Source organism: Citrobacter sp. TBCS-14 (genome assembly GCF_005280805.1).
GTDB classification, from domain to species: Bacteria; Pseudomonadota; Gammaproteobacteria; order Enterobacterales; family Enterobacteriaceae; genus Citrobacter; species Citrobacter gillenii.
Map to the genome: position 1 here is coordinate 1 of NZ_SZWM01000457.1, position 115,343 is coordinate 115,343.

At 53.0% G+C, this 115,343-nt stretch carries 81 protein-coding genes and 3 pseudogenes (1 of these 84 running past the window's edge); 44 read left to right on the plus strand and 40 right to left on the minus strand.

Annotated elements, in window-relative coordinates; translation table 11 throughout:
- Window positions 1–1,637: pseudogene (locus FDX22_RS16045) on the minus strand (autotransporter outer membrane beta-barrel domain-containing protein); the annotation flags it as partial.
- A gap of 492 nt (window positions 1,638–2,129) precedes the next feature.
- On the opposite strand from FDX22_RS16045, the gene hemB reads away from it, so the two are divergent.
- Window positions 2,130–3,104: a porphobilinogen synthase gene (hemB, locus tag FDX22_RS16050; protein ID WP_117342100.1), complete on the plus strand. Its 975-nt coding sequence runs from the start codon at window positions 2,130–2,132 to the stop codon at window positions 3,102–3,104.
- Between the two features lie 81 nt (window positions 3,105–3,185).
- Here the strand turns inward: hemB and tauD are convergent, their stop codons facing one another.
- From tauD to tauA, 4 genes are read right to left on the minus strand one after another with little or no spacing between them, the layout of a single operon-like run.
- Window positions 3,186–4,037, minus strand: coding sequence for a taurine dioxygenase (gene tauD / locus FDX22_RS16055; protein ID WP_146717450.1), 852 nt, complete (start codon window positions 4,035–4,037; stop codon window positions 3,186–3,188).
- Complete coding sequence (gene tauC / locus FDX22_RS16060; RefSeq protein WP_146717451.1) at window positions 4,034–4,861, minus strand: taurine ABC transporter permease TauC; 828 nt, start codon at window positions 4,859–4,861, stop codon at window positions 4,034–4,036. The genes tauD and tauC overlap by 4 nt, the downstream gene beginning before the upstream one ends.
- Complete coding sequence (gene tauB / locus FDX22_RS16065; protein WP_146717452.1) at window positions 4,858–5,625, minus strand: taurine ABC transporter ATP-binding subunit; 768 nt, start codon at window positions 5,623–5,625, stop codon at window positions 4,858–4,860. Before tauB ends, tauC begins: the two co-directional genes overlap by 4 nt.
- Before the next feature lie 10 nt (window positions 5,626–5,635).
- Entirely contained in the window at window positions 5,636–6,598 is a 963-nt protein-coding gene (tauA, locus tag FDX22_RS16070; RefSeq protein ID WP_115259271.1) for a taurine ABC transporter substrate-binding protein, read from the minus strand.
- A 335-nt stretch (window positions 6,599–6,933) separates the two neighbouring features.
- Between tauA and FDX22_RS16075 the strand changes: the two genes are divergently transcribed.
- The 9 genes from FDX22_RS16075 to FDX22_RS16115 all read left to right on the plus strand — a co-directional run bounded on the left by FDX22_RS16075 (window position 6,934) and on the right by FDX22_RS16115 (window position 17,579).
- Window positions 6,934–7,563, plus strand: a complete 630-nt coding sequence (locus FDX22_RS16075; RefSeq protein ID WP_115259273.1) for a response regulator transcription factor — start codon at window positions 6,934–6,936, stop codon at window positions 7,561–7,563.
- The gene (locus tag FDX22_RS16080) at window positions 7,563–9,104 is read left to right on the plus strand and encodes an MASE1 domain-containing protein (RefSeq protein ID WP_146717453.1); all 1,542 of its coding nucleotides are present in this window, start codon (window positions 7,563–7,565) and stop codon (window positions 9,102–9,104) included. Before FDX22_RS16075 ends, FDX22_RS16080 begins: the two co-directional genes overlap by 1 nt.
- An 85-nt stretch (window positions 9,105–9,189) precedes the next feature.
- Complete coding sequence (gene uhpC, locus FDX22_RS16085) at window positions 9,190–10,494, plus strand: MFS transporter family glucose-6-phosphate receptor UhpC (protein WP_115259276.1); 1,305 nt, start codon at window positions 9,190–9,192, stop codon at window positions 10,492–10,494.
- Window positions 10,491–11,522: an ABC transporter substrate-binding protein gene (locus tag FDX22_RS16090; protein ID WP_115259278.1), complete on the plus strand. Its 1,032-nt coding sequence runs from the start codon at window positions 10,491–10,493 to the stop codon at window positions 11,520–11,522. The genes uhpC and FDX22_RS16090 overlap by 4 nt, the downstream gene beginning before the upstream one ends.
- 136 nt (window positions 11,523–11,658) lie before the next feature.
- On the plus strand, window positions 11,659–13,737 hold the full coding sequence (locus tag FDX22_RS16095) for an iron ABC transporter permease (RefSeq protein ID WP_117342095.1): 2,079 nt from the start codon (window positions 11,659–11,661) through the stop codon (window positions 13,735–13,737).
- An 11-nt stretch (window positions 13,738–13,748) separates the two neighbouring features.
- Window positions 13,749–14,795, plus strand: a complete 1,047-nt coding sequence (gene fbpC, locus FDX22_RS16100) for a ferric ABC transporter ATP-binding protein (protein ID WP_146717454.1) — start codon at window positions 13,749–13,751, stop codon at window positions 14,793–14,795.
- A gap of 202 nt (window positions 14,796–14,997) precedes the next feature.
- Complete coding sequence (locus FDX22_RS16105; protein ID WP_255432954.1) at window positions 14,998–15,720, plus strand: hypothetical protein; 723 nt, start codon at window positions 14,998–15,000, stop codon at window positions 15,718–15,720.
- A 7-nt stretch (window positions 15,721–15,727) separates the two neighbouring features.
- A complete protein-coding gene (locus tag FDX22_RS16110; protein ID WP_146717455.1) occupies window positions 15,728–17,200 on the plus strand; it encodes a PAAR domain-containing protein in 1,473 nt (490 codons plus the stop codon).
- Window positions 17,175–17,579, plus strand: coding sequence for a hypothetical protein (locus FDX22_RS16115; protein WP_146717456.1), 405 nt, complete (start codon window positions 17,175–17,177; stop codon window positions 17,577–17,579). Before FDX22_RS16110 ends, FDX22_RS16115 begins: the two co-directional genes overlap by 26 nt.
- A gap of 151 nt (window positions 17,580–17,730) precedes the next feature.
- Here the strand turns inward: FDX22_RS16115 and mmuM are convergent, their stop codons facing one another.
- The 9 genes from mmuM to FDX22_RS16160 all read right to left on the minus strand — a co-directional run bounded on the left by mmuM (window position 17,731) and on the right by FDX22_RS16160 (window position 27,906).
- Window positions 17,731–18,663, minus strand: a complete 933-nt coding sequence (mmuM, locus tag FDX22_RS16120) for a homocysteine S-methyltransferase (RefSeq protein ID WP_115259286.1) — start codon at window positions 18,661–18,663, stop codon at window positions 17,731–17,733.
- Window positions 18,650–20,053, minus strand: a complete 1,404-nt coding sequence (gene mmuP / locus FDX22_RS16125; protein WP_117342092.1) for an S-methylmethionine permease — start codon at window positions 20,051–20,053, stop codon at window positions 18,650–18,652. The genes mmuM and mmuP overlap by 14 nt, the downstream gene beginning before the upstream one ends.
- A gap of 277 nt (window positions 20,054–20,330) precedes the next feature.
- Window positions 20,331–21,545 carry a 3-(3-hydroxy-phenyl)propionate transporter MhpT gene (gene mhpT, locus FDX22_RS16130; RefSeq protein WP_146717457.1) on the minus strand — a complete coding sequence of 405 codons (1,215 nt, stop codon included), beginning with the start codon at window positions 21,543–21,545 and terminating at the stop codon, window positions 20,331–20,333.
- Between the two features lie 68 nt (window positions 21,546–21,613).
- A complete protein-coding gene (gene mhpE, locus FDX22_RS16135) occupies window positions 21,614–22,627 on the minus strand; it encodes a 4-hydroxy-2-oxovalerate aldolase (RefSeq protein WP_146717458.1) in 1,014 nt (337 codons plus the stop codon).
- Window positions 22,624–23,574, minus strand: coding sequence for an acetaldehyde dehydrogenase (gene mhpF, locus FDX22_RS16140; RefSeq protein WP_146717459.1), 951 nt, complete (start codon window positions 23,572–23,574; stop codon window positions 22,624–22,626). Before mhpF ends, mhpE begins: the two co-directional genes overlap by 4 nt.
- Window positions 23,571–24,380 (minus strand): 2-keto-4-pentenoate hydratase, encoded by an 810-nt coding sequence (gene mhpD / locus FDX22_RS16145; protein ID WP_146717460.1) that lies wholly within the window; start codon window positions 24,378–24,380, stop codon window positions 23,571–23,573. The genes mhpF and mhpD overlap by 4 nt, the downstream gene beginning before the upstream one ends.
- A 9-nt stretch (window positions 24,381–24,389) precedes the next feature.
- Window positions 24,390–25,256: a 2-hydroxy-6-oxonona-2,4-dienedioate hydrolase gene (gene mhpC / locus FDX22_RS16150; RefSeq protein ID WP_096758137.1), complete on the minus strand. Its 867-nt coding sequence runs from the start codon at window positions 25,254–25,256 to the stop codon at window positions 24,390–24,392.
- Window positions 25,257–25,295: 39 nt separating this feature from the next.
- Window positions 25,296–26,240, minus strand: coding sequence for a 2,3-dihydroxyphenylpropionate/2,3-dihydroxicinnamic acid 1,2-dioxygenase (gene mhpB / locus FDX22_RS16155; protein ID WP_135912486.1), 945 nt, complete (start codon window positions 26,238–26,240; stop codon window positions 25,296–25,298).
- A gap of 1 nt (window position 26,241) precedes the next feature.
- Complete coding sequence (locus tag FDX22_RS16160) at window positions 26,242–27,906, minus strand: bifunctional 3-(3-hydroxy-phenyl)propionate/3-hydroxycinnamic acid hydroxylase (protein ID WP_096758139.1); 1,665 nt, start codon at window positions 27,904–27,906, stop codon at window positions 26,242–26,244.
- Between the two features lie 191 nt (window positions 27,907–28,097).
- Between FDX22_RS16160 and FDX22_RS16165 the strand changes: the two genes are divergently transcribed.
- Window positions 28,098–28,910 carry a DNA-binding transcriptional regulator gene (locus FDX22_RS16165; RefSeq protein ID WP_135912487.1) on the plus strand — a complete coding sequence of 271 codons (813 nt, stop codon included), beginning with the start codon at window positions 28,098–28,100 and terminating at the stop codon, window positions 28,908–28,910.
- A 29-nt stretch (window positions 28,911–28,939) separates the two neighbouring features.
- Here the strand turns inward: FDX22_RS16165 and FDX22_RS16170 are convergent, their stop codons facing one another.
- The 10 genes and pseudogenes from FDX22_RS16170 to FDX22_RS16220 all read right to left on the minus strand — a co-directional run bounded on the left by FDX22_RS16170 (window position 28,940) and on the right by FDX22_RS16220 (window position 46,557).
- Complete coding sequence (locus tag FDX22_RS16170) at window positions 28,940–30,928, minus strand: bifunctional diguanylate cyclase/phosphodiesterase (protein ID WP_146717461.1); 1,989 nt, start codon at window positions 30,926–30,928, stop codon at window positions 28,940–28,942.
- A 17-nt stretch (window positions 30,929–30,945) separates the two neighbouring features.
- Entirely contained in the window at window positions 30,946–31,440 is a 495-nt protein-coding gene (locus tag FDX22_RS16175; RefSeq protein ID WP_146717462.1) for a molybdopterin-dependent oxidoreductase, read from the minus strand.
- A gap of 258 nt (window positions 31,441–31,698) precedes the next feature.
- Window positions 31,699–32,175 carry a cold-shock protein gene (locus tag FDX22_RS16180; protein ID WP_096758143.1) on the minus strand — a complete coding sequence of 159 codons (477 nt, stop codon included), beginning with the start codon at window positions 32,173–32,175 and terminating at the stop codon, window positions 31,699–31,701.
- Window positions 32,176–32,248: 73 nt separating this feature from the next.
- Entirely contained in the window at window positions 32,249–32,494 is a 246-nt protein-coding gene (locus tag FDX22_RS16185; protein WP_115259298.1) for a YmjA family protein, read from the minus strand.
- A gap of 462 nt (window positions 32,495–32,956) precedes the next feature.
- Window positions 32,957–33,187, minus strand: coding sequence for a hypothetical protein (locus tag FDX22_RS16190; RefSeq protein WP_146717463.1), 231 nt, complete (start codon window positions 33,185–33,187; stop codon window positions 32,957–32,959).
- Window positions 33,184–33,864: pseudogene (locus tag FDX22_RS16195) on the minus strand (hypothetical protein); the annotation flags it as partial. The gene FDX22_RS16190 and the pseudogene FDX22_RS16195, both read right to left, overlap by 4 nt.
- A gap of 245 nt (window positions 33,865–34,109) precedes the next feature.
- Window positions 34,110–34,777, minus strand: a pseudogene (locus tag FDX22_RS16205) (filamentous hemagglutinin); the annotation flags it as partial.
- A 195-nt stretch (window positions 34,778–34,972) separates the two neighbouring features.
- Window positions 34,973–35,209: a hypothetical protein gene (locus FDX22_RS16210; RefSeq protein ID WP_146717465.1), complete on the minus strand. Its 237-nt coding sequence runs from the start codon at window positions 35,207–35,209 to the stop codon at window positions 34,973–34,975.
- Between the two features lie 5 nt (window positions 35,210–35,214).
- Window positions 35,215–44,925: a hemagglutinin repeat-containing protein gene (locus FDX22_RS16215; RefSeq protein ID WP_146717466.1), complete on the minus strand. Its 9,711-nt coding sequence runs from the start codon at window positions 44,923–44,925 to the stop codon at window positions 35,215–35,217.
- Between the two features lie 12 nt (window positions 44,926–44,937).
- Window positions 44,938–46,557 (minus strand): ShlB/FhaC/HecB family hemolysin secretion/activation protein, encoded by a 1,620-nt coding sequence (locus FDX22_RS16220; RefSeq protein ID WP_146717514.1) that lies wholly within the window; start codon window positions 46,555–46,557, stop codon window positions 44,938–44,940.
- A 343-nt stretch (window positions 46,558–46,900) separates the two neighbouring features.
- Here FDX22_RS16220 and FDX22_RS16225 point away from each other — a divergent pair, with 343 nt between their 5' ends.
- Window positions 46,901–47,677, plus strand: a complete 777-nt coding sequence (locus tag FDX22_RS16225) for an MBL fold metallo-hydrolase (RefSeq protein WP_115259307.1) — start codon at window positions 46,901–46,903, stop codon at window positions 47,675–47,677.
- Between the two features lie 18 nt (window positions 47,678–47,695).
- Window positions 47,696–48,649 (plus strand): GlxA family transcriptional regulator, encoded by a 954-nt coding sequence (locus FDX22_RS16230; RefSeq protein ID WP_115259309.1) that lies wholly within the window; start codon window positions 47,696–47,698, stop codon window positions 48,647–48,649.
- Window positions 48,650–48,655: 6 nt separating this feature from the next.
- Here FDX22_RS16230 and FDX22_RS16235 read toward each other — a convergent pair whose 3' ends face one another.
- Window positions 48,656–49,264, minus strand: a complete 609-nt coding sequence (locus FDX22_RS16235; RefSeq protein WP_146717467.1) for a class I SAM-dependent methyltransferase — start codon at window positions 49,262–49,264, stop codon at window positions 48,656–48,658.
- 174 nt (window positions 49,265–49,438) lie between these two features.
- Here FDX22_RS16235 and FDX22_RS16240 point away from each other — a divergent pair, with 174 nt between their 5' ends.
- The 3 genes from FDX22_RS16240 (at window position 49,439) to FDX22_RS16250 (ending at window position 54,159) form a co-directional block, all read left to right on the plus strand.
- Window positions 49,439–50,509, plus strand: a complete 1,071-nt coding sequence (locus tag FDX22_RS16240; protein ID WP_135912492.1) for a LacI family DNA-binding transcriptional regulator — start codon at window positions 49,439–49,441, stop codon at window positions 50,507–50,509.
- A gap of 154 nt (window positions 50,510–50,663) precedes the next feature.
- Window positions 50,664–53,741: a beta-galactosidase gene (locus FDX22_RS16245; RefSeq protein ID WP_146717468.1), complete on the plus strand. Its 3,078-nt coding sequence runs from the start codon at window positions 50,664–50,666 to the stop codon at window positions 53,739–53,741.
- Window positions 53,742–53,904: 163 nt separating this feature from the next.
- Window positions 53,905–54,159 carry a YceK/YidQ family lipoprotein gene (locus FDX22_RS16250; RefSeq protein WP_249354884.1) on the plus strand — a complete coding sequence of 85 codons (255 nt, stop codon included), beginning with the start codon at window positions 53,905–53,907 and terminating at the stop codon, window positions 54,157–54,159.
- 46 nt (window positions 54,160–54,205) lie between these two features.
- On the opposite strand, the gene prpE is transcribed toward FDX22_RS16250, so the two are convergent.
- From prpE to prpB, 4 genes are all read right to left on the minus strand, one after another.
- Window positions 54,206–56,092 (minus strand): propionate--CoA ligase, encoded by a 1,887-nt coding sequence (gene prpE, locus FDX22_RS16255; RefSeq protein WP_146717469.1) that lies wholly within the window; start codon window positions 56,090–56,092, stop codon window positions 54,206–54,208.
- Window positions 56,093–56,131: 39 nt separating this feature from the next.
- The gene (locus tag FDX22_RS16260) at window positions 56,132–57,583 is read right to left on the minus strand and encodes a bifunctional 2-methylcitrate dehydratase/aconitate hydratase (RefSeq protein ID WP_115259319.1); all 1,452 of its coding nucleotides are present in this window, start codon (window positions 57,581–57,583) and stop codon (window positions 56,132–56,134) included.
- 39 nt (window positions 57,584–57,622) lie between these two features.
- Entirely contained in the window at window positions 57,623–58,792 is a 1,170-nt protein-coding gene (prpC, locus tag FDX22_RS16265; protein ID WP_115259321.1) for a 2-methylcitrate synthase, read from the minus strand.
- Window positions 58,793–58,910: 118 nt separating this feature from the next.
- Entirely contained in the window at window positions 58,911–59,795 is an 885-nt protein-coding gene (gene prpB, locus FDX22_RS16270; protein ID WP_115259323.1) for a methylisocitrate lyase, read from the minus strand.
- A gap of 252 nt (window positions 59,796–60,047) precedes the next feature.
- Here prpB and prpR point away from each other — a divergent pair, with 252 nt between their 5' ends.
- Entirely contained in the window at window positions 60,048–61,643 is a 1,596-nt protein-coding gene (gene prpR, locus FDX22_RS16275) for a propionate catabolism operon regulatory protein PrpR (RefSeq protein ID WP_137362696.1), read from the plus strand.
- A 48-nt stretch (window positions 61,644–61,691) separates the two neighbouring features.
- Here the strand turns inward: prpR and yahO are convergent, their stop codons facing one another.
- On the minus strand, window positions 61,692–61,967 hold the full coding sequence (yahO, locus tag FDX22_RS16280; RefSeq protein WP_115259327.1) for a DUF1471 family periplasmic protein YahO: 276 nt from the start codon (window positions 61,965–61,967) through the stop codon (window positions 61,692–61,694).
- Window positions 61,968–62,330: 363 nt separating this feature from the next.
- Here yahO and FDX22_RS16285 point away from each other — a divergent pair, with 363 nt between their 5' ends.
- The 4 genes from FDX22_RS16285 to FDX22_RS16300 all read left to right on the plus strand — a co-directional run bounded on the left by FDX22_RS16285 (window position 62,331) and on the right by FDX22_RS16300 (window position 66,455).
- On the plus strand, window positions 62,331–62,963 hold the full coding sequence (locus tag FDX22_RS16285; RefSeq protein ID WP_115259329.1) for a LysE family transporter: 633 nt from the start codon (window positions 62,331–62,333) through the stop codon (window positions 62,961–62,963).
- Window positions 62,964–63,054: 91 nt separating this feature from the next.
- Entirely contained in the window at window positions 63,055–64,443 is a 1,389-nt protein-coding gene (locus FDX22_RS16290; protein ID WP_146717470.1) for a diguanylate cyclase, read from the plus strand.
- Between the two features lie 218 nt (window positions 64,444–64,661).
- Window positions 64,662–65,753 (plus strand): 4Fe-4S binding protein, encoded by a 1,092-nt coding sequence (locus tag FDX22_RS16295; protein WP_137362778.1) that lies wholly within the window; start codon window positions 64,662–64,664, stop codon window positions 65,751–65,753.
- Window positions 65,754–65,945: 192 nt separating this feature from the next.
- Window positions 65,946–66,455 (plus strand): hypothetical protein, encoded by a 510-nt coding sequence (locus FDX22_RS16300; protein ID WP_115259990.1) that lies wholly within the window; start codon window positions 65,946–65,948, stop codon window positions 66,453–66,455.
- A gap of 127 nt (window positions 66,456–66,582) precedes the next feature.
- Here FDX22_RS16300 and foxA read toward each other — a convergent pair whose 3' ends face one another.
- The 3 genes from foxA to FDX22_RS16315 all read right to left on the minus strand — a co-directional run bounded on the left by foxA (window position 66,583) and on the right by FDX22_RS16315 (window position 70,560).
- Window positions 66,583–68,691 carry a ferrioxamine B receptor FoxA gene (gene foxA / locus FDX22_RS16305; protein ID WP_117342072.1) on the minus strand — a complete coding sequence of 703 codons (2,109 nt, stop codon included), beginning with the start codon at window positions 68,689–68,691 and terminating at the stop codon, window positions 66,583–66,585.
- A gap of 121 nt (window positions 68,692–68,812) precedes the next feature.
- Entirely contained in the window at window positions 68,813–69,796 is a 984-nt protein-coding gene (locus tag FDX22_RS16310) for a helix-turn-helix transcriptional regulator (RefSeq protein ID WP_146717471.1), read from the minus strand.
- 200 nt (window positions 69,797–69,996) lie between these two features.
- Window positions 69,997–70,560, minus strand: a complete 564-nt coding sequence (locus tag FDX22_RS16315) for a DJ-1/PfpI family protein (RefSeq protein ID WP_181219028.1) — start codon at window positions 70,558–70,560, stop codon at window positions 69,997–69,999.
- A 921-nt stretch (window positions 70,561–71,481) separates the two neighbouring features.
- On the opposite strand from FDX22_RS16315, the gene FDX22_RS16320 reads away from it, so the two are divergent.
- From FDX22_RS16320 to FDX22_RS16375, 12 genes are all read left to right on the plus strand, one after another.
- Window positions 71,482–72,219 carry a glycine zipper domain-containing protein gene (locus FDX22_RS16320; RefSeq protein WP_146717473.1) on the plus strand — a complete coding sequence of 246 codons (738 nt, stop codon included), beginning with the start codon at window positions 71,482–71,484 and terminating at the stop codon, window positions 72,217–72,219.
- An 89-nt stretch (window positions 72,220–72,308) separates the two neighbouring features.
- Complete coding sequence (locus FDX22_RS16325) at window positions 72,309–72,791, plus strand: hypothetical protein (RefSeq protein WP_117342070.1); 483 nt, start codon at window positions 72,309–72,311, stop codon at window positions 72,789–72,791.
- Between the two features lie 128 nt (window positions 72,792–72,919).
- Window positions 72,920–74,050 carry a tellurite resistance domain protein gene (locus FDX22_RS16330; RefSeq protein ID WP_137399583.1) on the plus strand — a complete coding sequence of 377 codons (1,131 nt, stop codon included), beginning with the start codon at window positions 72,920–72,922 and terminating at the stop codon, window positions 74,048–74,050.
- 50 nt (window positions 74,051–74,100) lie between these two features.
- The gene (locus FDX22_RS16335; protein WP_117342068.1) at window positions 74,101–75,573 is read left to right on the plus strand and encodes an SrfA family protein; all 1,473 of its coding nucleotides are present in this window, start codon (window positions 74,101–74,103) and stop codon (window positions 75,571–75,573) included.
- A gap of 17 nt (window positions 75,574–75,590) precedes the next feature.
- Window positions 75,591–78,659 (plus strand): virulence factor SrfB, encoded by a 3,069-nt coding sequence (locus tag FDX22_RS16340; RefSeq protein WP_146717474.1) that lies wholly within the window; start codon window positions 75,591–75,593, stop codon window positions 78,657–78,659.
- Window positions 78,659–81,373, plus strand: a complete 2,715-nt coding sequence (locus FDX22_RS16345; protein ID WP_146717475.1) for a virulence factor SrfC family protein — start codon at window positions 78,659–78,661, stop codon at window positions 81,371–81,373. Before FDX22_RS16340 ends, FDX22_RS16345 begins: the two co-directional genes overlap by 1 nt.
- On the plus strand, window positions 81,367–82,374 hold the full coding sequence (locus tag FDX22_RS16350; protein WP_249414504.1) for a hypothetical protein: 1,008 nt from the start codon (window positions 81,367–81,369) through the stop codon (window positions 82,372–82,374). The genes FDX22_RS16345 and FDX22_RS16350 overlap by 7 nt, the downstream gene beginning before the upstream one ends.
- Complete coding sequence (locus tag FDX22_RS16355) at window positions 82,371–84,332, plus strand: vWA domain-containing protein (RefSeq protein ID WP_146717476.1); 1,962 nt, start codon at window positions 82,371–82,373, stop codon at window positions 84,330–84,332. The genes FDX22_RS16350 and FDX22_RS16355 overlap by 4 nt, the downstream gene beginning before the upstream one ends.
- Complete coding sequence (locus FDX22_RS16360; RefSeq protein WP_135912502.1) at window positions 84,332–85,057, plus strand: ABC transporter ATP-binding protein; 726 nt, start codon at window positions 84,332–84,334, stop codon at window positions 85,055–85,057. Before FDX22_RS16355 ends, FDX22_RS16360 begins: the two co-directional genes overlap by 1 nt.
- A gap of 28 nt (window positions 85,058–85,085) precedes the next feature.
- On the plus strand, window positions 85,086–86,261 hold the full coding sequence (locus FDX22_RS16365) for an ABC transporter permease (RefSeq protein ID WP_181490542.1): 1,176 nt from the start codon (window positions 85,086–85,088) through the stop codon (window positions 86,259–86,261).
- Between the two features lie 28 nt (window positions 86,262–86,289).
- Window positions 86,290–87,858 (plus strand): SUMF1/EgtB/PvdO family nonheme iron enzyme, encoded by a 1,569-nt coding sequence (locus tag FDX22_RS16370; RefSeq protein WP_117342062.1) that lies wholly within the window; start codon window positions 86,290–86,292, stop codon window positions 87,856–87,858.
- A 37-nt stretch (window positions 87,859–87,895) separates the two neighbouring features.
- Window positions 87,896–88,405, plus strand: a complete 510-nt coding sequence (locus tag FDX22_RS16375; RefSeq protein ID WP_223240360.1) for a hypothetical protein — start codon at window positions 87,896–87,898, stop codon at window positions 88,403–88,405.
- Window positions 88,406–88,539: 134 nt separating this feature from the next.
- On the opposite strand, the gene FDX22_RS16380 is transcribed toward FDX22_RS16375, so the two are convergent.
- Window positions 88,540–89,928, minus strand: coding sequence for an APC family permease (locus tag FDX22_RS16380; RefSeq protein WP_135912503.1), 1,389 nt, complete (start codon window positions 89,926–89,928; stop codon window positions 88,540–88,542).
- 390 nt (window positions 89,929–90,318) lie between these two features.
- A complete protein-coding gene (locus tag FDX22_RS16385; protein ID WP_146717477.1) occupies window positions 90,319–91,737 on the minus strand; it encodes a glutamine synthetase family protein in 1,419 nt (472 codons plus the stop codon).
- A gap of 211 nt (window positions 91,738–91,948) precedes the next feature.
- On the opposite strand from FDX22_RS16385, the gene puuD reads away from it, so the two are divergent.
- The 7 genes from puuD to FDX22_RS16420 all read left to right on the plus strand — a co-directional run bounded on the left by puuD (window position 91,949) and on the right by FDX22_RS16420 (window position 97,903).
- A complete protein-coding gene (puuD, locus tag FDX22_RS16390) occupies window positions 91,949–92,713 on the plus strand; it encodes a gamma-glutamyl-gamma-aminobutyrate hydrolase (protein WP_117342058.1) in 765 nt (254 codons plus the stop codon).
- 25 nt (window positions 92,714–92,738) lie between these two features.
- The gene (gene puuR, locus FDX22_RS16395) at window positions 92,739–93,296 is read left to right on the plus strand and encodes an HTH-type transcriptional regulator PuuR (protein WP_117342057.1); all 558 of its coding nucleotides are present in this window, start codon (window positions 92,739–92,741) and stop codon (window positions 93,294–93,296) included.
- Between the two features lie 139 nt (window positions 93,297–93,435).
- Entirely contained in the window at window positions 93,436–94,923 is a 1,488-nt protein-coding gene (gene puuC, locus FDX22_RS16400; RefSeq protein WP_146717478.1) for an aldehyde dehydrogenase PuuC, read from the plus strand.
- Window positions 94,924–94,925: 2 nt separating this feature from the next.
- Window positions 94,926–96,206: an FAD-binding oxidoreductase gene (locus FDX22_RS16405; protein ID WP_117342055.1), complete on the plus strand. Its 1,281-nt coding sequence runs from the start codon at window positions 94,926–94,928 to the stop codon at window positions 96,204–96,206.
- 200 nt (window positions 96,207–96,406) lie between these two features.
- Window positions 96,407–96,943 (plus strand): M48 family metallopeptidase, encoded by a 537-nt coding sequence (locus FDX22_RS16410; RefSeq protein ID WP_137399593.1) that lies wholly within the window; start codon window positions 96,407–96,409, stop codon window positions 96,941–96,943.
- Window positions 96,944–97,336: 393 nt separating this feature from the next.
- Window positions 97,337–97,594, plus strand: coding sequence for an Arm DNA-binding domain-containing protein (locus FDX22_RS16415; RefSeq protein WP_146717479.1), 258 nt, complete (start codon window positions 97,337–97,339; stop codon window positions 97,592–97,594).
- Entirely contained in the window at window positions 97,595–97,903 is a 309-nt protein-coding gene (locus FDX22_RS16420) for a hypothetical protein (RefSeq protein ID WP_146717480.1), read from the plus strand.
- A gap of 69 nt (window positions 97,904–97,972) precedes the next feature.
- Here the strand turns inward: FDX22_RS16420 and FDX22_RS16425 are convergent, their stop codons facing one another.
- The 5 genes from FDX22_RS16425 to FDX22_RS16445 form a co-directional block, all read right to left on the minus strand.
- The gene (locus FDX22_RS16425; RefSeq protein ID WP_255432955.1) at window positions 97,973–100,867 is read right to left on the minus strand and encodes a UvrD-helicase domain-containing protein; all 2,895 of its coding nucleotides are present in this window, start codon (window positions 100,865–100,867) and stop codon (window positions 97,973–97,975) included.
- A gap of 315 nt (window positions 100,868–101,182) precedes the next feature.
- A complete protein-coding gene (locus tag FDX22_RS16430) occupies window positions 101,183–104,314 on the minus strand; it encodes a type I restriction endonuclease subunit R (protein ID WP_146717482.1) in 3,132 nt (1,043 codons plus the stop codon).
- Window positions 104,314–105,495 carry a DUF4268 domain-containing protein gene (locus FDX22_RS16435; protein WP_146717483.1) on the minus strand — a complete coding sequence of 394 codons (1,182 nt, stop codon included), beginning with the start codon at window positions 105,493–105,495 and terminating at the stop codon, window positions 104,314–104,316. Before FDX22_RS16435 ends, FDX22_RS16430 begins: the two co-directional genes overlap by 1 nt.
- The gene (locus tag FDX22_RS16440; RefSeq protein ID WP_146717484.1) at window positions 105,488–106,831 is read right to left on the minus strand and encodes a restriction endonuclease subunit S; all 1,344 of its coding nucleotides are present in this window, start codon (window positions 106,829–106,831) and stop codon (window positions 105,488–105,490) included. The genes FDX22_RS16435 and FDX22_RS16440 overlap by 8 nt, the downstream gene beginning before the upstream one ends.
- Window positions 106,821–108,530, minus strand: coding sequence for a class I SAM-dependent DNA methyltransferase (locus FDX22_RS16445; RefSeq protein ID WP_146717485.1), 1,710 nt, complete (start codon window positions 108,528–108,530; stop codon window positions 106,821–106,823). Before FDX22_RS16445 ends, FDX22_RS16440 begins: the two co-directional genes overlap by 11 nt.
- A 333-nt stretch (window positions 108,531–108,863) precedes the next feature.
- Between FDX22_RS16445 and zorA1 the strand changes: the two genes are divergently transcribed.
- The 4 genes in view from zorA1 to zorD are tightly spaced (at most 13 nt apart) and all read left to right on the plus strand, a layout consistent with a single transcriptional unit that may run on beyond the window.
- Window positions 108,864–111,053: a type I Zorya anti-phage system protein ZorA1 gene (gene zorA1, locus FDX22_RS16455; protein ID WP_146717486.1), complete on the plus strand. Its 2,190-nt coding sequence runs from the start codon at window positions 108,864–108,866 to the stop codon at window positions 111,051–111,053.
- A gap of 13 nt (window positions 111,054–111,066) precedes the next feature.
- Window positions 111,067–111,807, plus strand: coding sequence for a type I Zorya anti-phage system protein ZorB1 (gene zorB1, locus FDX22_RS16460; RefSeq protein ID WP_146717487.1), 741 nt, complete (start codon window positions 111,067–111,069; stop codon window positions 111,805–111,807).
- On the plus strand, window positions 111,804–113,486 hold the full coding sequence (gene zorC / locus FDX22_RS16465) for a type I Zorya anti-phage system protein ZorC (protein WP_146717516.1): 1,683 nt from the start codon (window positions 111,804–111,806) through the stop codon (window positions 113,484–113,486). The genes zorB1 and zorC overlap by 4 nt, the downstream gene beginning before the upstream one ends.
- Window positions 113,486–115,343: the 5' portion of a type I Zorya anti-phage system protein ZorD gene (zorD, locus tag FDX22_RS16470; RefSeq protein ID WP_146717488.1), read on the plus strand. 1,385 nt of this gene lie beyond the right edge of the window; 1,858 of the gene's 3,243 nt are visible here — the first part of the coding sequence; it begins with the start codon at window positions 113,486–113,488; its stop codon lies off the right edge, out of view. The genes zorC and zorD overlap by 1 nt, the downstream gene beginning before the upstream one ends.

Sequence of the window (115,343 nt, forward strand, 5' to 3'; positions counted from 1 at the left end):
CTGTTGATATCGAAAACACCGGCATTGACATTGTTGTAAGCGTCGGTGTAACTGGTCAGGTTCAGTGTATCAACTTGCAGTGCATCGCCCGTGCTGTTGCCGACATCCAGAACACCGTTGTTGGTAACGTTAATGGTATTGGCATACAGCGCGGCACTACCTACACTCCAGCCAGCAGCAACATCATCAGCAATCGTTACGGTACTGTTGTCAATAGACAGCGTATCCGTCGCAACATGCCCATCTTCGTTGATGTTCAGTGCTGAAGCACCGGTCAGAGAGATGGTGTCAGAAATCAGCGTAGAATCACCCACGTTCACAACGGAACCGCTGTTGATGCTCAGAGTATCAATCAGAGACGTTTTAGTGGTATCCCACTGTGAAGCGCCGTTCAGCGTGACGTTAAACAGACCGCTCTGGTAGACAGAGTTGCCAACCACATGACCATTTTCGTCATAAGAGGTCGTGTCACTATCGACACCGTAGGTTGAATCAGGCCACAGGCTGTTGGCGGTGATGTCGATCAGCGTAGCGGTAGCTTCAGTGCCCGCAGAGTAGCTGTCATAAACACCATCACCATCGGAATCCACCTGGTGTACGGACATTGCCGCACCAACCCACTTGCTGCCGTTGTTCAGGGTCAGATCCAGACGGTCAGTACCATCCCAACCGTTGGTATCCAGGTCGGCATCAGTATCACGGTAAGTATCTGCGCCGTTCGGGAAGAAGTTCTCATCAAAGTTGCTAGAGAACAGCACGTCACCCATCAGCGTAGAATTATTAAACGTGGCAGTGGTCTGCATCGCGTTATCTGCATTTGGATTTGCAATAACCGCTAATGCTACATCATTAGCGTTCCAACCGTTACCATTGTAGTCGCTCGCATTGCTGGTGTTGCCAAACCAGCCGGATGTTCCTTCATCAGACCATGAACCCGAGGTCAGGGTGGAATCGGTAACCGCGATGGTGTTGTTAAACACTTCGCTGCTGTTTACGCCGGTGCTGACGGTGTTATCGTCAATGTCCTGCCACTCATAACCCTGAGTCAGGGTAATACCCGCTACGTGAGAGTTGGCGGAGATAGACAGATCAACTTCTTGATCCAGAGTGATAGCCGTACCCAGGTTGTAAACATCTACAACGTGTGAATCAACTGCGTCATTATAGCTACCGTTGTAGGTATAATGTTCGTAATTGTCATCGATAGTTGAGTTGATAACGCTCATCGCCAGACGATCGTAGTAATAATCGGTACCACTACGGTTAGTACAATCCGTCGTCATACATTCGGACGTTACCATACCGTGAATAGTGCTGTTTTTAATCGTCAGACTATTGGTATTACTGTTAGTCGAAAGACCATCATCCAGATAGTAAGTCGAAATGACACCATTAACGGTGGAGTTATTAATTACTGGGTAAATATCACCGTTATAAATACTATCCGTGTCGTAGTTATTCCAGCCAACATATCCATCATAGTAAACACCATCGCTGTAGGAAGCATCATTGTAATGATTGAACGTGGTATAGGTAGTTCCAGAGATATCAGTTGAAGCATTCGCCTGAGAAGTGATTGCCAATGTGCAGGCTAATGCTAATTGTGAGACTACGAGTTTCTTTTTCCAAGTGTGCATTTGTCATCCCTCCTCAGGGACGTAATATAGTTGATCCATCAATTATTAATGCATAGTAAACATATTATGTTTCGCCGAAAGATTATGCGGCGTCATAGATAAAAGGTTCAATTATTCTTTACTTTAAGTCCGAATGCGGACAATAAACGAAATACAAACAAAAAAAGCATAAACCCTTTACTTTCAGTAAATTATGGGAGAATTAATAAAATAAACCATACAATACAATGATAATTAAAAACAAAACCACAAGGACAGCAAATAAACACAAGCACAATGAAAGGTATTTAATCAACGATTAAACAATATCAAACCCACAGCAAAACCTATTGATATTAAAAATGATAAATTCAATAAAGTATAAATAACACATATTAAATTTTTAAAAATACGGTACGCGGGTTTCACTCGCATAAGGCCAACTTTCGTAAAACACCCACACACAGGTTGAGGTATACTACGGCCTTCGATTCCACAAACATCAGGCATACCATGACAGACCTAATCCAACGCCCTCGCCGCCTGCGCAAATCCCCTGCGCTGCGCGCCATGTTTGAAGAGACAACACTCAGCTTAAATGACCTGGTGTTGCCGATCTTTGTTGAAGAAGAACTCGACGATTACAAAGCCATCGAGGCCATGCCCGGCGTGATGCGCATTCCAGAGAAACATCTGGCACGCGAAATCGAACGCATTGCCAACGCCGGTATCCGCTCGGTGATGACCTTTGGTATTTCCCACCATACCGATGACACCGGCAGCGATGCCTGGAAAGAAGACGGACTGGTGGCGCGCATGTCACGCATTTGCAAGCAAACCGTGCCGGAGATGATCGTCATGTCCGACACTTGCTTCTGCGAATATACTTCGCACGGTCACTGCGGCGTATTGTGTGACCACGGCGTAGATAACGATTTAACCCTCGCGAACCTCGGTAAACAGGCAGTGGTTGCCGCCGCGGCGGGCGCCGACTTTATCGCACCGTCCGCCGCCATGGACGGTCAGGTGCAGGCTATTCGCCAGGCGCTGGACGCCGCGGGCTTCACTGATACCGCGATCATGTCCTACTCCACCAAGTTCGCCTCCTCCTTCTACGGTCCATTCCGCGAAGCCGCGGGCACCGCGCTGAAAGGCGATCGTAAAACCTACCAGATGAACCCGATGAACCGTCGTGAAGCCATTCGCGAATCACTGCTGGACGAAGCCCAGGGTGCAGACTGCCTGATGGTGAAACCGGCCGGTGCATACCTAGATATTCTGCGTGATATTCGCGAACGTACCGAATTGCCGATTGGCGCCTACCAGGTCAGCGGCGAATACGCGATGATCAAATTCGCGGCCCTGGCAGGGGCAATAGATGAAGAGAAAGTCGTGCTGGAAAGTTTAGGCTCGATCAAACGCGCAGGCGCGGATCTGATCTTCAGTTACTTTGCCCTGGATCTGGCTGAGAAAAAAATTCTGCGTTAATGACGCGATGTTGCCGGATGGCGGCTTCGCCCTGTCCGGCCTGCACGCCGGGGCCCGGTGGGCAAAGCGCCATCGGGCACGTTAGCTCGCACGATAGTAAGGTTTGTCTCCGAGAATCGTCGCCCGGTGCATAATGCGCCGCTGCGGCAGGTAGTCTGCATTGGCATAATGCTGCGTCACGCGGTTATCCCAAATCGCCACATCGTCAGGCTGCCAGCGCCAGCGTACCTGAAACTCCGGTTTGGTGATGTGGGCAAACAGAAATCCGAGCAGCGCCTCACTCTCTTTTTCCGTCACATCGACAATTCGTGTCGTGAACCCTTCATTCACAAACAGCGCCTGTTTGCCGCTCACCGGATGCGTTCGCACTACCGGATGCAGCAACGGTGGGTGCTTTGTCACCGCCTCCAGCCAACGCTGATGCTCTTCTTCGGTATTACGGTATTTGAACTCCTGAAACGATTTACGGAAATCATGTTCGGCCCGCAGGCCGCTCAGCAGTTGGCGGAAAGGTTCTGAAAGCGCTTCAAAAGCGGCAATGCCGCTGGTCCACAGCGTATCGCCACCTGTTGATGGCAGCTCTTTTGCCGCCAGAATCGCCCCGGCAGGTGGCGTCTCAATAAAGGTTACATCGGTGTGCCAGTTGTCGTTATCCGGCGGATTGTCGTTGTGAGTATCGAGGACGATGATCTCCTCAACGCCCTGCGCATGCGGGTAAACCGGATGGATATGCAAGTCGCCAAAACGCAACGCCAGCGCCCGCTGCTGCTGTGGTGTGATCGCCTGCTCGCGCAGGAACACCACCTGATGACGAAGTACCGCGTGGTACAACTGTTCAAACTGGTTATCGCTCAGCGGTCGCGTCAAATCCGCCCCGGTGACCTGCGCACCTATATAGGGCCCCAGCGGGATAATGCTCAGACGTTCACTCATTGTACTTCTCCATGCCAGGGCGTCAGACGGCGCTGAAGCGCACGCAAACCCAATTCTAAAATAAAGGCGATCACGGCAATCACCATAATTCCCGCCAGCACCACATCCGTTGCCAAAAACTCACCGGCTGACTGCACCATAAACCCCAGACCTCGCGTCGCGGCAATCAGCTCCGCCGCCACTAATGTCGACCACCCCACACCCAGTCCAATCCGCAGCCCGGTAAGAATTTCCGGCAAAGCACCCGGTAAAATCACAAACCACAATACCTGTGCGCGGCTGGCCCCCAGCGACTGAGCGGCCCGCACCCGCACCTGCTGCACACTTTTGACGCCCGCCAGCGCAGACATCGCCACAGGGGCAAAAATCGCCAGATAGATCAGCAGGATCTTCGAGGTTTCGCCGATGCCAAACCAAATAACCATCAGTGGCAAATAGGCCAGCGGCGGTACCGGACGATACAGTTCGATGATCGGATCGACGATCCCGCGCACCGTCGGACTCAGCCCCATCGCGATCCCCACCGGCACGCCGAGCAGCACCGCGGCCAGCAGAGCAATGACAATACGCGTCAGGCTGGCGGCCAGATGCTGCCACAGCGTGGCATCCATAAAGCCCTGCGGTCCGGCAATGACGATAAGTTTTTGCAGCACCTGCCCCGGCGGCGGTAAAAACAGCGGGCTGATGAATTGCAGTGCCGCCACTGCCCACCACACCACCAGAAGCACGCCCAATGTGCCAACACTTAACGTCATCTGACGTGAAAGCGGCCAGCGCCAGCGCAACGCACGCGGACGGGGTTTGTCGTTAATCACCACGGTCATGAGAACGCCTCCCGTTGCGCGAAAACGCGGCCTAGCACGTATTCACGCATGGCAATAAACTGCGGATCGGATTTAATGCTGCGACTCGGCTCCCCGGCCACAAAGCGGCGGGCGAAATTTAGCGGTAAGCGTTCCAGCACCCGGCCCGGTCCCGGAGACAACAGCACCAGTTCGGTCGCCATAAACACCGCCTCTTCGATATCGTGGGTAATCAGCAGCACCTGTTTGCCGGTCTCCTGCCACAGCGTCAACAGCAGGGTTTGCATCTGCTCGCGGGTAAAAGCATCCAGCGCGCCAAAAGGTTCATCCAACAGCAACAGTTGCGGATTTGCCGCCAGCGCCCGGGCAATGCCGACGCGCTGACGCTGACCACCGGAAAGCTGCCAGATAAAGCGCTTTTCCGCGCCTTCCAGCCCAACCTTCTTCAGCATTTCCTGCGCAATGCGTTGACGCTGTAACTTCTCTACACCGGCCAGTTGCAGGCCAAATCCGACGTTATCCTGCACGTTACGCCACGGCAGCAAGCCTTCGTTCTGGAACACCACGCCGCGCTCGGCCCCCGGGCCTGTCACTTTTTTACCCGCCAGCACGATGCTGCCGTGCTGATACGGCACAAACCCGGCAATCAGATTCAGCAGCGTGGTTTTGCCGCAGCCGGAAGGCCCGAGCACCACCAGCAGTTCACCGCCGTCGAGCGTCAGGTTGATGTCGTCCAGCACCGGCTTTCCGTCATAGCGGGCGGCAAGATGAGAGATTTGCAGCATCAGCGCCCCCTTATTGCACGAAGCGATCGGTAACGTACTGGCTGTAATCCGTCGCCACAGCGGGCACTTTGCCCTGATCTTTGAGGAACTGCGCGGTGTCGATAATCGCTTTGTTCACCGGTCCGGTCAGCTCGGCGGTTTGCTGCTGCGGTGTCAGGTAGGTGTTACCTTTTACCAGTCCCGGAATATCTGCTTCCGGCACGCCGCTTAAGCGCGACAGCTTGCTGATGTTGTCCGGCTGCTTTAGCCATTCATCGGGATCAGTAATATAGGGCTGTTGGGCATCAATCGCGCTTTTGGCAAAGGCCTTCACCACCTCAGGATGCTGCTCGGCAAAATCTTTGCGCACGACCCACACGTCCAGCGTCGGCGCGCCCCACTCACCTACTTTTTCCGAGTCGGTTAACACCTTGCCGTCTTTTTCCAGCGCGTTCACCGCCGGTGCCCAGACGTAGGCGCCGTCAATATCCCCGCGCTGCCAGGCGGCAATAATCGCTGGCGGCTGCAGGTTCACAATCTCCACCTGACCGGGCTTGATGCCCCAGTGTTTTAACGCGGCCAGCAGGCTGTAATGGGTGGTGGAGATAAACGGCACGGCAATACGTTTACCGATCAAATCCTCAGGTTTGTTGATGCTTTTCTTCACCACCAGCGCCTCGGAGTTACCGAGTTTGGACGCCAGCAGGAACACCTCAATCGGTACCTGTTGGCTGGCCGCAACCGCCAACGGGCTGGAGCCAAGATTGCCAATCTGTACGTCGCCAGACGCCAGCGCCCGGACGATGCTCGCCCCGCTGTCGAACTTACGCCAGTCAACGGTGGCCCCGCTCTCTTTAGCAAACGTGTTGTCCGCCTGCGCCACTTTGGCCGGTTCAGCGGAGGTCTGATACGCGACGGTGACGTTCACCGCCTGCGCCTGAAATGCAACCACTGCCAGTACGGCAAGGAGTGTATTACGCGATGATATAGCCATGATTGTCTGCTCCCCTGTCTTGTTATGTGGGGCAGTATTTCGTTACGGCACACTTTGATAAAGGAATTAAAAATTCTGGCTAAGAACAAAGCGTTTTTAGAAAAAAAGCGGCAATAGTTAGCTATTTCGCTCATGACAGATGGAATTCGTAGGCCTGATAAGCGCAGCGCCATCAGGCACTGTTGCCGGATGGCGGCGCAAGCGCCTTATCCGGCCTACAACACCTGCAAATTATTGCGATTTTGTTACATTCGTTACATAACAGCATCCCGGTGATTGCCAGCGTAATGCGGGCAGGCATCATAGACGCCATTGTCAGACAAGAGAGCAAGAAAATGATCCATGTTGTGCTGGTGGATGACCATGTGGTGGTGCGTTCCGGCTTTGCGCAATTACTCAGTCTTGAAGATGACCTTAACGTCATCGGTCAATACAGCAGCGCGGCAGATGCCTGGCCTGCGTTACTGCGCGATGACGTCAGCGTGGCGGTGATGGACATCGCTATGCCGGATGAAAATGGTCTGAGCCTGTTAAAACGGTTGCGGGCGCAGAAACCCAACTTTCGCGCCATAATTCTCAGCATTTATGACGCGCCGACGTTTGTGCAAAGCGCGCTGGATGCCGGTGCCAGCGGCTATCTGACCAAACGCTGCGGGCCTGAGGAACTGGTACAGGCGGTACGTTCAGTGGGCATGGGTGGGCATTACCTGTGCGCTGACGCATTGCGGGCGCTACGCGGCGGCGAACAACCCGCCCAGGTGCTGGAAGTGCTCACCCCACGCGAGCGCGAAGTGTTTGATCTGCTGGTCAAAGGCGACAGCGTGAAAGAGATCGCCTTCAAGCTCGACCTCAGCCACAAAACGGTCCACGTCCACCGCGCCAACGTGCTGGGTAAACTGCAATGCCACAGCACTATTGACCTGGTGCATTTTGCGCTCGACCATCAGCTACTGACGGGGCACTGATGTCGCGCTCGGCTCGCCATTGGGTGATCTCCCTGTTTATCCTGCTGGCCTGGGGTTCGGGCTGGCTGATGCTGTGGACGCTGGGATTTTACCTGACCCAAAACGGTCAGCAGGCAGCGCTATTTCTGCCACACGGCGTCTATCTCGCACTCTTGATCCTGCTGTCACGCCGCTACTGGCCCGCGCTGGTACTACCACCGGTGCTAATGCTGTTCTGGCTACACAGCGAACAATTATTAAATGGTTATATTCTGCTGGCCGCACCGTTAATTAGCCTGATCCCGGCCAGTATCGGCCAGTCTTACTGGCACCGCTTCCCACTCTACTGGCAGCGCTTAACGCTGCTACTGGCCGCCGTCACCGTCACCGCATTGCTCAATACCGCCCTCCTGTCGCCCTTTATCGAAAGCCCGGCGATGTTAATTGGCCTGGCGTCGTTTACCGGCGGCGTGCTGTTGACGCCATTTGTTTATTTGATTTACGAATTTCTGCGCCAGCAGCACCGCTATCATTTGCTTGGACTGGACACCCGTAATCCGCCGCTGCGCACCTCGCTTATCATTTGGTGCAGTCTGTTTTTTATTATCGGCATCGGCACTCAGATGGTGCTGTCACCAGACATTGAGCGCCTGCTGCTGATCGTAGTGTTTCTGCCCAACGTGGTGATGGCATGGAAGTTTGGCTGGCAGGGCGGCGTATTATCCGGGTTGCTTGGCAGCATGATGATCACCATCGCCCGGCAAATCGGTGTGGGGTTCAGCAATTTACTGGAACTGGAAATTTTTCTCGCTACCCAGGCGTTGTTGGGTATTGGCCTGGGTATCGCTATCAGCCGCCAGCAGCATCTGGCGCAGAACCTGCACCACTATCGCCAGCGTCTGGAAGCCGAGCTGACGGCACGACGGGCGTTAACTGAGCAACTGATCCGCAGCGAAGAAAATACGCGCAAGAGTCTGGCGCGGGAGCTGCACGACGAAATTGGGCAAAACATTACCGCCATTCAAATCCACTCTCAGCTGGTCAAGCGAGCACAGGATCCACAGCAAACGCTGGACGCAGCGAATCAGATCAATGACCTTGCCCGGCGCATTCATCACTCCACCCGCCAGTTGCTGCGCCAGCTGCGTCCTCCCGCGCTCGATGAACTGTCCTTTCAAGACGCGCTCCATCATCTGGTGAATGAGTTTGCCTTTGCCGAACGGGGCATCCGCTGCCGGTTTGACTATCGGCTGAAAAATACGCCAGACAATGAAACGGTCCGCTTTACGCTGTACCGCCTGTTGCAGGAGTTACTCAATAACGTTTGTAAACATGCCAACGCCAGCGAGGTGTCGATTACGCTCCGCCAGCAGGAGCACAGCCTGGTTCTGCACGTTGAGGACAACGGCGTGGGCATTCTGCCAGAAAAAATCCCCGGTTTCGGTATTCAGGGAATGCGTGAACGGGTAAGCGCACTGGGTGGCGAGCTAACGCTTGAGTCGCACAACGGTACGCGGGTAATTGTTAACCTGCCCACAAATTTGCAACAAACCCATCATTAACCAGGAAAAAGTCTTAGTCACTCTGGACTTTCTCTCATCCCCTTTTGCTTTCACTTTCCTATAGTCAGCACAAATGGAGACCGCCATGCACGCACGCGCATCACGCGAAACAGATCAACGCTACCGGGCGCTACGTCCCCGGCTACTGATGTGCATGGTCATTGGCTACGCCGCATTCTACCTGACGCGCAAAAGCGTCAACTACGTGCTCCCGGCGCTGCAAACGGATCTGGGGCTGGATAAAAGTGATATTGGCCTGCTGGGTTCGCTGTTTTATCTGACCTACGGCCTGTCAAAGTTCACCGCCGGATTATGGCATGACAGCCACGGGCAGCGGGCATTTATGGGCATCGGCCTGTTTGCCACCGGCGTCTTAAACGTGGTGTTCGCCTTTGGCGAATCACTGACGCTGCTGCTGGTGGTGTGGACGCTCAACGGGTTTTTCCAGGGCTGGGGCTGGCCCCCCTGCGCCCGCCTGCTGACTCACTGGTATTCGCGTAACGAACGCGGTTTCTGGTGGGGCTGCTGGAATATGTCTATCAACATCGGCGGAGCCATCATTCCGCTGATTAGCGCCTTCGCCGCCCACTGGTGGGGCTGGCAGGCAGCGATGCTGACACCGGGGATAATCAGCATGGCATTAGGGATCTGGCTCACCCTGCAACTGAAAGGCACGCCCCAGGAAGAGGGATTACCGACGGTTGGAGAATGGCGGCAGGACCCGCTGGAACTGCGCCAGCAGCAGCAAAGCCCGCCGATGGGGCTGTGGCAAATGTTACGCACCACCATGCTGAAGAATCCGATGATCTGGCTGCTGGGCGTGTCATATGTGCTGGTCTATGTGATCCGCATCGCGCTTAACGACTGGGGCAACATCTGGCTGACCGAAAGCCACGGCGTGAATCTGCTCAGCGCCAACGCCACGGTGATGCTGTTTGAAGTCGGTGGCTTGCTCGGCGCGCTATTTGCCGGATGGGGATCAGATGTGCTGTTCAGCGGTCAGCGCGCGCCGATGATCTTGCTGTTCACGCTCGGGCTGATGGTCTCTGTCGCCGCCCTATGGCTGGCACCGGTTCACCACTATGCGCTGCTGGCGGCCTGTTTCTTTAGCGTGGGGTTCTTTGTTTTTGGCCCACAGATGTTGATTGGCCTGGCCGCTGTCGAATGCGGACACAAAGCAGCCGCAGGTTCGATCACCGGTTTTCTCGGGCTGTTTGCCTATCTCGGGGCCGCGCTGGCGGGTTGGCCGCTGTCGCTGGTCATTGAACGTTATGGCTGGTCGGGAATGTTCAGTTTGCTCTCGGTTGCCGCTGTCGTTATGGGTTTATTGCTGATGCCGCTGCTTATTGCAGGCATTACCCCTTCTCTCAGTCAAAGGATAAAACAATGAAATTGACGCTTACCTCTACCCTGATTGCTTCCACCCTCGCGCTGGCGGCGTTAAGCAGCGTTGCCCAGGCTGAAGGTCGTCTGGTGGTCTACTGCAGCGCCACCAACGAAATGTGCGAAACCGAAACCAAAGCCTTCGGTGAAAAATATGATGTGAAGACCTCATTTATTCGCAACGGCTCCGGCAGTACGCTGGCGAAAGTGGATGCCGAGAAGAAAAACCCGCAGGCGGATGTCTGGTACGGCGGAACGTTGGATCCGCAGTCTCAGGCCGGAGAGATGGGTCTGCTGCAGCCATATAAATCACCGAAACTTGACGAGATCATGGAGAAATTCCGCGATCCGGCGAAAGTGAAAGGTAACCTCTCCTCCGCCGTTTACGTCGGTATTCTGGGCTTTGGCGTCAATACCCAGCGCCTGAAAGAGAAAAACCTACCAGTGCCAAAATGCTGGAAAGATCTGACTAAACCGGAATACAAAGGCGAAATCCAGATTGCCGACCCACAAAGCTCCGGCACCGCCTACACCGCGCTGGCAACCTTCGCCCAACTGTGGGGGGAAGATCAGGCCTTTGATTACCTGAAGCAACTCAATGCCAACGTTTCTCAGTACACCAAGTCTGGTATTGCCCCGGCACGTAACGCTGCCCGTGGCGAAACGGCGATCGGCATTGGCTTCCTGCACGACTACTCGCTGGAAAAAGAACAAGGCGCCCCGCTGGAGCTGATTTCGCCGTGCGAAGGCACCGGCTATGAAATTGGCGGCGTCAGCATCCTGAAAGGCGCGCGTAACCTCGACAACGCCAAACTGTTCGTTGACTGGGTACTGTCAAAAGATGCCCAGGAACTGGCATGGAAGAAAGGCAAATCCTATCAGATCCTGACCAACACCACCGCCGAGACGTCACCGAACTCCCTGAAGCTCGACGACCTGAAGCTTATCAATTACGACATGGATAAATATGGTTCTACCGATGTTCGTAAAGCGTTGATCAATAAGTGGGTTAGCGAAGTGAAGATGGGCAAATAAAACATGATGACCTTCTTCGGATAAGGTTACGTAGGCCGGATAAGGCAACGCCGCATCCGGCAATGATCGTCACCCTGAATGCCGGATGGCGCACAAGCTTATCCGGCCTACATCAGGATTGAACACCGGAACCGCTATGTCACAGACACTTGCACTCCATCCCGTGAAAAAACGGGATGCGATATTCCTTTGGGTTTTACTCGGCTGGCTGGCGTTTGCCCTGCTGCCAAGCTGGAGCCTGGACTATGGACTGCTGGAGTCCACGCGCGAGGAAATACTCGCCGCCTACAGCTGGTCACATTTCAATATTAGCTGGTTGTGGTATCTGCTACCGAGCCTGCTGCTGGTACGTCCGTTCCAGGAAGCCAAACGCGAGCAGCGCAGCCGCCACACTCTCGACGCGAGCTGGTCGCTATTCTGTATGGCCTTTATTGTCGCCAGCGCCACCCTTGAAGGACGCGGCCTAGGCTATGCCACCATCGTACTGTTTGTCGCGCTGGGCGCGATTATGACGCTGGCGCTCACCCGCCTAGAATGGCTGGGTGGCGACCGTTTCGTTATCGGATCGCTCACCGCCATTGTCGCGCTGATCGGGATTTTTATCGTCTGGCCGAGCATCGCGATTTTCATTCCCATGTTCACCAACGACGCCGGAGAGTTTGCCCCGCTGGCGTTTATGAATGTGCTGTCGCAGGCGCATATCATTCAGGTGATCCTCAACTCCATTATGCTGTCGATCGCCGTCGGCGTCGGCTGTACCTTCTTCGGTCTGGTGCTGGCGATTTACACCACTCGTATTGCCAGACGTAGCGCCATTATTGGCCGCATTTTCTCGATCCTGCCGATCGTGACGCCGCCGTTTGTCGTCGGCCTTGGCGTCACCTTAATGATGGGCCGTTCCGGCTACATTACCGAATTAATGGTGGACTGGTTTGGCTTAACCAACACCAACTGGCTGTACGGGTTTACCGGCATCTGGCTGGCGCAGGTGCTGGCCTTCACCCCGATGGCGTTTATGATCCTCGATGGGGCGATCAAAACCATTCATCCGTCGCTGGAAGAAGCGTCGTACACCCTGCGCGCCAGCCGCTGGCAGACCTTTAACGGCGTGTTTGTCCCGCTGCTAAAACCGGCGCTGGCAAACGCCTTTTTGATTGTCATTGTGCAGTCGCTGGCTGACTTCAGTAACCCGCTGGTACTCGGCGGTAACTTTGACGTGCTGGCGACACAAATCTACTTCTACATCACCGGTTCACAGCTCGATTACCAGGCCGCCAGCACGCTCGGTGCGTTCCTGCTGCTGTTCTCCCTGCTGGTGTTCTGCGTGCAGTACATGTGGATCGGCAAACGCTCGTACGTCACCGTTTCCGGTAAATCATACCGTGGCGACGTGCAACCGCTGCCGGTAACGCTGGTGTGGAGCGTAGTCGCGCTGCTGGCGGTATGGATCGCCTTTAACGCCCTGCTGTATGGCAGCATTTTCTACGGCAGCTTCACCGTTAACTGGGGCGTGGACTACACCCTGACGTTGGCGAACTTTACCAAGTTGTTTGGTCAGGGGATGAGCGACGGCGCGTGGCCTTCGCTACTCGACACCCTGCTGTACGCCGGGATCGCCGCGCCGATCACCGCCATCTTCGGGCTGCTGATCGCCTGGATTGTGGTGCGCCAGCAGTTTAAAGGCAAAAAAACTATCGAGTTCACCACCATGCTGTGCTTTGCCGTTCCCGGCACCGTGGCGGGTGTCTCGTATATTCTGGCCTTTAACAGCGCCCCGGTGTACCTCACCGGGACGGCGGCCATCGTCATTATCTCAATGGTGATGCGTAACGTGCCGGTCGGCATTCGTGCAGGCATTGCGGGCTTAGGGCAAATCGATAAATCGCTGGATGAAGCCTCGCTCAGCCTGCGTGCCGGTTCGCTACGGACCATCACGCACATCCTGCTGCCGCTGCTACGCCCGGCTATCCTCTCCGCGCTGATCTACAGCTTTGTGCGCGCCATTACTACCGTCAGCGCCATTGTGTTCCTCGTCACGCCAGATACCCGCGTCGCAACGGCCTACATTCTGAACCGCGTGGAAGACGGTGAATACGGCGTGGCCATTGCCTACGGTTCGATCCTGATCGTGGTGATGCTGGCAATTATTTTCATCTTTGACTGGCTGATCGGTGAATCACGTACCTCCCGTTCAAAAGCCAAAAACCCGGCGTAATGGAGCGCACTATGACTCAGAAAAATTTCGTTGAACTGCGCAACGTCACCAAACGTTTTGGCAGCAACACGGTTATCGACAACATCAATCTCACCATCCCACAAGGGCAAATGGTGACGCTGCTTGGCCCTTCCGGCTGCGGCAAAACCACCATTTTGCGCCTGGTTGCCGGACTGGAAAAACCGAGCGAAGGGCAGATTTATATTGATGGCGAAGACGTTACTCATCGTTCCATCCAGCAGCGCGATATCTGCATGGTGTTTCAGTCTTACGCCCTGTTCCCACATATGTCGCTGGGTGAAAACGTCGGCTACGGCCTGAAGATGCTCGGTGTATCGCGCAGCGAACTGAAAGCGCGGGTGAAAGAGGCGCTGGCGATGGTGGATCTGGAAGGATTCGAAGACCGCTATGTCGATCAGATCTCCGGCGGGCAGCAGCAGCGCGTGGCGCTGGCCCGGGCGCTGATCCTCAAACCGAAGGTGCTGTTATTTGATGAACCGCTGAGTAACCTCGACGCCAACCTGCGACGCAGCATGCGTGACAAGATCCGCGAACTGCAAAAGCAGTTTGATATTACCTCGCTGTACGTGACCCACGATCAGAGCGAAGCCTTCGCGGTGTCCGACACCGTACTGGTGATGAACAAGGGACATATCATGCAGATCGGCTCACCGCAGGATCTGTACCGCCAGCCCGCCTCGCGCTTTATGGCGAGCTTTATGGGCGATGCCAACCTGTTCCCGGCCGCGTTCAGCGAGGCGTTTGTCGATATTTACGGTTATCGCCTGCCAAGGCCGCTGCATTTCACCACCCAGGGAGAAGGTACGGTTGGCGTGCGTCCGGAGGCAATTACGCTCAGCGATCGCGGCGAGGAGAGCCAGCGCTGTGTGATCCAGCACGTCGCCTATATGGGGCCGCAGTATGAGGTCACGGTAGAGTGGCACGGGCAGGAAATTCTATTGCAGGTCAACGCCACGCGCTTACAGCCAAACGCTGGCGAGCAGTATTACCTCGAAATCCACCCGTACGGCATGTTTGTCCTGGCGGATGCGGCATAATTTGTGCCGGGCTACGATCAAACAACGGACCAGATAAAATTAATTTGATTATAGAGAAGGAAAAATATTTATAAAATATTTATTAAGTGAATGCATATGAACTTAATTATTTCAAGCCTGAATCATCCTGAATTGGATTCAGGCTTTTTTATTGCTTATGCGATCAGCCGCACAACTTTCACAGAGGAAATAGTATGTCATCATGCTTTCAACGGATGAGAGAGATTCAAAAATGTATTTTCACCAGGAAGAAAATCAGCACACCCAATATATAAGCGAGCACGAATTATGGGTATTGGGCCGTGTCAGTGGAATATACAACAAAACAACGCATAAAAAAGAAGAAATGTTAGAGCCATTGTGGAGGAGGTACGATCGAAGTATCGAGGGCATTTTAATTTTTTATTCAAAGATGGAAGCATCAATTTACTCTGTTTACTTAGAGAAAAAATTTAATGAAAAGTGGAGCGCATATGCACTGAATGATTTTAACATTGGGGAAATGGTAAAAAAGAATAAAGCCATCAAAAATAGCGATGATTATTATCTGCTGTTGAGTGCGGGGTTTTGGGCTGATAAACAATGCAATGTTATATATCATGGTTATCATTTATCTCAAGTTACAACCCCCGTCAAATATACTTTTAGCAGTTTCAGTAAAAATGAAAGACTCCTTACCCTAAAAATACCTGAAAAAGTTACAGATAGATTTCATCAAATGTGGAAGAAAAGATTCCATGATTTTCTAAGTCATACTCAATCGCAATGTAATTATCATAATGACTATTTAAAAGAACAAAGTCTAATCGCTTATAATAATATGCAACTCAAAGAATCAAATAAAATCGAAGATTGTGTTTATATGGCAACATGGAAAAATGACTGGTTTTTTTGCAATCCGGAAAGTTTAACTTTATTAAAATGAGAATTGTATGGGAGTTGCCTATTTTTTAAGGGTCGGTGATAAAACAACCTGCGGTGGCACTATTTTAACAGGTTGTACTAATCATATACTCGACGGACAGCCAACGGCACGACATGGCGATAGCTATATATGTGGTAAAGATAAAAAACTCTACCACATAGCAGGAGGGCAACCAGGTTATTTTATACATGGTGTTCAGGCTGCCGGAACAGCACATAGCGTTGGCATATGCCCTTGCAAATGCCGATTTATTAACTCAATTTCAAATGTCAGTTATTTCTATGAGAGTGAAGTTCTCTCCACACCTAAACCAGTCACAAACAGAGTGGTCTCTGTAACGCCGCAGAACGTACCAAAACCGCTCACGATGGCACATGGGCCATATTGTCCGACTGAAGCTGAAGAGGATAAACCGCCTCGTGAGCCTGTAGATGCGGGATTTTGTGTATTGCCCTATGAGGCTAAACCATCAACATATGAACCGTATATTTTTGTTAATCCCCCCGATGGTACGAGAGAGCTATATCACAAACTGAATCCTGATATGAAAAAACAACCTGGTTCAATTCTGATTGTTGTTGATCCTGAAAAACAAGATCAGCAACAGATTGAAGCATTACAAAAAGCACGAGATCGAATTGATAAAGCTCTGGCCCCACTTACCTTGCAGGATGCAAAGTTATTGCATGATAACAGAGGAGCCGTAGATGCATTTTCATATCAACTTTTCGGTAATTATTTAGGAAATGCTGGAGATAGTTTTGGATATATTAGTGAGATAGGTAAAAGTTATTACGAAGAAATAAAACAAATATTAATTGAAATTCAGGAGTTATATAAAGATACGTATACCCATAACAAAGGAATCATATCGGGGGAGGAATTTTTTGGTCAACGAGCAAGACTGTTTGAAAAATTAAATGTTATCTTAAATAAATTCTCCAAAACCCATCTTAATCTGGAAGAATATAATAGTATTAAAAAAGTTTTAGGTTTATCAACAAGCTCAATTATGCATAAATGGGATAAAACTGGAGTGGATAATATAGAGGGCTATGCTACATATATTGAAAATTCGGCAAAATTAGTTAAACTGATGAAAACTGTTGGTTTTATTGGCATAGGTTTAGATTTTGCCGGATATACATCAAACGTTTATGACGCTTGTTCAAAAGGTCGTAAAAGTGCTTGTAAAAAAGCGGCGATAACAGAGTATAGTAAGTTTGGATTAAAACAGGGGAGTAGTATACTGGCAGGCGCTGCTGCCGGGCGTGTTGCGACTGCACTTTGTACGTGGGTATTAGGGATTTCTACTATAGAAGCTGGTGGTGTCGGTGCTACTCTGTGTTTTGTTACAGGGGTTGGTGTTACTATTGCGTCAGGTAAGATTGCAGAAAAATATGGCGAGGACGCTGGTGAAAAATTAGGCAATTTTATTGGAGATCATATTATCTATGAAAACATTTTTCATTCAAAATGAAGATAACATAAAACTTATCATTAGCTTTGCTTTAATGTTTAATGGATTATTAATAATGATCTTTTATTTTTACAACAAGATAGCATATGAAAAAATTGTTGACATCTATGAAAAGGAAATAGGACCATTGCCTGTTACAGCAATAATATGTAAAAATGCAAGTCTATTTACCACACCAGGATTATATCTCACTAAAGTCGCATTTATTATGGAAACTTTGATTTTCAAATATAATAAAATTTCTAATTATGGTATGAGCATAGAGGGTTATAATTTAATCAGAGGCTTGCCTTGCAGATTAACACTAGGGTTTAAAATTGAAGCAATGCTGTGGATTTTATGTATTCCTGTATTGCTAAGTATGTTTATTGCATTTTGAATAAAGGGACTCCACTGGAGTCCCTTCTTTAATTTTATTTCAATGCACCATATATCTGATCAACAATCCAGCCGTATCGCCACATCATTCACTGTAGACCCGATTAGGCGCTTATCAGGCCTATAGTGAACGATGTAGGCCCGATAAACTCTCAGCTTTGCGCTTTTAGCGCAGCAATATCCGCAGGCGTGGTGCGACAGCACCCGCCAATCAACCGGGCGCCCGCCGCACGCCACTGGGGTAAATAATCCGCCAGCGTTTTACACGCTTCACCGTGAGTGTGCCAGGTTTTGCTCTGCGCATCGTAATGCTCGCCGGAGTTGGGATAGACCACCAGCGGCAGCGCCGTTAAGCCGTGTAAATGCTGCAACGCTTCAGTAGTGTTTTCCAGCGCAATGCAGTTGATACCAATAGCCAGCACCTGCGGGTAGTTTGCCAGTAACGCCACCACTTCGCGCAGCGGCGTGCCGTCGCTCAGGTGTTCGCTGTCACGTAGGGTAAACGAGAACCACGCACGCGCACGCGGGTATTCCGCCAGCAGTTCAGCCAGCGCCTTAATCTCAGTAAAATTCGGCAGCGTTTCGCAGGCTAACAGGTCAGCTCCGGCGTCCAGCAGCGCTTCAACGCGCGGTCGGTGAAACCCCTGAAACTCGTCTTTGCTGCGCACGTAATCGCCACGGTATTCCGAGCCATCCGCCAGATACGCGCCATACGGTCCCACAGACCCGGCCACCAGCAATGTACCCGCCTGCGGGTTTTCCGCCAAATACGCCTCGCGCGCTTTACGCGCCAGCTCTACGCTTTTGCCAATCAGTGCCTTCGACTGCGCCTCATCCAGACCTCGGGCGGCAAAACCTGCCGGCGTGGCCTGATAGCTGGCGGTGATCGCACATTGAGCACCCGCCCGGTAGTAATCTAGATGGACTTCGCGGATAAGCTGCGGGTTTTCTACCAGCACTTTCGCTGACCACAGGCTATCGGCCAGGTTACAGCCGCGCGCCTCCAGTTCCGTCGCCATCGCACCATCCAGCAACAGGAAATCCTGTTTCTCAAGAAGGGTACGTAACGGATTATTCTGCGACATGGTGTGGCTCCTGTTTTACTTTACGGGGTTGAGTAAGGAAATAAGCACCATAGCACAACGCCACAAACGGTAACCCGCACCACAACGCAATTCTCTGCGCGGGATCGAAGGCCAGGCCGACACAGGCCACCAGGCACAGCACAAACCCCAATACGGGAACCAGCGGATACCACGGCGCACGATAATGCAATTCACTCACAGCCTTTCCTTGCTGTAAGTGACGGCGGCGAAAAACAAAATGCGAAGCGCAGATGCTCAGCCACACCGCCACCACCGCAAACCCGGAGATCGCCGACAGCGCCACAAATACCGTATCCGGGGCGATCACGCTGGAAAACAGCGCCAACACGCCGCCGAGCATGCTGACCGATATGGCTGTCAGCGGCACGCCGTTTTTGGTTACCCGCGCAAAACAGGCGGGCAGCGTACGTTCATTCGACAGCGACCACAGCATGCGCCCGGAAGCATACAGTCCTGAATTCGCAGCCGAAAGAATGGCCGTCAGGATCACGACGTTAAAAATATCCGCCGCATATGGAATCCCCACCTTCTCAAACACCAGCACAAACGGGCTTTTCTCCACTCCCGCCTGCTGCATCGGGATCAATGCCGCCAGCACAAACACGGTGCCAATAAAGAAAATAATCAGTCGTGCGATAGTGGTACGAATCGCCACCGGAATCACCTTGCGTGGGTTTTCCGTTTCGCCCGCCGCGATGCCGATAAGCTCGGTTCCCGAGAAAGCAAAGTTCACCGCCACCATGGTCATCAGGATCGGTAGGCCGCCATGTGGAAACCAGCCTTCTGCGGTGAGATTGCTCAACCCCGGCGCGGGTGAACCATCCTGCATCGGGATAAAGCCAAAAATGGCCGCCCCGCCGAGGATAATAAAGGCGATGATGGTGATGACTTTTACCAGCGAGAACCAGAATTCCCCTTCGGCAAAAAAGCGCGTAGAAATGACGTTCAGGCCAAAGATAACAACGCAGAAAACCACGCACCAGATCCACACCGGCACCTGTGGGAACCAATACTGCATGCAGAAACCGGCGGCGGTAAAGCTGGAGCCAAGCGCCACGGTCCAGGTCAGCCAGTAGAGCCAGGCTACGGTGTAACCCGTCGCCGGGCCGAGATAGCGCGCGGCATAAACGTGAAACGCGCCGGTTTCCGGCATCGCCACCGACAGTTCACCCAGACATTGCATCACCAGCCAGACCACCAGCGCGCCAATCAAATAGGCCAGCAGCGTCCCCGCCGCCCCGGTGGTGGAGATGATGTACCCGGTATTAAAGAATAACCCTGTGCCAATCACGCCACCTAAAGAGAGCATAATCAGGTGACGCGTTTTCATTGTGCGCTTCAGTGGCGCATTTTGTTGTGTTGTTTGCATATGACCTTCTAAACGTATGGACATCTAAACATCCAAAGAAGGTTTGTTATACCGCGTTTGTAAACACAATGCAAAGTTAGCCCTGCACCAGACGCAGATGCCCGCGCCGGGCGCTCAACACAGGACGAGGATTAACAATAAGATACAAAAAAGGTCGCCAGGCCATAACGCCTCCGCTATCAGGGTTTATTCAACTCTGGCAACGGAGACGTCCAATGACGTTCCCCCGAAAGTAGGAACCGCGCGTCACACCTCATACGTCCGGATGAGCGCACGGTCAGGAGTCGCTGGCTTGAACCTGTATCTGTGATTTACGGCTCATCAGCACAAACACCGCCAGCCCGGCTAGTAAAATACCCGGTGCGGAGGCCGCCATCACGCCTACCGTTCCAGTGCCCAGCGCCAGCATTTTCCCCGCCAACAGTGGACCACTCATCGCCCCTAGGCGCCCAACGGCCACCGCGGTGCCTACGCCGGTGGCGCGGATGGGGGTGCTGTAAAACAGAGGAGCCAGCGCATACAGCACGCTTTGGCCGCCGGTGGCAAACATCCCTGCGACAAATCCGGCCAGCAGCATACCGCTCAATGACGACACCGTACCGAGCGCCAGCAGTGAAGCCAGCATCCCGGTGTAAATCAGTAGCGACATCACCACCGGGCGCAGTTTATCCATCAATGCACCGAGGATTAACGTCCCGCTGGCCGCGCCGATTTGCAGGGCAAACATCACGCCCGCCGCCTGTGAGGGACGAAAGCCCTGTTCAACCAGTAGCATCGGCAGCCAGTTGATCAGCATATACACCACCAACAGGGTGAAGAAATAACACAGCCACAGCAGCAACGTGGCGGTCGCGGTGGCAGGGGCAAACAGCGCACGCAACGGTGCGGCGGCGGCCTGCGTTTGCTGGGCATACACGTGTGATTCCGGTAGCCAACGCATCAGCAACGGCACCAGCAGCAGCGGGATCACCCCACCAACCCAGAACACAGTTTGCCAGGCGGAGGCCACACCGCTAAAACCCAGCGCCGCCGCCAGCGCTGCGCCAATCGGCACCCCGCAGTACATCAGGCTCACCGCGGTGCCGCGAAAGCGCGGGCCTGCGGCTTCGGAGGTCAGCGCGATCAGGTTCGGCAACGCCGCCCCCAACCCGACACCGGTCATCAGGCGGGCAAACACCAGCGACGAGAAATCCCAGGATATCGCCGTCGCCAGCGAAAACAGGCCAAACAGCGCCACGGAGCCAATAAGGATCCGCTTGCGCCCATAGCGGTCAGCCAGCATACCGCCCACCAGCGCGCCGGGCAGTAATCCCAGAATACCGGCGCTGAAGATCCAGCCCATCTGCATTTTATCTAACGCAAAAGCCTGGGCGATGCCGACGGCAGCGATACCGGCGGCCTGTAAATCCAGCCCTTCCATCAGGGCGACTAAAAAACACAGCCCGACGGTCAGCGTCAGACGGGAGGAGGATGCGGGGGTACGGGTTGTCATGAGGTGTACCTCTGAGGTCACGATGCAGGTGAAGCGCGGCTGATACGTTGCCAGCCGCGTCATTATTTTTATTTGCTGTTGCGCAGATCCAGCGCCACGTCGACGATCATATCTTCCTGGCCGCCCACCATTCGGCGTTTGCCCAGTTCAACCAGTATATCCACCGCGCTCAGGCCATAGCGCGCCGCCGCCACTTCGCAATGACGCAGGAAGCTGGAATAGACCCCGGCATAACCCAGCGCCAGCGTTTCGCGATCCACCCGCACCGGGCGGTCCTGCAGCGGACGGACTAAATCGTCGGCGGCATCCATCAGCGCGTAAAGGTCGGTGCCGTGCTGCCAGCCGAGCTTATCCGCAGCGGCGATAAGCACCTCCAACGGCGCGTTGCCCGCCCCTGCGCCCATGCCCGCCAGACTGGCATCAATACGGTCACAACCCTCTTCCACTGCGGCCAGGGAGTTCGCCACACCGAGGCTCAGGTTGTGGTGGGCATGCATCCCGGTTTCCGTTTCCGGCTTCAGCACCGCTTTCAGGGCGCGGAATCGATCGCGAATGTCCGTCATGTTCATTGCCCCGCCGGAATCGACCACATAGATACAGGTTGCACCGTAGTTTTCCATCAGCTTCGCCTGCTGCGCCAGTTTCTCCGGCGTGGTCATGTGGCTCATCATCAGAAAACCGACGGTGTCCATGCCCAGCTCGCGCGCATACTGAATATGCTGGGCCGACACGTCCGCTTCGGTGCAGTGGGTCGCCACGCGCACCACCCGCGCACCGGCCTGGTATGCGTTTTTCAGGTCATGAATCGTGCCGATACCCGGCAGCAACAGCGTGGCGATTTTGGCGTGCTCCACCACGTCCGCCGCCGCTTCAATCCATTCCAGATCGCTGTGCGCGCCAAAGCCGTAGTTAAAGCTGGAGCCCTGTAACCCGTCGCCGTGCGCCACCTCAATGGAATCGACACGCGCATCGTCCAGTGCTTTAGCGATTTGGCGGACGTTTTCCAGCGAATATTGATGACGAATAGCGTGCATGCCGTCACGCAAGGTCACGTCAGAGATATAGAGTTTTTTACCGTTCATGCTGCTTCTCCTGCCTGACGCGCGAGTGACTGTGCCATCTTTTCAGCGGTCGCCAGCGCGCTGGAGGTCATAATATCGAGATTGCCCGCGTAGGCTGGCAGGTAGTGCGCCGCACCTTCCACTTCCAGATACACCGCAGTTTTCAGGCCAGAGAACTGGCCAATACCTGGCAGATTCACCGGTTTATCCTGTGGGATGACCTCAAACTGCACGCGCTGTTTCAGGCGGTAGCCCGGCACGTACGCGTGTACCGCCGCTGCCATTTGGTTAATCGACGCCTCAATTTCTGCCTGAGAAGCCTCTTCGCTCAGCACATACACCGTGTCGCGCATCATCAGCGGCGGCTCAGCTGGGTTGAGCACAATAATCGCTTTGCCTTTCTCGGCACCGCCCACCACTTCAATCGCCTTCGAGGTGGTTTCGGTAAATTCATCAATATTGGCGCGCGTGCCCGGCCCCGCGGACTTACTGGCAATAGAGGCGATAATCTCGGCGTAATACACCCGCGCCACGCGGGACACCGCCGCCACTATCGGGATGGTCGCCTGGCCGCCGCAGGTCACCATATTGACGTTCAGCCGATCCACGTTGGCCTCGAGATTCACTACCGGCACGCAGTACGGGCCAATCGCCGCCGGCGTCAGGTCGATCAGGCGGATCCCCGGCTTAACCGCGCGTAAGGCGGCGTCATTTTTCACGTGCGCACCCGCGCTGGTGGCGTCAAACACGATGTCGATATCGGCAAATTCCGGCATTGCCATCAGCCCCGTTACCCCTTCATGGGTGGTGGCGACGCCCATGCGTCTGGCGCGCGCCAGACCGTCGGATCCCGGGTCGATACCGACCATCACCGCCATCTCAAGCTGCTTGCCGTGACGCAGAATTTTAATCATCAAATCGGTGCCGATATTACCGGAGCCGATAATGGCAACTTTACGCTTACTCATGACTGACTTCCTTTTGTAACCGCCGCAGAGAACGTGGCGGCGACTGAACCAATACCCTCGATATGGGCCTCAAAACGATCGCCCGCATTTACCGCGGCCATCGGGCCTAACGCCCCAGTGAGAATGATGTCTCCGGCACGTAGCGGCTCGCCAAGGCTGGCCATTTTGCGCGCCAGCCAGACGGCAGCGTTGATCGGATGCCCCAGACATTCGCTACCGCGCCCGCTGGAAACCTCCTCGTTATTACGCGTCATTTTCATCGTGCAGTTTTTCAGATCTAACCCCGCCGGGCGCTGCGCCGGGCCGCCAACCACGTACACGCCGCAGGAGGCGTTATCCGCCACGGTATCAACAAATTGAATCGACCAGTCGCGAATACGGCTGCCGACCACTTCCAGTGCGGGCAGCACCCACTCGATGGCGTTAACCAGCTCATCAAACGTGGTGTCGGTCGCAGGCAGGTCGCGGTTCAGCACCAGCGCAATCTCCGCTTCAATCCGCGGTTGCAGCACGCGCTCAAACGGGATGGTGTCGTTATCGCCGTAACACATGTCGGCAAACAGCGTGCCGAAGTCGGGCTGACTGACCCCCAGTTGCTGCTGGACTTTCGGGTGCGTCAGCCCCACCTTACGCCCAACCACGCGACGCCCCTGCGCCACGTCGTGCTGCACGTTGATGTGCTGAATGGCGTAGGCCGCCTCGGCGTTGTCCACACCAATCAATTCGCGCAGCGGGGCAATCGCGACACCCTGCTCCTGTGCCTGGCGTAAATCAGCGGCTAACTGTTCAAGATTACGATTCGTCATTTCCGTTCCTTAAGGTCGCGCGAGGAAGTTCAGCACCAGCTGATTAAAGGCGTCCGCATGTTCCCACTGCGCCCAGTGCCCGCAGTCGCGGTAAATGTGCAGCTCTGAACCCGCAATTCCGGCGAGCAGGCGCAGCCCGGCGTCCATCGGCACGAAGCGATCGTTGCGTCCCCAGACAATCAGAGTCTGGGCTTTGATCTCCGCCAGACGCGGACTAAAGTCCGGGAACTGTTTTGGATTGGCTTCCAGGCTCTGGACAAAGTTTTCCAGGTGATCGCGACGCGACAGCATGTTATTGAGTCGTGCCTCAAACAGCGCGTCGGTCAGGTCGCTGGTGTCGAACACAAAGATGTCCATCATCAACTTCAGATTCTCGATGGTCGGCTCGCGATACAGCTGGTTCAGGCGCTTGATGCCTTCAGTTGGCATCGGCGTAAACAGGCTCATACCGCCCGTCCCACCGCCCATCAGCACCAGCTTGCCCACGCGCTCCGGCCAGCTCAGGGTGAACGCCACGGCGCTGTGGCCGCCCATCGAGTTGCCCAGTAAGTGGACTTGCTGAAGATCCAGCTGATCGACCACACTTTTCAGGATGCGGGCGTTCAGATCTGATCGCGACCCGCGGTTAACGATCCCATCGCTTTTCCCCCAGCCCGGGCAATCCAACAGGATCACCCGGTAACCGGCCTCAACCAGCGGATCGATATTGCGGCTGAAGTTGGCCCAGCCCGTGGCGCCCGGGCCGGATCCGTGCAGCAGCACAACGGTCTCTTCGCCCTGCCCACAGTCATTGACATGTACGCGTAGGGTTTCGCCAGCTTCCTGCACCTCAAGAAAACGGCTGCTGGCGGCTTCGGTTTGCGGTTGGTAAGTCATGATGTTCTCCTGCATGTTCAGTTCTGTTTCAGTTCTATTTCAGTTCTGTGTGGCGGCGCTCAACGAGCCAAATCCGGCGATCCACTCCGGGATCGGACGGTAGTAACGGCCTTCACTGCGCCAGTGACCAAAAGCAGAAATAGCGGCGAAGGCGGCAACCCAGGTTTTCACTTCGTGCGTCGATTTGCCCGCCATCGCGGACAGCTCTTCGTTGCTGACGCCGTCCAGTTCCGCCAGACGCCCCTGCTCAAGCAGAGTCATAAAGCGGTTATCCCAGACGGGGTTGAGCGGGTGCAGCGTGTTCTGATCTTCAACAAACTTTTCGGCGGCGCTGATCACCCGCTGCTGGCGTAGCTGGCGTTCGTTTTCTGGCAACTGCTTACCGCTGCCAAGCAGACGGTCGCGCATGTGGGCGTCGGCCTTCGCCAGCTCGGGCACCGGCGGCTGGTGCGACAGCCCACCGGAGCCTATAAACAGCACGCGTTTATTCAGCGAGCTGGTGAACCGACCAATCGCCTCGCCGAGCAGGCGAGTGCGCTGGAAGCCCGGCAGCGGCGTAGCGACGCCGTTAATAAACACCGGCAACACCGGGGCCTTATCCAGCCCGCCGAGCAAAAACTCCAGCGGCTGAGCAAAGCCGTGATCGACCTGCATGTTGTACGACACGGCAAGATCGATGCCGCTTTTCATCACCGCGTGGGCGCAGGCTTCCGCGAGATCCGCCGGCACCGGCAGTTCTCCCGCCGCGCTGCCAAAATCACCGATCGCCGTGGCACCAATGCCTAAGCAAAACGGCGGCATCACATCGTAGAAAAAACCGTTGTAGTGATCGGGGGCAAACAGCACCACCAGTTCGGGATCGAACGCCGCAATGCGCGCACGGGCGCTGGCGATCACCCCGTTGACCTCGTCGAGCACGGCCTGTGCCGGGTCGACATAGCCCACCAGCGGCGAGTGGGAAAGACAGTGAAGATAAGCGTGCATATCAGGCGACCTTTTCGACAGGAACCGCGACATGAGTGCGGGTGAGCGTCATCACCGACGCCAGTTTATTCAGGGTGCTGCCCAGGGTTTGCGGAATGGCAACCGCAGCAACGAAGCGATCCGGACGCATCACCACCAGCGCGGCGTTATGTTGGGCAAACCACGCGCGCAGGCGATTTTGCGTATCACCAATACGGATAACCCCGTCGTGGTTATCCTGTGAGGTATTGATCTGCGTGTCCGGCACCACCTGGATAAACCGCGTGCCGAGCGCGCGCCACAGCTGGATTTGCTCGTCACTCATACCCCACAGCGGATTACAGCCCCAGCCAATCACCGCAAAATTCGGCCCGATGACGTTGTCGAGCAGCGTCACGTCACCCGTTTCCAGCGTCACCTTTGGCTGAATAAACATCTTGCCGACCGGGGAGGCTTTCGCGTCGCCTTCACGCACCAGCGCCCCGACGTGATATTGCGGCATCGGCTTGAAGCGCATTTCGAGGAAGTAGCGTTTGACCGGCGGAATGTAGTTCAGCAGCCAGGAAATGCCGTCACGCACCGCGCCATGCCAGCGTTTCGGCGGTGCCAGCACGTTACCCGCAGTCACAGACAAATCAATCATGGCTTTGGCGTGATCGCGGCGTTCCTGCTGGTAGGTGTCCAGCAGCGCATCACCGGCTTTTCCCTCAATGACCAGCGCCAGTTTCCACGCCAGGTTGAAGGCATCGCGCATGCCGCTGTTGTACCCCTGCCCCTGCCAGACCGGCATAATGTGCGCGGCATCGCCCGCCAGCAGCACGCGGTCAATACGAAAACGTTCGGCCAGACGGGCGTTATGGGTATACACGCGCTGGCGGATCAGCTCAACGTTGTCCGGGTTCGGCAGCACTTTGCTCAGCAACTGGCGCATATTCTGCGGCTCGCTAAGCTGCGCTTCGGTTTCCCCCGGCATCACCATAAATTCAAAGCGGCGCACCGCGTGCGGCAGTGCGGCGGAGACATACGGACGCACCGGATCGCAGCACAGATACACGTGTGGGGTGCTGAGCGGATCATTGGCGATATCCACCACAATCCACTGATTTGGCGCGGTTTTACCTTCGAATGGCACATTCAGCGAGCGCCTGACGACGCTGCCGCCGCCATCGCAGGCCACCAGCCACTGGGCCTGCACCGTTTCACGCTGACCGTCCGGTGCCTTCAGGTTCAGCGTCACTTCGCCATCCTTCTGACTGAACGCCTCCAGCTCGCGAGAGAACAGGCAACGCACGTTGGGAAACCGCGACAGCCCTTCCAGCATCACCGCGTCTACCTGCGGCTGAATAAACGCATTACGGCGCGACCAGCCAAACTCGTCGGTCATCGGCTGGATATCAGCAAAGCAGCGGCCCTTGGGGGTAAGAAAGCGCATCGCATGCCATGGCGTGGTGTGCGGCAGCACGTTATCGACCAGACCGACGGACTGCAGGGTGCGCAGCGCTTCATCGTCAATGCCGATGGCGCGCGGATAGTCGATCAGCGCATCGAGCTTCTCCACCACCAGCACCTCAATGCCCATCTGGCCGAGATAGTTCGCCATCATCAGCCCCACCGGACCGGCTCCGGCAATCGCCACCTGCACGGTGTGTTGCACAGCGGGTTGGATATCCGGGTTTATCGTTGTCATTTCAGAACCTCACTACGCGGACAAAACGTCATGGCAGCCTCTGGAGAGACGCACCTGGCTTTGTTAAAAATATGTGAATAATTTTTTATTGTGCGGTCAGTATAGGAGGGTGTTTTTGCGCTACAATCAAAACATACCTGGATGTGCACTTAGTGCACTACGTTGTTTTATCTGTAGATTTGTCAACGAATATGAAAAGTGACGAGAGTACCGAATACAAAACCGTGCGCGGATTAACCCGCGGGTTAATGTTATTAAATATGTTAAACCGGCTCGACGGTGGGGCCAGCGTTGGTCTGCTGGCAGAGCTGAGCGGCCTGCACCGCACCACGGTCAGACGACTGCTGGAAACGTTGCAGGATGAGGGTTACGTCCGGCGCAGCCTGTCCGATGACAGCTTTCGCTTAACCATCAAAGTTCGCCAGCTCAGCGAGGGATTTCGTGACGAGCAGTGGATTTCCGCGCTGGCCGCGCCGCTGCTGGGGGATTTACTGCGCGAGGTCATCTGGCCGACCGACGTTTCCACGCTCGACGTCGATGCCATGGTGGTGCGTGAAACCACCCACCGCTTCAGCCGCCTGTCATTTCACCGGGCGATGGTCGGGCGTCGTCTACCGTTGCTGAAAACCGCCTCCGGCCTGACCTGGCTGGCGTTTTGTCCGGAGAATGAACGTCAGGAGCTGATCGAAATACTGGCATCGCGACCGGGAGAAGAATTCCAGCTGGCGCGCGAACCGCTGAAGCTGGATGCCATCCTGACCCGCGCGCGCAAAGACGGTTTTGGACAGAACTATCGCGGCTGGGATCAGGAGGAGAAAATCGCCTCTATCGCCGTGCCAATCCGCAGCGAACAGCGTGTGATCGGCTGCCTGAACCTAGTGTATATGGCCAGTGCGATGACCATCGAACAGGCCGCGGAAAAACACCTTCCGGCCTTACAAAAAGTGGCGAAGCAGATCGAAGACGGCGTGGCGTCACAGGAGATTTTGGTTGCCGGGAGGTGAGATGGATCACATTTCCCCTCCCCCTCTGATTAAGAGCCACGTTCACTGCGTAATGTGTCGTCGTTATCTGCCAGCAGAGACGTTCGCGATTTACCGTTTCTGATTTTTCCATCAATACCAGGTTGAGGTTTACCAAACAGATAGCCTTGTGCGAAATCGCAGCCCAGAGCCTGAAGACTTTCCAGTTGTTCCTGCGTTTCAACCCCTTCTGCAACCGCCTTCATATTGAGAGATTTCGCCATACCGGTGATAAGTTTGATGATGTTAAGGGCGTCTTCCTGTGTAGATATCGAATGCACAAAGGACTTGTCTATTTTGATTTTATCGAAGGCAAGCCTGCTCAGCCGCGAAAGCGAAGAGTATCCCGTACCAAAATCATCAATTGAGATTTTCACGCCCAGGGCTCTGAGCCTGTTAAGCGTATTCATCGGCGTATTGCTGTCAGTAAAGAGAGAGGATTCCGTTACTTCCAGTTCAAGACGGTCAGCCGGAAGTCCTGTTTCTTTCAGAATAGACAACACTATTCCGGCAAAGGCTTTGCTGCTTAGCTGGACAGGCGAGACATTGACTGAAATTTTAGCTGGAACCGCCCAGGAAGCCGCTTCCCTGCAGGCCATTTCAAGCACCGATTTCCCCATCTCATTAATCATTCCTGTTTTTTCAGCAACAGGAATAAAGCTATCCGGCGACAGCAGGCCTTTAAGAGGATGTATCCAGCGGATAAGGGCTTCATAGCTGTAAATTTCCCTACTGAAAGAATCTACAATCGGCTGGTAATAAACCACGAATTCTTTATTCGCTATTGCCATTGCCATATCATGCTCAAGAGTTCTGCTTTCTTGCAGCTTGTCTAACATGCGTTGCCGGAAGACTTTTATCTTACCAGACCCTTCTTTTTTGGCTTCATATAGGGCGAGATCGGCAAATTTATAAAGATAGTCGGATCGGCGTTCAGTTTCGGAAATAACAATGCCAACGCAGGTGGTAATGTTGATAATTGTGTTATAAATCGTGTAGGGCTGGTTGATAAATTCACATATTTTTTGCGCGCGAGAAACAGCATGACTCTCAGTCAGACCCGTCGAGAGAAACGCAAACTCATCCCCACCTAAGCGATAAAGTGTATCTGAAGTCAGGCTCATCGAAACCAGGCGATGGGATATCTGACGTAACAATGAATCACCGACATCATGACCATACGTATCATTGACCTCTTTGAATCGGTCTAAATCAAACAACATCACTGTCACAGAACTATTATTCTTTTCTGCCGTCTCGATGGTTTTATTTAAATCTTCCCAAAAAAGCTGGCGGTTATTCATCTCGGTAAGAGAATCATGGTAGACGTCATATTCCAGTTTTGTATTCTGGATTTGCAGTTTTTCTTTAGATTTCTGCAATTCTTCAGCAAGACGCTTAACCTGAAGATGCGCCTGCAAAATATTTCTGTTCTGATAGAATATCAGCACGCCCAGTATCGCACTCAGTATGATCAGCAGTACTGAGATCGCTGAATAAATATAGTACAGCGCTTGAATTTTTAGGTTTGTACTATTAATCGAGTTAACATCTTTATTTAGCGCACCGGATGAAAGACGGCCTAGCGGCGCATCCAGCGCATGCATTTTTTTCAAGTATGTCTGGAGCTCTGAACGATTCATTTTCTCAAGATGAACATCCAGATAGTTAAGTGTGTTTTCCAGTTGTAAAGCCAGTTCACCATGCGCTTCATTATTTTGTATATAATGTCCCAACTCACCTTCTTTCATTAAATCATTCTGGCTGAGCATGATGTCGAGGCGCAGACGTACATCATCGAGGTTCATAGAATCATCGATAGTGTAAAGACCAAGCCATGACTCAAAACGGTAGTATTCTGATACCAGTTGTGCAGCGGACCATGAATCGGTGTAGTGAGTCAGTTTCTGTAACTCTTGTTGCCGTTCATGCACGAGGTAAGAGATATACCCGGTAGATATAAAAAGAGAAAATATGATGCCCGCCAGTATTCTGTTCATGATGTTCTTCTGAACTCCTACTCAATATTCATTCTGCTGACCTGCCATGCTGAGCGTGCATAAAAAACCTGATTATTCAGTTCAGGCATGCTGTCATAGGGGTACACAATGAATAAGGGACCTTTATCACGGACGCGAATGTATTTTTCGTTGATTTTTACAGCCAGGATAACATTATATTTTTTGAAATCACTGAGTGGGATAACCGTGGTGTAGTCATTGAGCGCGGTGACCTTAACCACAGAACCTTTCGCGCCAACATAATCCATGAGCTTTTGCAGTGGAATACCCGTAAAGGTAGTGCGTCCATTATACCAGGGCGAGGTGGTCTGGAAACTGACCATGCCCAGCTTCTCAAGGCTGGCAATATCAAAAACGGCTTTCCCGTCTTCATTTGTATTTTCTATATTACCGGACAGCGTTAAAAGGGCTTTACCGGCAGGTTTAGAAAGTTCAACCGCCCAGAGCTGTGTGGAGACGACAAAGCTTAACAACATAACAATTAATCGCATTTTAACCTCGCCTGCCGACCGGATGTAAACGAATTATAATTTAGTTATAATGCTATTTACATATGCTGCCTGGATATTATTGGTGCAATAAACCCATTCATATTTTAAATCATCAAAATCAACAGGTTAACCATCACTCCATTTTTATACTAATTAATAGCTCAGACAATGTCCGCCTGCCACCATGCAGGCCAAAAAAAACCGAAACCCCGCTCATAAAATGAGCAGAATTTCGGCACACGTTCAGCCTGGAGCGCTTTAGACTTTAAGCAGCTTTACCGTTTCTTCGATGTCTATCTCATCTTCCGAGAAGATCAGCGTCGTACCCTGGAAAGTAGTGATGGCCAGCTTTTTCAGCGAACGCATTTCGCCAGGCTTGACGTCTGACTTCGGCTTGATGCTGTTCATCAGCGCGCCCACGGACAGCACCGCATTTTCTTTATCAATGCGGGTTTCAACCGGCACTTCTTCGCTATACACCACCCAGGACTTGATCGCCGTGAGTTTCAGGCGCTCACCCGCGATATAGATGTATTTGCTGTCGGGCACCACTTTCACCGCATAGGCTGACAGGCCTTTGTTGTTAGTGGTCGGCTCGAAGGTCACCGCCGCGTCTTTCTTGATCAGCTCAGGATTAGCAACCTTAATCACATGAAAATAGCGGTTATCGCCGTTTTCATCTTTGATAAATCCAAAGCCTTTATCTTTAAACCACGTTGTGATTGTTCCGTTCATTGCTGTTTCCGCCTGATTAAAACGTCATACTCGTAAATTTGCGCGCAGTGTAAAACATCGGCCACGTCTTTGGCTACTCGTTGCCCCAGCGGTTGAGGAACTCGGCGATATCATCGATACGCTGTGCGTCGATCCCGGCCACGGTTGCCATCTCTTGCTGCGCGTCTTCGCCGATCTCTTCGTTGTTCATCAAACGGACGATCAACTGTTGGAAGTAGTGCGCCAGCGCGTCGCGTTCCGCGTCGCTAACCGGCTTTGCGGCCTCGGTCGCGTACTCGTCGGCGATATCATAATATTTTAGCGGAATGTCGTTGTTCATCAGGTGCTCCGGGGTGAATGCGTGTGCCAGCAGTTGTCTGCCGCGTCTGAGGTGAATGATAGCATTCTTATTTCACCGTTAGCGATCTGTTTTATTGACTGCAATATGTTTCATATGTCCGCAATATTTTCTGGAGCCACTTCGCATTTAATAAATATCATTACGTTTAAATGACCCCATTTTTATTCAGCACGGTATAATAGCCGCAGGTTAAATAAAGTAGTAACGAAGGAAATATAAGATCATTTTAAATCTAATCGCCTGAATAATTCGAGTTGCAGGACGGCGGCAAGGGAGTAAATTCCCAGCAGCATAGATAACTATGTGACTGGGGTGAACGAGCATAGCCAACGCACCTGTAATTTGAATTATGCCGGGGATTCGCGGCATGAAGGTGCAGCAACACCCTCACACCGCTAACCACAAAGTTACTCTTAGCAACAAACATCCCCTTATATCGACTTAAAATCCCTTTATGCCAAGGAAGTGAAATAATACTATACCAAAACCTAGAATTCCCCCACCCACACATCCCACCCTTAAACCACTTAAAACCTCGGACCATCTAAAATCAATCTCCCCATAAGCTAAGCACTTAATCATAAGCAAGATTAAATAAGACAACTCAGCAATTGCAGCTCCTGAAACCATAGAAGCAATTATGACGAAGAGACTGAAAGTAAATAGCTTCATTCGCGGCCTCCTTTCTTAAACTTGTCATTAATAACTTGTTGTAATTCAGTCCCAGTCATTTCTGATGTAATAGAATCTCCCATATTACCTGCAGCACCCGGAATCATACTCGGTACCATTTATTTAGATAGACCTAACTGCCCTTTAACTTCAGTATATTTTAGTAGAGTAGGATCGAATTTAGGATTCCACCCACTGGTTATCCATTTACCAATTGTATTTGCAACAGGCTTCACCACATAATTGCCAACCCCATATCCAAACCCGGCTCCCGCTCCATTTGTTATCACCCCTGTAAGAGGATCATCTCCGTTTATCGCGTTGGTTAATGCTCCACCTGCCGCATTCCAGGCTATTGTCCCTTTCCAGCCCTGCCCCACGGTTATTACATTTATCCAGCCTGCTGCCACCGAGTTGACTGGGTTTATTTCACCGCTGTCAGCATACGGCATCCCAGCATTTGCCCCCGCGCCCAGTCCCCACATCGCCTGAGCACTGCCAGGAAGCAGAGCCACTGTACCTGTTGCCAGCGCCAGCCCTACCGCATCACGCTCATTTTTCGCTTTCTGACAGGCGGCTCCGCCAGGGTTATCCGAACAACTCGCCATATCTATCCCATGCTGACGTATCCATGCTGCCTGAGCATCCTCACTCCCGCCCATCAGGTTATTCTCAACAACAACTTAGAATCCTTTTAATTTCAATAACCGAGCTATCCACATCCCACCACCAACAAAGCTTCCGACACTGAGACTAATCTTGCAGAGTAGCAATATATTTTCCATAGTGAAATTAATTGGTATCCCTTTGAAAAAGAAGAACAACAACTCCCCTGCTACGTATAAAGTAATTGATGTCAAAAAAATGGACACAATACTTAATACGATAAAAAGAGGCAGGTGCAGAAACTTATTTTGCTTTCTCATTTTTTGCGATCCTCCTGAGAGGATTTCTGCTCTATATACTTCCCGCTGAGTTCAGATCCCACGCTACCACCGATATCGCCAGCCATACCTGGAAAATAGCTAGGTGTCATTTCTTTTGAAAGTCCAAGTTCTGCCTTCACTTCAGTAAACTGTCTCAGATCAGCATTAAACTTAGGATCCCAACCTCCTTTCCACCTGTTTGCCCCAGCATTAACTCCCCATGAGAGCCCTTTACCAATGCCATAGCCGATACCAGAACCAGCACCATTGATAAGCGCACCAGACAGAGGGTCTTTGTTGTCTATCCAGTTACCCAGCGCACCACCCGCCGCATTCCAGCCTACCGTTCCCACCACACAATTTCCCATACTGAACACATTCACCCAGCCAGCCACTACCGCACTGGAAGGGTCAACCGAACCATCCGCCAGGTAGCCAATTCCTGCATTTGCCCCCGCGCCCAGTCCCCACATCGCCAGGGCACTGCCAGGAAACAGAGCCACTGTACCTGTTGCCAGCGCCAGCCCTACCGCATCACGCTCATCTATCGCTTCCTGACAGGCGGCTCCACCAGGATTATCGAACAACTCGCCATATCTATCCCATGCTGACGTATCCATGCTGCCTGCGCATCCTCACTCCCACCCATCAGGTTATTCTCCGCAACAACTCTTTCCGACGTGAGTTGCTGCGATGACCCCGATTTTCTCCTGCACTTTCAGTGACTTACAAACAACCTCCCCTACTGTACATCTGACGCAGCAACATTTTTTCCAGATACGCCTTTCCACCTAGACACACTATCGCATGGAAAAGAACCCTCCGGGTAAATAGTTAGATTCCACGTAACACGCAGAAATTAACCGATCAATTCTTCTTTCGTCTGTTCTAAAATTTTTAAAAAATCGTCAACAGGAAATTTCATAACTACAGTTTCAGCCAAAATTCGGCTATCAGAAAAAAACTCTATTTCAATTGAATCAACCCCTTTATCTTTGTTCAACTGACATAGAATTTGCCCTTTATAAGATATTTCCGCTGTCAGTTCCTCATAACGAGAGTCACTAAAAAAATCCACTTCAAATCCGTCATTCATGCGCCTTACCTTCTTGGATCTAAGAAACCAGAAAACGAGCCATCAGAGTTATAGCGAATACCTTGACCACTTGGTAGACGATATTCCACGCCACCACGAGATAACTCTGTTCTGACAGTACCTGGATTACTCAATACATCACTAACAAACTTACTCGCAGATTCATTTTTTTGAGCCACATTTCCTTTTAAAGGTTCAAACGTTCCCCCCTCTCTGCCAGCATGCTTTTCCCAGGCTCTTGCTGCAGCAGACATACCTTGCCCGTTAATTGGTTTATTTGCTGATGAAATAAGACTATCTTTCGCAGTGAGGCTGGCTTTACCATTTTTAGCAACTCCACCGCCGCCTTTCAGTAACTCTCCGTCAGCATCCTCAATCCCGATTTTCAGCATCGGGTTGATATCAAAGATATCAACTTTGTCTTTCTTACTCAGTGAGTTATTCTCAACCGCATTCTTCCCGGCCTGCGCGCCCGCTGCCGCAGACGACGTACTGTCTCCCGCCAGAGCGCCCGCCATTCCCGCGGACAGACTCGCCAGCATGCCGATGGTCTGCTTTTCCGCTTCGCTCAGCTCACTGACCCGCTTATCCGGGTACATCACCTCCATTATCGCTTTCGCCGCCAGCTCGCCCGTGACAGCCCCTGCCGCTCCCGCCGCCGCGCTGTTTCCCTGCATCGCCGCTGCCGCGCCACCCAGTATCGCATGCGCTATCAGCGCCGCATCATCGCTTAATCCTGAATCATGACCAATAATATTCGCCAGGTACGGGGCCGATGCCCCCGCCAGCGCCGCGCCGGCATCTCCACCCGCCAGCCCCTGAAGCGCTGCCGTCGCCGCCTGAATACCACGCTGAAAATCACTCCCTGTACCATATTCCGCCTGTGCATCACGCCAGGTCTGCGTCTCTTTCAGCTCTTCCGCCGTTTTATCCGGGTAAACCTTCCGCGCTTCCTCCAGCGCATTCAGCTCCCCCTGCGTCCGTGCGATATCTGCCGCCTGGCTGCCCATCTCCCCGATGAGGCTCACTTCCTGCAGCCGCTTCTGCTCTTTCTCTTTGTCAAAAATCGGGCTGATGCTGTCGTTCGCATGCTCCGTGTCACGGCTCAGACCCGCCACATCCTGCTGCTGATTCGCCGTGTCGCGAGCCGTTATCGTCCCTTCCGCTACCGCCGCCTGCGTCGTCCCGTCCGCATGACCGCTGTTGCCCCCGACCGTAACCATCCCGACCGGCATGTTGCCTTTGAACCCGCCGCCCGTGTCTCCACCGCCAGCGCTCACGCTGGCTCCCGCATGGCTGACCGTAAAGTCCGCTTCGTTATGAATATCCCTGAAACCCAGCGTCCCGGTGTCCAGACTGTTTTTATCCGCCGTCGCCGTCGAAGCGATTACCGCGCCGTCCAGCTGCGTGTGCCCGCCCACCGTCACGTCAAATCCACCGTCGCCGGCAAACAGCCCCGTCTGCTCCTGCACCGAGGCATAGTCGCTCTTCATCTGGTCCTGGCTGGCGCTGATATAGCCTGAGCCGGACATGCTGCCGTAGGTAAAGCTGCCCCCGGCCGCCGCGCTGCTCTGCTTCGACCGGTAGTCATTGCTGTCCTGGGCGCTGCTCATCCACAGGTCGCCACCGATGTCAGCCACCACGCTGTCACCGCTGACCTGCGCCCCGTTCAGGATGGCGTCACGCCCGCTGACCAGCGAAACCGTACCGCCGCTGTCCAGCGTGGTCTCCGTCCACGCCGTGCCGTTGCCCTTTTCACTGCCTTTTGCGCCGTTGACGTTGGCGAAGACGCTGATGCCGTAACTGTCTGCGTTGACGCCGATACCGACGCCCACCCCGCCCCCGCTGCTGCTGTTTGTACCGGTCGTCTGCTGGGTGTTTGCCGCACCGCTCAGCACAATATCGTTCGCCGCCACCAGCGTGGTGTCCCCGCCCGCCTTTATCTGGCTGCCGCCGATCAGGATGTTGCCGCTGTTGCCGCTTTGGCCGCTGCCCGTCGCGGCGATAATCAGGTTATTCCCGGCATTCAGGGTACTGCCCGTCACGGTATCAGTCTGAACATGTTGTTCAGATTTGGCGCTCTGCGACGTCAGCGAGACGCTGATACCCAGCCCGCTGTCCGCTTTGTCGCTGGCCCGGGCAACCGCTGCCGCCTGCACCGCCTGCGCGCCAGAAAGCACCGCTTTGGTGGCCTGCAGCGCCGCCAGACGGTCATCGCTCTCCCCCTTCGCATCCTGTGAGGTTTGCACCGCGCTGTTTACTGCGCTGCCTGCTGCACCTGACAGCGCCACCGTCAAGCCGCTGCTCTTCTGCTCAAACGTCTCATCGCGGGTACGTTTGTCATGGCCGGGCTCAATCACCACGCTGTCGCCGAGCACGGCAATATCTTTCTGTGCGATGATATCCGCGCCGCCGATGTGCACCTGCTGACCGGCGGTAATGCTGACGTTGCCGCCGGTTGACCCGACCGTGCTGAAGCTCTCGCTCTGGGTGGTGCCCTGCTCGCGCAAATCATGCGTGGTTTTACTGCTGCCGATGGAAAAACCGATGCCGCCTGTTCCCATCACGCCGCTTTTTTTCGTTTCTTTAAATCGCCATGCGGTGTCGGTATTGGTTGCGGCAATAATATCGACGTTGTTTCCGGCACCGAGCGCCACATCGCCATCACCGACGACGGCTGAGCCCTGTACCAGAATGTTGTTCCCGGCAGCTACAGTCACATTGTCACCGCTCAGCAACGTGCCTTTTTCACGCGTGGCGCTGTCCTCCTCAATCGTGTGGGTGGTCTTTTTATTGAGGAATCCTTTTTTGGTTTTGGTGGTTTCTTCGTAGTGGTAGTCACTTTCCGTCGCCGTAATGAGATTCACATCCCGGCCCGCCGCTACGCCGATATCCCCCTGAGCAATCACATCGGTTGCTTGCGCATTCACATCGCGCCCGGCGATAATGACCGTGTCGCCACCGCTGGCAACTTCCGTTCCCTGCTGGCGCACGGACTCATTGATGATGGTTTTTTTCTTCGCGCGGTAACTGTCGCCTTCGGCCGTGGCCTCGGCCAGCAAATTGACATCGCGTCCGGCCTGCAGACCCACATCATTTTCCGCCGCCAGGCCCGCCGCGTGGGCGTTAATATCCTGACCCGCGATCAGGACCAGGTTATCGCCCGCAGAAATAGTGGTGCGATCCAGCCCGGAACGGTGCGATTCACTGCCCCCGTCGCGGCTGTTCTCGTGCGTGGTGGCCGCATTCAGATTGAGATCGTTACCCGCAGTCAGCACCGCACTACCGCCAGCGTTCACGTCGCTTGCCGTCAGGTTGAGATTATTCCCAGCATTGATGCCAAGGTCCCCTCCTGCGCTGATGCTGCTTCCCTGCCAGCCCTGTGATGAACGACTGGTCTCGTCAGTCCAGCGTCCGGCATGGCTCTGCGCATCGTTAATGTGATTCGCATTCACCGCAATATCTCCCGCGGCATTCATCTGCAGTGAATCGCCCGCCGAAAGCGTTGCGCCCGTGACGGTGATATTCTTGCCTGCCGAGAGCGACAGCCCATCCTGTGCGGTAATCGACGCCGTCGTGCCCAGCAGCGTGTCTTTAAAACTCACATTGCCGTATTTATCCCACGCATTGATGTCAATCTGCTCCACCTGCGTCAGGTTATTAATGCTGCCGTCGAGACTTGCCAGTTGAACCGTTTTTCCGCTAATAGCGGCGCTGATGTTATTGATATCACCAATAGCGCTCAGGTCGAGGTTGCCCCCGGCCTGCATCAGGCCATTGTTGAGATTGTTAATGCTATTCTGGCTATCGAGGGTCAGGGTGTTATTCGCCAGCAGAGTACTGCCGGTGTTAGTGATAGTACCGCCTGCCAGCTGGACGTTATTTCCAGAGATGACACTCCCGTTATTGACGGTGATATCCTTCGGCGACAGATAGAGCTTCGGTATCATCACCATTTCGCCGTTGACGGTCGCCGCTTCCCACCACAGCATGCTCTGCTCAAGAGAGGCAATTTGCTCCGCCGTCAGGGCCACGCCAAATTTCAGCCCCAGCGACTGCTGTGCGCTGGCGGCGCTGTCCATCAGATAACGCATCTGATCGAGATCGGAACCTATACCGTTGATATAACGGCTTCCTGTCTGATTCAGCATCGCATTACTGACGTAACGGGTATCGAACGCCGCGTCACCGAGAAAACGGTAATCGTATTCCGGATTCAGGTTGAGACGGTCCAGCATATACGCCGATCCGAGGAACTGATTTTGATCGGTATACGCACGGTTGGTTTCACGTGGGGCATCGCCAGGCGTAATCCCCAGCAGTACGTTCAACTCGGCAAACAGAGCCGGATCCAACTGACCCAGGCCGTTAAGCTTAGGATTAATGTTGATCAGGTACGGGCTCTGCGGATCGTCAGAGACGACAAAGTAGCCGTTTTGACCAAAAGGCAATGGATACGCGCTGGTATCCACCGCTTCCCCCTGATTAATCTGGCTGTTCTTATCGGTAGAGACGGTGTCCAGCGTTGCATCCGCGACATTCCCGGCATCCAGCGTGCCACCGTTAATCTGCTGCAGGGCATCTTGCAGTTGATCGTTCCACTGCGGCGAATTAACGCTAACCGCTTCACTATCTGTCAGTGTCTGCTTTTGCACCCCGGCGTCAATGGTCTGGTTGCTGAGAGTATTCAGCGCAGGGGTAACGAGGGTATTTATCGCCCCACCCGCACTCGGGGTGGTTGTGGTATTGCTGATATCCTGCGAAAAATTAGCCAGAATTGTTCCGCCAGACTGAATAACAGCGCGGTATGCCGTTCCTCCAGAGGTTTCCTCCCGGTCATTACCCTGAGCGATATAGTGAATCGGGCCGCTATTATATCTATCCGCGTCTACCGAAGCGGCAGGGGTCTCCCAGGTAAAACCTGATTGCTCAGCAACATACGTCCGATAACGGGTGATTGTACCGTCAGTCCAGGACTGATTTTGCAGGATTGAACCGGAAAGGGACATATCCCCACCCGCAAGCAGCGTGCTGGCATTATTTTCCAGATGATCTGCCTGGATTACCATCCCGCGCGCGGCGCTGATGCGCCCGGCACCGCCGTTTGCGGAGACTGAAAGGGTAGAACGTGAAATAGCGATCTCTTTCGCAGGGCTGTTTTTCATCGCCAGGGGTATTGCGACATCGCTACAGTTTGGGCCTGCGCCGTGCCCTGGGCTACCGCCTCCGCTGCAGGATCGACTAACAACATAGCCGTAGTCAGTTCCCAGAATAAGTTCTGACAGAGGAATGTCGGCATATCCCTCATTCAGCCATGCATACTGTTGTGTCAGATCTTCAGTGTTACCATTACTTACCACCAGCCCGTCCCTCTGGTTCAGAAGATGTCCGGTTTTAATCGTGATATCGCCGCTCTGCGTCTCGATGGTGCCGGAGGTGTTGATGACCTCGCGGTTGGCATTTCCCGCAGCATCTTTCTGCATCCACAGGCTGTTGCCCGCAAGAATATCGCCGCGCTGATTGGTGATAGAGTCGGCATACAGCGCCATGTTATTTGCCGCATACAGCAGCGCCGTGTTGATGATCGCCCCTGGTGTATTGAGCGTGAGCGTTCCGCGCGTGCCGGTAAAACCGTCTACGGTAATAGTGTCGCGACTGGTGACCATGATGTCACCCCCACCCTGTACCGTTCCGGCGGCATTAAGCGCCACGTTGCTGCCGCTGAGGCTGCTCGTACCGCTGCCGGTGGTAATTTGCCCATTGTTGCTCAACTGCCCGCCCGCGGTCAGGTTTACCACCTGCCCCTGCATGACATTGCGGTTGTCGATGGCACCCTCGCTGTTAACAGTGAGCGTGTTGCCCGCAGCAAGCGTACTGTTGGCGGTGAACGCATTCACCAGTTTCAGCGTCAGATTACCCAGCGCAACCACCTGCCCGAAGGCGTCCAGAGATTGGCTATTGAGAGTCAAATCGCCACCGCTGAACAGTTTGCCAGCCGTATTCTGGCTCACCCGATCGGCATTAACGGTCAGTTGGGACGTTCCTAACACCGTACCGTTATTGGTCAACTGCTGGTAATTGAGCGTCAGTTGTCCCGCCTGCGTCGTCCCCTGGTTAGTGAACTGACTGCCCGTCAGCGTTGCGCTGTCGGCAAGCCAGTTCCCGTTGTTGGTGGCCGTTGCCGCATTCAGAATGAGATTTGTCGCCTGTAGCCAGCCCGCGCCGGAATACTGCGGCGTGGTGAGTCTCAACTCGGCGCCGGAAAGCAGCTGCCCCTCGTTCAGCGCTCGGGTTGTGGCGTTAAGACGCGTGTTGCCGCCGCCCTGAATCACGCCGTAGTTAAACAGTATGGGCGTGGCAATCGTCAGTCCCTGACGGCTGACAATTTCACCACCCGCCAGGTTCGTCAGGTCACCGCTCAGCGCCAGCGTGGCGTCATTATCCCCCTGCAGGCGTCCGCCATTGGTTAACGCGCCGGACGTTATATTTAGCGTCGTCCCCTGAATGCTGCCCGCGTTAGCCACCGATGCCGCATTGAGATCCAATGCGCCGCCGGTGAGCATGCTGCCCGACGCCTGTTGGCTGACCGCGCCATTCATGGCTAACGTCAGGCCATTGACCCCGCTGATTGCCCCGGCGTTATCCAGCGTTGTTCCGTTTAACATCAAATAACTCGCCGCCCATTGCCCGTTATTCGTCAGGGATAGCGCCTGTAGCGTGGCATTGCCGAGGGCGGTGACTTTGCTGCCCTCGGCAGAAGTGAGATTTTTGACGAGCATAAGCTGTAGCGCGTCTGCGCTTTGGATTGCTCCGCTATTAATCAGCGACTGCGCATTGAGCAGAATCGACTGCCCCTGCCACGTTCCTGCGTTGGTCACATCACCGGACGTCACTTTCAGCATTCCCTGGGTTAGCAGCGACCCGCCCGCCGCATTCATCAGTTCCTGCTGCGGGGCTGCCACCGTCAGGCTTTGCAGACCAATCAATACGCCCTGGTTATGAATACGATCCTGGCTTAGCGTCAGGGTATTTCCCTGTACCACCCCAGTATTTGTAAGCTGCTGACCATCAAGCGTAATGTCACTTTCACTGAGGATGTTTCCGGCATTATTCAACTGCTGTGCAGCTAACGACATGGCTCCCTGACTCATCAAGTCGCCCGGCAGGGCAAATCTGTTACTGATGTCAGCCGTCAGCGCACCAAGGCTGACCAACGAACCCGCGTGCTGCCAGTTATCAGACGTCACCGCGACCTGTTGTCCCTGTAACGTACCTTGCGTAATCATCGTACCGACATCAACGGTCAGCGCGCCGCCGCTCAGCGTCAGAGACGTCGTGCCCGTGCTAGGCGTATCGCCGCGTAAAGCCAGTCCGTTCGCCCCCTGCCACAAGCCATTGTTGCGCAGCGTCGTTGCCGCAAGCATGAGCGAATCCCCCACGATACGCCCGGCGCTGATCAGGTCGTTTGCGGTGAGCGAGAGTCCGCCGCCGCTTTGAATTTGTCCGACGTTGGTCAGTTGCCCGGTCAGTATCCCTTCCAGGCCACCTAACCCGTTGAGCACACCGCTGTTATTCAGCGCATCGGCTGCCAATGTAAGGGTATTCCCCTGCATCACCCCGGCGTGCTCTACCGTACCCGCGTTCACCGTCAGCGCATTACCGGTTAGCCATTGCCCCGTCGTCTCCGTCGTCAGAGCACCCGCAGAAATCAATGCGCTGTCATTACCCTGAACCAGACCACCGTTCTGAACAGTGTTTCCGTCGAGAGTGATAGTATTCGCCACCAGCATGCCGCTATTTTCCAGCGTTTGCGCCGTAAGTTGCGCACTCTGGTGCGCGAGCAGACGCCCAGAATTATTTATCGCGTCGCGCAGTTGCAGCTCAAGCGTGTCGGCCTGAATGTCGCCAGCGTTAATCAACTGAAGACCATCAAGGCGCAGATCGCCATCGGTAGCAATAATCCCGTCGTTAGTCAGGTACGGAATGTCCAGCGCCAGAGCGGTAAGGCTGTAGATCGTACCGCCGCTCAGGTTTTGCAGATTATCGGTACGCAGATTCAACGCCGCGTTACCCTGCAGCAGGCCGCTGTTAGCAATATGCTGGCTGTCGAGACTGAGGTTGTCTGCCAACAGCGTGCCGTTTTGAGTGATTGTTTGCGCCACGTTCAGGTTCATCTGCGTGGCACTCGATTTTCCGTCATGGGTGAGGGTGTTTGCCGTCACGGTCAGGTCATTCTTCGCCGCGTGGGTGCCGTTCAGATTTACCATCTCGGCTTGCAGGGCGATATTCTTCCCACTTTGCACCTGAGCATCCGTGGCTGTAGAGATACGCTGGCCTTTAATCGTCAGCGTATCTGCCGCATTGAGCTGACCACTAAGATCAACATCACGCGTGGCGGCAATATCCAGCGATTTCCCCTGCATCACACCGCTGTTGGTCACGCTGCCACCCTGAATACGGGAAGCATCCCCCGCACTCCATTGGCCGCTGTTACTCAGCGAATCCGCCTTCACACTCAGCTGTTTTCCGGCAGTGACCGTTCCCTGCGTGGCAACATGATTGCGCCCGGTCAGCGAAACATTTCCAGCGGCATCTATTTGCGCCGCACGCTGCTGGGCTATATCGCCGGCCGTCAGCACAATATCCTGACCCGCAGTAAGCGCGCCGCCATTCTGCACCAGCGTTCCTTGCGCAGTAAGCTGCAGGTTTTTATCACTGACCAGGGCGCTATCAGTCAGGGCGATAGCACCCTGACTGGTGATGGATAAATTATCCCCCGCTTTATGATCGCCAGAAAGCGCAACCTCTTGCCCTTTCATGGAAACAGCCCCACTGGCCAGGCTGGACTTAACGGTTAATTTTCCATTTGCATCAAGCGTGATATCACCCTGACGGGCGTTCAGATTCCCGAGGTTGACCCCCAAACCTTTCTCGCTGGAAACCAGACGGATCCGGTTGGCATACATTCCGCCTAGCGCACCGGTATCTACCGCGATTTTCGGTACATCCCCTTCGCCTTGCAGTTGACTCACCTGCCCCTTCGCCGTTATGCGGTTAGCTCCGGCTATCACACTGAGATTTTTTGCATGCAGTGCCGCGTTGATTTCCGTGGCGCGGGCAATAATCGACACCGCATCGCTCTGGCTACCATCCAGCCCTTTGCCTTCGATGGTAATGCTGCCTTTGCTTACATCCAGCGACTGCAGATTACCGTTAGCATCTAACACCGGTTTACCGGTAGTCAGGGTGGCGTTAGGCGTGTTGATAAATCCGCACCCGTTACAGGTAATGCCATAAGGGTTGGCGACCATGACGTTGGCGGCTTTCCCCGCTACTTCGGTATAGCCCTGGAGCTGTGAACGGCTATTCCCGGTAACTTCGTTGATGATCCCTGTCGCTTCTTTTCCTGAACGCAGGTTCGGGTTGTTCTGGATAATGCCGCCAAGCTGGGTCTGATTTAATTGCCCGGTGGCGTTGTTAAGAATCAGCCCCTCTTTTCCCACGTTGTAGTCGTTATATTTGTTGTGTGAAATCCCGGACGCGTTCGGCGTAGCGATGTTCACTACCGGAACACCGTTGGCCGCCTTATCCATTTGCGTATTGCCGACAGGAGTGATGGTGGCGGCAATGGCCGGAAACAGCGGCTGCGTGGCCAACAGGGCGCTCAATACCCCACTAAGTACACGCTGAGAGAAACGAATCTGATCCTTTGTCATTATCCTGCTTCCTTAAAATGCCACGGCCACGCGGTAATAAATATTGAGATGATCCGGTGCCAGCCAGTCCGGGTACTTCACCGGCGTTCCAACGGTAAACTGACTGGAGAAACAGCGCCCTGAACTGGTTAATCCCAGCGCAGCGCCCCACAACGTGCCGGAGGCTGAACTATCAAAGCCATCCTGTTTCAGCCAGCCGCCGTCGAATGCCGCCATCGCGCCAATCTGCCCAAATACCGGCAGCGTAAAGAGCGAATAATTCACTTCGTTGCGCCAGTAGCCGCCGTTGTCCCCGGAAATGTATTGTTCTTTAAAGCCACGTACTGACGTTTCACCGCCCAGCGTCAGGCGCTCGCTGCCATAAAGGCGGTCCGGTGACCACTGAAAATAGACGCTGCTCAGCCACCACAGATTCTCTGTCAATGGGCGTTGAAAGCTGCCGCTAGCGCTCCATTTGCGAAATTCGGCCTTCGGGACATCACCCTGTTTATTATTGTCATTCTCTGCGCCAAACCATGGCACACCCTGGGTAAACGTGGGGTTAAGCGTGGCAACGCCGGAGGCGATTTTTTGCGTATGGTTGATACCCAGCGAAATACTGGAAAGCTTGCGGCTACTGGTTTCCAGCAGGACATCATTCAATTTGTTACGGTTAATTCGATGCGTCAGGCCCAGCGCTGCCGCGGTTTTGATATCACCATTGCGAAACAGCCCCCAGGTGCCGGTCAGACGATGGGTTTCGCTGTCGCCAGTTGAACGCCAGGCATAGCCATTGTTATCAATGGTGCTGAGGTAATTACTCCAGCTGTAGTTGTAATCAAATAGCCCGTAGCCGTAAGGAATACTCACGCCCGCGGCAACGTTCTGCGCATCTTTACTGCTGGAAAAATCGCTGCTGCGCCCACCGCTGATAAACCATTTATCCGCCAGGCCGAACGGGTTATTGGCAAATAATGCCCCGCTCAGTTGCCCCGTTCCGGTACTCTTTTGCCCGCTGTTATCAAAACTGACTGAGCCAGTAAGCGGCGATTCAGGCGCAGCCGTCAGGTTTACTATCGAGAAGCCTTGTTGGCTGCCAGGTAAAATTTCTATTTCAACCGGCGTCTGGCGAACCCGGTTCAATTGCTCCATACCCTGTTCAATATCGCGCAGATTGAGAATCTTTCCTTCCAGCCCAGGAAAGGTCATTTTCAGCGTGCGTGACGGGACACCTTCGAGACGAATCTCCTGCAATTTTCCCTCAAGTACCGTAATGCGCAGCACACCGGAGGAGAGATCCTGCTCGGTTAAAAAAGCACGGCTGGTGATAAAACCGCGGCTGATGTACCAGTCAGAAATCGCGTTCGTCAGCGTCGTCAGGCGAGCGATGTCCAGACACTGATTTACCCACGATGCGGTTAGTTTTCTGGCGGCTTTGGGTGATAACTGGCTTGCGCCCTCAATATCGATACGAGAGGTCGTAAAACAGGCCCCAGAGGGCGTGGCAGGAAGCGTTGCCTTTTCCGATTCAGGGAGGACAACGCTACGGCCTAACTCTTCGCGCTGACGCTGGTTCTCATCAAGTAATTGCTGCTGCTGTTGCTGAACTGAACTGCGATCGGCAGGTGATAAAGGCGCAGCGTGCCCCGTCATGGTCAATGACAGAGCCCACCCTGACAGTAAAAAAGTAATCCCGACGTCCCTGATCTTCACCCGCAGCCCCACTTTCCATAACCCATCATGGCTGTTAAAAAATGAGCAAACTAGGTTAAAAGGCACAAAATGTAAATAAATGACACAGTGATATTCAGTTTGTAACCGTTTTCCTATTGCTTTTTAGGAAAAGTGCCAGGCTTAAATATCAAGTTTTCACCTGGAGGGCTTTATTTTCCCAGCGATTGGCCCAATCCCATCGCTAGTCGCCCATTTGCCCACATTCATCTTATGGACAACACTCCAGGATGACACCACTGACCCAACACGTGGAGCAAACACCATGAACATCACGCAAATCCGTAATGCCACACTGCACATCACCTTTGGCGGCAAGACCTTCCTCGTTGATCCAATGCTGGCCCCGAAAGGTGCGTATCCGGGTTTTGCCGGAACGGCGCGCGCAGAGATCCGCAATCCGACCGTGGAGCTGCCCGTTGACATCGACACCCTGCTTAACGTCGATGCGCTGATCGTCACCCATCTGCATGAAGATCACTGGGACGAGGTTGCCGCGCGCGTTGTGCCGAAAGACAAGCCGATCTACGTACAAAATGATCAGGATGCGCAGGTGCTGCGAGGACAGGGGTTCACCCAACTGAGCGTATTGACAGAAAATACCGCGCTGGGGGACATCACCCTGCGTAAAACCGGCGGCCAGCACGGGTCGGATCGCGCCTACGCCGTGCCGCAAATGGCAGAACGCCTGGGTGACGCCTGCGGAGTTATCTTCCAGCATACAGCAGAAAAAACGCTGTATCTGGTTGGCGATACTATCTGGCGCGATGAGGTAGAGGCCAATATGCAGACCTTCCAGCCTGATGTCGTGGTACTGAACGCCGGTTTTGCCCACGTCATCGGCTTTGGGCCGATCATTATGGGCGCGGAAGATGTGCTAAAAACCCACTTTGTGCTGCCTGAAGCGCAGATTGTGGCGACCCATATGGAAGCCATTAACCACTGCCTGCTGACGCGCGCGGCGCTGAAAGAATATGCGTTCGACAACCAGATTGCGCAATTCGTCAACGTGCCGGAAGATGGGGAAACCCTGACCTTTTAATGCCAACAGAGGAATCGTATGCGCCCGCTTACCGTCGCCATTGTCGCCGTGGAAGATTTCAGCCCGTTTCATTTTTCGGTGCCGTGCATAATTTTCAGTGACAAAATGGCGGCGAAAAAGCGCTTTGAGGTGCAGATATGCGCCGAAAATCCCGGCATCGTCTCTTCGCAGGATGGCTTCTCCGTCACCGCCTCTCACGGTTATGAGGCGGTGACGGCAGCCGATATTGTGGTGGTCCCCTACTGGGGCACTACCGGGCATCGCCCGCCGCAGGGTCTGCTCAATGCCCTCAATTGCGCGCGGCAAAACGGCGCACAGATTGTCGGGCTGTGTCTGGGCGCGTTTGTCCTCGGCTACGCGGGCCTGTTAGACGGAAAGCGGGCCGCGACGCACTGGGAATTTGAGCAAGATTTTCAGACGCGCTTCCCGGCGGCGCGTCTGGATATCAACGCCCTGTACGTTGATGACGACGGTATTATTACCTCGGCAGGTACCGCCGCCGCACTGGATTGCTGCTTGTACGTCATTCGCCAGCACTTTGGCAGCACGGTAGCGAACCAGATTGCCCGACGGATGATTGTGCCACCGCACCGCGAAGGGGGACAGGCGCAGTTTATTGAGCAGCCGGTGGCGAAAAATACCCAGGATCAGCGCATTAACACCCTGCTCGATTATTTACGCCAGCACCTCCATGAGCAGCATAACCTCGACACGCTGGCGCAGCGGGTGATGATGAGCCGTCGCACCCTAACCCGCCATTTTATGAAGGCCACCGGGTCAAGCGTGGCTGAATGGCTTATTACCGAGCGCCTGCGACGCAGCCAGGAGCTGCTGGAGTCCAGTTCGTTGCCCGTCGAACGTATTGCTGAACAGGTCGGTTTTCTCTCTCCGGTCACCTGGCGCCAGCATTTTAAAGCCCACTTCGGCGTCAGCCCGGCTGAATGGCGCAAGACCTTCCGCGGCGCAGCGTAAACAGGCTCAGCCTCTTTTTTGCGCCAGCCACACCGTATGCCCGGTGCACTGTGGGTCTTCCATGATCACGTCAATGACCTCAAAGCCGTGCGCGGACAACAATGCACGGTATTCGTCGGGCGCCAGGCTTGCATGAAACAGCGGCTCTCCTTCAAATTGCCCCATTGCGATGCCGTTTCCGGTACCGCTGGTGAACATCAGCGCGCTGCCGGGATGACTGAGCTGGTCAAAGATCGGAAACATCCTGTGTTGGTCCTGCTGGGGTAAATGGAAAAAGCTGTCCCACGCAATCAGGCCATCAAAGGTGCCATCAAGCGCGAGCTCACGCATATCCTGCTCCAGCCAGCACTGGTCGGGAAAAGATTGCCGGGCGCGCGCCAGCATCGCCGCGGAACCATCCACTCCAGTTAGGTGAAAGCCTTGCCGGATAAAATACCCGGCAATCGGCTGACCATTCCCACAGCCGATATCCACAATACTGCCCTTCCCGCCCATTACCGCGATGAACTTATCCAGCCACGGTTTCTCAAACAGCGTGCGTGAACGCTGGCTGGCAAAGGCATCAGCATGGCGTAGGTAGATAGACAGAATGTTCTGGGCCGCAGAGTCGCTCACGATTTCCTCACTGTTTTACTCGTTCTGCCATCATGTTAAGCATAAAGACGCCATGCCCGCTATCACGCGTCACTGGCCCTGGAATGCGCCTCGCAGAACCCAACCACAAATACGCCAAAACCCTACGTGCTGTGGCATGATAGCGCGTAGATAACGTAATGAAGGGTGAAGAATGTGAAACCGGTAACGCTATACGATGTGGCAGACCATGCAGGTGTCTCTTACCAGACCGTCTCGCGCGTCGTGAATCAGGCCAGCCACGTTTCCGCCAAAACCCGTCAGAAAGTTGAGGCCGCGATGGCGGAGCTCAATTACATCCCCAACCGCGTTGCCCAGCAGTTGGCCGGTAAACAAACGCCATTGATTGGTGTGGCGACGGCGAACCTTGCCCTGCACGCGCCCTCGCAAATCGTTGCGGCTATAAAATCCCGCGCCGACCAGTCCGGGGCCAGCGTGGTGATCGCCATGGTCGAGCGTAGCGGCGTAGACGCCTGCAAAGCAGCGGTGCATAACCTGCTCTCCCAGCGGGTGACCGGGCTTATCATCAACTATCCGCTGGATGAAGACGACGCAATTGCCGTCGCCGCCGCCTGCGGTACGGTACCGGTGCTGTTTCTGGACGTCTCTGACCAGTCGCCGGTTAACAGCGTGATTTTCTCTCATGATGACGGCGCACGCCTCGGCGTTGAGCACCTGGTCCAGCACGGGCATCAGCGTATCGCCCTGCTGGCCGGACCGCACAGCTCAGTCTCGGCGCGGTTACGGCATGCGGGCTGGCATAAGTATCTGGCGCACTATCAGCAGCAACCCGTCGCGGAACTGGAAGGCGACTGGAGCGCAATGTCCGGCTTTACACAAACCATGCAGATGCTGAACGACGGCGTCATCCCGACCGCCATGCTGGTTGCCAACGATCAAATGGCGCTGGGCGCGATGCGGGCCATCAGCGAGTCCGGCCTGCGGGTGGCGACCGATATCTCGGTGATTGGCTACGACGATACCGAAGACAGCTCCTGTTATATCCCGCCACTCACGACCATCAAGCAGGATTTTCCGACGCTCGGGCAAACCAGCGTCGATAAACTGCTGCAGCTTTCACAGGGGGGTGAGAGCCTCGGCAATCAACTCCTGCCGGTGACGCTGGTCGAGCGTAAAACGGTGCTGCCCCCGAACAGACAACAGGCAACGCCGCAGGCGCTGGCGGAGTCGCTGATGCAGCTGGCACGTCAGGTTTCTCGGCTGTAACGTCTCCACAGCGAGCGCTCACATCTGCTGTTACTGAGCTGAATTACTGTGAGTCAGCTCACTGATTACCCACCCCATCCTTTACAGGATAATCTCAATCCTCGTATGTTCAGTTAAATTGTGAGCGGATAACAAATTTACACAGGATACTGCCATGACCCTGAACACGGATTCACTCGCCGCCGTACTGGCACGTCGCGACTGGGAAAACCCCGGCGTCACTCAGCTTAATCGTCTTGAAGCGCACCCGCCGTTTTGCAGCTGGCGTTCTGCGCAGGACGCCCGTAACAACCACCATTCGGCACAGTTACAGTCGCTGAACGGTGAGTGGAAGTTTGCCTGGTTTGCCTCACCTGAAGCGGTGCCGGAAAGCTGGCTTGCGGGCGATTTGCCGCAGGCCGATAGCGTAACCGTACCGTCTAACTGGCAAATGGACGGTTACGACGCGCCGATCTACTCCAACATTACCTACCCGTTCCCGGTCAATCCGCCGCACGTTCCAACGGAGAATCCGACAGGATGTTACTCGCTCACATTCAAAGTGGATGCCGCGTGGCGACAGACGGGACAGACGCGCATTATTTTTGACGGCGTGAACTCAGCGTTTCATCTGTGGTGCAATGGCCGCTGGGTCGGCTACGGGCAGGACAGCCGCCTGCCGTCCGAGTTTGATCTCAGTGATTTCCTGAGCGACGGCGAAAACCGTCTGGCGGTGATGGTGCTGCGCTGGAGCGACGGCAGCTATCTGGAAGATCAGGACATGTGGCGCATGAGCGGTATCTTCCGCGACGTCTCGCTGCTGCATAAGCCGGACACGCAGATCCGCGACCTGCGTATCCACACCCGTTTTAACGATGATTTCAGCCGCGCGGTGCTGGAAGCCGACGTCAGAATGGCGGGCGAGCTGCGCGATGATTTACGCGTGACGCTGCAACTGTGGCAAGGCGATACGCTGACCGGTGAAGCCACTTCGCCTTTTGGTAGTGAGATTATTGATGAGCGCGGCGCGTATGCCGATCGCACCACTCTGCGCCTGAACGTTGAACGTCCGGCGCTGTGGAGCGCTGAAACCCCGAATCTGTACCGCGCGGTAGTGCTGCTACATACCGCCGACGGCACGTTGATTGAAGCCGAAGCCTGCGACGTTGGCTTCCGCCAGGTCAGCATTGAAAACGGTCTGCTGTTGCTCAATGGGCAGCCGCTGCTGATCCGCGGCGCCAACCGTCATGAACATCACCCACAAAACGGTCAGGTGATGGATGAAGAAACGATGGTGCAGGACATCGTCCTGATGAAGCAAAACAACTTTAACGCCGTGCGCTGCTCGCATTATCCAAACCATCCGTTGTGGTACACCCTGTGCGACCGCTACGGCCTGTACGTGGTGGATGAAGCCAATATCGAAACCCACGGCATGGTGCCGATGAACCGCCTGAGCGATGACCCCACCTGGCTACCGGCGATGAGCCAGCGCGTGACGCGCATGGTGCAGCGCGACCGCAACCATCCGAGCATTATTATCTGGTCACTGGGCAACGAATCCGGGCACGGCGCAAATCACGACGCTCTCTACCGCTGGCTGAAATCCGAAGACCCGTCCCGCCCGGTGCAGTATGAAGGCGGCGGGGCGGATACCGCTGCGACCGACATTATTTGCCCAATGTATGCCCGCGTTGACCAGGACCAACCCTTCCCGGCGGTACCGAAATGGTCTATCAAAAAATGGCTGTCGATGCCCGGCGAGCAGCGCCCGCTGATCCTCTGCGAATACGCCCACGCGATGGGGAACAGTCTCGGGGGTTACGCCAAATACTGGCAGGCATTCCGTCAGTATCCGCGTCTGCAGGGTGGGTTTGTCTGGGATTGGGTTGATCAGTCGCTGACAAAATATGACGACAACGGCAACCCGTGGTCAGCCTACGGCGGCGATTTTGGCGACACGCCGAATGACCGTCAGTTCTGCATGGACGGGCTGGTATTTGCCGATCGCACGCCGCATCCGTCGCTGTATGAAGCCAAACACGCGCAGCAGTTTTTCCAGTTTACGCTGTTGCCGGGCGACGAACGCCAGATTGAAGTGCGTAGCGAATACCTGTTCCGCCACAGCGATAACGAAATCCTGCACTGGTCTGTCGCCCAGGACGGCAATCTGCTGGCCACCGGCGAGGTCACGCTGGATATCGCCCCGCAGGGTTGTCAGCGGGTTAACCTGCCGGATCTCCCCATGCCGGACACCGCCGGTCAGCTGTGGCTGACCGTGCGCGTGGAACAACCTCAGGCCATCGCGTGGTCAGACGCCGGGCATATCAGCGCCTGGCAGCAATGGAAGCTGGAAGAGAAACTCAGCCTGACGCTCCCCCCACGCGCCAGCGCCATGCCACAGCTCACCGTCAGTGACGATACATTCGCGGTGACCGTCAGCGATAAACGTTGGGAATTCTGCCGTCAATCAGGATTGCTGACGCAATACTGGCTGGGCGGCGACGCGCAACTGTTAAGCCCGCTCATTGACCAGTTCACCCGCGCGCCGCTGGATAACGACATTGGCGTCAGCGAAGTGACGCGCATCGACCCTAACGCCTGGGTCGAACGCTGGAAAGCCGCCGGCCACTATCGCGCAGAGCCTCAGCGGGTGTTGTGCGAAGCCGAATCCCTGTCGGAAAGCGTGCTGATTACCACCGCGCACGCCTGGCAGTATCAGGGCGAAACGCTGTTTATCAGCCGCAAGTCCTACCGTATCGACGGCCATGGCAAGATGCACATCACGGTGGATGTCGATGTCGCCAACGGAACGCCGCACCCGGCACGTATCGGCCTCAGCTGCCAACTGGCGCAGGTTGCCGAACGCGTAAACTGGTTAGGTCTCGGCCCGCATGAGAACTACCCGGATCGCCTGAGCGCGGCCTGTTTTGACCGTTGGGATCTGTCGCTGGATGAGATGTACACCCCTTACGTCTTCCCGAGCGAAAACGGCCTGCGCTGCGGTACGCGCGAGCTGCGCTACGGGGCACATCAGTGGTGTGGTGACTTCCAGTTCAACATCAGCCGCTACAGCCAAAAACAGTTAATGGAAACCAGCCATCGCCATCTGCTGTCGCCGGAGGCGGGAACCTGGCTCAATATTGACGGCTTCCATATGGGCGTCGGCGGGGATGATTCGTGGAGCCCTTCCGTTTCCCCGGAGTTTCTGCTGAGCGCAGGGCGTTATCACTACCAGGTTATCTGGGGCTAAACATATTGCCGGATGGCGCGACACGTATCCGGCCTACAGAGCATATATTTCCAGCCTTTGGACGGGTACTACTGGTTTAAGTTATGCGGGAAAAAACCGCTTTTATACTGCTATGGTAAAACAGGATGGTAAGCCAGGTCGTAATATGAGCAGAAAGACAAAGATGGTAATGGCGCTATTTATCAGCGTATTACTTTCAGGATGTGGCAGCATTAATGCACGCTCGGAAGATGGGGATTCTAATACCTATTACGTCGGTACTCAGAGCGACATTGCGAAAATAAAAAATCCGGGCGGTTATGATTTTAACTATTTCGATTTAGCGCTGTTATTTGTCGATGTGCCGTTATCTTTTGTTGCCGATACGCTATATACGCCGTTTGATTATTATCACGGACCGTATAAGAAAACGCATTAAATCGTAGGCCCGGTAAGCATCGCGCTACCGGGCCGTTTAACGGGGATTATTCTTCGATTGCCTGGCGAATTTGCTGCAACGACGCGGGATCGTCGATGGTGGTCAGATCGCCGGGATCGCGGCCTTCACAGATCGCCTGGATCGTACGCCTTAGCATCTTGCCCGATCGCGTCTTCGGCAATTGTGACACAAACCAGACATGTGCCGGACGGCCAAAGTTACCAATCTGGCTGTCCACCAGCGCCATAATCGCCTTCTCTTCTGAATGCGCAATGTCGCGGTCTTCCAGACTGTCACTCTGTTTCGGGATAACAAACGCCACCGCCACCTGCCCTTTCAGCGCATCTTTCACGCCGACCACCGCCACTTCCGCGACGTTCGGATAGCTGGAAATACTCTCCTCTATCTCACGGGTGCCCAGCCGGTGTCCGGCCACGTTTATCACATCATCGGTACGGCCTAAGATGAAGTAATAGCCGTCTACGTCGCGGATCCCCCAGTCGAAGGTGGCGTAAACCTGGCGGGAGAACAGCGACCAGTAGGTGTTCACAAACCGTTCGTCATCGCCCCAGATGGTCTGAATACAGCCCGGTGGCAGCGGCCCTTCAATCACCAGCATACCCTTTTCGTTCGCTTCGCAGGGTTCACCGGTCACTTCGTTGAGCAACTGCACGTTGTAGCCATACATCGGCACACCGGGGCTGCCCAGACGCGACGGCCTGTCGTCCACGCCACGGGCAATTGCCATAATCGGCCAACCGGATTCAGTCTGCCAGTAGTTGTCGATCACCGGCACGCCCAGTGTTTGGGTTACCCAACTCGCAGTGGGTTCATCCAGCGGCTCGCCCGCCAGATACAGCACCTCCAGCGAGGAGAGATCGTGATTGCGGATCTGCGCGGTCGGGAACTTCTTCAGAACGCGAATGGCGGTCGGCGCAGAGAACATTCTGCTGACCTGATATTTTTCGACAATCTTCCACCACACACCGCAGTCCGGGTACGTCGGCAGCCCTTCGTACACCACCGTCGCCATCCCCGCCAGCAGCGGGGCATAAACGATGTAGGAGTGTCCGACCACCCAGCCGATATCCGAGGCACAGAAGAACACGCCGCCCGCTTTGCCGCCAAAAATGGTCTCCATCGACGTCGCCAGCGCCACCGCATAGCCGCCAACGTCACGTTGCACGCCCTTCGGCTTGCCGGTCGTGCCGGAAGTGTAAAGTATGCAGGAGGTTTCGTTCGACTCCAGCCACACCACCGGCACGCGCGCCCCGAGATGCTGCTGGCGCAGCGCGGCAAAATCGAGATCGCGCCCCTCGACCCGCGCCATTTTCGCCAACCCACGATCGACCAGTACCACGTGGTGCGGCTGATGCTGCGCCTGGTCAATAGCCTCATCGAGCAGCTTCTTATACGGCAGGATCTTGCCCCCGCGCGCCCCGGCATCCGCCGAGACGATGACCTTCGGTCGGGCATCGTCGATTCGCGCCGCCACGCTGTGCGAGGCGAAGCCACCGAACACCACCGAGTGGATCGCGCCAATGCGTGCACAGGCCAGCAGCGTAATGTGTGCCTCGGCGATCATCGGCATGTACACCAATACCCGATCGCCACGCTGCACGCCCAGCGACAGCAGCATAGCGGCCGTCACGTTGACTTCGTCATACAGCTGACGAAAGGTAAACGTGCGCTCTTCTTCGGTTTCCGAGGAAACAGCAATCAGCGCCAGCGCATCGGGCTGCTTCTCCAGCCAACGGTCAATGGCGTTATGGCACAGATTGGTCGTCCCACCGCAAAACCAGCGCGCAAACGGCGGATGGCTATGGTCCAGCACCTGAGTGAACGGCTGCTGCCAGTCAATACGCTGGGCCTGCTCGGCCCAGAATGACTCAGGTTGAGTGATAGATCGTTGATAAAACTCGCTAAAAGACATAATGCTCTCCTGTTGAACTTACGCCTAATGAGTCAGGTTTTAGATAATGAACAAATCCATGTACTCATTAACCGGCATCTGTTCCAGGCGAGTTCTGTCCAGGGAAACATCCAGAATGCGCTGTTGTTGGCGGGTCGGGAACTGGCGCGCCAGGTTGATTTTGAATTTCTCAACCAGCTTCGGCATGCCGTCAGTCCGACGACGCGCGTGGCCGATCGGGTATTCCACCACCTCTTCGTCAAAACGGGAGCCGTCGGTAAACTCCAGGGTGATAGCGTTGGCGATGGCGCGTTTTTCCGGGTTGTGATAATCGGCGGTAAAGGCCGGATCTTCGAAGCAGTTAATTTTCTCACGCAGCGCGTCGATGCGTTTATCCTGCGCCACACCGTCTTCATAATCAGCCGCCGTCAGGCGTCCGAACAGCAGCGGGACCGCCACCATGTACTGGATGCAGTGGTCGCGATCCGCCGGGTTATCCAGCGGGCCTTTTTTGTCGATGATGCGAATGCAGGCTTCGTGTGTACGAATCGTCACTTTTTCGATATCGGCAGCCGTCTTACCGGCAGCCAGCAGTTTTTCATGCAGCGTCATGGCGGCTTCTACTGCGGTCTGGGAGTGGAACTCAGCCGGGAAGGAGATTTTAAACAGCACGTTTTCCATCACGTAAGAGCCGTACGGACGCTGGAAGCGGAACGCTTCTCCTTTGAAGGAGACATCATAGAAGCCCCAGGTTTTCGCCGTCAGCGCAGACGGATACCCCATCTCGCCGGTTTTGGCCATCAGCGCCAGACGTACCGCCCGGGATGTGGCATCCCCCGCCGCCCAGGATTTACGCGTACCGGTATTCGGCGCATGACGATAGGTTCGCAGCGACTGTCCGTCGACCCACGCCAGCGAAACCGCGTTGAGGATCTCATCGCGGGTCAGTCCCAGCATCTCGGCGACTACGGCGGTCGAGGCCACTTTCACCAGCAGAACGTGGTCCAGGCCGACGCGGTTAAAGGAGTTTTCCAGCGCGATACAGCCCTGAATTTCATGGGCCTTGATCATACCGGTCAGCACGGTTTTCATAGTCAGCGGCGCTTTACCCGCTGCTACCGCATTGCGCGACAGCCAGTCAGCGGTGGCCAGAATCCCGCCAAGGTTATCGGAAGGATGGCCCCATTCCGCGGCAAGCCAGGTGTCGTTGAAGTCCAGCCAGCGGATCATCGCGCCAATGTTAAACGCTGCCTGCACCGGATCGAGCTGAAACTGGGTGCCCGGCACGCGAACACCGTTCGGCACCACCGTCCCCGGGACAATCGGCCCCAGCAGTTTTTTACAGGCCGGATATTCCAGCGCTTCCAGCCCGCAGCCGAGGGTGTCGAGCAGACAATAATGCGCGGTGTCATACGCCACCGTCGAGGTGATGGCGTAATTCATCACGTAATCAACGATATCAACGATTTCACGGTCAAATTCAGGGCGAACATTCGAAATATGAGCGGACATAGGGTACGTTTCCTGTTTTTTATCTTTAGAGGTTTTGCATTAGCAACGCTTTTCAATAGCGACAAATACGCGATCTTCCGGGCCGGTGTAGTTGGCGGAAGGCCGGATGATTTTATTATCCTGGCGCTGTTCAATGATGTGCGCCGCCCAGCCGGTGACGCGGGCGATGACAAACAGCGGGGTGAACATTTCGGTCGGGACGCCCATCATGTTGTAGGAAACCGCCGAGAACCAGTCGAGGTTCGGGAACATCTTTTTGGTATCCCACATTACCTCTTCCAGACGGTCGGCGATGTTGTACATTTTCAGCGAGCCGCCTTCCTGGGAAAGCTGCTTCGCCACGCGCTTGATCACCTGATGCCGCGGGTCAGCAAGGGTGTAGACCGGGTGACCAAAGCCAATCACCACCTCTTTGTTTTCTACACGTTTACGGATATCAGCTTCGGCTTCATCCGGGGTTTCGTAGCGCTGCTGAATTTCCAGCGACACTTCGTTCGCCCCGCCGTGTTTCGGACCGCGTAGCGCGCCAATGGCGCCGATAATCGCGGAATACATATCCGATCCGGTTCCCGCAATCACCCGTCCGGTGAAGGTCGAGGCATTGAATTCGTGTTCGGCATACAGCACCAGCGAGATGTGCATCGCTTTTTCCCAACTGGCCGACGGTTTTTCGCCGTGCAGCAGGTGCAGGAAATGACCGCCAATGGAATCGTCATCGGTTTCCGGTTGGATACGCTCACCGTTGTGGCTGTAGTGATACCAGTACAGCAGGATCGAGCTGAGCGAGGCCAACAGCTTATCGGCAATGTCGCGCGCACCGGAGACGGTATGCCCCTCTTTTTCCGGCAGCGTGCAGCCCAACGCAGAAACGCCGGTACGCATCACGTCCATCGGATGCGAAGCGGCAGGCAACGCTTCCAGAACGGTACGCACGTTTGCCGGGAGGCCACGCAGCGCTTTTAATTTAACCTTGTAGGCGTTGAGTTCATCGCGGGTGGGTAATTTTCCGTGGATCAGCAGGTGCGCCACTTCTTCAAATTCGCACTGTTGCGCGAGGTCGAGAATATCGTAGCCACGATAGTGTAAATCGTTACCGCTTTTACCAACGGTGCACAGGGCGGTATTGCCGGCGGTCACGCCGGACAGCGCGACCGATTTTTTCGGCTTAATAACATTCGTACTATTTTGCAGGATCGTTGTGTCGCTCATGTTGTCCTCGTTATTTTTATATATAGGGTATTGAGGGTATGCATCGCGTCGTACGTTGTAGGCCGGATAAACGTAGTGCCATCCGGCATTGCCTGATGGCGGCTGCGCCTTATCAGGCCTACGGCTTCGTGGCGTACAACGCGTCGAGTTTCTCTTCGAACTGGTAGTAGTTGATGCTTTCGTACAGCTCGTTGCGCGTCTGCATGATGTCGATAACGTTCTTCTGCGTGCCTTCCTGGCGCAGCACGTTGTACACCTGCTCGGCGGCGCGGTTCATGGCGCGAAATGCCGACAGCGGATACAGCGCCATTGCCACGTTCGCACTGCGCAACTCATCGGTAGTGAACAGCGGCGTTGCGCCAAATTCAGTAATGTTGGCAAGGATCGGTACCTGCACGGCATCGGCAAATTGGCGGTACATTGCCAGCTCCGTAATGGCTTCCGGGAACAGCATGTCAGCGCCCGCTTCGACATACGCCTGCGCACGATCGATAGCGGCGTCTAACCCTTCCACCGCCAGCGCATCGGTACGCGCCATGACAACAAAGTTCGGATCGGTACGCGCATCCACCGCCGCACGGATCCTGTCGACCATCTCTTCTTTCGATACGATCGCCTTGTTCGGACGATGCCCACAGCGCTTGGCGCCGATCTGATCTTCAATGTGCAGCGCAGCGGCCCCGGCTTTGATCATCGATTTCACAGTGCGTGCCACGTTAAACGCGGATGATCCGAACCCAATATCGGCATCCACCAGCAGCGGCAGCGGGCAGACATCGGTGATACGGCGGATATCGGTCAGTACATCATCGAGGGTAGAGATACCGAGATCCGGTAACCCTAACGACCCGGCAGCCACGCCGCCGCCAGAGAGATAAATCGCCTGATACCCAGCGCGCTGGGCCAGCAGAGCGTGGTTCGCATTAATGGTGCCAACAATTTGTAATGGATTTTCTTTAGTGAGCGCGGCGCGAAACGCCAGCCCCGGAGAGTGCAGAGACATATCCCATCCTCTTGTTATCAAGTTGTTATCGTTCGTTGATTAACCTAAAGCAAGGGGTATGCCAACGCCTTTATTGAGTACGTTATTTTTACTTACTTCTTTTAAAACAATTGATTACAATTTAACTCTGCATTTTTGTCGCACAAAAGCGTGTCAGCACGCGTTTCATGAAACCGGCCTGAACGTTTCATTGCAACATTTATGAAACACAACTAAACCCAATATTCGGTTCTTTAATTTTGGGGGTTAGCGATGGCTGAGACACATCTTCCACCACGCATGAATGACGACAAACCGGTTATCTGGACGGTCTCCGTCACGCGCCTGTTCGACCTGTTTCGCGACATCAGCCTGGAGTTTGATCACCTCGCAACCATTACCCCAATTCAGTTAGGTTTTGAAAAAGCGGTGGCCTATATCCGCAAGAAGCTCGCCAGCGAACGTTGCGATGCCATCATCGCCGCGGGTTCCAACGGCGCGTATCTGAAAAGCCGCCTGTCGATTCCGGTGATCCTGATAAAACCCAGCGGATTCGACGTGCTACAGGCGCTGGCGAAAGCCGGTAAGCTAACCTCGTCGATTGGCGTCGTCACCTATCAGGAAACACTGCCCGCATTAACCGCCTTTCAAAAGACGTTCAATTTGCGCCTGGAGCAGCGCAGCTATATCACCGAAGAGGATGCGCGCGGGCAGATCAACGAGCTGAAAGCCGGCGGAACGCAAGCGGTGGTTGGCGCGGGCTTGATTACCGATCTGGCGGAAGAAGCGGGGATGACCGGGATCTTTATCTATTCGGCGGCCACCGTACGTCAGGCCTTTAGCGATGCGCTGGATATGACCCGCCTGACGCTCCGACGCAACGGGCAATACGCCAGCGGCGATACGCTACGCACCCGCTATACGCTGGGTGATATGCGCGGTCATTCGCCGCAGATGGAGCAGGTTCGCCACACCATCATGCTGTACGCCCGCTCGCGCGCACCGGTGCTGATTCAGGGTGAAACCGGGACGGGGAAAGAGCTGGCGGCGCAGGCGATTCATCGGGAATATTTCACCCGTCAGGACTCTCGACGTGGCAAGCCCTCAGCGCCATTTGTCGCCGTTAACTGCGGGGCTATTACCGAATCATTGTTGGAAGCGGAGCTGTTTGGCTATGAAGATGGCGCGTTTACCGGCTCTCGTCGGGGCGGTCGCGCGGGCCTGTTTGAAATTGCCCACGGCGGGACGCTGTTTCTCGACGAGATCGGTGAAATGCCGCTGCCGTTACAGACCCGACTGCTGCGCGTGCTGGAAGAAAAAGAGGTCACTCGGGTGGGCGGGCATCAGCCGATCCCGGTCGATGTGCGGGTGATCAGCGCCACCCACTGTCATCTCGAGCAGGAGATGAAACAGGGCCAGTTTCGAACCGATCTGTTTTATCGCCTGAGCATTCTGCGCCTCACACTGCCGCCACTGCGCGAGCGCCTGCCCGATATCCTGCCGCTGGCAGAAGGGTTTTTAAAACAGTCACTGGCGGAACTCGACGCGCCGTTTTCTGATACGGTGCGTAAGGGACTCGGGCTGAGCCAGCAGACGCTGCTCAATTATGGCTGGCCGGGAAATATTCGCGAGCTGCGTAATATGATGGAGCGTCTGGCGCTGTTTTTGAGCGTGGAACCGCAACCTGAACTGAACATCCATTTTTTGCAGCAGTTGTTACCGGAGTTAGCCGTTACCTCCGAAGCTCCTCAGGTGGCGTCATCACTGACACCGCAGCAGGTGCTGGCGCAATGTAATGGCGATAAAACCGCAGCCGCGCGGTATTTAGGTATCAGTAGAACCACATTCTGGCGGCGATTAAAACAATAACCCGCCGGTACGATGACCAGCGGGTTGTTTGTCTTTCAGTTCAGCGCGTTATTTTTTCTTGTAAATATTAGCCGTGCCATGGATTTTATTGTCCGTTTGACCGGAGGTTAATACCAGGACGTCTGCGCCTTTCTCATCGGCTTTCTTAATCAGGTCTGCTTTAGCATCTGCGGCAGACATTTCATTGCTGGTAGAAATCGTGCCAATCTTGGTGTACTGAGACTCAACCTTATCAAAATCGACCTTCATCATCAGTTCCGCGGCATAGGCGTTGGAAACGACAAAAGCTAACGCACCAATTAATACCTTATATCCAGTTTTCATATAAAAGCTCCAATTTTTATGTTTTTACGCCATCATCGACCCCTGAACATCGATAGTGCGAGTCAAGGATGATTAATAAGTAGTTCAGCTTGTTCAAAAAATCCAGAGCTAACGGAAATATAAAGAGATTTTGCGAAACGGAGATAACCGACGATCCTACGCCGTTGCGTTCCCCGCCGCACCTGGCCGCGAATAATCGCCTGACATACCCGCTTGCAACAGCGCTATTGTTTCATAATACAGTGTGAGTAAATCCTCAGAAAAATGTACGCTGAAAACGTAGAGTAGCTGACGACGCAGAATAGTCTTAATCCAGACTGCGCATCACATACCCCTCTATTCTCACTGATGGAATCGTTGTTTATGGAACCTCTACACGCCGTCGTACTGACCGTCAGTTTGTTCGTGTTAACCTTTTTTAATCCCGGTGCAAATCTGTTCGTGGTGGTGCAAACCAGTCTGGCATCGGGACGCCGGGCGGGCGTGATGACCGGTCTGGGGGTGGCGCTAGGCGATGCGTTCTATTCTGGCCTCGGGTTGTTTGGCATGGCGACACTTATCACCCAGTGTGAAGGCGTATTCTCACTGATTAAAATTGTCGGCGGCGCGTATTTACTGTGGTTCGCGTGGAACAGCATTCGACATCAGGCGACACCACAAATGCCAACGTTACAGCAGCCGATTTCTGCACCCTGGTACGTCTTCTTCCGGCGCGGGCTGTTAACGGATTTATCCAATCCACAAACCGTGCTGTTTTTTATTAGTATTTTCTCGGTCACGCTGAGTGCAGACACGCCGACATGGGCAAGGATGATGGCGTGGGCGGGGATTGTGTTGTCTTCCGTTATCTGGCGTATTTTTCTCAGTCAGGCGTTTTCTTTACCTGCAGTTCGCCGCGCATATGGGCGGATCCACCGGATTGCCAGTCGGGTGATTGGTGCCATTATCGGAGCCTTCGCCCTGAGGCTGATTTACGAAGGCATCACCCATCGTTAACGCACCTGAAACACAGTTTCGCTTGACCATCGTGACGTAATTGTCCGTAATACCGCCTGGATTTTTAAACGTATTTTTGAGTGGCTGTGAGATGGAACAGGTTGCCCCCGCAAACGACACATTACTACTGACTGAATGGCAGGCGCTGCTGCGCCAGACGTCTCCTGACGTCCATACGATCCTGACTTCGTTAAGCGATGAGGAGATCCGCCATTTAGTGACCGTGTTTTATGACTACATGCTCTCCCATGCCGAGAGCGCATTGTTCCTGAATACTGAACAAGTCAGCACGCGGCTCAGCGGCAGCATGTTTAACTGGCTGCGCAGCGTGCTGGGTAGCGCGCAGGAAGACCTCTCACAGTTGCTGCTCAAACAACGCGAAATCGGCGTGGTGCATGCGCGTATCGGCCTGCCCATCGATCTGGTCAATCGCGGCGCGCGCAAGCTGAAAGATGAGTTGTATCGGGTGCTGAAAAAGAAAGCAGACTACCCGCCTCACCTGTTGAGTGACGCTATCTGCTTTAGCAGCCTGGCAATGGATACCGCACTGGAGGCGATGACCGTCTCCTATTCGCCAAGCTATCAAAACTCCCTGAACACGCAAGAACAGTATCGCCTGCAAACGATTTATGACGACGTCAACGTCGAGCGCGAGCGGCAAATCCGCTCGTTTACCGACTGGGAAAATCAGTTTATCTACAACATTGCCACCGGATTACCCGTTGGGGAACTGGTCTTTCTGGCAAACTCCGATTTTGGTATGTGGTTCTCCCATAAGGGAAAACATATATTCGGTAACAGCAATCTGCTTGCCGAAATGGAATCTGTGATTGCAGAAATTGATAACCGTCTGACCCAGACACTGTTGAATCTACAGCAACCTGCAGAAGCCGTACGGATGAGTTTATTACAGGATGTCCGCCAGCTGTCGGCAAAAATCCATTACCTTCTGGCCTCGATGTTTGAAGCGCTGGTCAAACAGGAAAACGGTAAAGACTCGCTGACCCAACTGCTTAACCGCCGCTTTATTCCAACCATTATGCGGCGCGAAATTTCGCTGGCATTACATGCGCGCAAGCCGTTCACCCTGGCCATGTTAGATATTGATTACTTCAAACAAATCAACGACAGCTATGGGCATAACGCCGGCGACATGGCGCTGAAAAGCGTGGCGGCGGTGATTTATGAGCATATCCGCAGCAGCGACTACGTTTTCCGCTACGGCGGTGAAGAGTTTATGATCCTGCTGGTCGAGTCAGAGGTTTCACAGGCCAGTATTATTCTGGAAACCCTGCGTAAAAAGATTGCCGACCTGCGCATGGCGGCCTCGGCGACGGAATCCTTCTCGATTACCGTCAGTATCGGTATCGCCGAATATGACTACCATCCGGACTACAAACAGTTGGTGGATAAAGCCGACCGCGCACTGTATCTGGCAAAAAGCCGTGGCCGTAACCGCGTCGAAACCTATCAGGAATAACTTTTCCCTTTCCGCAGAAATAAATACCCCCTTCAGGGTATTTATCTGACCCGTGTTAATACTCGTGCTGTTATTTTTAATAGGGCTTTTGCCTGACGCAAAAATAACAGCCGCCGAATAAGATGCAAATCAAATACATGATATCTTTATCGCGTTAGCATATCCCGGTGATGCGTCCTCCTGAATGCGGGAAGGAAACGATGAGGGATAATAAAATCATGAACGGGAATAAGAGAACACGCTGGCAGCGCCGTCCAGGCACCACCGGAGGAAAACTGCCATGGAATGACTGGCGGAATGCCAGCACCTGGCGAAGAGCCACCCAGTTTCTTCTGCTGGCGATTAATATCTATATTGGCGTGACCTTTTATTACTGGGTCCGCTATTTTGAGACCGGCGGCACCAGCGTGTATATTCCCAGACCGGGAGGGATTGAAGGGTGGCTGCCTATCGCCGGGCTGATGAACATCAGGTATACGCTGGAAACCGGATACCTTCCGCCGATCCACGCCGCCTCCATGCTGCTGCTCGTCGCGTTTATTCTGATAAGCCTGCTGTTAAAAAAATCATTCTGCTCGTGGCTCTGTCCGGTGGGGACGCTGTCAGAGTTGATTGGCAATCTGGGTAAAAAACTCGTTGGCCGCCATTTCACACTGCCGCGCTGGCTGGATCTGCCGCTGCTGAGCCTGAAATATCTGCTGCTGAGCTTCTTTCTGTATATTGCCCTGTCGATGCCCGCGCAGGGGATCCAGTACTTTTTGATGTCGGCCTACGGCATGATTATCGACGTCAAGATGCTCGATTTCTTCCGCCATATTGGCACAGCGACGCTGGTTTTCGTGGCGATTATCAGCATCATGAGCCTGTTTATTCGTAACGCCTGGTGTCGCTATTTATGCCCGTATGGTGCCCTGCTCGGCCTCTTCTCCCTGCTCTCTCCATTTAAAATCCGGCGTAATGCAGACAGCTGCATCGACTGCGGAAAATGCGCGAAGAACTGCCCGTCAAACATTCCGGTGGACAAGCTTATTCAGGTCCGCACCGTTGAATGTACCGGCTGCATGACCTGCGTTGAATCATGCCCGGTCGCCTCAACGTTGACGTTTTCACTGCAGAGACCGACCGGCAACGCTGCACCTAAACCGTGGTGGCAACGCGTCGCTTTACCTGGATGGGGAATGACGCTACTGCTGCTCGGTATTCTATTTGCCGTCATTGGCTATGCGATGTATGCCAACGTCTGGCAGACGCCGGTACCGGAGCATATGTATTTCCAACTGATACCGAAGGCCAGAATGATCGGGCATTAACGTTTACCGCCTTGCAGACCATCAAACACCCTGCCAATTCTGGCAGGGTTTCCGCCTTTTCGACCATTTTAAGATTAATGAACTTGTGCCATCGGCGTCCCGTTTATACAACCTTAAATAGCCTCTGGAATAATTCTATTTTTATTTCATGTTCGGCAATAAGGGACCTCAATAATGCGCGGGAATAAAACCATGACTAAAATGAAACTGGCACTGTTATTACCTCTTTTTCTGGCTGGCTGTTCAATGAGCGACGGGGAGTTAAGAAACGCCTACGCTCAGCATTATCAGCAGCCGACGGCTTATGTTGAGGTCTATAAGCAAAAAATAGCCAGTATGGACATTAATGCACTGGCGCAATATGCCGCCACAGAAGATAAGAAGAAAATGCGCGGACAGCCGCGGCTGAAAATAGACAACTTCATTACCATTGAGAACGTACAGGCGAAGGGAAATCGGGTGGTATACGATTACTCGTTGTCAGAAAGCTGGCAGGCGTTACCCGCCGATAAGCAGCGTGAGAAGCAAACTAATATGAACAGGGATTTGATTTATCGTACCTGCTCGCTGGAAACAGTGCGTCTGGCACAGGCGAAAGGGCTGGAAGAGGAGCATAACTACTACAGCCAGTACCCGGACAAGCTCGCCTTTACCCTGAGAACCAGCGCCCAGATTTGTATCCAGAACGGCTTTACGCAATAACCGGTCTGGTCATCAACGGGCCATCAATGCCTGATGGCGCTTCGCTTATCAGGCCTACATGAGTGTGCACCCCGTAGGCCGGATAAGGCGCCAGCGCCGCCATCCGGCTAAAAACCGATGGTTAACATCAGAATTTCCACGACACGCTGCCAACGATACTGCGCTCCGCACCGAAGTAGCAATACGAGAGCGAGTTACAGGCCGCCACGTAGCGTTTATCGGTCAGGTTGTTGACGTTCAGTTGCGCACTTAAACCCTTAATCCCAATATTCGTTAAGTCGTAGCCTACCGCCATATCCACCAACGTGTACGACGGCAGAGTATGGGTATTCAGGCGATCGCTGGTGATCCCGTTGACGTAGCGCACGCCAGATCCCAGCGTCAGGCCGTCCAGCGGACCACTTTTCACATCGTAGCTCAACCAGGTGCTGGCCTGATTACGCGGGGCGTACACCGCACGCTTACCCTGCTCCTCCGGACTGCTCTTCTTGTAGCGAATGTCGGTATAGGTGTATGCCGCCTGCAGGCGGAAGCTCTCCGTCAGTTGGCTGATCGCCTCCAGCTCGACCCCTTGCGATTCAATTTCGCCAATTGAGCGGTACGGGTCGGTCGGTTCTTCTTTGGTGGCGATATTGGTCTGATTGATACGGAATACCGATGCGCTAAACTGGCTGTTCAGCCCCTCCGGCTCATACTTCAACCCGGCTTCCCACTGCTTGCCTTTCATTGGCTCCAACAGGTTGCCGTTTTCGTCGGCAAAGCTGGTCGGTGTGAACGCGGTGGAGTAACTGATGTACGGCGCAAAACCGTTATCGAACAGATAGAGCAGCGCGGCACGAGTGCTGAAGTTGTTTTTATCCAGATCGCTGCGGGTATCGTTTATCTTATCAATGTTCGACACGCTGACCTGATCGTAACGGCCACCGAGCGTAATGCGCCAGCGATCCCATGACATCTGATCCTGCAAATAGTAGCCCGTCTGGCGCAGCTTGTGTTTTTCACGCGCGTACATGTTGATGTAATCCGGCTTCGCGCCGTACACCGGGTTAAAGGCGTCAATCGGCGGGAAAGCACCGTAATAGCCGGTGGTGTTGTTGCTGCGACTCTGATAGTCAATGCCCACCAGCAGGCGGTGGTTCACCTGCCAGGTATCCACGCTGCCGTCGAGTTGGTTATCCAGCGTAATGGCCGACATATTCTCATCGGAGCCGGAATAGCCGCGGTTGAGTTCAGTGTCATTCAGCCAGCCCGCCGCATACACCTGATTAAGTTCAACATCGGTATGCAGATAGCGCAGCTTTTGTCGTACCGACCAACCGTTGTCGAACATGTGCTCGATGTTGTAGCCCACCATGTTCTCGCGACGATCGTATTTGTCGTAGTCATCCTCACCTTCAAAGAAGGTATTGGAAATCTTTTGCCCGTCGTGCGGCACCACGGTGCCATCATATGGCAGACCCGAGTGGCTGCCACCTTCCGGATCGCGGTGCAGGTAGGCCATCAGGTCGAGACGCGTCTGGTCGGTGATACGCCAGGTCAGGCTGGGCATCAGCGCGTAGCGTTCTTCCTTCAGCGGACCAAACTGCGAGTCCGCATAGCGCGTCATCCCGCTCAGACGCGCCGCCACGCGATCGTTATCGTCCAGTGCGCCGGTGACGTCAAAGGCGGCGCCACGCTGGTTGTTATTGCCGGCAAACAGCTTCACTTCGCCCCCCGCATCAAACGACGGTTTACGTGAGGTCAGCGCCACAATGCCACCCGGTGAAGAACGGCCATACAGCACCGAAGCCGGACCGCGCACCACTTCAATATTGTCGAGGAACCACGGATCGACCACCAGTGAGCTGTGCGAGTTGGTATCGCCCATCATCTTCAGGCCATCGAGATAGACGTTATCGAGGCTGCCGTCGGAGAAACCGCGCAGCACAATATAGTCAAAGCGGTTAGAGGCACCAATCTGATTGCTGTACACCCCTGGCGTGTAGCTGACGGCCTGGCGCACGCTGGTGGCTCCCTGCTCTTCAAACTGTTCACGAGTAATGATGGACACCGACTGCGGGGTTTCAATATCCGGCGTGGCAAGCTTGGTGGCGCCGCTCTGCATTTGCGAGGTGACCACCACCGTATCGTTTTTTGTTGTTTCCTGCGCCAGCAGAGGAAAAGCCACGCTGCCGGTCACCCATCCCACCAGCAGCGCCAACCGAGTCTTCGCGAACATGAACATCTCCCAAGGCATTTCTAATTGTAAATGAGAATTATTGCGCTTTTTATACCAGAGATAGCTATGCCGGATGCCAGGTTACGTATGCGCAGCGCCAAAATGCGATTCAGACGCGCGCATAAAACGGAGAAATGGATTAGCAAGGTTTGAGGATATCGCCAGGCGAGAAACCGTAGCGGCGACGAAAGGCGGTCGAAAAGTTGGTGGCGTGCTGGTAGCCCGACATCCATGCCGCCTGCTGTACGCTGTACCCTTCTAATAAATACCCCCGCGCCCGTTCCAGACGGCAGTCGCGCAGGTAGTCAAATACGGAGCAGCCATACGCCGCACGAAACTTGCTGCGCAGGCTACTGGGGCTCATCGCCGCACGCTGGGCCAGTTCGCTGAGGGAGTAGTCATTTTCCGGCGTCTGTTCCAGCAAACGACGCACAATCTCGAGGCGTTGCTGTTCGCCGCTGGCAGCCTGGCGTCTGCTGCTCTCCACCTGACAGACGCTGAGACCGTGGCCGAACAGTTGCAAAATAAGCCCTTCCAGCATCAGCTGGCGGGATACATTACTGAGCGTGCTCTGCTGGGCGTACTGTAATCCACTGAGCAAAAAGCCCGGCACTTGCCAGATAAGCGTTGGCGTCTGGCATCTTTCCCATTCAACCATTAACGACTCCAGCAACCCCGTGCGCCACGCGCCGTCCGGATACAGTCCCAACGATAACGTTCGCAGCTTGCAGTCCGCAGGGTGACGGGCGCTCATGGTCTGATGTTCGCTGAGGCGAGAACTAAACGCCATGCCGGAACGCACCACATGCTGCTGCCCATTGAGAGTCAATGTCACACAACCTTCGAGCACCACCAGCATATACAGGGGAGTGCTGTGGCGGGAGGTAGTTTCGTAGGGTTGCAGCACCTGCACATCGGAGTGGGTAACACACATCCCGCAGGGCAGCGTCATTTCTTCGACTTTGCCCTGTAGCACGGGGCTGGCATGGGGGAAATCCAGCTGTTGCGAAAGCTGCGGAAAGCGGTAATCAATGCCGTAACGCTCACCAAAATCCATAAACTCACTGACGGAGAAGGTTCGTGCCAGCCGTGCGGCTGTATTTTGGCCGGTGGTGTTGTTCATACAGTTTTCTGCACAGGGAATGGGGTTCGCTATTTCGGGTTGGTGGCAACATTACCATTACCTACAGAATGCAACAATAATAATGAGAATTATTATCAATAATAATCTTAAAGATAAGGCTGAGAGATACCGCTAAGGTTGACCGCCCTACCGTCGGTATAGCCGAAGCGGTTATACCGACGTGCAGATTTACCGGTCAGTTACTTCATTAATACATCAACAAATTTGGCCAGCCATTCAGGATGTGCAGGCCATGCCGGTGCGGTGACCAGATTGCCGTCAACGTGAGCCTGGTCAATGCCGATATCCGCGTAATGCCCGCCACTCAGGCGAATTTCAGGCGCGCAGGCTGGATAGGCGCTACAGGTGCGGTTTTCTAACACGCCGGCCGCGGCTAACAGCTGTGGACCATGACAGACGGCGGCAATCGGTTTGCCCGCCGCGTTGAAGTCCTGAACCAGTTGAATAACATCCGGGTTCAGCCGGAGATACTCCGGGGCGCGTCCACCGGGGATCAGCAGCGCGTCATAATCGGCCGCCCGCGCGTCAGCAAAATTAGCATTCAGGGTAAAACGATGTCCGGGTTTTTCGCTGTAGGTCTGCGCCCCGTCAAAATCATGAATGGCGGTCTGAACATAGTCCCCTTCACGTTTATCCGGGCAGACGGCGTCCACGCGGTGACCTAACATTTTCAGCGCCTGAAAAGGCACCATCGTTTCATAATCTTCGACATAATCTCCGACCAGCATCAGTATTTTTTTCATCAATGTCCCCGCCCATAGCGATTAAGTGCAGAAATAACGGCCCTTTTTACTATAGTTCACGCGCTATACGTTTTCGGGATATCTTACGCGTCACGACGAACTCAGCCAGCTGATGCACGGCAAACTTACCCCTAAATATTTAACCATGACGCTATTTTCCATTCTGGTTAACACCAACGAATAGCTGGGGAATAATCATAAAAAAGCGCGGTTAAAGTATACTTTCATTATTCGAAAGAGATACTAACGAAAAATGAAAGCTGACAATATTTGGCGAAAAAAATGATAATTAAAAGCTACTCAGAGCAGAACCACGAATAAATCCATAATTAATATGAGTTAAGTAAAGATAATCGTTAAGTTCAGACTAACGACCATAGCTTAAAAGGTGAAAAAACAACCTGCAGATGCAGTTATAGCAACTACCAATCTTAAGGGCTATTTTGTTATTGACTAAAATCAATCTTCGTGATCAATAACTTAGTGCCATCTACCCCCGTCACATCGCGTTAAGTTGAATTCACATCACGAATAAATAAGGTATAATCGAGCCACGCATTTTATGCTTCGTAAGCACAAATCGTGTTCTGTCGACCTTACCGCTGGGCATTTTATGACGATTTATGCCGTATGTGTCGTCAACAAAACACGTTACAAGCACATAGCAAAATGATATAAAAAACGAATAACTCGCATTATAAGAAAAAAATAATTCACATACGTAACCGTTACTTCCCCGCTAATAGTAACAGCGCGGAATTAATCCATTACTTATTATTTTGCAGACCAGCCAGGTAACTGTTATTCACTTTATAAAAATGCAGAAATCCACTCTGCCCATATAAAAACATTTCTTATACGAAATTTATTTACCACACAGCCTTTTATCGTTGCTTAATTCTTGTTTTAAGGAAAAAAATAGTGAACGCATTTAACCGAAATTCTGCATGCCTTCTGGTCTCCGCAACCTTGCTGCTCAGCGGCTGCGCCAATACGGGAAGCTCTTTGTTGTCAGGGACAAAACCGGATCCCCGCCTGACAACCACTGAACAATCCAAGTTCTTTAGCGCATCCGGTGCACAGGGTTGTGGTGTTGGTGCAGTATCCGGTGCTGCTCTCGGTGCCCTGGTGGGGGCACTCGCAGGTGATACTAAGCAAGCGCTTGCAGGCGCTGCGATCGGGGGCGCTGCAGGATGTGCAGCCGGTATGACTGCAAACTACTATCTTGATGGTCTGAAAAAAGATTATGCCTCAACCTCCGATCGTCTGCAGGCCATGGATACGGACATCAGCAAAGACACTGCGGCAGTAGAAAAATCGACTCTCGCCATGAAACAAGTTATCAGCGAAAACCAGGCGACCTTAACCAAAATTAGCATTCAAAAAGATAAAGCAGGGTTTGATAAAGCGGGTGCTAAAACCCAGCTCGCGCAAATCGATGCCAACATCAGCAAGATGAAAGACACGATGAAAGGCATGAAGGAAAAAGACGCTGCCTACAAAGTTGCTCTGCAGGGACAAACAACCACAACCCCTGCCGATAAAAATAAACTGGCGACGTTGAATAAAGAATATTCTGGTTTAAACAGCAAGATCAATGACCTGGAAAAAGAAACAAACGAGCTGTACGAACAGCGTCAGGCTATCTCTCTGGGCTAACAACTTTAGGCCGATAACCTTATCGGCCTTTTTTAAGACGGCGTTACTGTGTAAGCCGTCGTTACTTGACTCTATTTATGGACTCTTCGATGAGAAAATACCTACTTCTCGCCTCTCTCGTCCTAACCGGTTGTGCCACATCACCGCAGGACTGCGACTTACATGCACAGGATCCGAGTTTTATAACCAAACTGAGCTGCGCCACCTCTGGTGGTTATCGCCAGCAGGTTGATCAGAAAGAACAGCAAGTTCGGCTCAGCCAATATGAAAATGAATCGGCGAAGCAGCAGCAGGCTTATACCCAAAACAGACAGCAAAACGTCAATAAAACGTTAGCAGATGAACAAGCAAGGTTGGACGCCGTTCGTTCAGACCTGTCGCAGACCCTCGCACAACTGAAATCAAGCAAACTGAAGAGCAGTGAAAGCCAGAAAGAAATACGACAACTTCAGGATCTACAGCGACAATCTCAGCACGCCAGCAGCGCCAGCGAAATTGCAGAAATTGAAAAGAAAGTCGCAGAAGCCAAGCAGAAAATCAAAATCCTTGAGGAAGCAAACACGCTTCGCTAAAGGTGCGATAAAAGTGGCACCTGTTACGTGGCCACTTTTTCTGCCCGCTGACGATAACAGCCCTGGCGTGCTGATATGCGATTGTTCGCATAACACGCAAATAATCCACAATAACAATGATTTTGGTTATGCAACGATTAACAACTGCTGCGCCTATTGATGAAGCGACTCTGAAAATTTATGAGGAGACGGTTGCTATCATACACCGTCACCTGCCTCCGTCTTTGGCACTACTCTATGCCACCGCTCGCCGTAGCTCAGATGGCTACCTCGAATGGTGGACTGAGCGCCAGGGGCTGGCAAAACCTTTTTCAGCACTGAGTGAGACGGAACAACTCTTCGTTCAGGGTAAACGTCAACAGTACCAGGATATCCTGAAGAGTTTAATCGACCAACTGGTTACCCGCGGTGAAGAACACTCAGCGCAGGCGTTGCAAACGCTGTTAACGCATTCACACGACCTCGACTGTTACAGCGTGGGCGGTGAACCCGTGTTAATCAACTGGGCCATTGTCAATAATGTGGCTCCGGTTCCCGTCGTGGTTGTTCCCTGGTGGCGACGCTTTCTTCCGTGGCTTTTACTTTTGCTGGTACTGTTGCTGATTGCCTTAGCCTGGTGGTGGTCTAAAAAGATCCCTGCCGAGCCACCTCTCCCCGCCCACCACGAGGCCGCCGTTGCCACGCCAGTCAGTACGGAATTAACCCAGGCTAACCCCAGTATTAACCTGGAAAAACGTAAAGATTTCGGGCGTATCAAAATTAACCTGACCTGGCAACAAGGTAATCACAAAGAGCCAATCGATCTCGATATCGCCGCCTTTATCCGTTTTAAAAACGGCAAGATAAGTGGTGCCGAAGCCCTGAGTAAATTCCTCGGGGATTATGACAAACCCCCTTATCTGTTACTGCAAAAAGATCTGCGCGAAGGTAACGACCAGGATGGTGAGTGGCTCTTCATTAACGGTAGCCACTGGCAGGAGATTGATGAAGTCCTGGTTTATAGCTTCATTTATGGCGGCGCTGATAACTGGCAAGGAACGAATGCCACTATCACTATCTATGTCCCCAATCAGCCACCGATTAAATCCACGCTAACGGATAGCAATCAGATCAATAACGTTGCGGCAATCGCCAGACTTAAAAACGTCGATGGCAATATCAAAGTTGAACGGCTTGACCGTTTCTATCCCGACCGGAAGTCGCTGGATAAGCACTATGGCTGGGGTTTTGAATGGACGCCTGGCGCAAGCAAAAATTAGCCTGCATCACAGTGGCTCTTGTTAAATCACAGCCTTAAAAGGTTTAGATAATGCGAAATTCGATTCAGGGACCACTGCTGCGTTCCGGGCATAACTCCTCATTTAAGGCGCTGGGTGAAACCGGCTACCCGGTTTTCAAGATGGCCTTCCAGTTACGCGAAGCTATCTATCGCCTTGATGCCGGACGCGATCTGGCCCGACATTTGGCGATTCCACAAAACGATCAGGGTGGAGACCGAACCGACTGGTACAGCAGCTTCCCTGGCGATGTTATTCCATGGAGCGGTGCAAGCGAGGCAGAGCGAGAATCAGCACGCCAACAGTTTACTGCGTTTCAAATGGCGGTGCAGTCACTCAGCGAACAGTTGCTTAACGCAGAGCAAAGTGGAACCGGCGGCGACCGCCGCGTCTTTGCCCAACTTCTGAAATCCGTGGTGAATTTCCCCGATTACGATTTTGTTTATCTCGTTAATGGGATCCTCGTGATCACCTTTTGGGGATTTGTTCACTCTGAAGGTGAACAGCGCAATCCGATGCATTGGCTGAGCCCGTCATCAGTACCTGCAACATCCCTCGCGGCCACAACGCCACTGGCGCAAGCTGACACTATCGTGACTCCGGCGATCGCGCCTGTTGTCGAAACCGTAGGTCGAACCCGACGCTGGAGTTGGCGTTGGCTACTATGGTTGCTGCTGGCGTTACTGTTGTTAGCGCTGTTATTAGGGTTGCTGCGCGGATGCGTACCTTCTCTTTCGCTCCCCGGCCTCCCCACTTTTTCCTCGGATAAAACTGCCGTCGTGACGGATCCTGTGGCCGAACGGCCATCGGTAAATACCTCAGGCGTAGTCACTCAGGTTTCCCGGGCAACGACAGATACCGTCGTCGGAACGCGTGCCGTCCCCGGCGTCACGGAAAGGGCTGCTGTAGGTGAGCATCAAACTCTGGAATCAACTCCATCAACCCGCCCGTCAGACATACCAACTACAGAGGTAGGCAGTGACGCCAAGCTCCCGCAGCCTGTCGCCAACGACACAGCCGTTGGCCAGCCATCAGCTCAGGTTCCTCCTGCCGTACCCGACGCGGTAGATGCCCAAACGCTGCCTGCTGTTGAACCCGTCACCACACCACCGGCTATTCCAGCACAGGGTGAACCGTTGACGCTCCCTGCCACCCTCCCCAATGGTCCGGCGCAGTTTCTCAACGGTGAATGGCGCGTGAACGGTGGTATTCAGGACAAACTTTCCGGGCGTCCTCTGCAGTTGCAATACAACTTTGCCCAAGGCAATGGCACTGTCAGCGTCCGCCAATCTAACGGCGTAACCTGCAGCGGCCCGGCCAGCGGCAATGTGCAACAGGGCGCCCTTAGCATTACCAATCCAGAGCAAATGAAATGTAGCGACGGTTCAAACTTTATTGTGCCGACAATCGAGTGCAAATCCCCGGCAGCTGGCCACGCCGATTGTCTTGGCAGCAATAATGGGGAAAAAACGTTCCCTATTCGCATGCTTCAACCTAATTCCTGAACAGGGACGAGATAACTATGTTACCTGAGATTGTATCTTTCGATCGTCAAATTACCCTGGTGGGCGACTCCGGGATCCAGTTTATGGATTTTGGTTTATCCCTTGGTCGCTTACCTGCTGGCGAGTTTGTCAAACTCGCGAACGGTGTCCTGACCCGTTTAATCTATAACGAACAGCGCGACTATTATTTCTATCAGCCGACCCCCGAGAATATTGAAAAGGCAAAAAGCCAGTATGATATTCCCGTGGAGCAAAGCCTTAAGTTGTTTGACGGTGTCTGGCTACCGCTTCCCCTGCTTCGTTTTAGCCCGCCCAATGTGTACCAGGAAGGGCCTCTGAACTGGGCGCGTTTTCGTCTAGTCAAACTGGCTGAGCCGGATATGGATGGGCATAGTCATCGCATGACATTGGCTATCGACACGCGCGTAATGGCTAAACAGCAAGCTGCCGCCGATCTTAGCCCAAACCAGGAAGATGTGAATGCAGGGGCGACCTTTGCCGTCGCAACGGCCACCTATGCCCTCAACTGGTACCTCACACAGGAGTGGATAACAGATTGGCTCAAGGAAGTGTTTAAAGAGGCAAGCAAAGGCCGGGACATTGATGAGCGTGAACAAGAGCTTGCGCAACAATATCCCCTGGCGCATTACCTCAACCTTCTTTCTTTGATGGCTATTCCGGTAGAAGGTCTGCAAAGCCAGACCGCTCCAGTCATTGAATTGCCGCAGTTCAGGGTGATTGCCAATCGGGAAACCAACGCCATCAAGCCTATTGCGGTCGATCTGATCCTGGACGTCGGCAATTCACGTACCTGCGGTATTCTTATTGAGGACCATGGCCAATCTGGTTCAGGCATGAGGCAAAACTATGTCCTCAAACTCCGCGATCTCAGCGCGCCGGAGCATGTATATATTGATCCCTTTGAAAGTAGGGTCGAATTTTCACAAGCCTTCTTTGGCAAAGATCACTGCTCAGTGCGCAGTGGTCGCCACGACGCATTTCAATGGCCGACTATTGCCCGTATTGGCGGCGAAGCCAGTCGCTTAGCTGCGCGTCGGAAAGGTAGCGAAGGATCAACCGGATTATCCAGCCCTAAACGTTATCTTTGGGATGAGAAATTTTATGGTCAGGGCTGGCGTTTTAATGGCAGCTACGTGCAGGACAGCAACCCCTTAGCGACTGCTGCGCCATTTGCCAACCTCATTGATGAAAGAGGCGAGGCGCTGCACACTATTGAAGATGAGATGGATCGCATCCCTGTCTTTACGCCGCGCTACTCACGTAGCTCGCTGATGACCTTCATGCTCGCCGAAGTGTTAACCCAGGCTATCAGCCAGATCAACAGCCCAGAGCAGCGGATCCGTCAGGGGCATGCGGGGATCCCACGCCAGCTACGTCATATTATTCTCACTGTGCCACCCGGTATGCCAATGGCTGAACGCTGCGTGCTTGATGAGCGGATGCGTCAGGCGGTTGGCCTGGTCTGGAAATCACTGCGCTGGCACAACGGAGAGAACGATCCGTATGAGGACGAGCAAGAGGAACACAGTCAGAGCAATATCAAGATCCCTCTGCCCAAAATCAGGGTTGAATGGGATGAAGCTTCCTGCGCTCAACTGGTGTATCTCTATACCGAGATTAATCAGAATTTTGCCGGTCATCCGGAAGAATTTTTCGATGCCATTGGCCGGCCTGACCGCACCGATCGTGAAAGCATAACCATTGCCTCTATCGATATTGGCGGCGGTACCACAGACCTGGTAATCACCGATTACCATCTCGACCGAAATGGCCTTTTCGGTGGCGGCGCCAACGCGCATATCATCCCCCACCAACGTTTCCGCGACAGCTTTAAGATCGCCGGCGATGACATTCTGCTGGATGTTATTCAGTCTTATGTCCTCCCTGCGTTTGAACAGACGCTACGGGAAGCGGGTGTGATGTCCGTTGAAACACTGATGTCTCAACTGTGTGGTTCCCAGAATATTAGCGCTGCTGAAGCTGTTCTTCGCCAGCAACTCAGCTTGCAACTGTTCGTCCCACTCGCGCTGCATATCCTGGGTGAATACGAGCAATACGATCCGCTGGATGAACAAACACACACCCTGATTAATCAGCGTGTCGGCGAGCTGCTACCGACTGGCTGTATTCGAGATGAAGTTGAGGGGTTTGTCCGCCGTGAAGTCCAAAAAGCCGGGGGGCCAACCGATTTCAAATTGGCGGATATTTTGCTTAATCTTCCGCTAACCAAACTGCATAGCGATCTCTGCTCCGGTAAATTCAACATCGATAAAGTGCTTACCGCATTATGTGAAGTACTGTCTTGTTATCATTGCGATCTACTGCTGCTGACCGGTCGCCCTTCTCAGCTACCGGGGATTCAGGCGATAATTCGCCGCAATCTTCCGCTCCCCCCAGGACGTATTTTACCGTTACATGGTTATCAGACCGGAACTTGGTATCCGTTCCATAAAAACGGTCATATTGACGATCCAAAAAGCACAGCTTCCGTCGGTGCTATGCTGACGCAGTTGTGCGCAAACCACAGTATCCCGAACTTCCATTTCCGAACCTCGGCGCTGAAACCCTACTCCACCATTCGTCATATCGGCACAATTGATATGGACAACCTGATCCGTGACGCCGATATCGTTTACCGCCACATAGAATCGGAGAATGGGCAGATCAAACTCCCGGCAATCACCGATGAAAACGGCGAGAAAACCACGCAAAGTATCATTATGCGCGGCGATCTGCGTCTGGGTTATCGCCAACTGGATGCCGAACGCTGGGCGGCGGCACCACTCTACACCCTCCGTTTTAGCGAAGAGGGGCGTAAGAAATTCTCCGCGGCAACCTCTACGGACAGCGGCTCTCCATACCTTAAAGTCAGATTGACTATCGACAAGGGAAACCGGGCGCGCCAGCTCGGTTTGATTAGCGATCGCCTGACGATCGCCGATGTCAGCAGCAACACCGATAAGTCCTTTAGCAAACGTGATTTAGACCTGGAACTCAATACCATGCCGGATACCGGGCTTATTGATAGCCGACACTGGCTCGATAGCGGGAGTGTTAAAAAATAATGAATAGCGAGCAAAAATCTCTCACCCAGGGTTGGGCAGCTATCGCTCAAGGTTGTCTTGACGCGCTCGGTTGGGTCGATAACGTACGCCCCGGATCACGTCGTCTGGACAACGAAGCCGACAAACTCAGTCTGGCTTTACTGCGCACACGTAATCTGGCAAATAGTCTGACTCAAGTTGCCAGAACGCCGATGACCGTTGGTTTTTTCGGTATTTCTCAAGCCGGAAAATCGTATCTCATTTCAGCGTTGGCGGCGGGCAGTAACGGTTCGCTGGAAGCAATGTACGGCGAGCAGCGCGTCGATTTTATCAAAGAGGTTAACCCGGTAGGCGGCGGTAAGGAGGCCACCGGGTTAGTCACCCGCTTTACCCGTCAGGCTCCGGCCGCCCCCGCCGGTTACCCGGTGCCGCTGCGCTTGTTCAGTGAAATTGACCTGGCTAAGATTCTGGCAAATGCCTGGTTCAACGATTTTAACCATGAACAATTGAGCTATCAGCTCGATCAAAGTCGGATTGAAGAGCGCCTGCGCCCTTTCCTTCAGCGTACCGTACAAAACCAAGGGTATAACGGCGTTAGCCAGGAAGATGTCGTTGCCCTGTGGGACTACCTTAACGCCTCGTTTAAAAAGTCGGTTGAGAAACTTGAACACGCTTATTGGCCGCAGGTACTGAAAATCGCCCCAGCATTAAGCCCAACTGAACGTGCGGAGCTTTTTTCCCTGCTGTGGGGAGAGCAACCAGCCCTCACTGAAACCTATCGTTCATTAGCCAACGTGCTGGCAAAGCTAAATCATGCCCGGATGGTGTTTGCCCCTCTGGAAACGCTTACCGACCACAGCAGTGGCAGCATCATGAATGTAGACAGCCTTAACCGGCTGGGTTCCAGTCAGGATCGTAACGTCGAGATCCGTTACTGGAAAGAAGATCAACAAATCGGCAGTGCCAGCTTATCTCAGGCTGAGCTGGCGGCATTAACCACCGAGCTTATTTTTCCCTTAGCGGAAGTCGAGGACAACAGCGTCGTGGAACAAGTCGATCTGCTCGACTTTCCTGGCTATCGCGGTCGTCTCAAGATTACTGCCCTCGAACAAGCCGGTAGAGACGGACTTAACGCGATTTCACAGCTACTGCTTCGCGGAAAAGTGGCCTACTTATTTGAGCGTTACACCGATAACCAAGAGATGAATGCCCTTGTGGTATGCGCCAGCTCAGCCAAACAGAGTGACGTTGCCGATGTTGGGCCAGTATTGAACCGATGGGTAGAAAAAACACAGGGTAAGAGCGCCGAAGAACGCGGGCTCAGCAAACCAGGACTCTTCTGGGCAATCACCATGTGTGATATGCGTATCAACAACAGTCTGCAACATACGGAAAATCAGTTAAAAGAAGGCTGGGAAGGCATGCTGCATATGACCCTGCTGGAGCGTTTTTCGCAATACGAATGGCTTCAACAGTGGGCGCCGAATCAGCCATTCAATAACTGCTTTCTGGTACGCAAACCTGGGCTCGATAACCCCTTCCTGAAACTGGAAGGTGAAGCTGGTCAGGAACGGCTCAACGAAGTGGAAATTGCCGATCGCTATCGTAGCGTGCTTGATACCATGGGCAATACTTTCGTCTGCGGTAAAAACGTGAATACCCACGTTGCTGAGCCAAGAACAGCCTGGCAAGCCATGCTCGAACTCAACGATGGCGGAATGTCGCGTTTGACGAAGGCGCTGCGAGGGGTCGCTCATCTTGACTTCAAACTAAAGCGTTTACAGCAACAACTTCTGCAGTGCCGTCTGGAAACCGGCGATCGGCACCTCGGCCGCTGGTACGAAAAAGATGGTGACGGGCAGATCGTGAAAAAACAGGCTATTGCTAAAGAATTATGGCAAGGGCTGTCTGCATGTTCCCACAGCATGGGGGAGATGATCGATCGATTGGATCTGCCCACCCGCGAACTCAATAACATCTACCTGAGTATTCGTGAGCACGATCAGGAGCCACTAACAGACGGCGAAAACCAAGCTTCAAACGCCTTCGCTGCGAATCCATTTGGCGGTAACCCGTTTGCCGATAATCCTTTTGCCAGCGATCCTTTCGCGACCCCCCCGGTTGAAGCGACAGCTGTCGAAGCCCCTTCCTCCTCATCGCCAGAACGAGTCGGTCAGGATGATGATTTCGCTCATCAGATCTTTAAAGCCTGGGTTGCACACCTGAGAGAACTGTCTCAACAGACATCACCGTGGCGTCAACTCGGCATGAGCACTGAACTGATTAATCAACTCAGTGAAGAACTGATCACCGCCGCCACGCGTTTGGATCTTGAAGGCTCATTGAAGCGTGCCCTTGCAGGACAAGAGCAGGCGGGGACTCGTCGTGAACATCTGATGGCACGCCAGGTTTTACGCGCCCATCTGACAATACGGGATTTTATCGCCTGGTTTGGCTATCTCACTTTACCGCCAGAAAAAGTTCCCAACAGCTATGTTGGTGAGAAAAACAAAGTGTTTTTACGCCAGGCACCGCTCGCTAACGATGAGTTGCCTCAGCTCTCCGCCGTCGCGCCACAGCCAGGCGTCTCCTATCTGGGAGACTGGCTTTCCGCATTAATGAGCGTCGTGCTGGACAACGCAGGTCATAGCGCCACGCGGGATATTTCCTTCGAACATAATCGACAACTTGGCCAGATTATCAGCCAATTGAAACAAGAGAACATGCCATGCTAGCCAAAATCATCGCCTGCCAACCCGCAGAGCCAGGCGCTGCACAATTGATGGTCCGCCTGCGCGGCGATAATGCACTACTCGCTAATTTGACCTTTATTCTTTGCAATAATGAGCAGAACTATCTGCAGCCCGATGGCAGCTGGAGTCCGGCACAGCATTGGTTTACCGTAAACGGCGGTTACCCACTGGCTAACGGCAGCGGTTTTCGTATTGGCTCAACCTTGCTTGACCCGCTGCTGGCAACCGCAAGCCAGGTGCAAATTCAGATCAAACTGGCATCTGGGGAAACACGTAACACTACGCTGCAGTTGGTGCGTGATGAACTCCTCTCCTCAGAAGCACGAGGTGAGACGGGGAGCTACAGCGGCAGCAGCTTGCTGGCTACCCCAGAAGCGCCCGCCGCGCCGGTCTCAGTGGCAGAAACCGTGGCTGAATCAGAACCGGAACCCGTTGCGCCGATAATGCATGCCGAGGAGAGGCCGCAGCAGAAATCGACCTCATCACGCCTTCCCTTAATTGGCGCAGCAGCGCTGGCCCTGGTGGTCATTGCTGGCGCACTTTGGTGGTTCTTAGGGCGGGATAAAGCGCCGGACGTTGTTCCTGCTGTTCAGGCGCAGCAAGAAACGCCTGCCGCCGCGCCGCAGACGCCTGCACATAACGGTTGCTCAGAGGAAAGCTTAAACACCCTTAACGAGCTTGATTTTGTTCAAAGCTGCGTACAGGAAAAACTCGACAGCGACAAACTACTGGCCATTATTCAGACGGCAAAAGAGGCGAAGAAATGTGGGGTTGCGCAACGCCTGTACGCGAACCGTGCACAAGGGGGAGACACCAAAATCGCACTCGCCTATGCCAGTGAATACGATCCTAAAGGCCACCAGCCAAGTGAATGCTTCAAAGAAGCGGATAAAGATACCGCGGCCTATTGGTACGAAACCGTATTGCAAACAGAACCTAACAACCAAACGGCCAAGCAACGCCTTGAGGAGTTAGGAAAATGACCTGGAATACCCTTAGCCGTCTGGCCCTGCCTTTATGTGGTCTGGTACTCAGCGGGCATGTTTTTGCCGCTGATGCCGAGAAACCGCTGCTTCAGGAAGGGAAAAAAACGTTGTATCAGCGTGTTCTCACCACACCAGGCTGTAAACTCGCGGAAACTGCAGGTGATGATAAAGGACAGATACAACCCGCCTTTAGCAGCCTGTACGTTTATAAAAAGGAAGATGCGAAGGGTCAAAGTTGGCTCAAAGTCGGACCTGACAGCTACGGTAAAACCATCGGCTGGTTACCAACGTCATGCACCGTCGACTGGAAAATGCAGCTAACGCTGGCATTCACCAACCCAGCGAACCGCGATCGCTTACTCTTTTTCAAAGAGAAAAAAAGTCTCGATGATATTCTCTCGGCCCCTGACCCGGTCTCATTGGTCGCCCCACTGCGTGCCAAATTGAAACGGGACGGCCATGCTGACGGCATTCAGGCGCAAGAACCTGAATATTTTGTCGATCTGCAAAAGCAGTTCTATCTGCTGCCTATCCTGAGCGGTGAAGAGGTCATGACCGAAGATGGCTTCTACACACGTCTGCTTAACGTCGCCTCTGTTAGCAAAGTCGACGCAGAACCAAAACAAGAAGATAGCGTCAACCAACTGAAAGGCTTTAACGCCTCGGTGGTCTTCGTCATTGACTCAACCATTTCAATGGGGCCTTACATCGAGCGCACCAAAGAAGCGGTTAATAAGATCTATGACAAGATCAAACAAGAACACCTTGATGGTCAGGTCAAGTTTGGTCTGGTCTCATATCGTTCGAACACCAAAGCCGTACCGGGACTTGAGTACCGTACAAAAATTTACGCTGATCCTAACCATGTCAAAGATGGCGCAGATTTCCTGAAAAAGGTAGCCGATCTTAAAGAGGCAAAGGTTTCCAGTTCCTTGTACGACGAGGATGCCTATTCCGGCGTACTGTCAGCCATTGATGATATTGACTGGAGCCCATTCGGCGCACGTTACATGGTTCTGATTACCGATGCAGGTGCCATTGACGGCAGCAATAAGCTTTCAGGTTCTGGCCTTGATGCCAGCCAGCTTCGTCTTGAGGCCGGTAACCGCGGTATCGCTATTTACACCTTGCACCTGAAAACATCGGGCGGTAAAGATAACCATGCCAAAGCGGAGAGCCAATATCGCGATCTCTCCAACTTTGATAGCACCCATTCCAATCTTTACCAGGCCGTCAATGCCGGTGATATCAAGACATTCGGCCAACAAGTTGACGCCCTTGCTTCCGCCATTACTGAGCAGGTTAAGTCGGCTTATATGGGGGATGCTGCAATTGGTAGCGCCCTGTATGCGAAGGAAGATGGAAAGAAACTGACGCCGGAACAAAAGCTACTTCAGGACACCGCGTTGATTGGGCATGCCATGCAATTAGCCTATCTCGGTAAACGCAACAGCACCCAAGCACCGTTAGTTTTCCAGGCCTGGATCAGCGATCGCGATCTGATTAAACAAAATATTCCCACCACCGATGTGCGTGTTCTTCTGACCAAGGGGCAGCTTAGCGATTTAAGCGATGCTATCGGCCAGATCCTAAAAGCGGCAAATGAGGGGATGATCTCGCCGACCAAGATGTTTGAACAACTGCGTACCGTTGCTGCAACGATGGGTACAGATCCAAATCAACTGAAGCAGCAGGATAATGCCCGCATTGGCGATCTTGGCGTACTCGGAGAATACCTGACCGACCTTCCTTACAAGAGCGATGTCCTGAACCTCGACGAAGAGACATGGAAAAGCTGGGATGGACTGTCGCAGGAGAAGTTTATCCGCACACTGTCGTCCAAACTACGCCATTACCAAAAATACAATGCCGACGTTGATCGCTGGGTCGAACTGGCGAAAGGAAGCGATCCGCGCGATCGTGTTTATCCTATCCCGTTGGAAATGATGCCCTGATGCTGCACATTGAAGAGCTGTGCGTTATTCGAGGTCAGGGAAGCCAGGCACATCGGGTTTATCTGCCGCAGCTCACGCTGCAGCCCGGTCAGGTGGTCGCGGTAACCGGGGAAAGTGGATGTGGAAAAAGTACCTTACTGGAATCCATTGGGTTACTGTTGCAGCCCAGCCATATTGGCCGCTTCGAGCTTACCGACAACGCGCAGAAATGTGATATTGCAACGCTACTGAACGGCGAACGACATAGCGAGCTAGCGGACATTCGTGCCCGCCAGCTCGGTTTTGTACTGCAAAATGGCGGTCTTCTTCCCTATCTGAGCGTTAAAGATAACATTCTCCTGCCCTGTCAGTTATTGGATATCGCACCTGATAAATCCATGCTGAACAGGGTGCTTGACGCACTAAAACTCTCGCCATTGTTAGCTAAATATCCAACCCAACTTTCATTTGGTGAAAGACAGAGAACGGCATTTGCTCGCGCCATATTACACCGCCCTGGGCTAGTACTTGCCGATGAACCAACTGCGGCACTCGACCCTCACAATGCACAGAATCTGTTTAGTCTGTTTATTGAATTAGTCCGCCAGGAAAGCATGATGGCGCTGGTTGTTTGCCATGACTGGCCGCTGGTGCAACATTTCGATTTACCCTGTTTAACCGCCCAGTCAGAACCTTTAACAGCATCGTCGACACATGAGCAGGGAGGAACCTACTTTGTCTTTTAACCGAGCCAGACTAGTAGGCCGCCTGGCCATGCAAGATCTGTGGCACGATCGCATCATCTCATTTTGCATCGTTTCTTCTCTTGTCGCCGTCATTGCGCCTTTACTCCTCCTTTTTGGCCTACGTTTTGGGATTGTGGACCAGTTACAAGAAGATCTCACCCGTGACCCTCGCAACCTTGAGATTCGTATGCTGAGTAGCGGTAGCTATGATCAGAACTGGATTACACAGCTGCAACAACGTCCCGATGTAGGCTTCGCTATCGGACAAACACGATCGCTGAACACACTCGCCGATTTGCAAACTGATATCTCTCACTTTATTGAAAATGCTGAAGTTATTCCCACATCCGTAGGTGATCCTTTACTGGGTAAGTTGGAGATTCATCAGGAAAATGACGTGATCGTTACCCAGGAAGCCGCGCGAAAGTTGGCAGCGAGGGTGGGCGATACCATCAATATACGAGTGAGTCGGTTGCTTGACGAACGCCGGGAATGGGGTCGTAAAAGCGTCACTATCGTGGGCATTTTACCTGCGACCTATTTCAACCGCGCCGCCATCTTTACTCAGCCTTCATTATTACTGGCTATTGAACATTTCCGCGATGGTTATGCGGTAACTGAACTCGGAAGCACAAGTGGTGCTCAACTCAATAGCAAACCGCCGCGCTATGCACGCGCCAGATTGTATGCCCATGATATTGACCAGGTGGCTAGCCTGGAACGCGATCTCAGGGCACAGCGTATCGAGACAACCAGTCGCCTGGCGGATATTGAAAATGTCAAAAGCATCAACCGGGTATTGGGCATTATTTTTAATACCATCGCTGCTACTGCACTGGTTGGCTGTATAACCTCGCTTGTCGGCTCATTTATCGCGAATGTCGATCGTAAGCGTAAGCATATTGCCGTACTCCGTCTGCTTGGTTTCACTCGCCCGGCAGTGGGTGGCTATGTCATTGTCCAGGGCTGTCTACTCAGCCTGATGGCTTATGTCGGCGGCTTTGGCCTTTATCTGTTAGCCAGCCAGGTATTTAACCAGGCGTTAGCCGGGGGACAAGCAACAGATCAGATGCTTTGCAAGATCACGCCATTACACGGCCTCGTGGCCCTGTTACTGACTCTTGTTGTAGCCATACTGGTCGCCAGCATCGGCGCTTATCGCGCCATCAATATTGAGCCTGCGCAAAGCCTGCGCGAGGTATAACCCTATTTATCATTTGCGGAGATCGTTCATGGCCCTTACCCCTTCCACATTATCTCGCTGGCTGGCGCTTGCCCTGCTTGTGAAGATGTCACCCGTGCTGGCAGAGCCGTGGGCGGATAAAACCTATAACCCTAAACCCGACAGCGAAGACATTATTTTACCAATGCCCTGCGAAGGTTCGATGGTATTCCGCCGGGTCGAGATCCCGGTATCAGGTCCTCTTGATGATATTCCTGTTACTTTAGGGGAAGATGGCGGGGAATGGGGCTTTGTCGAACACAGTTATCCAACCTTTATTGCCGGTAGCTTTACTGAATCAAAAAAAAGTAAGGGTCGTTACTATTTGATGGCCAAATATGAATTGACGGCGTTGCAATATCAAGCATTAACCAGCAGTAACTGCCCGACCCCATCACGCAAGCTGAGCATCGCGCAAACCAATATCAGTTGGTTTGATGCAGTAAACCTCGCCGATAAATATAACCAATGGCTACGCAGTAATGCTCTCGACAAGCTGCCGAAGGAAGAGAGTAATCCAGGATTTTTGCGTCTGCCCACAGAAGTCGAATGGGAATTTGCGGCACGTGGCGGCCTGAAAGTGAATAGTGCAGAGTTTCGCGACTCTCACTATCCGATGGATGATATGAAAAATTACGAGTGGTATTCCGGCTCACAGTCCTCGAATAGCAAAGTACAGCTGGTTGGCCTGTTAAACCCTAACCCCCTCGGCCTGTATGATATGTTGGGTAACGTTTCTGAGATGATGTTTACTCCATTTTATCTCAATAAGATCAACCGGCTGCACGGCCAGGCAGGTGGTTTTGTCGTGCGTGGAGGCAGCGTTATGTCAAATGAGTCTGATATCCGTAGCGCCACCCGTAAAGAAATTAACTACTACGATGATGCCCATCCTTTCACCAGCAAAACGACTGGCCTGCGACTGGTCATGGTGTCCCCGGTCGTTACATCGACAGACCGCGTGAAGTTGCTGGAGAAAAACTGGGCCGCACTCGGTGAAGAAAAGCCGGGAGTAAATAAGAAAAATGACGAATCAAAAGACACCGCGAAAGCACTGGGAAGCCTGGCATCCGGCGTTGAAGATACTGAGCTCAAAAAGAAACTTAAGGATCTGGAAAACCAGCTTCGCGCCAGCAATCAACAGCAGCAAGAAGAGCGTGCACAATCGATTCGTGCCAGCCTTAATTTAGGCTCCTTCCTGTGCACAAAGTTGCAGGATGATGGCCGCTTCCTGGACTTCCTGAACCATAACTATGAATTGCTGTGCAAGGACAAAGACAGTAGTGACAAAAACTGTGCAATCCGAAAAACCAAACTCGGTGAACAAACTGACCGCTTACAGCAATTAACCAGTTACTACGCTAGCAGTCTGGTTGACTCCGCCACGCTTTATGGCCAAGAGGGTCTAAAACAGGAAGTGACCGTTTTCGATCAAATGCTCACCCTGAATAAACGCCTCTCTGGGCTTAAGCCCTTCCTCGCCGCACATTGGCAGAATCAGCAAAAATACCTGGCAAACGGAAAAATTGATACCGCGGGTTGGCTGGAAACCTGCAAACAAATTAAAAGTGGTAACTAATTCACACCGGTGATTAAACACACATGTTTATTAAGGAATGAAGAACGTGAAATTAAGCTTAAAAATAGCGGCAATTACCTTATGCTATCTTGCCACCGCCCAGAATGTTTCTGCAGAATCTTATACTGCAGAAGATCAGGAACAATTAACACTTGAATGCTTATTAACCAATAATAAATTCGCCAGCGCTTTTATTGCCCAGGATGCTGCAGGATACGCGTTGGGAACCAACGCATCCCCTACGGCGGAACTCAATCTTGTGACTAATCAGCCTGGGGTCACAGCCTATTACAGCGCAGGAATGATCGCCGGAGGTTCTTTATACTGGATTCGAATCGTAAAAGGAGCATACGAATATATTGTCTATAACAAGGAACAACACGGTGACATGTCTGGCGTTGTCGTCACAAAAAATGGCAAAAAAGTATTCCACAAAGACTGTAAAGAACCGATTAAGGTAGGCACGCAAAGTGATAGCAGTATTTTCAGTCGGGTGTCACAAGAAGATACCGATGGCGATCGCATTATCGACTTAATCAACAAGTAACACGACCAATCCTACCTGCCAGGTGTTCTGTCCGACAACAGAAATGCAGCAACAGGGGCGCATCTTCACGACGCGCCCCTGTTATAACAAGTGCATGTTACAACGCTGTCCGTTGGTCCCCATCAGAGGGAACATCACTCCCAGGCACGTTCGGTTTTCGCGGCGTCGAACTGCGGCGGCGGCTTACGAAAGCGCCGGGTCAAGTACGCGAGATACACCAGCCCTAACCCTGCCCACACCAGCCCCAACGTCAGCGACGTCGCCTCCAGGTTTATCCACAGCACGGCAACCGTCGCGGCGCCGACCATGGGCAATACCAAATAGTGCAGTTTTTCCTGCCAGGTGTGCTTACGCCCTTCACGCCGCCAAAAGTGGTTGTACACCGACAGATTGACGAAGGTAAATGCCACCAGCGCACCAAAGTTAATCAGCGCCGTGGCGGTCACCAGGTCAAAAAACAACGCCGACAGCGCCACAATCCCGACCATAATGACGTTCAGCGCAGGCGTGCGCCATTTCGGATGCACGTAGCCGAAATATTTCTCCGGGAAGACGTTATCGCGCCCCATCACATACAGCAGACGAGAGACGCTGGCGTGCGACGCCAGGCCTGACGCCAGCGTATTCACAAAGGTCGTACACAGAAAAATAGACTGGAACAGCTTACCGCCGACGTATAGCGCAATCTCCGGCAGCGCCGCGTCAGGGTCTTTAAAACGGCTAATATCCGGGAAGAACAGCTGCATAAAGAACGAGGCCGAAATAAAGATCAGCCCACCGTACAGGGCGGTGAGGAAAATGGCTTTCGGGATGGTACGTGCAGCATCCGGTGTCTCTTCAGACAGCGTGGTCACCGCATCAAACCCGAGAAACGAGAAACAGACAATGGTCGCCCCGGTGATAATCGGGATCAGATGCGCATTCTGGCTGATAAACGGTTGCAGCGACCAGACGGTCCCTACCCCTTCGCCTTTATGCAGCCCTTGTACCACCAGGAAAATAAACACTGCAATAATCGCCACCTGCACCAGCACGAACAGCGCGTTGAAGTTCGCCACCAGGTTAACGCTTTTTAAGTTGGCCGCGGTGAGGATAACAACGAACATCACCACCCAAATCCAGGGGGCGACCTCCGGAAACAAGGCGGACAGGTAAATTTTGGCCAGCAGGACGTTAATCATCGGCAGGAAAAGGTAGTCAAGTAGCGACGACCAACCGACCATAAACCCGACATGCGGGTTAATCGCCTTTTGCGCGTAAGTATAGGCCGAACCGGCCTGCGGAAACTGGCGCACCAGCTTGCCGTAACTGATCGCGGTAAACAATACCCCCGCCAGCGCCAGCAGATAAGAGGCTGGAACATGGCCATCGCTGATGCCCGACACAATACCAAAGGTATCAAACACCGTCATTGGCGTGAGATAGGCCAGCCCCATCACCACAACTTGCCACAGCTTGAGGGATTTACGCAGCTGTGTTTTGCCCGTCAGAGCAGAAAGATTCTCGGCGGAATTAGTCGTCATGACGATCCTCCCCGACACGGGCCCAGGTCTGCGTTCGGAACGTCGGTACAGCAAACCTGGTGCGCGTCGGGGTGGATCCCATCAAGAAAGGTGTCAATACGGCGGCACGGCACAACTGCGGTCCGTACTGACTGCGGGAGCCTTGGATGCTCGCGCCGGGCTGATGTGTAAACATTGGCATCATCTCATTTCCTCGTCACAAACTCTGTCGGTTATCTGAAGACCCGTTGTCGCAATCCGCTCCATTACGCGACAGCCGGGAAATGGCAGTATTCCTGCAATATGTACGGGCTGGCTCCGCGCAGACCGCATGATGCGACATCTATTTTTTAATCACGCACGATTGCTGCAGGCCCGGACAACATAGTCCCCCGGGCAGCAGCAACATCATCAGGCGTTTTTCAACATCCACTCAATTTCGGTGTCAGTGATCAGACGTTCAAACTGGATAAGCTCATCGTTTTTACAGGCGTGATAAACATGGCTAAAACGCTCACCGAGTAATTCACGCAAAGGGTCGTTTTGCAAAAACTCCCACAGTGCATCGCTTTGGCGGATCGGGAACGGCAGGCCGTCCTGCTCCAGCCCGTTGCCTTCAACTTCTTCCTGTAACGGCAGCTCGTTATCCAGACCGTGGAGGATCCCGGCAAGAATGGTCGACATAACCAGATACGGATTGGCGTCCGCCCCGGCCACACGATACTCAACCCGGTGGCTGTCACGATCGCCACACGGAATGCGCAACGCCACCGTACGATTGTTATGCCCCCAGGAGGCTTGGGTCGGCACATACATACCCGGCTGGAAACGGCGATACGAGTTCATATTCGGTGCCAGTAACGCCATCGACGCGGGCATCAGATCGATCATCCCGGCCAGCACACGCTTTAATAACGCGGAATCTTCGCCGTCCGCCTCGGCCAGCACGTTCTCGCCTTTATTATTCAGGATACTGATGTGGATATGCATCCCGCTGCCGGCATGCTCTTCATAAGGTTTGGCCATAAAGGTGGCGTGCATCTTATGCTTCTCTGCTACCAGTCGCACCAGGCGTTTTAGCGCCAGCGCATCGTCGCAGGCGTCAAGAACGTTATCAGTGTGGTAGAGGTTGATTTCAAACTGTCCAGGAGAGGCCTCGGCCACCGCGCCGTCGGCCGGGATCAGCTGCAGTTTGGCGAGTTCATCAATATCATTCAGTACATCGGCAAAGTGGTTGAGGTTATCTACGGAGTAAACCTGGCTTTGGGTGTTGCGATCGCCAGTGCCCGGCGCACAGGGCGGCTGAAGATAGCCTTCGGAATCACGCTGACGATCGAGTAAATAGAACTCCAGCTCTACCGCTACGACGGGGAACAGGCCGCGCTGGCGAAGTTTCTGCCAGAGTCGGTTCAGCACGTTCCGCGGCTCAACGTCAAAGGGAGCGCCATCTTCATCCAGCATCGTCAGCATCATCTGCCCGATATAATCCGGATCGGCAGCCGATGGGGTTAACGTACCGGGCACCGGCACACACGTGCGATCCGGCTCCCCCAGCTCCTGCCCTAATCCTGCTTCTTCTACTACATTGCCCAGAATATCCATCGCAAACACGGATGCCGGGAAATAACAGCCCTTCTCCAGCTTATGCAAGCCCGATACCGGGATACGTTTACCGCGAAAGCTGCCGTTCAGGTCAGTTAACAGCACATCGACAAATTGCGTGTTGGGATAACGCTCCAGATACTGCTTCACTTCACGCGCAAACGCGCTACTTCGTCTCTCTTCAGAATGCTGCACAAAATTCTCAACTTCTACGATATTGGTTTCCATGATTCACCGCCGTTGCTATGGATGCTGATCTGCGTTTTGACTGTTAAATATAATGTCCACTCTTCGACTCTGGATGCAAAGTATTTGTTTGTCAAATGTTAAATTAAGTTTGCTAGAAGGTTATTCCGCTGCTAAGTTGAGAAAATATTGAACGAAATTGCACAACAAGGAACCGTTTGGCAATAATTTATTCCAAAACGTGAGGTCGATCATGGGCAATATATTTGACAAGCCAGTTATTGGTGTCGTGATGTGTAGGAACAGGCTTAAGGGTCATGAGACCCAGACTCTGCAAGAAAAGTACCTGAATGCGGTATTGAATGCCGGTGGATTACCGATTGCCCTGCCGCATGCACTGGCGGAGCCAGAGTTACTGAATGCTTTATTACCGAAACTGGACGGTATTTTTCTGCCAGGGAGCCCGAGCAATATGCAGCCGCACCTGTATGGTGAAAATGGCGATGAGCCTGACGCCGATCCTGGGCGTGATCTTCTGAGCATGGCGCTAATTACCGCCGGACTCGAAAGGCGCATTCCCATTTTCGCCATCTGCCGGGGCTTACAGGAATTAGTTGTCGCCACCGGCGGGACTCTGTATCGTCGCCTGTGCGATCACGCACAGTTCCTGGAGCATCGTGAAGACGCGGAACTCCCGGTGGAGCAGCAATATGCGCCATCTCATGAAGTCCAGGTTCAGCAGGGAGGATTGCTGTCTCAGTTAATACCAGGTTGCAACACGTTTTGGGTTAACTCCTTACATGGCCAGGGCGCAAAAACCCTTGGTCCGCAGCTACGTATAGAAGCACGATCGCAGGATGGACTGGTCGAAGCCGTTAGCGCTCACGACCATCCTTTCGCGCTCGGCGTGCAGTGGCACCCGGAATGGAACAGTAGCGAATACGCCCTGTCGCGTTTGTTGCTTGAAGGTTTTATCACCGCATGTCAGAACCATCTCGCTGAAAAACAGCGTCTCTGACCACTACTGTTAAGGAAATGCAATTATGAGCGATGACGGCCTGGCGCCGGGTAAACGTCTGTCAGAGATCCGCCAGCAATTGGGTCTTTCGCAGCGTCGTGCCGCCGAACTGTCTGGATTAACGCATAGCGCCATCAGCACCATAGAGCAGGATAAAGTCAGTCCTGCTATCAGTACGCTGCAAAAGCTATTGAAAGTCTATGGGCTGTCGCTCTCCGAGTTCTTCGCGGACCCGGAAAAACCTGACGAACCGCAGGTGGTTATCAATCAGGATGATCTGATTGAGATCGGCAGTCAGGGGGTATCCATGAAACTGATTCACAACGGCAATCCTAATCGTACGCTGGCGATGATTTTTGAAACCTATCAGCCAGGCACGACGACCGGGGAGAGAATTAAACACCAGGGTGAAGAGATTGGGACAATACTGGAAGGTGAAGTGATACTGACCATCAACGGTCAAACGTATCATCTTGTTGAAGGACAAAGTTATGCCATTAACACCGGCATACCCCACAGCTTCAGCAACACCTCGGCGGGGATCTGCCGCATTATCAGTGCCCACACGCCCACCACGTTCTAAAAGAGTTACGGCCTGAGTTTCTCAGGCCTTCTTAAATAACGCGTATTAACAGGGTTAATCCCTGGGGCATCGTGCAGCCTGATTTTGCCTGAAAAAGATCAGCAACGAACTTTATCTTATTGAAATAAAAGGAGTAGCTATGAACTTTCAGAATTTAAAATATTGGCGTGAGAAAGCCAGCCATTATTCACCGGAAACTCGTTTATTTATTAACGGTGAATATTGCGCTGCCGCCGATAACGAAACCTTTATTACGCTTGATCCGGCAGGACAGCGCCCGCTTGCCAAAGTCGCCCGCGGTAAACACGCGGATGTGGAGCGCGCCGTCACCGCCGCTCGCACGGTATTTGAACGCGGCGACTGGTCACAGGCATCGCCTGCTCATCGCAAAGCGGTACTGAACACGCTCGCGGATTTAATGGAGCAGCATCACGAGGAGCTGGCGCTACTGGAAACACTTGATACCGGTAAGCCTATTCGCCATAGCCTGCGTGATGATATTCCCGGTGCGGCACGCGCCATCCGCTGGTACGCCGAAGCTATTGATAAAGTGTATGGCGAAGTGGCCGCCACCTCGGTGAACGATCTGGCGCTGATCGTGCGCGAGCCGGTAGGAGTGATTGCCGCCATCGTGCCATGGAATTTCCCCCTGCTGCTGGCCTGCTGGAAACTCGGCCCGGCGCTGGCAGCGGGGAACAGCGTGATTCTGAAACCTTCGGAGAAATCACCGCTGACTGCTATTCGCCTTGCCGCGCTGGCAAAAAAAGCGGGCTTACCCGATGGCGTCCTCAACGTCATTAGCGGGTACGGCCATGAAGCAGGCCAGGCGCTGTCGCAACATCCGGATGTCGATGTACTTACGTTTACCGGTTCCACCCGCACCGGCAAGCAACTACTTAAAGACGCTGGCGACAGCAACATGAAACGCGTCTGGCTGGAAGCCGGCGGCAAAAGCGCCAACATCGTATTTGCTGACTGCCCGGATCTGGCGAAAGCCGCCGCCACCACGGCAGCAGGTATCTTCTATAACCAGGGCCAGGTGTGTATCGCCGGTACGCGTCTGCTGCTGGAGGAAAGTATTGCCGACGCGTTCATTGCACTGCTAAAAGAGCAGGCAAAAAACTGGCAGCCAGGCAACCCGCTTGATCCCGATACCACGATGGGAACGCTTATCGACAATGCACATGCCGATACCGTGCACAATTTTATTCGTGACGGTGAAACGCAGGGAACGCTTGCACTGGATGGCCGCAGTCACGTTCATCCTGCGGCTATTGGCCCAACCATTTTTATCGACACCCCAGCACAGGCCCATGTCAGCCGCGATGAGATCTTCGGTCCGGTGCTGGTCATCACCCGTTTCAAGACCGAAGCCGAAGCTCTGGCGCTGGCCAACGATAGCGACTACGGCCTTGGCGCGGCGGTCTGGACCCGGGATCTGTCGCGCGCGCACCGCTTGAGTCGTCGCCTGAAAGCCGGCTCCGTATTCGTCAACAACTACAACGACGGTGATATGACCGTGCCGTTTGGTGGCTACAAGCAAAGCGGCAACGGGCGCGATAAGTCCCTGCATGCACTGGAAAAATTTAGCGAACTGAAAACTATTTGGATCTCCCTGGAGCCTTAATCATGACTGAACATACTCGCAGTTATTACGCCGCAAGCGCCAATCAATACGAACCATTTCCTACCCTCACCGAGTCGGTCAGCTGTGATGTTTGTGTCGTGGGAGGCGGTTATACCGGGCTCTCTTCTGCTCTACATTTAGCCGAGATGGGCTATGACGTGGTGCTGCTGGAGTCCGCGCGGATTGGTTTCGGTGCCAGCGGGCGCAACGGCGGCCAATTGGTGAACTCCTACAGTCGCGATATCGACGTCATCGAACGTACCTACGGCCCGGACACCGCCAAAATGCTCGGCAGCATGATGTTTGAAGGCGGTAACATCATCCGCGAACGGATCAAACGCTATCAGATCGACTGCGACTACCGTCCCGGTGGGCTGTTTGTGGCGCTAAACCACAAGCAGATGGAGACGCTGGAGGAGCAGAAGTCTAACTGGGAGCGCTACGGTAATACGCAACTCGAGTTGCTGGACAGCAGCGAAATTCGTCGTGAGGTTAACAGCGATTGTTATGTCGGCGCGCTGCTCGACCACAGCGGCGGCCACATTCATCCGCTGAACCTGGCGATTGGTGAAGCCGACGCCATCCGCTTAAACGGTGGACGCGTCTTCGAGCTGTCGCCGGTTACCCGTATTCAGCACACCAGCCCGGCGGTGGTCAGCACAGAGCAAGGTCAGGTCACGGCACGCTATGTAATTGTTGCCGGCAACGCCTATCTGGGTGACAAACTGGAACCGACGCTTGCCAAAAGCAGTATGCCGTGCGGCACGCAGGTATTAACCACCGAACCGCTGTCCGCCGAGATGGCGCGCTCGCTGATCCCGAAAAACTACTGCGTGGAAGACTGTAACTACCTGCTGGATTACTACCGTCTGACCGGCGATAACCGCCTGCTGTACGGCGGCGGCGTGGTCTACGGCGCACGCGACCCGGACGATATTGAACGCCTGCTAATGCCGAAGCTGCTGAAGACCTTCCCGCAATTGAAAGGGGTGAAAATTGATTATCGTTGGACCGGGAATTTCTTGTTGACGCTATCGCGCATGCCGCAGTTCGGCCGCCTCGATAACAATATTTATTATATGCAGGGCTACAGCGGTCACGGCGTGACCTGTACCCATCTGGCAGGACGCCTGATTTCCGAACTGCTGCGCGGCGATGCCGAGCGTTTTGACGCATTCGCCAGACTGCCCCACTACCCGTTCCCGGGCGGACGCAGCCTGCGTATTCCGTTTACCGCCATGGGGGCGGCGTATTACAGCTTACGCGATCGCCTTGGGGTTTAAGTTCTTGGGCTGTAAACCCGACGCACAGGGCGATCCCCCTGTGCGTTTTTTTATTTCTGGAACACGGTGATGGGCAACGTTCGTGAAGTACTACAAAAATAAACGGCAGGTCATTTTTTGGCATCAATAATCAATAAAAGCATGCCCTGTACTGTTCCGGCATGCCGGAATCTCCCTTCACACACGCACAGGACGGGATCATGAAAATGCAATTCGCTCCAAAATATCTGCCGCTGATTTGTCTGGTCTCAAGCGGGCTGCTCTATTCAGCTTCGGTAAACGCCATGGGAAATGACGATACCACGACGCCAACCTGCCCGAAGGGCCAGGTTTACGACAACAAAACCAAAAACTGTTTGCCCGAAAAAAGCAGTATGATCGACGATCAGGATAAAACACAGTATGCGTATCACCTGGCGAAAACCGGTCACTATCAGGACGCTATCAATTTACTCGATACCTTACAGCAACCCAATACGCGTGAGGCCTGGAACTATCGGGGTTATGCCACCCGCAAACTGGGTCGTACGGATGAAGGGATTGGCTATTATCAACGCTCGATTGCCCTTGATCCGCATTATGCCAAAGTACGCGAATACCTCGGTGAGGCATGGATAGTTAAGGGTCGCCCCGATCTGGCAAAAGCGGAACTGGCCACCATTAAAACCCTCTGCGGCACTCAATGCGAAGAATATCGCGACCTTAAAGCCGCGATCGACGGACACCCTGAGTCATAGGCCAGAAAGAAACGAGAAATAGCGGCAATGGTGTGCGTTTAGCTTCATTGGGGGCATCTTTCTGAACCGAACACAGAATGCCACCAACAGGAACGTGATGTGTATTGAGGCCGATTAACGCTGGAGATTTAGAAACATGTCAGAAGCGGAAAAACACGGACTTTGAGTTGATTTCGGTAGACCTGGGAAGAGTTTGAAATGGTGCCGATAATAGGAGTCGAACCTACGACCTTCGCATTACGAATCCAGAATCTGGTGTTTTCATGATGTTTCATCACCTTGCATAAATCACCACAAAAACAATTAATATCATCAAGTTACATAGTTAACTTATTCTAAATTGTTCCACCTTTCTTCACCCTATACAATGCTAAACAAGTACGCGAGAATGAGATGGAACAGCCAAAAACAATCACCCAAGACCGACAAGTTGTCAGCCTAAAACCAACTGATGGCAAAGACCGTATCGTTGTTAAAGTGCAGTCAAAAGCAAGTCCGGGGCTGTCAGTCGAATCCCGAAATGGGAGCCAAACCAAGAGTTGGCTTTACCGCCCCTATCTGAACGGTAAGCAGATTAAAGTGACACTAGGTGCTTATCCTGCAATGTCGCTCGCTCAAGTACGTGAAGCGCATGCCAAAGCGGGGCGGTAAATGTACGGAATTCCTGAAAATCTTCACAGCGTCATCAAAGTTGAAACGACTGCCGGGCAGCCAATTCAGATTAAAGTTACAAACGTTAGTTGGAATGGGCATGACCCGATCCCAAATGAAGTCCTTTTTTTCGAACTCCCCGCTGATTCAACAGAAAGACAAATCACTGCGCAGGTAAGGAAGCTACTGAAAAGGAAAACATTTATTCGACTTTGCGAACACTGCAATCAGTTCAACATCAACGGTTGGATGCAGAGCAACTCATGTTGCCAGTCTTGTGCTGAAAAATACTTTGGTGTTGTTTATTGAATGTGGCTTAGGCAGCACGATGCTTCCGCTGCCTCATCCATTTACTTACCCACTCTAAGGAAGATTGCGTCATCCTTCCTGCATGATTGCTGCATGGCGTTTTGCGGTGTCGACTCTGCGTTCGTACTCTTCGCTCGTAATGTTTTCATAACAACAGTCAGCCTCATCCCGGCGGTAACGGTTGCAGCCATAGAAAACGCCACCGTCTTTGTTCTTACGCTTCACCATGGTGCCAAGACCGCAGCGTCGACAGACAATTTCAATCTCCTGACATTCTGGATTCGCGCATACCCTTTGCATGCCATTTTGCATCACCATCGGTGAGCTGCATTGCTTGCAGGAACTGGCCATGTAATCACAAGCTGGTGAGTGAGAGCAGACATAGAATTTCTTATCATAGCGGCTCACTTTGCCCGTTAAGGAGCCGGACTCACAATCTGGACAACTCCATTGACCGACTTCAAGAGAATCACTTTTCGTAATGAGCTGTTTACCCATTTTTGCAATTTCCTCAACGAAAGCTGAGGTATTCTGGCTATCAAAGATCATAAACACGTAGTGTCGGGCACGAGTAACGGCGACATAAAATAACCGACGCTCTTCGGCAAACAGGTATGGCTCTTGCTCTGGGAGAAGAAGGTCTATCAACTCATCATTTTCTTTAGCTGATGGAAAACTCCCCTTTTCGAGCCCCAGCAGGAGCACGTAATTTGCTTCCAGGCCTTTACTGGCATGCGCCGTCTGGTATTGAATATCAAGAAGTGGAAACTCGGACATTAGCGCCTTTAGATCCAACTCTTTAAGATCTCTCATATTTTCCAGACGATAACGACCAATCAGCATGACGGGGGCCCGACGGGTACTGTTGAGCCTCACTTCCCGGCTATGGCAACGAGCGAGCGCTCTCCTGATTTGCTGACGATAAGCCTCAGCTTTTCTTTGATTGCGATCGGCAATGTGGATATTAGCGATTTGTTCCTGAATATCGAGAAGTTGGACGGCCGCATGCTCCACCTGGCTATGCGTCGTGATCTCTTTCTTCAATTGCGCCGGGTTGCGAGTGACAAAGGTGGAACTGAGCTCATGAATGCGATTATTAAATCGATAACTTTTGTCCAGGGGTAACATTTTCGCGGGCGAAAACTGATGGTCAAAACGGGTAAAAAAGCGAAGGTCTGAGCCATTGAAACGATAAATGGCCTGCCAGTCATCCCCTACTGCAAACAACCGCATATTATCCCGGGTTGCCAGTAATGCCTTTAACAACTTCCCTCGCCCACCCGAAAGGTCCTGAAACTCATCAACCAGAACATAGTCATAGCGATGATGAAATTGTCCTTCCTGAAGTGCCGTTGTTGCTTCCGCGATCATATCGCTGAAGTCCATTTCTTGTTGCTCTTTGAGATGGGTTTCATAAGCATCATAGACGGGTTTAAATAACGCAATAAACGCTTGGGTGCGCCCCATATCTATACGTTGGGGTGATGCCAGGAGATCTGAGAACGAAAATTGCCCTTCCTTGAAAAGACTAAGGAAACGGAGCATCAAATCGATAAAGCCTTGCCACGGCGAGGAACCAGAGCTTTTAAGCTCATCCAGCAGTGTGTCTGTGTCACGTAAATGCTGCGGCTCCTCCACCCGATTAAGTAAATCGAAGATATTTTCTTCCAGCGTTCCTTCACTCAACTGGTAGCTGTATAACTCTTCCAGTCGGGTTTTGTGCTGTTGATGCAGTTTCCGCTTCCAGGCTAATCCTTCAAGATATGCGGTCTGATCGACAAAGGGGGCCGTTCTCATCTCTCGATCTACGCCAAGGTATTCAATATAGGTCTTACTGACTGGCAAATAGAAGTCAGGCTTATACTGGCGACGTTCAATGGTTGCTGTATTAACCTCATAATTCGCTTCATAAGCAAAGGGAACTGAATACAAATAGAGATAGTTGGCAACCCGTAATTCGCCGACACTTTTAACCCATTGCCCGGTCAGGGTGATCAGGCGGCAGCTTTGGAGAAACTCATGATATTCTTCAATGGCATTGAAATCATATTCACAACGGCCAGGTGTACTGTAACAAACAAAATATTTAACTAGTTGGGTTTTATAATCATCGCTGAGACTTATTTCTGCTTCTAAAGTCGCTTCAATAAATTGTCGTAGCTCATTATTTTGCTCAGCAAAGCGCGTAAGTGAACGTTTGACGCCAACACTTTGAGCGACGATACGATTGCCGAACGCATGGAAGGTAGTCGCTTTTAATTTATCCCCACTTTCCGGCAGTCGCTCAGCAATACGTTCAGCCATTTCCCGCGCGGCCTTGTTACCAAAGGCCAGCATTAAGATGTTTTCCGGCTGAGCTAAACCCGCCTTCAAGAGATACCCTGCTTTACCAATTAGTGTCGACGTTTTTCCCGTCCCGGCACCTGCAACAACTAAAGTATGATCTTCATTCGTAACACAAGCTTTACGCTGAGGGGAACTCAGGGGTTGTGATTCAATGTTATCAAAGAAGGTTTGATACGATGAGACTAGCTGCGGGACGACCCGTTCGTTAAAGTGCTGCCGTCCCGATTCTGATACATCATCCATGGATAACTTCAGTGCCAGTTGCACAATGGGGTTATCATTTTCCTGGGCAATAAAATCGGCGTCAATATCAAGGTCATACAGACGATTTTTGACCAACGTGAGTTGTGACAAAGCGCGCCACTCCCACGAAGAGAAATAGTGATTACCTTTCTGATAGAGTTGGACAACCTCAAGCAGCTCCCGCCACTCAGCGCTATGCTGAAAAATATCCAGCGCTGCACGTTGAATCTTTTGAATAAGTGTTTCGAGCTGCTGAGCATTGAAACCATTAAGCCGATAGGTTTCACCGTCTGTCCCAATAGAGACATTAGAATACAGCCAACTTCGTCTGACCTTAATATTTCTAATCGCATCGATCGACAGTTGCACGCTCACATTTTGGTGCCTGAATGCCAGCAGGCCTGAAGACAGAGTTATTTTATTTGAGCGTCGGCGAATAAGGCCCCACAAATCATACAGTGGATGCGTACTGAGGTTCTGTTCACTTTGCAACTGTGGGGTCAATTTGTTCATTCTTGATGGAAAAATCGGAAATGGAGAAGTTTAAAAAATAACTGAATCAAAAGGAGCATTCAGTACCGCCGTTGAGTCCTGGTAGTGAGGTTCTCGCCTGCTTAATCAGAACTATTTTCACTCTTCAGGTACAACGGAGGGCGATACTCTGCCCTCTCTATCAAAAGTTGGACGTCGCTATGACGTCCAGCTGTTCGACACCACTTCCGCCTGCTTAAGGATCAGCTCTACTGCACCCGCTGTTTTATCCGGCGGATACTTATATCTACGCAGCGTCTGGCGCACCAGAATACGCAGCCGTGCGCGCACGCTTTCACGTACCTGCCAGTCGACGGTGGTGGATTTCCGCAGCTGTCGCGTGACCTCGATAGCCAGCTTTCTGAGCGTCTCGTCACCCAGTTCACGCACCGCGCTTTCATTTTCCGCCAGCGCATCGTAGAAGGCGATTTCATCCGGGTTTAAGCCCAGCGCATCATCGCGCGCCATCGCTTCCTGGAACGCTTTCGCCATCTGGATCAGCTCTTCAATCACCTGCGCGGTTTCAATCGCCCGGTTATTGTATTTCAGCAGCACGGCTTTCAGGCGGTCGGAATATTTCTTCTGCTGTACCACGTTATTACCAGAACGGGCATGAATACCGTCATTCAGCAGTTTTTCCAGTAATTCTACAGCCAGATTGCGCTGCGGCATTTCCCGCACTTCTTCCAGGAATTCATCCGACAGCAGCCCGATATTGGGTTTATCTAACCCCGCCAGGGCAAACACATCCTCAACGCCGGTCGCGACAACGGCGTTATCGAGAATCTTGCTCAGTAAAGAGTTCTTTTCTGATTGGCTAAACTTCTCTTTAGGATCCAGCTTGATAAGCCCCACTCTGACGGCAGAGAGAAACGCGAATTCTTCTTGCAGGGGTTTTGCTTCGTCCAGGGTATTACAGAGTGACCAGGCTTTACTCATCGCCAGTGAGACGTCGAGGTAGCGTTTTTTACCGTCATCCAGCCCAAGGATGTAGTTCACCGCTTCTCGCAGGAAAGCCAACGGATCGCGGGAGAACCCTGAGTAATCAAACCCTGGCTTGCCCGCTGAAGGTGCGAACATCCCGTGAATGACGTCGATTTTTTCCAGCAGAATGGCAAAGGCTTCCCGCGCATCTACGGTGGTCTGCCCTTTTCCTTTCGAGTCAGTATAGGTTTTCAGAGCCTGCTTCAGCTCGTTGGCAATGCCGATGTAATCCACCACCAGCCCGCCGGGTTTATCGCGGAACACGCGGTTAACGCGCGCGATGGCCTGCATCAAGTTATGGCCGCGCATCGGTTTGTCGATATACATGGTGTGACAACACGGCGCATCAAACCCGGTCAGCCACATATCACGAACGATCACCAGCTTCAGCGGATCGTTCAAATCTTTAAAGCGGGCTTCAAGACGCTTTTTGGTCTGCTTGTTGTAGATGTGCGGCTGGAGATGGTCTTTATCAGACGCGGAGCCCGTCATAATGACTTTGATCGCGCCTTGTTCGACATCCGCGCTGTGCCAGTCCGGACGGATCTCTGTGATGGCGTTATAGAGCTTCACGCAGATATCACGGCTCATGGCGACAATCATCGCCTTGCCGTTCATGGCCGCGTTGCGTGTTTCAAAGTGCTGAACTAGATCGGCGGCAACCTGCTTGATACGCGGCTCTGAACCTACCAGCTTTTCCAGACGACTCCAGTCACCTTTGGTTTTCTCCTGCTGGCCCGTCTCTTCATCTTCCACCAGCTCATCCACCTGGTCGGAGAGCGTTTCCAGTTCCTCATGGTTCAGGTCGAGTTTTGCCAGCCGGGATTCGTAGTAAATCGGCACCGTCGCGCCGTCATCCACCGCATCCTGAATATCGTAGATAGAGACGTAATCGCCGAACACGGCACGGGTATCTTTATCTTCAGACGCAATCGGCGTACCGGTAAAGCCCATAAACGACGCATTCGGCAGCGCATCGCGCATGTGTTTGGCGTAACCGTATTTGTAGACCCCGGTTTCGCGGTCCAGCGTGGCACTCAGGCCATACTGGCTGCGGTGCGCTTCATCAGAAATCACCACGATATTGCTGCGCTGATTGAGAACCGGATGGCTCTTCTCGTTGTCCAGCGGCGCAAATTTCTGCACGGTGGTAAAGATAATACCGCCGGATTCGCGGGCATTGAGCAGCTCACGCAATTCGTCGCGGTCGTTGGCCTGTAAAGGCGTTTGCTTCAGCAGGTCCTGCGCCTGGCAGAAGGTCGCGTAGAGCTGTCCGTCCAGATCGTTACGATCCGTCACCACCACAATCGTCGGGTTGTTCATCTCCGCCTGTTGCAGCAGTTTTCCGGCGTAGCAGCACATGGAAATACTTTTGCCAGAGCCCTGGGTATGCCACACCACACCCGCTTTTTTACTGCCGGGGGTAATGTTACTGCGTAGCGGCAGATGTTTGCCGGTAGACGCCACAATCGTGGCCGCAACCGCCTCACGCACCGCGTGGAATTGATGATAGGCGGCAATCTTCTTGATCAGTCGTTTGCCGTCAGACTCAAACAGCACAAAATAACGAATGTAATCCAGCAAAAGCGCACGGTTAAAGAAGCCCTGCACCACGGTTTTAAGCTGCCAGTCAAACTGTGGCTTGTCGTCTTCATTAGCCACGGTTTTCCACGGTAGGAAGCGTTCTTCATCGGCGGTCAGCGAGCCAATACGCGCGTTCTGCCCGTCGCTCACCACCAGCGCTTCGTTGCAGATAAATAGGTCGCTGAGTTCGTTTTTATAGGTCTGCAGCTGGTTAAACGCAGCCCAGATATCGGCATTGGCATCAATCGGGCTTTTTAGCTCAATCACCGCCACCGGCAGGCCGTTGATATAGCCAATGATATCCGGACGACGAACCTGTTTTATCCCCTGAATAGCCACCTGGTTCACGACCATAAAGCGATTATTGCCGGGATGGTTAAAATCCATCAGCAACGCTTTGTCGTGAACCGTCTTGTCTTCACGTTTGTACTCAACGGGCACACCGTCAAGCAACAAGTGATGGAATGCTTTATTGCTGACGACCAGATCCGGGCTTTCGGGGCGGGTAATACGCAGTATCACCTCTTCCAGCACGGAAACAGGGAGATGGGGGTTGATGGTTTGCAGCTGCTCCAGCATCACCGGGCGCAGAAACACATCATGGAATGAGGCACGCAGCGGATTGTCGCCATCCGGCGCGATATCGGGCCCGTGCAGCACTTCCCAGTCCTGTTCAGCAAACCATTTCAGGCATTGCTGCTCTAAATCGTCTTCGCTCAGCATTACTCTTCCTCTCCCTCGGTGATCATACCGGTTTGTTTCAGCTCAATCGCCAGCTCCAGCAAACTCGGGCGGATCGCCTTTTCCAGACGGTTCATGCTATCCATCATCCAGTCGATAATGGCAGGCCATATCTCTTTATTGCCGCCATCAAACGCCTTTGAACAGACGATCTGGCAGCTTTTTCGCTCTGGCAGTAAACGCCAGTCGAGCTGCTCGCCAAACAGCGATTCAATGTGCGTTTTACGTTCCTGAAGGCGTTCAAATAACCAGGTGTTTTCCAGCGCATCCCCACGCGAAATATTGAGCTGCACGCGAGCATCTTTCTGGGAAAAGATCAGTTCAAAGGGCACGCCGCTGACCCCCGATCCGGCGGCCAGCCAGTGATCGGTTGAGGGAGCGCGGTTATTAAACAGTGAGCAGGGGCTGGTGCGGAATTTTTCCAGCGCCATCGTCCAAAAATCGCGGCGCAGATAATGGCGCTGCTGCAGTTCGCTACTGCTGGAGGTGGACTGCTCTTCCGCCTCTTTTTGCGCCATGCCGATCATGTACGACTCCGCTTCCGGGGTAGGGATAACCTGGCGGATATCGACAAACACGTCTTCACCGAAACGGTAGGGGGTTACTTTGAAGCACTGCGCCCGGATACCAAACTGCATCAGCCACAGCGCGGTATTGGTGACCTCTTTACGAAAATTGGCCGCGACCATGATGACCCGCTGGGTGCCTTTACGGTTGAGCACCCCTTCTTTCAGGCTTTCCCAGCCCATAAATTCGGCGATGACGTCTGCGGCCTGGCGGTTCTCGTTGGGCTCATATTGGTCAAGATAGAGCTGGAAGATTTCAACCACGCTTTCCTGACGGAGATTGGCGCAGTAACCGGCATATTTCAGCGCCTGCCAGACGACGTCGCGCCCGGAATCATCGAGCTTGTTTTCGATGATGACCAGATTGCCTTTTTTATCGATTGCCAGCAGGTCGAGGCGCTCTTTGGTGTCGTCAAAGCCGGCGAACTCTTTCTGGATAATCAGCAGTTCGTCTTCTTTGTCGTCTTTTTTGGTCAGCGTCTGAGGATTTTTCGCCAGCCACTCCTGCAGGTGATCGCGTTCACGGAAACCGAGGCTGCTAAAAGACACCTCCTGCAGCGAGTGCAGGCTGTTGGTCGGCGTATCGACTTTATACATTTTCCGCCTCGCTTATCACCAGCTCGGCTTCCGGCAGGGTGATTTCGCCGGAAAGGAGTTTGGGGAGAAGGGTGTCGCGGAGTGTAGTCAACGTTGCTGTTGATAAATTATTTTTCTGAATCATATTCCTGATAGCCGAAATATGATTATTGAATTTATTCAAAATGGATTGAATCGGTTTCAATACTTCTAGTCGATAGACATTATCTCGATTTAATCCAGGCACTGCCGCGTCAGTATTCATACTTGAAAGATTTAACGTTTCCATTAGATAATATAGATAACTTAGTGGAACCCCATCCTTGTTAGAAACGTAATAAACGGTATCAATTGGATGGAACTTCTCATCCTCCCAATACAGAGTACCGATAGAACCTTTTCTTCCAACTATAATACTTGGACCTTCAACGAGATAACTGATATGTGAGCCAGTGATGCCACCTGAACCATAGACTGGATAAGGTCCTTCTATACGTTCTGTCTTTTTAAGCGCTTTTCCGTAATGAAGTGTTGCGATATTAGACAATCGCTGTGAACTCCATCCCTCTGGAATCTCCCCCAACTCACTCTCCCGCATCGCAGACGGGAACAGCTCTGCCGTGGTTTTTAATTCGGCATAATATTCAGGGTGTTCACGCTCAAAAACTACCAGTGTATCAGCATCTTTCCCGGAAATTGCGGTCATTGCAGCAAGCGTCGCATCTTCCTGCGAACCGCCCGCTTCCAGTACTGCCATTTTGGCTTTTACCGGTTCAAAATCAACAAACCAGCTTTTGAACAGGGCTTGTGCCATTTGTTCGAGAGTCTGGTTGATTTTTTTGTTGCTTATTATTTTAGCATCCAAAGAGGATAAAACATTGCCAATTTTTTTCTGTTGTTCAAGTTTTGGAGCATGAAACTCAATTTTTTCGAACAATGACTTTTTTAATATTGGAGTTCTTGTCGCTGTCGCACCGAGATTGAATATCTCCATTCTTTTCTCACTAAGTGTATAGTATAAAAAATCTACATCAATCAAGTCACCATTTGGAATAATTGTATTAATTTGTTGGTTCGTAACGGCTGTATTTCTGACAATTGCGGCCTTTCCCATTTGCCATCCAATGCAAGAAACAACTATCCCACATTCAAATTTCTGTTTTGCAAGTTTAGCTTCCCCCTCATCAGATAAGGTTCTTTGGGTTAGTTCAATGTATTTGTTATCTCCCATATCTGTTGGGGTTACAAAGAGTACTTCGCCACCAAAGTACTTATCTAAGGTTCCTGGGGGCGTTTTCCCTGTAATAACTTTCTTTGACACGTCAGCGATAGTATATTTTTTCCACTCAAAACTCATAACCCAGCCCCCCCAGATTCGCCTTAATCTGCTTCTCCAGCTCAGCACTCTCTTCCAGCTGATCTTTAAGCTGTGCAGTCAGCCGTGCCATCTTCTCGGCAAAGGGCTCATCATCTTCTTCCTGCTCGGCCGCACCCACGTAGCGCCCTGGGGTCAGCACAAAGTCGTTTTTCTGAATATCTTCCAGCGTTGCCGAGAAGCAGAACCCGGCTTCATCTTCGTACTCTTTATCTGCCTGCCATTTGTGGAAGGTGTCGGCAATTTTGGCAATATCTTCACGGCTGAAATCACGCAGTACGCGGTCTTTCATATAGCCAATCTGGCGCGCGTCGATAAACAGCACTTCGCCTTTACGGTGTGCTTTGCCGTTACCACCGGATTTGTCTTTGGTCAGGAACCAAATACAGGCCGGGATTTGAGTGTTGGTAAACAACTGGCCTGGCAGCGCGACCATGCACTCCACCAGATCGGCTTCAATCAAATTGCGGCGGATCTCGCCTTCGTTGTTGGTATTGGAACTCATCGAACCGTTGGCCAGCAGCAGCGCCATCGAGCCTTTCGGGGCCAGGTGATGGATCATGTGCTGCATCCACGCAAAGTTGGCATTGCCCTGCGGCGGCGTGCCGTATTTCCAGCGCACGTCGTTTTCCAGCTTCGCGCTCCACCACTCCTTCATGTTGAACGGCGGGTTAGCCATCACGAAGTCTGCACGCAGGTCCGGATGCTGATCGTCCAGCAGAGTATCGGCGTTTTTACTGCCGAAGTTAAAGTCGATGCCACGGATTGCCATGTTCATCGCCGCCAGTTTCCAGGTAGTCGGGTTGGACTCCTGACCGTAAACGGAAATCTTCTGCTTTTGCTCGGCAGCGTTGTAGTGTTTCTCGCCTGCGTGCTCTTCAATAAAGCGATCGCTGGAGACGAAGAACCCACCGGATCCCATCGCCGGGTCATACACGCGGCCGTTATACGGCTGCAGCATTTCGACGATCAGGGTCACGATGCTTTTTGGCGTGTAGTACTGACCGCCTTGTTTACCTTCTGCCAGCGCGAACTGGCCGAGGAAGTACTCGTAAACGTGACCGAGAATATCTTTGCTTTTTAAGTTGAGCTTCTCGCCGTTATATTCCGGGTTGCTGAAGTTGGCGTCAGAGAAGGTGTTAATCAGCCCGGTTAACACCTCGTTGCCCAGCTGATACTGGCTGATGCGGTTCAGAATACCTTTCAGTTTCGGGTTGGTTTTTTCGATTTCATCCAGCGCGTTATCCACCAGCCAGGACACGGAGCGCAGTGTTACATCCTTTCCGGTGGTTTCATCCACCCACAGTACGGTGCCGGTTGGCAGCATGGCTTTGTTTTTCAGCGTGTCCCAGCGCGCGGCTTTTGGCACCCAGAAGATGTTCTTTTCGGTGTAGTAATCTTCCACTTCCAGTTCATCAATAATCGCCTGCGCATACTCTTCATCAGAGTCGTAACCGTCGCGCGACATGGCGTAGATGTTGTCCGGGTTGCCGACATCCCGGAACAAGGTAATCAGCTCCTGCTGGCGTGCCTCAAAGGCATCGGACACATACTTCAGGAAGATAAGCCCCAGCACCACATGCTTGTAGTTGGCGGCATCCATATTGGCGCGCAGCTTGTCGGCGGCCTTCCAGAATTTGTTATCCAGCTCGTTCAGGAACTGTTGTTCGGCGTTGTTCATGAAAATCCTCGAGGTCGATCGCAGCGAAAGTGCACAAATGCCTTATCGCATATTCATTTTTGGAATGCAGTTCGCAAAATGATACCCGGAACGACAATGATTACAAACGACACAACGTAAAGAAATTTGCATTTGAGCAGTAAATAATAGGAAACTAGCCTGCCATTCCTTTTTATGCACTTTGATATCACCGTTCATCCCCTGAACGGCTGGGGTGTTTTGCAGGTCACGGCGCGGCGATGGCTATCACAACATATAAACATTGATTAAAAGTAATCAAAATGTTGTCGATGGTAATTTGAATGCTGATTAATATATTCAACGGGTAAAAATATGTCCTGGCTAAATTCCTTCTTAGTGACGCTTACATCTGTGGATCCCCATAATGTGCCCTTCACTGTAATCAGTATCGTGAGCCTGGCCGTTGCCTGCTTTATTTTCTTTTATTTGTTTCGGGCCATTAAAATTGTTAACAGCCTGAAAAAATATACCCAATCAATTAATAGTATTGAGAGCAGCGCCCCAGAGGCTCAGTTAGAGCATTTACAGAATCTGTTTAAGAGCCCTGAACTCAAGCACGCGTGGAATGAGTTTGAAGAGTCGTTACACCCACAACGCGAGCTGGAAGGCGGGGAAGAAAAAATCGTCCGTATTCGCGCCACTGCGCCAAGCTCGAGCTTCTTCTCTGAGCAACAGTTAGTTGATATTCCGCTAAATACTGAATTCTTCAAACACTTGCCCGGTATTCTGACCGGTGTGGGGATTATCGGCACGTTTTACGGCCTGATGATTGGCTTGAATCACTTCGACCCAGGCACCCCAGAGCAGGTCACCAGCAGCGTCAATAATTTACTGCGCGATGTGTTATATGCATTCCTCGGTTCAGCCGTAGCTATTTTCGCCTCCATTTTGGTCACCTGGCTGGAAAAACTGTCCATAGCCAAATGCTATAAGTATCTGGAAAAGTTTACCGCCTCCATCGACAAGCTCTATATCAGCGGCGTTGGCGAGGAATACCTGGCCTCACTGGTGAAGTCCAGTAACGAAAGCGCCACTCAGGCTCGCCATCTCAAAGAGAGCCTCGTCACCGATCTTCGCGATATGCTGCTGCATCTCGCTGAAAGCCAGAAAGTTGAGAATGAACGCCTCGCGAATACATTGAGCAACACCTATCGCGAATCAGGCGCACAGTTTGCTGACCAGGTGAGCGGCGCAATCGAGAACAGCCTCAAGTCACCACTGGATAAAATTGCTGGGGCGGTTCAGACCGCCAGCGGCGATCAAAGCGGCATGGTACAGAACATGCTGCAGGATGTTCTGACCGCATTTATGGCGAAGCTTGATACCACCTTCGGCCAGCAATTTACGAATCTCAACGAAATGATGGGGCAAACCGTAGGTGCTATCCAGACGATGCAAAGCGGGTTCGCCACTCTGCTACAGGATATGCGTCAGGTCAGCGATGACTCCCGACAGGGCAGCGCACAACTGATTGAACAACTGCTCTCTGAAATGAAATCAGGCCAACAGGCCATGCAGGCTGGCATGAATGACATGCTCAGTAGCCTTCAGGCATCCGTCGCAAAAATTGGTGCTGAAGGAGAAGGCGCCGGTGAACGTATGGCACGCCAGCTTGAGAAAATGTTTGCCGACAGCGAAGCGCGAGAAAAAGCTCAGGCAGAACATATGTCCGCCTTTATTGAAGCCATTCAGAATTCAGTACAGCAAGGCCAAAGTGCCACAATGGAAAAAATGGCGGCCTCTGTCGAAGCACTCGGGGATCAGTTGGGCAGTCTGTTTGGTCAGATTGATAAGGGTCAGCAACAGATATCAGCGAACCAGCAGGCTAACCAGCAGTCCCTGCACGAACAGACGCAGCAGGTGATGAGTGAGGTAGACGGTCAGATCAAACAGCTGATTGAAACGGTAGCCAGTCAGCATCAGGGCACGACTGAAACACTGAACAAACTCGCAGAACAGACCAACCGACAGATTCAGGATATGCAAAACGGCGCGGAAAAAATGCGTGTTGCCGCCGAGCGTTTTGAGCATGCAGGCGATAAGGTATCGGAAGCGAATCACCTCACGGCTGACGTACTGAATAAAGCCCAATCGGCGGGATCATCGCTCTCCCTTGCCACCAGCGAACTCACGTCTGTGGTGGCGGATTACCGTAATAATCGGGAAGCCGTTAGCAAATCCATTGCCATGCTGGAAGTGCTCGCAGCAAATACCCAGTCTGAACAAACCACCCGCAGCCAGTTCATCAACGATCTTAAGCAGCATGGGGAGCGCTTGCAAAGCTATAACCGTGAAGCGCAGACCTTTATGGAGAATGTCAGTGACGTGCTCGGAAAAGGGTTTGAAGACTTCTCAGAAGGTGTTTCTCGCAGCCTGGATAAGACCCTGGGCAAACTGGACGTCGAAATGGCGAAAGCCTCTAATCTGCTTGCAGGCTCTGTAGAACAGATCGGAGAAAGCGTCAGTGAGCTTGACGATATTCTGTCACGCGTTCGTGCCTGAGGGGTGACGGCTGATGTTTGGTAATGCATTTGGCGTTAGAAAACGCCGCGGTGATGAAGCAGAGAAACCCTTTTGGATTTCCTACGCGGATCTGATGACCGCCATGATGGTGCTATTTTTAGTCGTCATGGTGGCTTCACTGAGTTCCGTGACGCAGCGTATCCAACGTGCAGAGCAAGGGGAAAAAGTCAGAGGGCAGGATATCTCCCGATTGTGTGAGCGCCTGGAGCTGCATGCCCGCAGTGTAAATAAAACCATCGTGGTGGATTGCCACGATAACCGTATCAGTTTTGGTGAGGCTGGGCGTTTCGATCACAACCAATTTTTCCTGAATGCAGAAGGGCAAAAAGCATTGCAGGATGTCGTTCCGCTGGTGCTGGAGGCCTCTGACAGTGAAGAGGGTAAAAAGTGGTTTAAGCAAATCGTCATTGAAGGTTTTACCGACACCGATGGCTCCTACCTTTACAATTTACATCTCTCCCTGCAGCGCTCTGAGTGGGTGATGTGTAGTTTGCTCGATAGCCGTAGCCCGTTGCAAAGCAGCATCTCTGCGGAGCAGCAGATCCAAATTCGTAAGCTTTTCCTGGCAGGGGGAGTCTCGTTTAACAACGCGAAAGAGAGTAAAGAGGCCAGCCGCCGCGTCGAGTTACGTATGCAGTTCTTTGGGCTTAAGGATAAACGTGATGGGGCCGAAGAGGTAGATTTCCCTCCGGTCGTTAATAAAGAAGTTTGCCAGTTGGTAATGCCGCAATGACGCCCGCGCTCAATTCTTTATCACAACGTATTGCAGCGAAGCTCTCTTCCAGCCAGCAAGAGGACCATTATCTGCGCAATGATTTCCACGCGCTGGCTTCTTCTAGCCGTGAGATGGAAAAGCGATTTGATAAAGCAGAGAAAATTCCCATGCCTCCACATGAAATGCGGTTGGCAGCCCTGCGTCGTTTTCGTCTTGCGGAAGAACTGACTGAACGTGAATGGCGGATGGTGTTTTATGGCCTCGCCGATACCGATCCGCTCTACCCTGACCGGCCAGTATTACTGGAGGATGATACATTCTTCCCCCATGTCGACAGTGCTATCAAAAAACAGATTGAATCCAAGACACTAAAACGCAAGGACTGGGCAGCACTTTGTTCAAGTTATTTTGCCTACAAACACGAATCGCCAGAAATAAACCCGCACTGGTGTGTACTGCGTGGTCATATCGCCAGGGGGTATCCCGTGGTAAAAGCCGCTATCCGCAGAGAAAAGTCGTGGATGAAAACCATTGAGTTTTATCACGACATTTTTACGTCTCAGGCTGGCGGTGTGATATCCCAGCAGCTCCTTTCTGGTGAGAGTAACTCTTTATCATCATTAGAAAAAATAGCGCAAATCCCCGATAGCAGCTGGTTGTGGAAGCGTATTTTCACGGTGTTGCTGGCGCAGCTTGATACTCTGGACGATCCTCAATATCTGGACAAAATCAGTTGGCTATTAGGCTTGGCGGCGCAGTGGGTACGTTTTCGTGATGACATTATGACGGCGACACTGACCCGTTACTATCATTCTACCTATCGCGACCAGGCGCATTCCGCCCTGAAACAGGCCGCACTGGAATACTGGGATAACCCGCAGTTGAAAAGCCAACAGAACAAGTGGCATCAGTATGTTTCTGAACCTGTCGCGGCAATGGTGCGTGGCTGGTTAGCAAAACAGGACCTGATGCACTTCTTTGAACTGCTTCGCGGCAATGGCGATGTCGATCAGGCACGACTGCACTATTGGCTGCGTTTTGCGAATCAGATGGGGTTCACCCGCATCGTGATGGGACCAGACGCTTGGCACGATCGCGATAGCGATTTTGTGAAATTCCGCGAGGAGAATCGTGGGAGGCTAAGTCATCTGCGCGGTGGGCGTAGTTTCGACAACGCCATGATCATGCAGATTAACGATTACATTTTCGTTGAGTTTTCCGGAACGGGGAACGCGATGTATGCCTATCGAGTGGGCCAGGCTCCATTTAACCCAGAGTCACACTCATTGGATATCAATATCCAATTAAAAGACAAATACCGTAATGTTCTTCGTCTTCCACATACTCCACGAGCAGAAGGGTACAACAAGACCCAGATCACCGGCTGGATGCTGAAATACGACGATGAACTGCGTCAGTTGGGTATCCGCTGGATGGCTGAAGAGCCCGTCAAATTTGTTGATAAAAAAGCGCCCTCACCCGCCCCGGTATCTGACATCAAAATCATCAATCCATTGCGGGATACAGCAATACAGCGCCTGGTTGAAAACACCGCATGCATCGTCAGCGATAACCGACAAAAAGGTGGCGTGCTGTCTATACAGCTCAAAGCACCGGATGACACAACGGAAAGAGAGTTACTCCGACTCGGCTTCGCTCCCGTAACTAAAGAACCGCATCGCTACTGGATCAAATAATGCTGAAACGTCTGTTAAGTAAGCTGACGGGTGACCGTCAGCAGATAGAACACCACCTGAAGAATCAGTACCAGGCTGAAGAAAACGGGCTTAGTTTTCCGCACTCGTTGGTTGATGACCCGGGGCTTTGGGCGCTGGCATCCTGGCTTGAGCAACTGGCGGAAGAAGACTATCTGATATCACTCACAGACCGATGGTTGCTGAGCTGGGAGTCGCTGTATCGCCTACTGGAAGATGAAGAACATGCCAGCAGTCTGCCTTTGATTGGCGTGCCTGAGGTTTTGCCCCTACGTGCAAGTTTGAGTTCTCGAGGAGCGCTAAGCGATAATGATTTCCGCGTCTGGATTACTGAATGGGTTACGTGTCCCACGCGTAAATCGATCCGTCTTAGCCGTACCGGCGCAATTTTTACTTATGAAAATCAGCAGTATCTGTTATCACGAGAAAACTGGGCGCTCTTGCAGGCAACCGAGCAACTCAGTGCGCAGCAATTACAGTCTCCCGGCGAAACCACTAACCAGCTGGGATGGGCCACAATTCGCAAATGCGCGAAACAGGCCGCTGCAAAATTTGATGATTATTTAGAAAAAACGCACGTCATCAAACCCACTTCATTGTCGTTACGCCTGCGTAAGGCAACGATTGCTGATACTGCCGTTATCGAGATTGAGCCACACTTCGAAGACCAACCCGCTAACTGGCTGGGCAGTTTTGACAAGAACTCACAGGTCCACGATAGCTATCGCATTCCCGGGGAGAACGGCGAACTCAGCCATGTCATCATCCCACCCGAAGTAAAAGAAGTCCTGAATTCAATACACTCAATTCCTGGCCGCCGGGTTGCCGGAAGTGAAGCACTTTCCTTTGTTCGCAATCCCTATACTTTCCTGGGTGAAGATGCCGCCAGTGTTATTGCCCCCGAGGAACATGAGCAGGCACTGTTTGATGCCCATATTTTCTTCCATCATTTCAGACTTCAGCCCCGTGTAAATGATGAGAACAAGATAGAGGATATTACGTTGGTTCTGGAGCCCGTCTCGCCAGTACCACAACCGGAAGTCACCTTCCTTTTTTCCACCCCTTGGGAGCTGGATAAATTTGTACAGGCAGTGGGGATCAGCGTTGCCGCGCATATGCCAGCAGGTTCCTGGCAGGGATACGAGCTGGAATTGAGTCAATTCACTGAACAGCAATGGCATGATTGCCAGTCGCTGCTGTTGCGTTGGCAACAGGAAGCCGAAGGTAACGAATTTAACGATGTCCTGGATCTTGGTAAATATGGCGATCGCGTCATTGGCATCGGTGAGTTCGAAAAAATATCCTCTCCCTGGCTGACCAAGGCGCAAAGCGAAAACTGGCTCCCTGATGGCATCGACTTCTCCGAATTTTCGGTAGAAACACTGGATGGCTGGCAACCTGATAACCTAGAGCATTTCGATGAACTGCAGGAGAGAATTACCCAGGCAGAAGCAACTGGCGAAACGCATATCATCTCTCCCTGGAACGACTCTGAACTGCCACTGGATGCGGCGAAAACCTTCAGTAAGAACTGGGAAAAACAGCAAAATTCAGCACATGAATCAGAGAGCAATGTTGCTGAAAAAGCAGCCCGGGCAGTGCTCAAAATTGAACAGAATATTGAAGAAGCGGTTTACATTAAACAGCGCCGAAATTCACTCCTCAATGCACGCCATGCTGAACCTGAAATTCCACTGAGCCTGAAAGAGCACATCCGACTCAAAGACCACCAGCGTGAAGGTGTGGCCTGGCTTCAGCAGCTTTTCCTTCGTTCACCTCAGGAAACTGCAGGTTGCCTGCTCGCGGATGATATGGGGCTGGGGAAAACGCTACAGATCC

What these genes read in the sequence shown, in the direction of transcription:
- hemB (WP_117342100.1), top strand. Translation starts at nt 2,130, where the DNA reads ATGACAGACCTAATCCAACGCCCTCGCCGCCTGCGCAAATCCCCTGCG.
- tauD (WP_146717450.1), bottom strand. Translation starts at nt 4,037, where the DNA reads ATGAGTGAACGTCTGAGCATTATCCCGCTGGGGCCCTATATAGGTGCG.
- tauC (WP_146717451.1), bottom strand. Translation starts at nt 4,861, where the DNA reads ATGACCGTGGTGATTAACGACAAACCCCGTCCGCGTGCGTTGCGCTGG.
- tauB (WP_146717452.1), bottom strand. Translation starts at nt 5,625, where the DNA reads ATGCTGCAAATCTCTCATCTTGCCGCCCGCTATGACGGAAAGCCGGTG.
- tauA (WP_115259271.1), bottom strand. Translation starts at nt 6,598, where the DNA reads ATGGCTATATCATCGCGTAATACACTCCTTGCCGTACTGGCAGTGGTT.
- FDX22_RS16075 (WP_115259273.1), top strand. Translation starts at nt 6,934, where the DNA reads ATGATCCATGTTGTGCTGGTGGATGACCATGTGGTGGTGCGTTCCGGC.
- FDX22_RS16080 (WP_146717453.1), top strand. Translation starts at nt 7,563, where the DNA reads ATGTCGCGCTCGGCTCGCCATTGGGTGATCTCCCTGTTTATCCTGCTG.
- uhpC (WP_115259276.1), top strand. Translation starts at nt 9,190, where the DNA reads ATGCACGCACGCGCATCACGCGAAACAGATCAACGCTACCGGGCGCTA.
- FDX22_RS16090 (WP_115259278.1), top strand. Translation starts at nt 10,491, where the DNA reads ATGAAATTGACGCTTACCTCTACCCTGATTGCTTCCACCCTCGCGCTG.
- FDX22_RS16095 (WP_117342095.1), top strand. Translation starts at nt 11,659, where the DNA reads ATGTCACAGACACTTGCACTCCATCCCGTGAAAAAACGGGATGCGATA.
- fbpC (WP_146717454.1), top strand. Translation starts at nt 13,749, where the DNA reads ATGACTCAGAAAAATTTCGTTGAACTGCGCAACGTCACCAAACGTTTT.
- FDX22_RS16105 (WP_255432954.1), top strand. Translation starts at nt 14,998, where the DNA reads ATGCTTTCAACGGATGAGAGAGATTCAAAAATGTATTTTCACCAGGAA.
- FDX22_RS16110 (WP_146717455.1), top strand. Translation starts at nt 15,728, where the DNA reads ATGGGAGTTGCCTATTTTTTAAGGGTCGGTGATAAAACAACCTGCGGT.
- FDX22_RS16115 (WP_146717456.1), top strand. Translation starts at nt 17,175, where the DNA reads ATGAAAACATTTTTCATTCAAAATGAAGATAACATAAAACTTATCATT.
- mmuM (WP_115259286.1), bottom strand. Translation starts at nt 18,663, where the DNA reads ATGTCGCAGAATAATCCGTTACGTACCCTTCTTGAGAAACAGGATTTC.
- mmuP (WP_117342092.1), bottom strand. Translation starts at nt 20,053, where the DNA reads ATGCAAACAACACAACAAAATGCGCCACTGAAGCGCACAATGAAAACG.
- mhpT (WP_146717457.1), bottom strand. Translation starts at nt 21,545, where the DNA reads ATGACAACCCGTACCCCCGCATCCTCCTCCCGTCTGACGCTGACCGTC.
- mhpE (WP_146717458.1), bottom strand. Translation starts at nt 22,627, where the DNA reads ATGAACGGTAAAAAACTCTATATCTCTGACGTGACCTTGCGTGACGGC.
- mhpF (WP_146717459.1), bottom strand. Translation starts at nt 23,574, where the DNA reads ATGAGTAAGCGTAAAGTTGCCATTATCGGCTCCGGTAATATCGGCACC.
- mhpD (WP_146717460.1), bottom strand. Translation starts at nt 24,380, where the DNA reads ATGACGAATCGTAATCTTGAACAGTTAGCCGCTGATTTACGCCAGGCA.
- mhpC (WP_096758137.1), bottom strand. Translation starts at nt 25,256, where the DNA reads ATGACTTACCAACCGCAAACCGAAGCCGCCAGCAGCCGTTTTCTTGAG.
- mhpB (WP_135912486.1), bottom strand. Translation starts at nt 26,240, where the DNA reads ATGCACGCTTATCTTCACTGTCTTTCCCACTCGCCGCTGGTGGGCTAT.
- FDX22_RS16160 (WP_096758139.1), bottom strand. Translation starts at nt 27,906, where the DNA reads ATGACAACGATAAACCCGGATATCCAACCCGCTGTGCAACACACCGTG.
- FDX22_RS16165 (WP_135912487.1), top strand. Translation starts at nt 28,098, where the DNA reads ATGAAAAGTGACGAGAGTACCGAATACAAAACCGTGCGCGGATTAACC.
- FDX22_RS16170 (WP_146717461.1), bottom strand. Translation starts at nt 30,928, where the DNA reads ATGAACAGAATACTGGCGGGCATCATATTTTCTCTTTTTATATCTACC.
- FDX22_RS16175 (WP_146717462.1), bottom strand. Translation starts at nt 31,440, where the DNA reads ATGCGATTAATTGTTATGTTGTTAAGCTTTGTCGTCTCCACACAGCTC.
- FDX22_RS16180 (WP_096758143.1), bottom strand. Translation starts at nt 32,175, where the DNA reads ATGAACGGAACAATCACAACGTGGTTTAAAGATAAAGGCTTTGGATTT.
- FDX22_RS16185 (WP_115259298.1), bottom strand. Translation starts at nt 32,494, where the DNA reads ATGAACAACGACATTCCGCTAAAATATTATGATATCGCCGACGAGTAC.
- FDX22_RS16190 (WP_146717463.1), bottom strand. Translation starts at nt 33,187, where the DNA reads ATGAAGCTATTTACTTTCAGTCTCTTCGTCATAATTGCTTCTATGGTT.
- FDX22_RS16210 (WP_146717465.1), bottom strand. Translation starts at nt 35,209, where the DNA reads ATGAATGACGGATTTGAAGTGGATTTTTTTAGTGACTCTCGTTATGAG.
- FDX22_RS16215 (WP_146717466.1), bottom strand. Translation starts at nt 44,925, where the DNA reads ATGACAAAGGATCAGATTCGTTTCTCTCAGCGTGTACTTAGTGGGGTA.
- FDX22_RS16220 (WP_146717514.1), bottom strand. Translation starts at nt 46,557, where the DNA reads ATGACGGGGCACGCTGCGCCTTTATCACCTGCCGATCGCAGTTCAGTT.
- FDX22_RS16225 (WP_115259307.1), top strand. Translation starts at nt 46,901, where the DNA reads ATGAACATCACGCAAATCCGTAATGCCACACTGCACATCACCTTTGGC.
- FDX22_RS16230 (WP_115259309.1), top strand. Translation starts at nt 47,696, where the DNA reads ATGCGCCCGCTTACCGTCGCCATTGTCGCCGTGGAAGATTTCAGCCCG.
- FDX22_RS16245 (WP_146717468.1), top strand. Translation starts at nt 50,664, where the DNA reads ATGACCCTGAACACGGATTCACTCGCCGCCGTACTGGCACGTCGCGAC.
- FDX22_RS16250 (WP_249354884.1), top strand. Translation starts at nt 53,905, where the DNA reads ATGGTAATGGCGCTATTTATCAGCGTATTACTTTCAGGATGTGGCAGC.
- prpE (WP_146717469.1), bottom strand. Translation starts at nt 56,092, where the DNA reads ATGTCTTTTAGCGAGTTTTATCAACGATCTATCACTCAACCTGAGTCA.
- FDX22_RS16260 (WP_115259319.1), bottom strand. Translation starts at nt 57,583, where the DNA reads ATGTCCGCTCATATTTCGAATGTTCGCCCTGAATTTGACCGTGAAATC.
- prpC (WP_115259321.1), bottom strand. Translation starts at nt 58,792, where the DNA reads ATGAGCGACACAACGATCCTGCAAAATAGTACGAATGTTATTAAGCCG.
- prpB (WP_115259323.1), bottom strand. Translation starts at nt 59,795, where the DNA reads ATGTCTCTGCACTCTCCGGGGCTGGCGTTTCGCGCCGCGCTCACTAAA.
- prpR (WP_137362696.1), top strand. Translation starts at nt 60,048, where the DNA reads ATGGCTGAGACACATCTTCCACCACGCATGAATGACGACAAACCGGTT.
- yahO (WP_115259327.1), bottom strand. Translation starts at nt 61,967, where the DNA reads ATGAAAACTGGATATAAGGTATTAATTGGTGCGTTAGCTTTTGTCGTT.
- FDX22_RS16285 (WP_115259329.1), top strand. Translation starts at nt 62,331, where the DNA reads ATGGAACCTCTACACGCCGTCGTACTGACCGTCAGTTTGTTCGTGTTA.
- FDX22_RS16290 (WP_146717470.1), top strand. Translation starts at nt 63,055, where the DNA reads ATGGAACAGGTTGCCCCCGCAAACGACACATTACTACTGACTGAATGG.
- FDX22_RS16295 (WP_137362778.1), top strand. Translation starts at nt 64,662, where the DNA reads ATGAACGGGAATAAGAGAACACGCTGGCAGCGCCGTCCAGGCACCACC.
- FDX22_RS16300 (WP_115259990.1), top strand. Translation starts at nt 65,946, where the DNA reads ATGACTAAAATGAAACTGGCACTGTTATTACCTCTTTTTCTGGCTGGC.
- foxA (WP_117342072.1), bottom strand. Translation starts at nt 68,691, where the DNA reads ATGCCTTGGGAGATGTTCATGTTCGCGAAGACTCGGTTGGCGCTGCTG.
- FDX22_RS16310 (WP_146717471.1), bottom strand. Translation starts at nt 69,796, where the DNA reads ATGAACAACACCACCGGCCAAAATACAGCCGCACGGCTGGCACGAACC.
- FDX22_RS16315 (WP_181219028.1), bottom strand. Translation starts at nt 70,560, where the DNA reads ATGAAAAAAATACTGATGCTGGTCGGAGATTATGTCGAAGATTATGAA.
- FDX22_RS16325 (WP_117342070.1), top strand. Translation starts at nt 72,309, where the DNA reads ATGAGAAAATACCTACTTCTCGCCTCTCTCGTCCTAACCGGTTGTGCC.
- FDX22_RS16330 (WP_137399583.1), top strand. Translation starts at nt 72,920, where the DNA reads ATGCAACGATTAACAACTGCTGCGCCTATTGATGAAGCGACTCTGAAA.
- FDX22_RS16335 (WP_117342068.1), top strand. Translation starts at nt 74,101, where the DNA reads ATGCGAAATTCGATTCAGGGACCACTGCTGCGTTCCGGGCATAACTCC.
- FDX22_RS16340 (WP_146717474.1), top strand. Translation starts at nt 75,591, where the DNA reads ATGTTACCTGAGATTGTATCTTTCGATCGTCAAATTACCCTGGTGGGC.
- FDX22_RS16345 (WP_146717475.1), top strand. Translation starts at nt 78,659, where the DNA reads ATGAATAGCGAGCAAAAATCTCTCACCCAGGGTTGGGCAGCTATCGCT.
- FDX22_RS16350 (WP_249414504.1), top strand. Translation starts at nt 81,367, where the DNA reads ATGCTAGCCAAAATCATCGCCTGCCAACCCGCAGAGCCAGGCGCTGCA.
- FDX22_RS16355 (WP_146717476.1), top strand. Translation starts at nt 82,371, where the DNA reads ATGACCTGGAATACCCTTAGCCGTCTGGCCCTGCCTTTATGTGGTCTG.
- FDX22_RS16360 (WP_135912502.1), top strand. Translation starts at nt 84,332, where the DNA reads ATGCTGCACATTGAAGAGCTGTGCGTTATTCGAGGTCAGGGAAGCCAG.
- FDX22_RS16365 (WP_181490542.1), top strand. Translation starts at nt 85,086, where the DNA reads ATGCAAGATCTGTGGCACGATCGCATCATCTCATTTTGCATCGTTTCT.
- FDX22_RS16370 (WP_117342062.1), top strand. Translation starts at nt 86,290, where the DNA reads ATGGCCCTTACCCCTTCCACATTATCTCGCTGGCTGGCGCTTGCCCTG.
- FDX22_RS16375 (WP_223240360.1), top strand. Translation starts at nt 87,896, where the DNA reads ATGAAGAACGTGAAATTAAGCTTAAAAATAGCGGCAATTACCTTATGC.
- FDX22_RS16380 (WP_135912503.1), bottom strand. Translation starts at nt 89,928, where the DNA reads ATGACGACTAATTCCGCCGAGAATCTTTCTGCTCTGACGGGCAAAACA.
- FDX22_RS16385 (WP_146717477.1), bottom strand. Translation starts at nt 91,737, where the DNA reads ATGGAAACCAATATCGTAGAAGTTGAGAATTTTGTGCAGCATTCTGAA.
- puuD (WP_117342058.1), top strand. Translation starts at nt 91,949, where the DNA reads ATGGGCAATATATTTGACAAGCCAGTTATTGGTGTCGTGATGTGTAGG.
- puuR (WP_117342057.1), top strand. Translation starts at nt 92,739, where the DNA reads ATGAGCGATGACGGCCTGGCGCCGGGTAAACGTCTGTCAGAGATCCGC.
- puuC (WP_146717478.1), top strand. Translation starts at nt 93,436, where the DNA reads ATGAACTTTCAGAATTTAAAATATTGGCGTGAGAAAGCCAGCCATTAT.
- FDX22_RS16405 (WP_117342055.1), top strand. Translation starts at nt 94,926, where the DNA reads ATGACTGAACATACTCGCAGTTATTACGCCGCAAGCGCCAATCAATAC.
- FDX22_RS16410 (WP_137399593.1), top strand. Translation starts at nt 96,407, where the DNA reads ATGAAAATGCAATTCGCTCCAAAATATCTGCCGCTGATTTGTCTGGTC.
- FDX22_RS16415 (WP_146717479.1), top strand. Translation starts at nt 97,337, where the DNA reads ATGGAACAGCCAAAAACAATCACCCAAGACCGACAAGTTGTCAGCCTA.
- FDX22_RS16420 (WP_146717480.1), top strand. Translation starts at nt 97,595, where the DNA reads ATGTACGGAATTCCTGAAAATCTTCACAGCGTCATCAAAGTTGAAACG.
- FDX22_RS16430 (WP_146717482.1), bottom strand. Translation starts at nt 104,314, where the DNA reads ATGCTGAGCGAAGACGATTTAGAGCAGCAATGCCTGAAATGGTTTGCT.
- FDX22_RS16435 (WP_146717483.1), bottom strand. Translation starts at nt 105,495, where the DNA reads ATGTATAAAGTCGATACGCCGACCAACAGCCTGCACTCGCTGCAGGAG.
- FDX22_RS16440 (WP_146717484.1), bottom strand. Translation starts at nt 106,831, where the DNA reads ATGAGTTTTGAGTGGAAAAAATATACTATCGCTGACGTGTCAAAGAAA.
- FDX22_RS16445 (WP_146717485.1), bottom strand. Translation starts at nt 108,530, where the DNA reads ATGAACAACGCCGAACAACAGTTCCTGAACGAGCTGGATAACAAATTC.
- zorA1 (WP_146717486.1), top strand. Translation starts at nt 108,864, where the DNA reads ATGTCCTGGCTAAATTCCTTCTTAGTGACGCTTACATCTGTGGATCCC.
- zorB1 (WP_146717487.1), top strand. Translation starts at nt 111,067, where the DNA reads ATGTTTGGTAATGCATTTGGCGTTAGAAAACGCCGCGGTGATGAAGCA.
- zorC (WP_146717516.1), top strand. Translation starts at nt 111,804, where the DNA reads ATGACGCCCGCGCTCAATTCTTTATCACAACGTATTGCAGCGAAGCTC.